At 50.3% G+C, this 114,320-nt stretch carries 114 protein-coding genes, 4 tRNA genes and 1 other RNA gene (1 of these 119 running past the window's edge); 66 read left to right on the top strand and 53 right to left on the bottom strand.

The features are described from left to right. Positions 1-1,137, bottom strand: the 5' portion of a protein-coding gene (locus NZM01_00595) for a caspase family protein (protein MCS6958534.1). 717 nt of this gene lie to the left of the window's left edge; only the first 1,137 of its 1,854 coding nucleotides appear in the window; the start codon lies at positions 1,135-1,137; its stop codon lies off the left edge, out of view. A gap of 85 nt (positions 1,138-1,222) precedes the next feature. Here NZM01_00595 and NZM01_00590 point away from each other — a divergent pair, with 85 nt between their 5' ends. Together NZM01_00590 and NZM01_00585 are read left to right on the top strand one after the other, a co-directional pair. Beyond that, the gene (locus NZM01_00590; protein MCS6958533.1) at positions 1,223-1,459 is read left to right on the top strand and encodes a hypothetical protein; all 237 of its coding nucleotides are present in this window, start codon (positions 1,223-1,225) and stop codon (positions 1,457-1,459) included. Then, a complete protein-coding gene (locus tag NZM01_00585; protein MCS6958532.1) occupies positions 1,456-2,328 on the top strand; it encodes a HEAT repeat domain-containing protein in 873 nt (290 codons plus the stop codon). Before NZM01_00590 ends, NZM01_00585 begins: the two co-directional genes overlap by 4 nt. Here NZM01_00585 and argC read toward each other — a convergent pair whose 3' ends face one another. The 4 genes from argC to fmt form a co-directional block, all read right to left on the bottom strand. Beyond that, a complete protein-coding gene (gene argC / locus NZM01_00580; protein MCS6958531.1) occupies positions 2,329-3,360 on the bottom strand; it encodes an N-acetyl-gamma-glutamyl-phosphate reductase in 1,032 nt (343 codons plus the stop codon). It abuts the gene before it with no gap. A 56-nt stretch (positions 3,361-3,416) separates the two neighbouring features. Then, positions 3,417-4,466 (bottom strand): deoxyhypusine synthase, encoded by a 1,050-nt coding sequence (locus tag NZM01_00575; protein ID MCS6958530.1) that lies wholly within the window; start codon positions 4,464-4,466, stop codon positions 3,417-3,419. A gap of 123 nt (positions 4,467-4,589) precedes the next feature. After that, on the bottom strand, positions 4,590-4,724 hold the full coding sequence (locus tag NZM01_00570; protein MCS6958529.1) for a hypothetical protein: 135 nt from the start codon (positions 4,722-4,724) through the stop codon (positions 4,590-4,592). A 72-nt stretch (positions 4,725-4,796) separates the two neighbouring features. Continuing rightward, positions 4,797-5,726, bottom strand: coding sequence for a methionyl-tRNA formyltransferase (gene fmt, locus NZM01_00565; GenBank protein MCS6958528.1), 930 nt, complete (start codon positions 5,724-5,726; stop codon positions 4,797-4,799). A gap of 62 nt (positions 5,727-5,788) precedes the next feature. On the opposite strand from fmt, the gene purD reads away from it, so the two are divergent. Further along, entirely contained in the window at positions 5,789-7,066 is a 1,278-nt protein-coding gene (purD, locus tag NZM01_00560) for a phosphoribosylamine--glycine ligase (protein ID MCS6958527.1), read from the top strand. Here the strand turns inward: purD and NZM01_00555 are convergent. Beyond that, positions 6,987-7,559 (bottom strand): shikimate kinase, encoded by a 573-nt coding sequence (locus NZM01_00555; GenBank protein ID MCS6958526.1) that lies wholly within the window; start codon positions 7,557-7,559, stop codon positions 6,987-6,989. The two genes, purD and NZM01_00555, sit on opposite strands and share 80 nt — an antisense overlap. 69 nt (positions 7,560-7,628) lie before the next feature. Here NZM01_00555 and clpS point away from each other — a divergent pair, with 69 nt between their 5' ends. Further along, entirely contained in the window at positions 7,629-7,922 is a 294-nt protein-coding gene (gene clpS / locus NZM01_00550) for an ATP-dependent Clp protease adapter ClpS (protein MCS6958525.1), read from the top strand. On the opposite strand, the gene NZM01_00545 is transcribed toward clpS, so the two are convergent. Together NZM01_00545 and NZM01_00540 are read right to left on the bottom strand one after the other, a co-directional pair. After that, positions 7,923-8,144: a Calvin cycle protein CP12 gene (locus NZM01_00545; protein MCS6958524.1), complete on the bottom strand. Its 222-nt coding sequence runs from the start codon at positions 8,142-8,144 to the stop codon at positions 7,923-7,925. It lies immediately after the preceding gene. A 62-nt stretch (positions 8,145-8,206) separates the two neighbouring features. Beyond that, positions 8,207-9,079 carry a 4-hydroxybenzoate solanesyltransferase gene (locus NZM01_00540; protein ID MCS6958523.1) on the bottom strand — a complete coding sequence of 291 codons (873 nt, stop codon included), beginning with the start codon at positions 9,077-9,079 and terminating at the stop codon, positions 8,207-8,209. 106 nt (positions 9,080-9,185) lie between these two features. On the opposite strand from NZM01_00540, the gene NZM01_00535 reads away from it, so the two are divergent. After that, positions 9,186-9,488 carry a DUF5340 domain-containing protein gene (locus tag NZM01_00535; protein MCS6958522.1) on the top strand — a complete coding sequence of 101 codons (303 nt, stop codon included), beginning with the start codon at positions 9,186-9,188 and terminating at the stop codon, positions 9,486-9,488. On the opposite strand, the gene radA is transcribed toward NZM01_00535, so the two are convergent. Then, positions 9,429-10,793 carry a DNA repair protein RadA gene (gene radA, locus NZM01_00530; protein ID MCS6958521.1) on the bottom strand — a complete coding sequence of 455 codons (1,365 nt, stop codon included), beginning with the start codon at positions 10,791-10,793 and terminating at the stop codon, positions 9,429-9,431. The genes NZM01_00535 and radA overlap by 60 nt on opposite strands. 72 nt (positions 10,794-10,865) lie before the next feature. On the opposite strand from radA, the gene NZM01_00525 reads away from it, so the two are divergent. The 7 genes from NZM01_00525 (at position 10,866) to NZM01_00495 (ending at position 19,693) form a co-directional block, all read left to right on the top strand. Further along, complete coding sequence (locus NZM01_00525; GenBank protein ID MCS6958520.1) at positions 10,866-14,546, top strand: ATP-binding protein; 3,681 nt, start codon at positions 10,866-10,868, stop codon at positions 14,544-14,546. Between the two features lie 33 nt (positions 14,547-14,579). Next, positions 14,580-15,290 carry a peptidylprolyl isomerase gene (locus NZM01_00520; protein MCS6958519.1) on the top strand — a complete coding sequence of 237 codons (711 nt, stop codon included), beginning with the start codon at positions 14,580-14,582 and terminating at the stop codon, positions 15,288-15,290. Beyond that, positions 15,290-16,300 (top strand): beta-ketoacyl-ACP reductase, encoded by a 1,011-nt coding sequence (locus tag NZM01_00515; GenBank protein ID MCS6958518.1) that lies wholly within the window; start codon positions 15,290-15,292, stop codon positions 16,298-16,300. Before NZM01_00520 ends, NZM01_00515 begins: the two co-directional genes overlap by 1 nt. A 54-nt stretch (positions 16,301-16,354) precedes the next feature. Then, positions 16,355-16,672, top strand: coding sequence for a DUF1825 family protein (locus tag NZM01_00510; GenBank protein ID MCS6958517.1), 318 nt, complete (start codon positions 16,355-16,357; stop codon positions 16,670-16,672). Beyond that, positions 16,669-16,983, top strand: coding sequence for a DUF3593 domain-containing protein (locus NZM01_00505; protein ID MCS6958516.1), 315 nt, complete (start codon positions 16,669-16,671; stop codon positions 16,981-16,983). Before NZM01_00510 ends, NZM01_00505 begins: the two co-directional genes overlap by 4 nt. Before the next feature lie 339 nt (positions 16,984-17,322). Continuing rightward, positions 17,323-18,636 (top strand): TAXI family TRAP transporter solute-binding subunit, encoded by a 1,314-nt coding sequence (locus NZM01_00500; protein MCS6958515.1) that lies wholly within the window; start codon positions 17,323-17,325, stop codon positions 18,634-18,636. Between the two features lie 40 nt (positions 18,637-18,676). Continuing rightward, positions 18,677-19,693, top strand: coding sequence for a cupin-like domain-containing protein (locus NZM01_00495; protein MCS6958514.1), 1,017 nt, complete (start codon positions 18,677-18,679; stop codon positions 19,691-19,693). Here NZM01_00495 and NZM01_00490 read toward each other — a convergent pair. From NZM01_00490 to NZM01_00470, 5 genes are all read right to left on the bottom strand, one after another. Beyond that, positions 19,690-19,953 carry a hypothetical protein gene (locus tag NZM01_00490; GenBank protein MCS6958513.1) on the bottom strand — a complete coding sequence of 88 codons (264 nt, stop codon included), beginning with the start codon at positions 19,951-19,953 and terminating at the stop codon, positions 19,690-19,692. The genes NZM01_00495 and NZM01_00490 overlap by 4 nt on opposite strands. 2 nt (positions 19,954-19,955) lie before the next feature. Next, entirely contained in the window at positions 19,956-21,080 is a 1,125-nt protein-coding gene (gene thrC, locus NZM01_00485) for a threonine synthase (protein MCS6958512.1), read from the bottom strand. Positions 21,081-21,101: 21 nt separating this feature from the next. Then, an RNA gene (gene ffs / locus NZM01_00480) (signal recognition particle sRNA small type) lies at positions 21,102-21,198 on the bottom strand. Between the two features lie 35 nt (positions 21,199-21,233). After that, complete coding sequence (locus tag NZM01_00475; GenBank protein ID MCS6958511.1) at positions 21,234-21,569, bottom strand: hypothetical protein; 336 nt, start codon at positions 21,567-21,569, stop codon at positions 21,234-21,236. Continuing rightward, on the bottom strand, positions 21,566-21,760 hold the full coding sequence (locus tag NZM01_00470) for a hypothetical protein (GenBank protein ID MCS6958510.1): 195 nt from the start codon (positions 21,758-21,760) through the stop codon (positions 21,566-21,568). Before NZM01_00470 ends, NZM01_00475 begins: the two co-directional genes overlap by 4 nt. Positions 21,761-21,830: 70 nt before the next feature. On the opposite strand from NZM01_00470, the gene NZM01_00465 reads away from it, so the two are divergent. The 3 genes from NZM01_00465 to NZM01_00455 all read left to right on the top strand — a co-directional run bounded on the left by NZM01_00465 (position 21,831) and on the right by NZM01_00455 (position 24,554). Then, the gene (locus NZM01_00465; GenBank protein ID MCS6958509.1) at positions 21,831-22,730 is read left to right on the top strand and encodes a tetratricopeptide repeat protein; all 900 of its coding nucleotides are present in this window, start codon (positions 21,831-21,833) and stop codon (positions 22,728-22,730) included. An 82-nt stretch (positions 22,731-22,812) separates the two neighbouring features. Beyond that, positions 22,813-23,826: a bifunctional ADP-heptose synthase gene (locus tag NZM01_00460; GenBank protein MCS6958508.1), complete on the top strand. Its 1,014-nt coding sequence runs from the start codon at positions 22,813-22,815 to the stop codon at positions 23,824-23,826. 8 nt (positions 23,827-23,834) lie between these two features. Further along, positions 23,835-24,554, top strand: a complete 720-nt coding sequence (locus NZM01_00455) for a rhodanese-related sulfurtransferase (protein ID MCS6958507.1) — start codon at positions 23,835-23,837, stop codon at positions 24,552-24,554. Positions 24,555-24,596: 42 nt separating this feature from the next. On the opposite strand, the gene phoU is transcribed toward NZM01_00455, so the two are convergent. After that, positions 24,597-25,247: a phosphate signaling complex protein PhoU gene (gene phoU / locus NZM01_00450; protein ID MCS6958506.1), complete on the bottom strand. Its 651-nt coding sequence runs from the start codon at positions 25,245-25,247 to the stop codon at positions 24,597-24,599. A 52-nt stretch (positions 25,248-25,299) separates the two neighbouring features. Between phoU and NZM01_00445 the strand changes: the two genes are divergently transcribed. Together NZM01_00445 and NZM01_00440 are read left to right on the top strand one after the other, a co-directional pair. After that, positions 25,300-25,989, top strand: coding sequence for a type 1 glutamine amidotransferase (locus NZM01_00445; GenBank protein ID MCS6958505.1), 690 nt, complete (start codon positions 25,300-25,302; stop codon positions 25,987-25,989). 256 nt (positions 25,990-26,245) lie between these two features. Beyond that, entirely contained in the window at positions 26,246-27,955 is a 1,710-nt protein-coding gene (locus tag NZM01_00440; protein ID MCS6958504.1) for a PDZ domain-containing protein, read from the top strand. Here the strand turns inward: NZM01_00440 and fabG are convergent. Further along, entirely contained in the window at positions 27,924-28,664 is a 741-nt protein-coding gene (gene fabG, locus NZM01_00435; GenBank protein MCS6958503.1) for a 3-oxoacyl-[acyl-carrier-protein] reductase, read from the bottom strand. The two genes, NZM01_00440 and fabG, sit on opposite strands and share 32 nt — an antisense overlap. A gap of 60 nt (positions 28,665-28,724) precedes the next feature. Here fabG and NZM01_00430 point away from each other — a divergent pair. The 3 genes from NZM01_00430 to NZM01_00420 all read left to right on the top strand — a co-directional run bounded on the left by NZM01_00430 (position 28,725) and on the right by NZM01_00420 (position 31,903). Further along, positions 28,725-28,795 (top strand) — tRNA-Gly (locus NZM01_00430). A 20-nt stretch (positions 28,796-28,815) separates the two neighbouring features. Further along, positions 28,816-31,110: a UvrD-helicase domain-containing protein gene (locus NZM01_00425; protein ID MCS6958502.1), complete on the top strand. Its 2,295-nt coding sequence runs from the start codon at positions 28,816-28,818 to the stop codon at positions 31,108-31,110. 142 nt (positions 31,111-31,252) lie between these two features. Next, entirely contained in the window at positions 31,253-31,903 is a 651-nt protein-coding gene (locus NZM01_00420) for a pentapeptide repeat-containing protein (protein MCS6958501.1), read from the top strand. Here NZM01_00420 and NZM01_00415 read toward each other — a convergent pair. Beyond that, a complete protein-coding gene (locus tag NZM01_00415) occupies positions 31,863-33,461 on the bottom strand; it encodes a Ppx/GppA family phosphatase (protein MCS6958500.1) in 1,599 nt (532 codons plus the stop codon). The genes NZM01_00420 and NZM01_00415 overlap by 41 nt on opposite strands. A 113-nt stretch (positions 33,462-33,574) precedes the next feature. On the opposite strand from NZM01_00415, the gene NZM01_00410 reads away from it, so the two are divergent. The 4 genes from NZM01_00410 (at position 33,575) to NZM01_00395 (ending at position 37,794) form a co-directional block, all read left to right on the top strand. Next, entirely contained in the window at positions 33,575-34,222 is a 648-nt protein-coding gene (locus NZM01_00410; protein ID MCS6958499.1) for an LON peptidase substrate-binding domain-containing protein, read from the top strand. A gap of 95 nt (positions 34,223-34,317) precedes the next feature. Beyond that, positions 34,318-35,907: a GTPase HflX gene (hflX, locus tag NZM01_00405; protein ID MCS6958498.1), complete on the top strand. Its 1,590-nt coding sequence runs from the start codon at positions 34,318-34,320 to the stop codon at positions 35,905-35,907. Between the two features lie 71 nt (positions 35,908-35,978). Continuing rightward, positions 35,979-37,673: a TolC family protein gene (locus NZM01_00400; GenBank protein ID MCS6958497.1), complete on the top strand. Its 1,695-nt coding sequence runs from the start codon at positions 35,979-35,981 to the stop codon at positions 37,671-37,673. Between the two features lie 49 nt (positions 37,674-37,722). Beyond that, positions 37,723-37,794 (top strand) — tRNA-Lys (locus tag NZM01_00395). A gap of 673 nt (positions 37,795-38,467) precedes the next feature. Here the strand turns inward: NZM01_00395 and tsaE are convergent. Then, the gene (gene tsaE, locus NZM01_00390; GenBank protein MCS6958496.1) at positions 38,468-38,959 is read right to left on the bottom strand and encodes a tRNA (adenosine(37)-N6)-threonylcarbamoyltransferase complex ATPase subunit type 1 TsaE; all 492 of its coding nucleotides are present in this window, start codon (positions 38,957-38,959) and stop codon (positions 38,468-38,470) included. Here tsaE and bcp point away from each other — a divergent pair. Both bcp and folP read left to right on the top strand, forming a co-directional pair. Next, a complete protein-coding gene (gene bcp / locus NZM01_00385) occupies positions 38,958-39,434 on the top strand; it encodes a thioredoxin-dependent thiol peroxidase (protein MCS6958495.1) in 477 nt (158 codons plus the stop codon). The genes tsaE and bcp overlap by 2 nt on opposite strands. Next, the gene (gene folP, locus NZM01_00380; protein MCS6958494.1) at positions 39,400-40,278 is read left to right on the top strand and encodes a dihydropteroate synthase; all 879 of its coding nucleotides are present in this window, start codon (positions 39,400-39,402) and stop codon (positions 40,276-40,278) included. The genes bcp and folP overlap by 35 nt, the downstream gene beginning before the upstream one ends. Here the strand turns inward: folP and NZM01_00375 are convergent. Continuing rightward, a complete protein-coding gene (locus NZM01_00375) occupies positions 40,232-41,497 on the bottom strand; it encodes a folate/biopterin family MFS transporter (GenBank protein ID MCS6958493.1) in 1,266 nt (421 codons plus the stop codon). The genes folP and NZM01_00375 overlap by 47 nt on opposite strands. 152 nt (positions 41,498-41,649) lie before the next feature. Here NZM01_00375 and NZM01_00370 point away from each other — a divergent pair, with 152 nt between their 5' ends. Both NZM01_00370 and NZM01_00365 read left to right on the top strand, forming a co-directional pair. Further along, complete coding sequence (locus NZM01_00370) at positions 41,650-42,657, top strand: FAD-dependent oxidoreductase (protein MCS6958492.1); 1,008 nt, start codon at positions 41,650-41,652, stop codon at positions 42,655-42,657. A gap of 51 nt (positions 42,658-42,708) precedes the next feature. Then, a complete protein-coding gene (locus NZM01_00365) occupies positions 42,709-45,447 on the top strand; it encodes an insulinase family protein (protein MCS6958491.1) in 2,739 nt (912 codons plus the stop codon). Here NZM01_00365 and NZM01_00360 read toward each other — a convergent pair. From NZM01_00360 to dnaK (NZM01_00335), 6 genes are all read right to left on the bottom strand, one after another. Continuing rightward, positions 45,428-46,357: a branched-chain amino acid transaminase gene (locus tag NZM01_00360; GenBank protein ID MCS6958490.1), complete on the bottom strand. Its 930-nt coding sequence runs from the start codon at positions 46,355-46,357 to the stop codon at positions 45,428-45,430. The genes NZM01_00365 and NZM01_00360 overlap by 20 nt on opposite strands. Positions 46,358-46,411: 54 nt before the next feature. Next, a complete protein-coding gene (locus tag NZM01_00355; protein ID MCS6958489.1) occupies positions 46,412-46,822 on the bottom strand; it encodes a diacylglycerol kinase family protein in 411 nt (136 codons plus the stop codon). After that, the gene (ybeY, locus tag NZM01_00350; protein ID MCS6958488.1) at positions 46,815-47,255 is read right to left on the bottom strand and encodes an rRNA maturation RNase YbeY; all 441 of its coding nucleotides are present in this window, start codon (positions 47,253-47,255) and stop codon (positions 46,815-46,817) included. Before ybeY ends, NZM01_00355 begins: the two co-directional genes overlap by 8 nt. After that, on the bottom strand, positions 47,255-47,395 hold the full coding sequence (locus NZM01_00345) for a DUF3285 domain-containing protein (GenBank protein ID MCS6958487.1): 141 nt from the start codon (positions 47,393-47,395) through the stop codon (positions 47,255-47,257). Before NZM01_00345 ends, ybeY begins: the two co-directional genes overlap by 1 nt. A gap of 9 nt (positions 47,396-47,404) precedes the next feature. Beyond that, a complete protein-coding gene (gene ligA / locus NZM01_00340; protein MCS6958486.1) occupies positions 47,405-49,411 on the bottom strand; it encodes an NAD-dependent DNA ligase LigA in 2,007 nt (668 codons plus the stop codon). A gap of 98 nt (positions 49,412-49,509) precedes the next feature. Further along, complete coding sequence (dnaK, locus tag NZM01_00335) at positions 49,510-51,396, bottom strand: molecular chaperone DnaK (GenBank protein ID MCS6958485.1); 1,887 nt, start codon at positions 51,394-51,396, stop codon at positions 49,510-49,512. Between the two features lie 130 nt (positions 51,397-51,526). On the opposite strand from dnaK (NZM01_00335), the gene NZM01_00330 reads away from it, so the two are divergent. Next, positions 51,527-52,270 carry an ABC transporter ATP-binding protein gene (locus tag NZM01_00330; GenBank protein MCS6958484.1) on the top strand — a complete coding sequence of 248 codons (744 nt, stop codon included), beginning with the start codon at positions 51,527-51,529 and terminating at the stop codon, positions 52,268-52,270. A 92-nt stretch (positions 52,271-52,362) separates the two neighbouring features. Continuing rightward, positions 52,363-53,325 (top strand): CPBP family intramembrane metalloprotease, encoded by a 963-nt coding sequence (locus NZM01_00325; protein ID MCS6958483.1) that lies wholly within the window; start codon positions 52,363-52,365, stop codon positions 53,323-53,325. Between the two features lie 27 nt (positions 53,326-53,352). On the opposite strand, the gene NZM01_00320 is transcribed toward NZM01_00325, so the two are convergent. After that, complete coding sequence (locus NZM01_00320; protein ID MCS6958482.1) at positions 53,353-54,432, bottom strand: peptidoglycan DD-metalloendopeptidase family protein; 1,080 nt, start codon at positions 54,430-54,432, stop codon at positions 53,353-53,355. 38 nt (positions 54,433-54,470) lie between these two features. After that, positions 54,471-54,983, bottom strand: coding sequence for a DUF721 domain-containing protein (locus tag NZM01_00315; GenBank protein MCS6958481.1), 513 nt, complete (start codon positions 54,981-54,983; stop codon positions 54,471-54,473). 80 nt (positions 54,984-55,063) lie between these two features. Between NZM01_00315 and NZM01_00310 the strand changes: the two genes are divergently transcribed. Genes NZM01_00310 through NZM01_00280 form a run of 7 tightly spaced genes read left to right on the top strand, consistent with a single transcriptional unit; the run spans position 55,064 to position 59,690 of the window. Next, positions 55,064-55,912 (top strand): glycosyltransferase, encoded by an 849-nt coding sequence (locus NZM01_00310; GenBank protein MCS6958480.1) that lies wholly within the window; start codon positions 55,064-55,066, stop codon positions 55,910-55,912. After that, positions 55,909-56,931 (top strand): anthranilate phosphoribosyltransferase, encoded by a 1,023-nt coding sequence (trpD, locus tag NZM01_00305; protein MCS6958479.1) that lies wholly within the window; start codon positions 55,909-55,911, stop codon positions 56,929-56,931. Before NZM01_00310 ends, trpD begins: the two co-directional genes overlap by 4 nt. A 59-nt stretch (positions 56,932-56,990) precedes the next feature. Continuing rightward, positions 56,991-57,449, top strand: a complete 459-nt coding sequence (locus NZM01_00300; protein MCS6958478.1) for a DNA starvation/stationary phase protection protein — start codon at positions 56,991-56,993, stop codon at positions 57,447-57,449. After that, on the top strand, positions 57,449-57,745 hold the full coding sequence (locus NZM01_00295; GenBank protein ID MCS6958477.1) for a hypothetical protein: 297 nt from the start codon (positions 57,449-57,451) through the stop codon (positions 57,743-57,745). Before NZM01_00300 ends, NZM01_00295 begins: the two co-directional genes overlap by 1 nt. Next, complete coding sequence (locus NZM01_00290; GenBank protein MCS6958476.1) at positions 57,726-58,025, top strand: YtxH domain-containing protein; 300 nt, start codon at positions 57,726-57,728, stop codon at positions 58,023-58,025. Before NZM01_00295 ends, NZM01_00290 begins: the two co-directional genes overlap by 20 nt. A gap of 3 nt (positions 58,026-58,028) precedes the next feature. Then, positions 58,029-58,658 (top strand): ribonuclease H-like domain-containing protein, encoded by a 630-nt coding sequence (locus NZM01_00285; GenBank protein ID MCS6958475.1) that lies wholly within the window; start codon positions 58,029-58,031, stop codon positions 58,656-58,658. Continuing rightward, positions 58,659-59,690 (top strand): ABC transporter permease, encoded by a 1,032-nt coding sequence (locus NZM01_00280; GenBank protein ID MCS6958474.1) that lies wholly within the window; start codon positions 58,659-58,661, stop codon positions 59,688-59,690. On the opposite strand, the gene NZM01_00275 is transcribed toward NZM01_00280, so the two are convergent. From NZM01_00275 to NZM01_00265, 3 genes are read right to left on the bottom strand one after another with little or no spacing between them, the layout of a single operon-like run. Beyond that, positions 59,687-59,884, bottom strand: a complete 198-nt coding sequence (locus NZM01_00275) for a hypothetical protein (protein ID MCS6958473.1) — start codon at positions 59,882-59,884, stop codon at positions 59,687-59,689. The genes NZM01_00280 and NZM01_00275 overlap by 4 nt on opposite strands. A 52-nt stretch (positions 59,885-59,936) precedes the next feature. Beyond that, on the bottom strand, positions 59,937-61,223 hold the full coding sequence (locus tag NZM01_00270) for a hemolysin family protein (GenBank protein MCS6958472.1): 1,287 nt from the start codon (positions 61,221-61,223) through the stop codon (positions 59,937-59,939). Positions 61,224-61,273: 50 nt separating this feature from the next. Beyond that, on the bottom strand, positions 61,274-61,501 hold the full coding sequence (locus NZM01_00265; protein MCS6958471.1) for a hypothetical protein: 228 nt from the start codon (positions 61,499-61,501) through the stop codon (positions 61,274-61,276). 40 nt (positions 61,502-61,541) lie between these two features. Between NZM01_00265 and NZM01_00260 the strand changes: the two genes are divergently transcribed. Further along, positions 61,542-61,613: transfer RNA gene (locus NZM01_00260), tRNA-Ile, on the top strand. On the opposite strand, the gene NZM01_00255 is transcribed toward NZM01_00260, so the two are convergent. The 4 genes from NZM01_00255 to NZM01_00240 form a co-directional block, all read right to left on the bottom strand. Beyond that, positions 61,573-62,343, bottom strand: coding sequence for a TlyA family RNA methyltransferase (locus tag NZM01_00255; protein ID MCS6958470.1), 771 nt, complete (start codon positions 62,341-62,343; stop codon positions 61,573-61,575). The two genes, NZM01_00260 and NZM01_00255, sit on opposite strands and share 41 nt — an antisense overlap. Further along, positions 62,340-62,621, bottom strand: a complete 282-nt coding sequence (locus NZM01_00250; GenBank protein ID MCS6958469.1) for a DUF2499 domain-containing protein — start codon at positions 62,619-62,621, stop codon at positions 62,340-62,342. Before NZM01_00250 ends, NZM01_00255 begins: the two co-directional genes overlap by 4 nt. 46 nt (positions 62,622-62,667) lie before the next feature. Beyond that, a complete protein-coding gene (locus NZM01_00245) occupies positions 62,668-63,273 on the bottom strand; it encodes a superoxide dismutase (GenBank protein ID MCS6958468.1) in 606 nt (201 codons plus the stop codon). Between the two features lie 83 nt (positions 63,274-63,356). Next, positions 63,357-63,809, bottom strand: a complete 453-nt coding sequence (locus tag NZM01_00240) for a hypothetical protein (GenBank protein MCS6958467.1) — start codon at positions 63,807-63,809, stop codon at positions 63,357-63,359. Between the two features lie 46 nt (positions 63,810-63,855). Between NZM01_00240 and ilvD the strand changes: the two genes are divergently transcribed. Both ilvD and NZM01_00230 read left to right on the top strand, forming a co-directional pair. Continuing rightward, the gene (gene ilvD / locus NZM01_00235) at positions 63,856-65,538 is read left to right on the top strand and encodes a dihydroxy-acid dehydratase (protein MCS6958466.1); all 1,683 of its coding nucleotides are present in this window, start codon (positions 63,856-63,858) and stop codon (positions 65,536-65,538) included. A 70-nt stretch (positions 65,539-65,608) separates the two neighbouring features. Continuing rightward, positions 65,609-66,298 carry a Uma2 family endonuclease gene (locus NZM01_00230; GenBank protein ID MCS6958465.1) on the top strand — a complete coding sequence of 230 codons (690 nt, stop codon included), beginning with the start codon at positions 65,609-65,611 and terminating at the stop codon, positions 66,296-66,298. A gap of 4 nt (positions 66,299-66,302) precedes the next feature. On the opposite strand, the gene NZM01_00225 is transcribed toward NZM01_00230, so the two are convergent. Both NZM01_00225 and NZM01_00220 read right to left on the bottom strand, forming a co-directional pair. Beyond that, positions 66,303-66,374 (bottom strand) — tRNA-Asn (locus NZM01_00225). Positions 66,375-66,423: 49 nt separating this feature from the next. Beyond that, entirely contained in the window at positions 66,424-67,179 is a 756-nt protein-coding gene (locus NZM01_00220; protein MCS6958464.1) for a M15 family metallopeptidase, read from the bottom strand. Positions 67,180-67,308: 129 nt separating this feature from the next. On the opposite strand from NZM01_00220, the gene NZM01_00215 reads away from it, so the two are divergent. After that, on the top strand, positions 67,309-68,481 hold the full coding sequence (locus tag NZM01_00215) for a pyridoxal phosphate-dependent aminotransferase (GenBank protein ID MCS6958463.1): 1,173 nt from the start codon (positions 67,309-67,311) through the stop codon (positions 68,479-68,481). Here NZM01_00215 and NZM01_00210 read toward each other — a convergent pair. Next, complete coding sequence (locus NZM01_00210) at positions 68,461-68,556, bottom strand: hypothetical protein (GenBank protein MCS6958462.1); 96 nt, start codon at positions 68,554-68,556, stop codon at positions 68,461-68,463. The two genes, NZM01_00215 and NZM01_00210, sit on opposite strands and share 21 nt — an antisense overlap. Positions 68,557-68,642: 86 nt before the next feature. On the opposite strand from NZM01_00210, the gene NZM01_00205 reads away from it, so the two are divergent. Together NZM01_00205 and argB are read left to right on the top strand one after the other, a co-directional pair. Continuing rightward, the gene (locus NZM01_00205; GenBank protein ID MCS6958461.1) at positions 68,643-69,476 is read left to right on the top strand and encodes a hypothetical protein; all 834 of its coding nucleotides are present in this window, start codon (positions 68,643-68,645) and stop codon (positions 69,474-69,476) included. Further along, entirely contained in the window at positions 69,473-70,324 is an 852-nt protein-coding gene (gene argB / locus NZM01_00200; GenBank protein ID MCS6958460.1) for an acetylglutamate kinase, read from the top strand. Before NZM01_00205 ends, argB begins: the two co-directional genes overlap by 4 nt. Here argB and NZM01_00195 read toward each other — a convergent pair. Beyond that, positions 70,290-71,030: a 16S rRNA (uracil(1498)-N(3))-methyltransferase gene (locus tag NZM01_00195; GenBank protein ID MCS6958459.1), complete on the bottom strand. Its 741-nt coding sequence runs from the start codon at positions 71,028-71,030 to the stop codon at positions 70,290-70,292. The two genes, argB and NZM01_00195, sit on opposite strands and share 35 nt — an antisense overlap. 46 nt (positions 71,031-71,076) lie before the next feature. On the opposite strand from NZM01_00195, the gene rpmB reads away from it, so the two are divergent. After that, the gene (rpmB, locus tag NZM01_00190) at positions 71,077-71,313 is read left to right on the top strand and encodes a 50S ribosomal protein L28 (protein ID MCS6958458.1); all 237 of its coding nucleotides are present in this window, start codon (positions 71,077-71,079) and stop codon (positions 71,311-71,313) included. After that, the gene (locus NZM01_00185) at positions 71,314-72,171 is read left to right on the top strand and encodes a prephenate/arogenate dehydrogenase (GenBank protein MCS6958457.1); all 858 of its coding nucleotides are present in this window, start codon (positions 71,314-71,316) and stop codon (positions 72,169-72,171) included. Here the strand turns inward: NZM01_00185 and hisS are convergent. From hisS to NZM01_00150, 7 genes are all read right to left on the bottom strand, one after another. Next, positions 72,142-73,386, bottom strand: coding sequence for a histidine--tRNA ligase (gene hisS / locus NZM01_00180; GenBank protein MCS6958456.1), 1,245 nt, complete (start codon positions 73,384-73,386; stop codon positions 72,142-72,144). The genes NZM01_00185 and hisS overlap by 30 nt on opposite strands. Beyond that, on the bottom strand, positions 73,361-73,624 hold the full coding sequence (locus tag NZM01_00175; GenBank protein MCS6958455.1) for a hypothetical protein: 264 nt from the start codon (positions 73,622-73,624) through the stop codon (positions 73,361-73,363). The genes hisS and NZM01_00175 overlap by 26 nt, the downstream gene beginning before the upstream one ends. Then, entirely contained in the window at positions 73,621-73,920 is a 300-nt protein-coding gene (locus NZM01_00170; GenBank protein MCS6958454.1) for a response regulator transcription factor, read from the bottom strand. Before NZM01_00170 ends, NZM01_00175 begins: the two co-directional genes overlap by 4 nt. Positions 73,921-74,004: 84 nt before the next feature. Next, the gene (locus tag NZM01_00165) at positions 74,005-75,249 is read right to left on the bottom strand and encodes a D-alanyl-D-alanine carboxypeptidase (GenBank protein MCS6958453.1); all 1,245 of its coding nucleotides are present in this window, start codon (positions 75,247-75,249) and stop codon (positions 74,005-74,007) included. A gap of 3 nt (positions 75,250-75,252) precedes the next feature. Beyond that, positions 75,253-76,287 carry a 30S ribosomal protein S1 gene (locus NZM01_00160; GenBank protein MCS6958452.1) on the bottom strand — a complete coding sequence of 345 codons (1,035 nt, stop codon included), beginning with the start codon at positions 76,285-76,287 and terminating at the stop codon, positions 75,253-75,255. Between the two features lie 80 nt (positions 76,288-76,367). Further along, a complete protein-coding gene (locus NZM01_00155) occupies positions 76,368-77,684 on the bottom strand; it encodes a class I SAM-dependent methyltransferase (GenBank protein ID MCS6958451.1) in 1,317 nt (438 codons plus the stop codon). Positions 77,685-77,792: 108 nt separating this feature from the next. Beyond that, the gene (locus NZM01_00150; GenBank protein ID MCS6958450.1) at positions 77,793-79,466 is read right to left on the bottom strand and encodes an iron uptake porin; all 1,674 of its coding nucleotides are present in this window, start codon (positions 79,464-79,466) and stop codon (positions 77,793-77,795) included. A gap of 332 nt (positions 79,467-79,798) precedes the next feature. Here NZM01_00150 and NZM01_00145 point away from each other — a divergent pair, with 332 nt between their 5' ends. Genes NZM01_00145 through NZM01_00135 form a run of 3 tightly spaced genes read left to right on the top strand, consistent with a single transcriptional unit; the run spans position 79,799 to position 82,859 of the window. Beyond that, positions 79,799-80,479, top strand: a complete 681-nt coding sequence (locus NZM01_00145) for an NAD(P)H-dependent oxidoreductase (protein MCS6958449.1) — start codon at positions 79,799-79,801, stop codon at positions 80,477-80,479. A gap of 4 nt (positions 80,480-80,483) precedes the next feature. Beyond that, positions 80,484-81,938, top strand: a complete 1,455-nt coding sequence (locus tag NZM01_00140; GenBank protein MCS6958448.1) for an NADH-quinone oxidoreductase subunit M — start codon at positions 80,484-80,486, stop codon at positions 81,936-81,938. 27 nt (positions 81,939-81,965) lie between these two features. Then, on the top strand, positions 81,966-82,859 hold the full coding sequence (locus NZM01_00135; protein MCS6958447.1) for an alpha/beta fold hydrolase: 894 nt from the start codon (positions 81,966-81,968) through the stop codon (positions 82,857-82,859). Here the strand turns inward: NZM01_00135 and NZM01_00130 are convergent. Continuing rightward, the gene (locus NZM01_00130; protein ID MCS6958446.1) at positions 82,836-83,801 is read right to left on the bottom strand and encodes an MBL fold metallo-hydrolase; all 966 of its coding nucleotides are present in this window, start codon (positions 83,799-83,801) and stop codon (positions 82,836-82,838) included. The two genes, NZM01_00135 and NZM01_00130, sit on opposite strands and share 24 nt — an antisense overlap. A gap of 83 nt (positions 83,802-83,884) precedes the next feature. On the opposite strand from NZM01_00130, the gene grpE reads away from it, so the two are divergent. Together grpE and dnaK (NZM01_00120) are read left to right on the top strand one after the other, a co-directional pair. After that, on the top strand, positions 83,885-84,586 hold the full coding sequence (grpE, locus tag NZM01_00125; protein ID MCS6958445.1) for a nucleotide exchange factor GrpE: 702 nt from the start codon (positions 83,885-83,887) through the stop codon (positions 84,584-84,586). Positions 84,587-84,617: 31 nt separating this feature from the next. Then, on the top strand, positions 84,618-86,465 hold the full coding sequence (gene dnaK, locus NZM01_00120) for a molecular chaperone DnaK (protein ID MCS6958444.1): 1,848 nt from the start codon (positions 84,618-84,620) through the stop codon (positions 86,463-86,465). Here dnaK (NZM01_00120) and NZM01_00115 read toward each other — a convergent pair. Then, entirely contained in the window at positions 86,462-87,466 is a 1,005-nt protein-coding gene (locus NZM01_00115) for a DUF4931 domain-containing protein (GenBank protein ID MCS6958443.1), read from the bottom strand. The two genes, dnaK (NZM01_00120) and NZM01_00115, sit on opposite strands and share 4 nt — an antisense overlap. 301 nt (positions 87,467-87,767) lie before the next feature. Between NZM01_00115 and thiO the strand changes: the two genes are divergently transcribed. Continuing rightward, on the top strand, positions 87,768-88,817 hold the full coding sequence (thiO, locus tag NZM01_00110; protein MCS6958442.1) for a glycine oxidase ThiO: 1,050 nt from the start codon (positions 87,768-87,770) through the stop codon (positions 88,815-88,817). Positions 88,818-88,919: 102 nt separating this feature from the next. Continuing rightward, positions 88,920-91,271 (top strand): esterase-like activity of phytase family protein, encoded by a 2,352-nt coding sequence (locus tag NZM01_00105; protein ID MCS6958441.1) that lies wholly within the window; start codon positions 88,920-88,922, stop codon positions 91,269-91,271. 40 nt (positions 91,272-91,311) lie between these two features. On the opposite strand, the gene ntcA is transcribed toward NZM01_00105, so the two are convergent. Further along, a complete protein-coding gene (gene ntcA, locus NZM01_00100) occupies positions 91,312-91,956 on the bottom strand; it encodes a global nitrogen regulator NtcA (protein MCS6958440.1) in 645 nt (214 codons plus the stop codon). Between the two features lie 149 nt (positions 91,957-92,105). Here ntcA and NZM01_00095 point away from each other — a divergent pair, with 149 nt between their 5' ends. Beyond that, entirely contained in the window at positions 92,106-92,648 is a 543-nt protein-coding gene (locus tag NZM01_00095; GenBank protein ID MCS6958439.1) for a DJ-1/PfpI family protein, read from the top strand. Here the strand turns inward: NZM01_00095 and prfC are convergent. Continuing rightward, complete coding sequence (gene prfC / locus NZM01_00090; GenBank protein ID MCS6958438.1) at positions 92,645-94,255, bottom strand: peptide chain release factor 3; 1,611 nt, start codon at positions 94,253-94,255, stop codon at positions 92,645-92,647. The two genes, NZM01_00095 and prfC, sit on opposite strands and share 4 nt — an antisense overlap. A 122-nt stretch (positions 94,256-94,377) precedes the next feature. On the opposite strand from prfC, the gene malQ reads away from it, so the two are divergent. Further along, positions 94,378-95,865 (top strand): 4-alpha-glucanotransferase, encoded by a 1,488-nt coding sequence (malQ, locus tag NZM01_00085; GenBank protein ID MCS6958437.1) that lies wholly within the window; start codon positions 94,378-94,380, stop codon positions 95,863-95,865. Then, positions 95,862-96,545, top strand: a complete 684-nt coding sequence (locus NZM01_00080; GenBank protein ID MCS6958436.1) for a PD-(D/E)XK nuclease family protein — start codon at positions 95,862-95,864, stop codon at positions 96,543-96,545. Before malQ ends, NZM01_00080 begins: the two co-directional genes overlap by 4 nt. Here NZM01_00080 and NZM01_00075 read toward each other — a convergent pair. From NZM01_00075 to pyrF, 3 genes are all read right to left on the bottom strand, one after another. Further along, positions 96,542-97,546 (bottom strand): late competence development ComFB family protein, encoded by a 1,005-nt coding sequence (locus tag NZM01_00075; protein MCS6958435.1) that lies wholly within the window; start codon positions 97,544-97,546, stop codon positions 96,542-96,544. The two genes, NZM01_00080 and NZM01_00075, sit on opposite strands and share 4 nt — an antisense overlap. A gap of 36 nt (positions 97,547-97,582) precedes the next feature. Further along, a complete protein-coding gene (locus NZM01_00070) occupies positions 97,583-100,951 on the bottom strand; it encodes a hypothetical protein (protein ID MCS6958434.1) in 3,369 nt (1,122 codons plus the stop codon). Positions 100,952-101,070: 119 nt separating this feature from the next. Continuing rightward, positions 101,071-101,781, bottom strand: a complete 711-nt coding sequence (gene pyrF, locus NZM01_00065; protein MCS6958433.1) for an orotidine-5'-phosphate decarboxylase — start codon at positions 101,779-101,781, stop codon at positions 101,071-101,073. Between pyrF and rimI the strand changes: the two genes are divergently transcribed. The 3 genes from rimI (at position 101,765) to NZM01_00050 (ending at position 104,626) form a co-directional block, all read left to right on the top strand. Next, positions 101,765-102,340 (top strand): ribosomal protein S18-alanine N-acetyltransferase, encoded by a 576-nt coding sequence (gene rimI, locus NZM01_00060; protein MCS6958432.1) that lies wholly within the window; start codon positions 101,765-101,767, stop codon positions 102,338-102,340. The genes pyrF and rimI overlap by 17 nt on opposite strands. A 355-nt stretch (positions 102,341-102,695) precedes the next feature. Beyond that, positions 102,696-104,072, top strand: coding sequence for a DUF2157 domain-containing protein (locus NZM01_00055; GenBank protein ID MCS6958431.1), 1,377 nt, complete (start codon positions 102,696-102,698; stop codon positions 104,070-104,072). Continuing rightward, positions 104,069-104,626 (top strand): GDYXXLXY domain-containing protein, encoded by a 558-nt coding sequence (locus NZM01_00050; protein MCS6958430.1) that lies wholly within the window; start codon positions 104,069-104,071, stop codon positions 104,624-104,626. The genes NZM01_00055 and NZM01_00050 overlap by 4 nt, the downstream gene beginning before the upstream one ends. Here NZM01_00050 and NZM01_00045 read toward each other — a convergent pair. Continuing rightward, positions 104,623-105,960, bottom strand: a complete 1,338-nt coding sequence (locus tag NZM01_00045; GenBank protein ID MCS6958429.1) for a DUF2252 domain-containing protein — start codon at positions 105,958-105,960, stop codon at positions 104,623-104,625. The genes NZM01_00050 and NZM01_00045 overlap by 4 nt on opposite strands. 32 nt (positions 105,961-105,992) lie before the next feature. Here NZM01_00045 and NZM01_00040 point away from each other — a divergent pair, with 32 nt between their 5' ends. The 8 genes from NZM01_00040 to NZM01_00005 form a co-directional block, all read left to right on the top strand. After that, entirely contained in the window at positions 105,993-106,694 is a 702-nt protein-coding gene (locus NZM01_00040) for an MgtC/SapB family protein (protein ID MCS6958428.1), read from the top strand. Positions 106,695-106,737: 43 nt separating this feature from the next. Then, on the top strand, positions 106,738-107,247 hold the full coding sequence (locus NZM01_00035; protein ID MCS6958427.1) for a hypothetical protein: 510 nt from the start codon (positions 106,738-106,740) through the stop codon (positions 107,245-107,247). Between the two features lies 1 nt (position 107,248). Beyond that, positions 107,249-108,598: an anthranilate synthase component I gene (locus NZM01_00030; GenBank protein MCS6958426.1), complete on the top strand. Its 1,350-nt coding sequence runs from the start codon at positions 107,249-107,251 to the stop codon at positions 108,596-108,598. A 17-nt stretch (positions 108,599-108,615) separates the two neighbouring features. Next, positions 108,616-110,199, top strand: a complete 1,584-nt coding sequence (serA, locus tag NZM01_00025; protein MCS6958425.1) for a phosphoglycerate dehydrogenase — start codon at positions 108,616-108,618, stop codon at positions 110,197-110,199. 61 nt (positions 110,200-110,260) lie between these two features. Continuing rightward, entirely contained in the window at positions 110,261-112,258 is a 1,998-nt protein-coding gene (tkt, locus tag NZM01_00020; GenBank protein MCS6958424.1) for a transketolase, read from the top strand. A gap of 117 nt (positions 112,259-112,375) precedes the next feature. Continuing rightward, positions 112,376-113,005 carry a Uma2 family endonuclease gene (locus tag NZM01_00015; protein MCS6958423.1) on the top strand — a complete coding sequence of 210 codons (630 nt, stop codon included), beginning with the start codon at positions 112,376-112,378 and terminating at the stop codon, positions 113,003-113,005. A gap of 14 nt (positions 113,006-113,019) precedes the next feature. Beyond that, positions 113,020-113,772, top strand: coding sequence for a Uma2 family endonuclease (locus NZM01_00010; GenBank protein ID MCS6958422.1), 753 nt, complete (start codon positions 113,020-113,022; stop codon positions 113,770-113,772). Between the two features lie 14 nt (positions 113,773-113,786). Further along, positions 113,787-114,320: Uma2 family endonuclease (locus NZM01_00005; GenBank protein ID MCS6958421.1), on the top strand; the 534-nt coding region annotated here is incomplete at its 3' end.

Below are 114,320 nucleotides of genomic sequence, written 5' to 3'. Positions count from 1 at the left end.
GATCGTGCGGGGTATAGAAGAAAGGGCACTGGTGGCATCAACGCGTTCAATGCGGGACAGTTCACTGTCCATCGCCACTGCCAAACCAACATTGCGGGGGATATGGCGTACTTCCTCCTGCACCAGCGTCCCCACTGCCAGGGGCGATGCTCCCCTTACCACTTCCACTTTGGCGGTCAGACCGTTGCGGCTCTTAATTTGCAATAACTGGCTAGCTGTCTTCACTAAAGAACCAGGGGCAGAATAGGCTAGGGAACACAGCGGTAGTCCCCCTAACCACATTTCCCCTCCCTTCCCCTCGGCGTTGGTAATCACCCCATCCCCTGGTTCTCCCCCCAGTAACTCTTGCCAGACCAGACCCTTACCTATGGGGTTAGGTATTTCCAGGTGCCACTGCTGTAATGTGTCTGCTACTTGCTCTAAGATGCTGTCAATGCTTTGGGTGGGGAGAGCCTGCCACAGATTTTGCGTGAGCACGTAGGTAAAAACCCCACTACTAAATCCTTCCCAGGTAGCTTCGGCACAGAGTTGGCTGGGGTCGGCGGCTTGTAATAAAACCCCCATTTGCTTTTTTGCCGGTACTTTGGTACGCAATTCCTCTTGGTAACTCAGTTCTCCAGGGCTAAGGCGATCGGGACCAGTCCAGGGTCGACTGCGCAACCGCAAGTTTCCCACAATCGTTGTCCCTGGATAGCGATAACCTGCATCGATGATACACAATAGCCGATCGGTATTAATTGCCTGCAGCCACAGCATCAGGGTGGAATAGGGGATGATCTGTCCATCTGCCGTCCACAGGGCTGGTTCATCGCCAATGAGGGTACCGCAACCACTAAAGCAGATCACTGCTATATCGCCAGGGAGAGTAGATTGCCAGAGGTGTTGACTGATCGTAGCCTCAATGGCGGAGCGAGTAGCCTGACGGTCAGTAAGGCTAAAGATGTCAGTAGGGGAAAAACCGAAGCGATAGCACAGAAGTTGCCGTTGCAGAGCGACATCGGTGACTGCGCCCAGAATACCAAATTGATTTATCCCGATAAGAACTGCTCGCTTGGCGGGAGAAGCAGTGACTGGAGCTTGGCTGAGGAGATAACTAGCGCCCACCCCAATCAGGAACTGCCTGCGGTGGATGGTCATAGTGGTACATCTGGGAATACAAGGCGGGGAATTGCCCCTACTCCTAATGGTATATTGGTTCTAGGACAAACTGGTTACAAAAACGATGTTAGAAGTGCCTGAGATAAACAACTTAGATAATGCTACGGCGGAGGAGCTAGGAGAACTAATCGAAGAGTTAACTGCCTATCGCAATCGCCTAGAGGCTGAAACCCTTGCCGCTGCCCAAAAAGCTAAGGTGAGCAAACAACAGGTCAACGCCCACCTGGAACCTGTGCTGACCAAACTCGATCGGACAATTGCTCAGCTACAAGACCGCTACGGTATTCTAACTGCCCAATGACAGAAGACCTAGCCGAAGTTCACGCCCGCAATGACGCTCTGCTGGCGCGGGTCACTGAGGAAATCACCCTGGACACCTTCGATCGTGGCAACCTGGAGGTACTGCAACAGTTGGTAGCAGGTTTGGGGGATTCCCGGGGAGTAGTGCGGTTAGCCTTTGCCGAGACCCTGGGGCAAATTGGCGAAGTTGCTACACCTTTGTTGGTAGAAGCTCTCCTCCACCACGAGGATGTAGTGCTACGACGGGCAGCGGCAAAAACCCTTACCCTCATTGCTGACCCCAAGGCTGTTCCTGCTCTGCTGCAGGCTTTCCTCCATGACACCGATACGGTAGTACGCGGTTCAGCGGCGGGAGCACTAGCACGCACAGGCGTAGCAGCCGCCCCAGGGTTACTGGAAATTCTTGCCCATCCTGACTATTCCCAGGACATCAAGGGGCACGCCGCTTGGGCATTGGCGTTTATGGGGGCAGAGGCGGCGGACTATCTCTTTCAAGCCCTCCATGCCGATAACCTAGACGTACGTTGTGCCGTGATCGGCGCGATCGCCCAAGTTGCCAAGGAAAACCTTGACCCTCAAGCTTGCCAGGTGTTGCTAGAAGCATTGCGGGACAAAGAGGAACTGATCCGCGTGGAAGCCTGTGCTGCCCTAGGACAATTAAGTTACCCCCCTGCTTTTCCCCATCTCCTCGCAGCTCTCCAGGATGAAGCCCTAGAAGTGCGCAAAACGGCAATCACCTCCCTGGGCAAACTGGGCAATCCCACTGCCATTCCCCATCTGGAACCCTTTCTCCAGGACGAGTTACCCCTGCTGCGTACCCTAGCAAAGTTAGCGATCGAGCAAATCCAGAACTATGAAGCGCTGGAGTAACTAGGGATAAAAAGCGTGTTGGGGCAACCCCAAAGTCTCGGCAAAGCCCAGCATCAAGTTGAAGCACTGCACCCCTTGCCCCGCTTGACCCTTCATCAGGTTGTCAATTGCTGAGAGCACAATCACTCTCCCCGTGCGCTGATCAACCTCCATGCCCAGGAAACACCAGTTAGTTCCCGCTGCCCATTTGGTCTGGGGATAGCCGTTGATCACTCGCACCCAGGGAGCATGGCGGTAAAAGGACTTGTAGATAGTCAGCAGGTCGTCCTTGACCAAACCTGGGTCCCGCAGTTGGGCATACACCGTCGCCAAAATACCCCGTACCATCGGGATCAAATGGGGAGTGAACTGCACCCTAACTGCCTGCCCCGCCACAGCACTGCAAATCTGTTCAATCTCTGGCGTATGGCGATGATTTGTCACCCCGTAGGCTGCCAAGGAACCCTGTGCTTCCGCCAGTAATAGATGGGTTTTTGCCTGCCTACCCGCCCCCGATGTCCCCGATTTCGCGTCGATTATGATCGATGCCAGGTCAATCAACCCTTGACTGAGGAGGGGCAAAAGAGCAAGGAGACTAGCCGTGGGATAGCAGCCAGGACAACCTACTAACCTGGCCTTGGCAATTTCCCCGCGGTAGAGTTCAGGTAGCCCATAGACTGCCTCCTGGGCTAACTCCTGGTCTGACCTTGTCCCCTGATACCACTGGGTATAGATACTGAGGTCACGAAAGCGATAGTCCGCCGACAGGTCTAGCACTTTGCAACCACACTCTAACAACTGGGGGGCTAGCTGACAAGCCAAACCATTGGGCAAAGAGAGAAACACCACATCACACCGATCGGCTATCTGGGGTGCAGGCAAATCTTCGATCGGTAAAGACCAGCCCAGGTGGGGATAGATATCGGCAAAAGACTGCCCCGCACTGGCACTACCCCCTAGGTAGGTAATTTCCACCTCTGGATGCTCCAGGAGCAGGCGCACGAGTTGTACACCCCCATACCCTGAAGCCCCGATAATCCCGACTCTCACCATAAACTAAAGATATTTTGGTTAGCCTACCATTCCCAGGGGAAATAAGGGGTAAAAATTTATGCCGTAGTCAGGTGCAGTGAGGGAATAGAAGAGCGGAAAATTTGCGCCAGACGACGGGCAGGACGATTTACCCAGTTGCGTTTGCCGTAGGCATACCCTACTACCAAAGGCATTGCTAGAGTCGCTTCGGAGAAAACCATTTGCTCCCTCACAATATCCACCTTGCCCCAGGAATGGGCTTCCCGCAGTGTGGAACCTGATAGCCCCCCATCCCGTTCATCCGCCACTGTAATTTGGATAGCGTACTTGTGCATAGCGGTGTCAAAGCCTAGAAGTTCCGCTGCCACCACCGTATCTTGGGCAAAATTCTTGGGCACACCGCCGCCAATCATAAACAGCCCCGTATGGGGAGAAGCCAACTTACACTGGGTCAGCTCGCGGAAATCCCGTACGGAATCGATCGTTAGGTGGGACTCAGGGCTATACCACTGATGATGCACCAGCCCAAACCCAGCGGAGCAATCGCTAAAGGCAGGGACAAAGATGGGCACATCGTGGTGATAGGCAGCCAAAACCACGGATTCACGGTTACGGGCGTGTTGATCGAGGTAAGCACCCATGGCATGGATGAATTCCCGCGACGAGTGGGGACGGGGGGGCAGGGTAGCAGCAATTTCCGCGATCGTCATATCGCAGACCCGCAGTTCATCCTCATCGATATAGGTGTCATAAATACGATCGATATGGAGTTGACGCAACACCTCATCATCGGCGAAAATATCCCCCACATAGTGTTTAGAGCCAAGGGCTTCAAAGAAGTCCTGGTCGACAATGTTTGCCCCCGTGGAGACAATAATGTCCACCATGTTGTGGGTGATCATGTCATACACGACCTTCTTCAACCCTGCGCTAAAAAGCGACCCCGCAAGGCACAAAATGATGGCACAGTCCTGGTCGCGCAGCATCTCGTCGTAGATATGGGCAGCCTTACCGAGATTGCGCGCTTGAAAGGCAGTGCGAGACATGGCTTCCACTAGACCGACAACATCGAACTGTTTGATGTCAATGTGTTGTACGGTCTCCCGCAGCAGATCAGATTTTTGCATGGCAATTCCTCCCTTTTATACAAAAATGAACAAACGGAAATATCCACTCCAGTGGTGTTGAAGTTATTCAGTTGTAAAATTCTGTTGTCTACGATCGGCTCAGGGGACTAAGTAACCCTCCCTTTAACGAACCGATCGGCTCATACTGGGTCCTTCACAGGATTCGTCCCAGGAGAGACCCGGCTTTCTCTTGCGCCGTTCTTCCAGCTTGAGGGAAAGCTGCCAATCGAGGTCAAACAGTAGAAACCTATATTTCAACTTGAGCAACCCTGGCACAAATGACAACTAAAGTATAGCTACTCTTTTTCCCTGTCGTCAATAAAATTTAACCTAGGATAGACCCATGCCAATCCTTCCCTGGAGCGCACCTGCATAAAACTCCCACCCCGTTTGCACCCTTTTCCCTGGGGGTTGCACCTGTTGAATTAAAAGGGGGATTGTCCCAGTCTGGATGACAAAGCCGATGGATTTAACAGTGTCTACGATCGTGCCTGGTGCGCCCTCATAGTGGGCATGGTGCAGGGAAGCTGCCAATATTTTCAATTTTTGCCCACGCCAGTTGGTAAAACAGTCAGGATAAAAGCCGCGAATTTTACCCCACAGTTCTTCCCCTGGTCTATCCCAGTGCAGTTCTAAGTCACTTTTGCTGATGAGGGGCGCGTAGGAGGCAAGGCTATCATCCTGGGGAACGGGGGTAATCTGGTGGAACTGGTCGAGGGTCTGTCCCAGTAACTCTGCCCCCAGGTGGGCTAATTTGTGGGAGAGGGTAGCGTAATTATCCTCTGGCAGTATGGGGATTTCAGCCCTTAAGAGCATAGCCCCTGTGTCAATCCCTGCATCCATCAGCATTGTGGTTACCCCTGTCCTGGTTTCTCCCCGCACTAACGCCCACTGAATGGGAGCTGCCCCCCGATACTTGGGCAACAGGGAGCCATGGACATTGATACAACCCGATCGGGGTATGTCCAGCACTGCCTGGGGCAGAATCTGACCATAGGCAACCACAACAAAGAAGTCTGGTTCCAGTTGGTTTAGGGTTGCCCATAGCTCCCGATCGTGACGCAATTTCTGGGGTTGCCACACCGGCAATCCATAGCGCCGAGCCACCTCCTTCACGGGAGAGGGACTAACCTCATTGCCCCGCCCCCGCCGCGTATCAGGTTGTGTAACCACTCCCACCACCTCATAGTTTGCCCGATCGATTAAGTATTGCAGCGAAGGTACGGCAAAATCGGGCGTACCGAAAAAGACAAGACGCATAGTTCCTTGTATTGCCATAATTTATCACGATATAATGAGCCGCAACGGTCTGAGGAGTTGGCTTGAAAATTCTGGTCGTTGGCAATGGCGGCAGGGAGCATGCGTTAGCCTGGAAATTTCTCCGTTCCGAGCGGGTCAAGCAGGTAATATGTATTCCTGGCAACGGGGGGACAGCTACGCTGGAAGGATGCATCAATGTTCCCCTGCTGCTGGATGATTTCGCCGGTATGCGCCGTCTGGCTGAGGTACAGGGGGTGGCTCTAACAGTAGTGGGACCAGAAGTACCCCTAGCGCAGGGAATTGTTGACTACTTTCAGGAAGCAAATCTACCGATTTTTGGACCGAGTCGCCTGGCTGCTCAAATTGAAGCTAGTAAATCCTGGGCAAAGGACTTAATGCAAGCAGCTAATGTACCCACTGCCCCCTACCAAGTCTGCTCCGATCGGGAAACTGCTCTAGCTTATCTACGGGAATGCTCCTTTCCCACGGTGATCAAGGCGGATGGGTTAGCAGCGGGCAAAGGGGTAACGATCGTGCGGGACATAGATAGCGGCATAGCTGCAATTCAGCGCCTATTTGAGCAACGCCCCCAGGAACCAGTGGTAATCGAGGAATTCCTTGCTGGAGAAGAGGTTTCAGTGATTGGGGTAACAGATGGAGAGGTAATACGCCCCCTGGTGGCAGCCCAAGACCACAAGCGTCTAGGGGAAGGAGACAGCGGACCAAACACAGGGGGAATGGGAGCTTACGCGCCTGCGCCGGTTCTGACTGCCCCTCTACTAGAACGGGTGCAGAAGACAATCCTAGCCCCAACTCTAAGCCAACTGCGCGCTAGGGGAATTACCTATAGGGGTTTTTTGTATGCTGGTTTGATGATTACTCCTGGAGGCGACCCTTACGTGATCGAGTTCAACTGCCGTTTGGGCGACCCGGAAGCCCAGGTAATTCTACCTTTATTGGAAACACCCTTGGAATCTCTCCTACTAGCCTGCCAGGAAGGACGGTTAGGACAATTTCCGCCCCTGCAATGGCAAGCGGGTTACTGCGCCACAGTAGTTTTAGCTAGTGAAGGTTATCCCGACAATCCCATCACCGATCGTTTGATTACAGGGTTAGAGAATGTCCCGGGGGATGTTTGGGTATTTCACGCGGGCACAAAGCGCAAGGATGGTCAGTTCTACACCAGCGGGGGCAGGGTGTTAAATGTCACAGCGGTAGGGGAGGATTTGCCAGCAGCCTTAACTAAAGTCTACCGAGGGATCAGTGGCATCCATTTTGACGGGATGTATTATCGCCGCGATATTGGTTGGCGGGCGTTATCCGATCGATCACAGCCCTAATTACTGCCTGGGCAACGGTTTTAGGGTCACCTGTGGCGGTGACATGGACATCAGCTTGGGCGTAGCGGTGGCGGCGTTGCTGCCAAATAGTTTGCAAAGTAGCCTGGGGGTCAGGGGTGTGCAGCAGTGGTCGGGGGACAGCAGAATGGGACAGACGTTGCCAGAGTTCTTCTACAGGGACATCCAGCCAAACCACCACACCGTGATGCAGATAAGACCAGTTGCGATCGGACATAACTATGCCTCCCCCCGTTGCCACCACTAGGCGGGAATGGGCACACACTTCCTGTAGGACTTGACTCTCCAATTCGCGGAAATAGGCTTCGCCCTGGGATTGAAAAATAGCAGAAATACTCTTCTGAGCATAGGCTTCAATCAAACTGTCTGTATCGACAAAGCGGTAGCGGAGTTGTGGCGCTAACAGTTTCCCCACCGTGGACTTCCCTGACCCCATCATCCCCACTAAAAACAGATTGACCCCCCGCAGTAGCACCTCTCCCCCCTGCAAAAATTAAACTAATATAAAATTGTAGACAGTCAACCGAACCAAGGGAGGTAAAAGATGCCTACAGAAACGATCGAGCGAGTACAGCCAGCCCCCCGCACAACTTCTAAGCATTACCCCCACTACAAGGTAATTGTTCTCAATGATGACTTTAATACCTTTGAGCACGTCGCTAAAACCCTAATGAAATACATCCCTGGTATGACAGAGAGCCGTGCTTGGGAACTAACTAATCAAGTACATTACGAAGGCTTAGCCGTCGTGTGGGTGGGACCCCAGGAGCAAGCCGAGTTATATCACGCCCAATTAAAGCGGGCAGATTTGACTATGGCACCCCTGGAGCCAGCTTAACTACTCCTCATAAACACGGCATTCTACGGCATCGGGATTTTCATCGCAGTACCGTTCTAAGGAAGTCTTTCCCGGTTGCTCCCGTTGGTGGGCAGCTTCTGCCTGTACTTCCTCAAGGGCATCATAGGCAGCAGCACACTCCTTAGAACCAATCCCACTGGTCTCGCATACTTTGCGGGCGTTCTCTAGTTCTTCCTGTATCCTGTCGTGAATATCGCTCATAACCTTCCTGAACTCACCCCCGCCATCATAGCAAAAATTGCTCTAGGTATAGTTACGGTTATCTAGGTAAGGGTAGCTAGAACCATCCCCCCAAGTACAACAAAGCCAATACTTACATTTTGATTAAATAGTGCAGGGTAGAGAGAAGGCTCGCTCTCCCGCCTGAGTCGCCACCAGTGAGTGAGCCAGCCAATCGTTGCCAGTCCCACGCCGTAGAAGTAGGGAGCCGACAGGTGCATATTCACGCCCAAGGCAGCCAGGCACACAGCAGTGACTAGGTAGAACCCACCCACTGCCTCAGGGGTGTGCTCCCCAAAAAACAAAGCACTGGAATTGATGCCCAAGCGGCGGTCGTCTTCCCGATCGCTGAGAGCATAGACTGTATCAAATCCCATTGTCCAAGCTAGGGTTGCTGCCCACAGTAACCAACAATTGCCATCCAAACCCCCAGTGACAGCTGTCCAGGGGATCAACACAGCAAAGCCCCAAGCCAGGGATAGAACCAACTGGGGCACAGCAAAGAAGCGCTTGCACAGAGGATAGATCACAATCACAGGTACAGCCAACAGACACAGGGCAAAACTAAGGGGCTGGAGATAGGTTGCTAACACCAAGGCACAAACAGCCGCTACCGCCAGCACCACCAGCCCGACAGTAATAGAGAGAGATTTGCTAGCTAGGGGCCGATTTTTTGTGCGTTCTACCTCCCGATCGATGTCACGGTCCCATAGGTCATTAATCACACAGCCCATAGCACTAGTGGCTAAGCTCCCCGCCACAATCACCACAGTCAAATCTAAGGGGGGCAGAATTTGCTGTTGGTAACAGGCTACAACTAGAGACCACAGAGCAGGAAGCATGAGGATCAATCTACCAGCAGGCTTGTGCCAGCGCAAAAGATAAATAATTCGTAAGCTCAGAGGCAAAGTTGTCATAAAGTTTGCGATAAAAATCAAAATTTCGCCTTATCATTAATATAATTCTGCTCTACTATTTAGACTAACTAGGGACTAAAAAATCGGTTAGTTTGTAGTTACATCCATGGAAAAACCAGCTGTCAGAACCGCTATACCTTTACCATCCCCCATTCACTATGAACTACTACTGCAACTGCTAGAAAGAAAGACTCTCTCTGCTCTTCCCTCCAAAGATATAGCCGCACGGGAACAGATCCAAAACATTATCATCATGTTGCGCAAAGCTCTTTCCTTGCAGAAGCAATTTGAGGCGAACTGTGCCCAGGAGAGAATCCCCACTACCCACCGCTGGTCTTTGAACGAATGTTCAACTAGTTGGCATCGCCAAGATCGCCTCCTTCACACTGGCGACTGGTACAATCTTTAGACCGTAATCCAGTCCCAGGTTAGTTTTAGGGATGACTGCCCGCTGAAACCCTAATTTAGCAGCCTCCCGCAGACGAGCCTCTAACTGGGAGACAGCCCGAATTTGTCCCCCTAACCCCACTTCGCCAATAAATACAGTGGCAGGGTCAACAATGCGGTCTTTGAAACTGGCAGCAACAGCAATGGCTACCCCCAAGTCGACAGCGGGTTCACTGACAGACAAACCTCCGGCCGAGGCAACGTAGGCATCTAACTTAGAGAGGGGAATACCCAGGCGCTTTTCTAAAACTGCCAAAATCTGTAGAAAGCGATTAGTTTCAATGCCCGTGGCAGTACGGCGGGGAGAAGCATAGCTAGTGGGACTAACCAATGCCTGCAGCTCTACTACCAGGGGGCGGCTACCTTCGCAGGACACGATCGTGGCTGTCCCAGGAGCAGGCTGTTCTCGGTTACCCAAAAACAAAGCTGAGGGATTACTCACCTCTGCCAGACCCTGGTCAAGCATCTCCAAAATGCCCACTTCTTGGGTAGCACCAAACCGATTTTTCACCGCTCGCAGTAACCGATAGCTAGCAAACCTATCCCCTTCAAAATAAAGCACTGTATCCACTAAATGTTCTAATACCTTGGGACCTGCCAATGTACCCTCCTTAGTAACGTGACCAACTATGAGCAAAGTGCTATTTTCTTTCTTAGCAAAGCGCATCAGGACTGCCGTACATTCCCGCACTTGGGCAACAGAGCCAGGAGCAGAACTAAGGGAACTGAGGTAGAGAGATTGAATGCTATCAATAATGACAATACCAGGGCGTAAAGTCTGTAATTCCCGCAGAATCACATCTAAATCAATTTCGGGCAAAAGATACAGCTGTGTCGTTTCCTCTTCGTTGATACCAAGGCGCTGCGCCCGCATTTTGACCTGTTGTACTGATTCTTCAGCACAGACATAGAGGACAGTTTGTGCCCGTGCTAATTTAGCCGCAACTGCCAATAAAAGCGTACTTTTGCCAATCCCAGGCTCACCCCCAATTAAAACCAAGGAACCAGGCACTAAACCACCGCCTAAAACCCGATCGAGTTCCCCGTACCCAGAAGTCAATCTCTGGTGGGCAGAGTGATTAATTTCAGCCAGAGACAGAGCTGTTTGGGGGTAGATTGTTTCCCCGGGCAAGTCCAATCTGGTTTTGGCAGTCAACTTTACTTCTTGTAGAGAATTCCAAGCACCGCAATCAGGACAGCGACCAAACATCTGGAGAAATTCGCCGCCGCATTCATTACAGACGTAACGATATTTTACCTTAGCCAAATCTTAACTTTTCTGCCCTTGATTTCAATTGTACCAATCTAACATACTATAAAAAAGCGCTCCAATAGACTGATGGCATCGAGAAAGGGTTATCCGTTGCGGGCAGTACTAGCTTTAGCCTTTTTTGCCCAAACAATTTTAATTAGTGGTTTAGTGGCAGCAGGGAGCTGGTGGCGGGAACGACAATCTCTAGTGCGAGTATCCCAGAAACTGAGACAAGATGCCACAAAATCTGTAGAGGCCTTTCTGGAGAAATACTTAGCCGCACCCTATTTAGTCAACAACATCAACGTCAAGGCGTGGGAATTGGGGATTATAGATTTTCAACCGGAAAAGTTTGAGCAGGTTAGTCGTTTTTTTTGGGAACAAATGCAAATTTACGATGTAGGATTTATTAATTTTGGTTCCCAGAATGACCTCAGATATATCGGCGTAGAAAGACAGGATGATGACAAATTCCTGGTATGGGAAGTTTCACGCAAAAAGTACGGCAATATTGACAACTATATTTATAGTTTAGATAACCAAGGGAATCGCACAGACCTAAAAATTACCAAAGCAGACCCCAATCTGACTCTAGAGAAAGAAGCTTGGTACAAGGATGCCGTCAAAGCTGGTAAGCCTTTGTGGACTTCTATTTACAGTTGGATAGATAGTGAAGTAATTTCGATTTCTGCGAGTCATCCGCTGTACAACCGCAAAGGTGAGTTAGTAGGGGTATTTGGCACTGATTTAACCCTCACCCAAATCGGTAAATCTCTGCAAAAAGCACGCCCCACAGCCAATACAGAAATAATTTTGCTAGAACGGGATGGGATGCTAGTAGGTTCATCGCAGCTAACACCAGTTAGTGTTACGGAAAAGAGAATTACTCGTCGCCTCAAGATTACTGATAGCCCCGATAAATTTACTAGAGCCTTGGGTGAGTATTTGTTTAGTTTGTACCAAGATTTATCCCAAATAACCGAGCGGTCTGATTTGCGGTTTAGGGTGGATAAATATGCCTATGATCTGCAGATCACTAGATATATTGACAAGCATTATCCTGGCTTGGAGTGGTTCATTTTGGTTGTTACGCCAGAGGCAGATGTTATGTCCCTGGTACGGCAAAATAGTCAAGACAACTTGATGTGGCTATGGGTTGCTACTGGTGGTACTCTTATCCTAGCTTTGTTTACCTCCGAACTATTTACTAAGCCAATTAAGGAGTTAAATGAGGCAGTACAAGTCTTAGCGCGGGGAAACATTAAGGAGAAATTAAACATTAAGGGTATTGCTGAATTTGAACAACTGTCCCAATCTTTTAACACTATGGCAGATGACTTAACCAATTTAATTCGGGAATTGGAGGCGGCGAAGCGAAACCTAGACCTCAAAGTACAGGAGCGCACTAGGGAACTCAAACGATCGGAGGAGAAATTTGCCGCTGCCTTTACTGCTAGTCCCAATCCAATCATTATTGTCAAACTACCTGAGACAACTTTTGCTGAGGTAAATGAGGCATTTTGTAATTTGACTGGTTACCGCCCTGAGGAGGTCATTAATCGTAAGATAGCAAGAATGAAAATTTTTACGGCGGATACTTTTCGTGGTATTTCCCAGGAATTAATAGAACAGGGGCGGGTACGAAACTTTGAGTTTGACTATTGGAATCGCCAGGGGGAAAAAAGAACAGCTGTAGTAGCAATTGAAATGACGGATTTTGGCAGTGATGTTTATTTAATTGCTATTGTCAATGACATTACGGAACAAAAGCGCTTTCAGCTGGAACAGGAACGATCGCGGGCAGCTTTGGAACAGCGGGATGCCATACTGTATCGTCAGAATTACTATCTCAAAAGTCTCAATCGTGACCCCCGTACCATGAATGGAGATTTGCCCACTGCCTTTGAGATTTTTACTGAAACCTTAGCCATGGCATTGGGTGTCGATCGGGCAGCTATTTGGTTACTAGATGAAACAGGCGAGCAGTTAGTTTGCCGTGATTTATACTCCCAGCAGGCGGAGGATTGTCCCCATACCCAGGGTAAGACTATAGCGCTCAGAGATATACAAAACTACTGGGAGCAAATTGACCGCGATGGCGTAGTCATGGCAGAGGATATTTACTGGCGAGCGGAATTTATGGAAGTAATTGGCACTCCCCTCAAAGATGAGGCTGTAATTGCCAGTTTTGATACCAAAATTCGCATGGATGGCAGAACGATCGGGGTATTGACGGTGGAAAATTTACGCCAGCACATCTGGCTGCAGGAGGAACAGAGTTTTATCCGATCGGTGTCTGACCTGATTACCCTATCTATTCAAGCCGCGGAGAGAATTAAGACAGCAGAAGAGTTAGCAAAAGCCAAAGAAAGTGCCGATCGGGCTAATCGGGCTAAGAGTGAATTTTTAGCGAATATGAGTCATGAACTAAGAACTCCCCTCAATGGTATTCTCGGTTATGCCCAGATTCTACAGCGCTATGAACTGCCTGAAAATGTTAAGAAGGGAATTCAAACTATCTACAATTCTGGGAATCACTTGCTGACACTAATTAACGACATTCTTGATCTCTCCAAGATTGAAGCACGCAAGATGGAACTGCACCCCCATCCTGTCCACCTCCCTTCATTTTTGAAAGGAGTAATTGAAATAGCCTCTGTGCGGGCAGAGCAGAAGGGCATTGCTTTTATTCATTCCTTTAGCCCCGAATTGCCTGAGGGTATTGTTGTTGATGAAAAACGGCTGCGCCAAGTGTTGTTGAATCTGTTGGGCAATGCTATCAAGTTTACTGATGAGGGTTGTGTCACTTTTGTCGTGGAGTGTAGTAGTTCTCAGGGGCAGGAGACAAATTTAACTTTTACGGTTAGCGATACAGGTATAGGCATGACGCCCGAACAGATGAGTCAATTATTCCAAGCCTTTCAACAGGTGGGTGACAGCAATCGCAAGGCGGAGGGAACGGGTTTGGGTCTGTCAATCTCCCAACGTTTGGTGCAGATGATGGGGGGAGAAATTAAGGTAGAAAGCGTCTATGGTGTGGGCAGTAAGTTTTGGTTTACCATCACCTTGCCTGTTGCTAAGGATGTAGTGCCCCAACAAACAGAGATACATCAGTCTATTGTTGGTTACAAGGGTAAAAGGAGAAAGATTTTGATTGTAGACGATCGGGAGGATAACCGCGAAGTGGTGGCGGGCATGCTGTTGCCTTTGGGCTTTAATTTAATAATGGCTAGCGATGGCGTAGAGGGCATCCAAGTGGCAGAAAAGGAGAGACCTGATTTGATTATTACTGACCTGGTCATGCCTAACATGGATGGGTTTGAAATGGTCAGGCGGCTGCGGCAAAATCCCCTGCTCCAGGATACAAAAATCATTGCTTCTTCTGCTAGTGTGTTTCGCTCAGACCAAGATAAATGTATGCAAATTGGCTGTAATGGTTTTGTAGCTAAACCTGTACAGGCCGATGATTTGTTCAGCAAGGTGCAACAAGTATTACAGTTAGAATGGATTGAGGGTCAATCCGCAGAGTCTGGGGTAGCTAAAACTGAAACAAACGGTAAGTCTGTGGTTTTCCCCAGAGTAGAGATAGTCAATGAACTGAAGGAATTAACCCGCAAGGGGGCGTTCAAAAAAGTAGTCAAACGGGTTAAGCAGTTGGCAGAGGAAGACAGCTGTTACAGTGAATTTGTGCGGCAAGTCCAAGCGTTGGCAGAGTCTTTCCAGGAACAAAATTTACTGAGCTTTTTAGAAAATCCCCCGATCCCTTAAAATAGGGATGCTCATGGCGGGAAAAAAAACACTATGTTCCTTTGGTTAGCCAGATGTTTGTTGGTGGTCTGTTTACTGTTGACGGCGGCTTGTACGATCGTTGATAACTCAGATGCCAAGAATGTCCCACCAGGGGGGCAGGAGCAACCTATGAGTAGTAGCACTATTAGTGAGGCAAAGAAATTGAATCTACCCCAACTACAAGGTAAGGCTACAGTGGAAATGAAATTGCCCTATGGTACTGTGGTCATGGAAATTGATGGCAATAATGCGCCCATTACGGCAGGTAACTTTGTTGACCTAGTCAATAAGGGTTTCTACAATGGCTTGACTTTCCATCGCGTAGTGAAAGACCCCAGCCCCTTTGTTGCCCAGGGTGGTGACCCCCAGGGTACGGGTACAGGTAGCTACGTTGATCCCAAGACGGGGCGAGTTCGTTACATTCCTTTAGAAATTTGGGCGGAGGGCGATAGGGAACCGACCTATAGCCGTGTCTTGCAGCCAGGGGTCAAACCCAAACTCAAACATTCCAGGGGAGCGGTGGCGATGGCACGTACCCCTACTCCCGATTCCGCTTCCTCCCAGTTTTATATTGCTCTGGCAGACATCAACTTCCTCGACGGGCAGTACGCTGTGTTTGGCTATGTCAAATCGGGCATGGAGTATGTAGATCAAATTAAAGTGGGGGACAAAATCGAGTCTGCCAGAGTGACCCAGGGGATAGAAAACCTTAAGCTGCCCTAATGGCATGGGTAAAGGGTTTTGCCTGTATTACTGCGCTAGGGGACACTCGCACTACCTGGTCGCGGCTCTTGGGAGGAGAATCAGCTATCCGATCGGGGCAGGGTAAAGTGGCAGGTTACCCCAGTTTAGAGGCGCTGCTTTTGGGGGCAGTAGCCCAAGCAGTCCAGGGGATAGACTTGCCGCCAGATTGTGGGGTGGTAGTGGGGTCTAGTCGTCACTATCAAGAGGCATTAGAAGCAGGTAGGTGGGTATTACCAGCCCATCTATCCCAGGTAACAGCCCAATATTTGGGAGTGGGGGGAGCCACGATCGGTCTTGCCTGTGCCTGTGCGACGGGGAATTGGGCAATAGTTAGGGGGTTGGAGCTATTGGAGTCCTGCAGTACGGTGGTAGTCGCCTGTGCCGATCGCTGTCTTACTCCTTTAAGTCTGGGGGGCTTGCGGCAGATGGGAGTGTTAGCGGATCAGTGCCATCCCTTTAGCAAAGAACGTAGGGGTATGGTGTTGGCGGAGGGAGCAGCAGCTTTGGTAGTAGCAGAGGCAGGCAGCGGCATAGAAATACTGGGGTGGGGTTGTACCAATGATGCCTATCATGTCAGTAGTCCTGACCCCACAGGGGAGGCAGTGGAGAAAGCAATTGAGCAAGCCCTAGGAAGAAGTGGTATTACGGCTAAAGATGTGGATGTGATTTCCCCCCACGCCACAGGGACAATTTACAACGATCGTTGGGAAGCCAAGGTTTTGACCCGTTTGTTTCCCCATAGACCCTGGATTTGTCCCAGCAAAGGGGCGATCGGGCATGCTTTAGGGGCATCCGCCTTGATTGAAGCAGTGCTATGTGTGTTGATGTTACGGGAACAAAAAGTCTTTCCTGCAGTCGGGTTATTGACCCCAGAGTATGACCTCAACTTGCCAACCCAAGCCCAACCTATCAGCGCCACCATCGCCCTCAATCTCAGTTTTGGTTTTGGCGGACAGAACACAGCAATTGTCTTTCGGAAATCCGAATAACAGCAAATGGAGTAGCTTGAGTAGGATAAGATTACTAGCGTTGAGGCAAAAAGTATGACCTTCTTTGAGTCGGAAGTTGTCCAGGATGAGGCTCGCCGCCTTTGGCAAGATTATGAGGCTCTGATGACTTTGGGGTCAAACTACGGCAAATTCGATCGGGAAGGGAAAAAAATCTACATCGAAAAGATGGAAGAGATGACCGATCGGTTTCGCATCTTCCTCAAGCGGTTTGAACTATCTGATGATTTCATGGCCAAGATGGCACTCAAACAACTAGAGGTGTATCTTTCTCGCTTTGGAGTCACCACGCAACAGATGTTCGACCAGATGACCAAAGCCCTAGAAAAAATGAAAGAAGAAATCGACAAATGAAGGAGCTATTGTTTAGTGCCTCACTTTTTCCCTACTTAGTTTTTCTGTGGTTCATCACCCGATCGGGGGCATTACCCAAGTTAGCTCTGGCGGGTTTTTACGGCACTCTTCTGTTTGTGGCCATTAGTATTCCTGCTGCTATTTATGCCCAGAGCCATTACCACACTAATTTGGCAAATGTAGATTGGTTACATGGGGGGGCAGAGTTTTTTCTCTCCTGTAGTAACATCATTTTAGTTTTAGGGCTAGACAAGATAAATAAGTCGGGCAAGCTAGATAGTGCTGAGGCAAGCAAAACTACTTCCAACTAGGGGATAGATGGCTTTGCTCCAGGCACGGAGGTTGTAGTCCTGGGGGGATTCTGGACAAATTTAGGACTAATTCCTATTAGGTACCGATACAAGTTAGAGGGTTTAGTTTTTCGTCACTCATATTGTCATAAGGAGATAAGTCACTAAAGATAAACCAATAAAACTCCAGAGTAACTAGTACTAATAGGTGGGTAACAGTGCTCTTGTTTTTTTTTATTTTGCTATACTAATTCGACTCCTGACACTCCTGAAGAGTCCGTAGCTAGAATTCTCCACGACAAAAGTAGTACAATCACCTTAGCAGCTTAGCTGCTTTTTATTATCCAGGGGGAGCCGCGGATGGACAAGCGTTACTTTGTTGCCCTTGTTGCTGGTTGCCTAACAATAGCAGGGGGAATCGGGGTGAAGATTGCTTACGATCGGTTTAAGACTGTGGAGTTAGTGATTGCCACAGGTAGTCCTCAGGGAGAGTATTACGCGATGGGAAAAGCTTTGGCTACTGTCATTCCCCGTTACGCCACCCGTATCAGAGTCAAAGTCCTGGAAACTAAAGGAGCGACAGAAAACATATCCCTGGTGAATGAGGGGAAAGCAGACCTAGCCTTCGTGCAAAACGACACAGATACTAAACCCAACATCCGCTCGATCGCCTCTATGTATGTAGAGACTTTCCATCTTGTGGTACGCCCTGGGGTCAAGATTGGGGAATTTAGCGACATTCGTGGCAAACGAATAGTTACTCCCCCCGTAGGTAGTGGTGCATACAACGGCTTTCTTGAGCTTTTGCGCCACTATGATATTGATTTGAAGGAAATCAAGGCACTGCATCTGCCGGGCAAAGAGGCTAACCAAGCCTTTATCCAGGGGAAAGTCGATGCCCTGTTTCGGGTGGTTGGCTCCGGCAATTTGGATATGCGCAGTCTGCTCAAACAAAGTCGTGGACAGTTAGTCCCCATTGACCAAGCCTCTGCTATTCAGATTTTTTACCCCGAAACTGAACCTGCTGTAATTCCCAAGGGTACCTATAGTGCTGCTCCTCCTACACCCCCTAATGACTTGGCTACTGTGGGGGTGCGCTCCCTCTTAATCACCAATCGCTATGTGGATGAAGATTTAATCAAAGAGATTACCCGTATTCTATTTGAATATCGCAATGACCTTGTGACTCTTAACCCTCGCGCCGCTGCGATCGACTATCCTGGCACTGGTCAAGCTTTGGGTATCCCCCTCCACCCTGGAGCGCAATCCTACTACAACCGCAATAAACCTTCTTTCCTGCAGGAAAATGCCGAACCGATCGCCCTGCTGATCACCCTGGCAACAATCATGTTTTCCTTCTTCGCCCAAATTCGTGCCCAAATCGCCGAAAAACAAAAAAATCGTGCTGACCTGTACAACCTAGAGCTAGTCCAAATCACAGAAGAACTCGATCGGGCTGAAACCCTGGATGAACTGGAGAAAGGACGGCAACGCTTGCTGAGCATCTTTCGGGCAGTGATTGAAGACCTGGACAAAGACCGCCTGTCACCGGAATCCTATCATTTGTTTGTCTTTCCCTGGGAAGTAGCTATCAACACTCTGCGCCACCGTGAAGCGCTTCTCATTCGCCGCACTACCCCCCCTTCTGGCTTTGGTCAGCTACAACAGAAATAGTTTGTGCTACCATCGAGTCTAATCAATATGCTAATCACCTATGGCTGATGGCTCTGTCTCTACTTCCCGCACTTTGTCTCCCCAGTGGCAAGCCTGGATTGGACAGAGTCTCTTACTAGGCAACGCCCCTGAGCAGATTGTTGAGTTTTTAGTACGAAGGGGTCTGGACCGCCCTGCTGCTCAAGAGGAAGTCGCTAACGCTGCCAATAGCCCCTATACCCAAGCCGCTGTTAGTTTTGTCAAATCCCTGCGCAAGTTGGAGTCCCACATGGCTATTGCGGCTGAGCTAAACAAACTGTCAGTCAGGTCAAGGCGCATCGATCGGGTAGAGACCATTACCCCTGGCGATTTTCTAGAGCAATATTACGCTACTAATACTCCTTTAATCATGACGGGCATGATGCAGAACTGGTCAGCCCTACAGAAGTGGACACCTATGTATTTTGCCGAAAAATTTGGTCATGTGACAGTGTCGGTGCAGACAAATCGATCGACGAATCCCTTCTACGAAATAGAAATGGAAAAACACCGCACAGAAATGCCCCTGCGCCACTACATTGACATGATATTGACGGCGGGAAAAACCAACGACTTTTACATGACTGCTAACAACGGCAATCTCGATCGTGCGGAGTTTGATCCTCTATTTGAGGACATGGAATTATTTCCGGGCATATGTCGCGCGGAACGACCCCAGAACACTATCTTTCTCTGGATTGGGCCCAGGGGCACTATCACTCCCCTGCACCACGACCCCTGTAATTTGCTGATGGCACAGGTGTACGGACGTAAGAAATGGTACATGATTTCACCTTTCTATACTCCTAAACTGTACAACTACCGCGGTGTCTATAGTGCTGTTGATTTGACTAATCCTGATTACAACACCTTTCCCCTCTTCCGCGATGTCCAGATTATTGAAGAGATTCTCTATCCAGGAGAAGTGATCTTTGTCCCCGTAGGTTGGTGGCATTTTGTAGAAGCCCTTGATGTATCCATTTCCGTCTCCATGACCCACTTTGTCTTCCCTAATGCCTATAACTGGCAGTACCCTTAAAGACTTTGCCCCCGATCGGTCTTGAAAAACAACCTGTAGAGAAACGAAACTAACAGGACAAAAATACCTAGAGTCACTATTCCCACCAGGAGATTGACAACAAATTGCACAATCGCAAACAGAACCACGCCCACTACCACAACTGCCGCAATTTTTTGCCAGCCCTTCAGCCGTTTGATAGCTGTTACTAGGGGCAGTTTACTGGTCTGTACTTCAGCCTGCTGTTCCAGTTGTTTGAACTTTTGCTCGAGGTTATCCATATTCAGAATCCCATCACTTGTGCAATTGCTTCTAGTTTAGGGGTAATTCCCCGATGCAGTTGACTGATGGCACTGTCAATAGCTGTGTCAGGGTCCTTGAGACCGTTCCCCGTCAGTACACAGACAACCTTAGCCCCCACTGGGACCTGGTCTGCCACTTTCAATAAACCCGCCACACTAGCAGCACTAGCTGGCTCACAGAATACTCCCTCCCCCGCTAGTAATTGATATGCCTGCAGAATTTCCCCATCCGTAACACTGTGGAATGCTCCCCCGCTGGCTGATTTTACTTCCATTGCCTTCTGCCAATTAGCAGGGTTGCCAATCCGAATAGCCGTCGCGATCGTTTCGGGATACTCTACCACTCTACCTGTGACGAGGGGAGCTGCTCCCGCCGCCTGAAAACCCATCATTTTGGGCAACTTGCTACACTTCCCTTCTCCGTAATACTCAGAAAACCCCATCCAGTAGGCAGTGATATTGCCCGCATTCCCCACGGGAATACATAACCAGTCCGGTGCATCCCCCAGCGCCTCAACTACTTCAAAGGCTGCCGTTTTTTGCCCCTGTAATCGGTAAGGATTGACAGAATTAACCAGGGTAACGGGGTAGTGCTCTGCCATTTGCCTGACCAGATTGAGCGCCTCGTCAAAGTTGCCCCTAATTGCCAAAACCTCTGCCCCGTAGATCAACGCCTGCCCTAGCTTGCCCACCGCTACCTTGCCATCGGGAATCAAGACAAAAGCTCTCATGCCCCCCCTCCTGGCATAAGCTGCCGCCGCGGCTGACGTATTCCCCGTGCTAGCACAGATGACTGCCTCTGCCCCCGCTTCCTTGGCTTTGGATATAGCCACCGTCATCCCCCGGTCCTTGAAGCTCCCCGTCGGATTCAAACCGTCATATTTCACGAAGACCTGCACCTGCCGCCCCACACGATCGCTCAATCTGGGCATAGGAATTAAAGGCGTGTTACCCTCGTAGAGGGTGACGATGGGAGTACGCTCTGATACAGGCAGGTACCTATGGTAGCGACAGATCAAACCACACCACTGATGCTGCAGACAACAATCATTCGCTTCACACAAGCCGCCAGAGACGATCGGGACTGACTGGACAGAGGGGGTCATAGGTTAGCACTTTACTTAGGTATTGACCCGGAAACTACGCCTGTCCCAAGCATCCCTTAGTGCTGCTGCCTTCCGACCCTGACACGGTTCGGGCGTTGAAACCGCATAGCTCCGAGCCTGCTCCAGCATAACACAAAAATCCAGACAATTGGCTTATGCACCCTTGTTTTCCTTGAGGCGAGCCAGTTCTGCCTGCAGTTCTTTCACTCTGTCCTTCAGTTTCTGAATTTCCTCATCTTCCGAGGGAGCATCCAAAATTTCAATGGGGCGGGGTGCCTGGGGTTTGTTGTCAGGCTTTTGCTTAGCCTGGTCCATGACTTCATCAACAAAACGACGGGCTTCTTCCGTTGTCATTTCCCCGCGCTTGACTAGTTCATCGGCAAGTTTGCTAGCCTGTTGCCGTAGTTGCTCAAAAGTATCACTGGTCTTTTCTCCCACCAAGGAGAGCAAACCAACTCCCAAATAGAAGGCTTTTTGCAGGATGTTCATGGTTTTAATTCTGGTAAGGCGCAATCAGGAAAAGTCCGATTGAATTCTTGAATTAAGTCATCCATCTCCGCCAGAGCCTGTGTCACATCAATTTGCAGGTCACCCAGGTTGCTTTGTTGGGAGAGTTGGACGAGGGCTTGGCGCTTTAACACGATCGCTCTCACTTGGGCTTTGATATGTTCTGGGGTCATAGGCGGGTTGTGTCAACACCTATAAGTAATGATAAACTAGGATAAGCAATTTGCACTGACATCTTTAGCTATGAATTTTCCGCGGTCTGTGTTTCTGGCAGGGTGGTTGACTCTGGGGTGGAGTTTGGGGGTGAGAGCACAGGCAGTTTTAGCCCCAGCAGGTAAGTTAAATTTTAATAATTTGGAACAACAAGCCCTGGCACTATCGCGGGATGCCTCCCAGCTGTTGCGCTTTGGTCAAACGGATTTGGCTTTGCCAAGGGCACGCTTGGCAGTACAGTTAGCTCCTAAATCATTCCAGACGCATGCTGTTTTGGGCAGTGTTTATCTCAGACAGGAGGAATACGGCAAAGCGATTAATCACCTGCAAATTGCCCACAGCTTCAACAAAACTAATCCTAATATCCTGTTTAGCTTGGGGTCTGCCTACTTGCGGGATGGGAATCATAATAAAGCGATCGAGGTCTTAAATCAGGGCTTAGCTCTACCTACCCAGGAATTTCCCATCAATGCCCGTTTCGACCTGGGGAATGCCTATTTTTTAGCCAAGCGTTATGAAGAAGCCATTGCTGAATACCAAAAAGTTTTGGGCAAGGAAAAGAACTTCTGGGCAGCTACCAACAACATTGGCTTAGTGGAATATGAGCGGGATAATGTGGATGCGGCGATTAACTATTGGCAGGAAGCCATCAAACAAGCCCTTGCTAGTGAGGATACTGCGGCTGAACCCCGCCTAGCTTTGGGAGTTGCCTTCTACATTCGGGGGGAGGAAGCCAAAGGTTTGAAATTGGGAGAAGAAGCTCTGCGGGAAGACCCCCGCTATGGGCAGTTAGAATTTTTGAAAGAAAATTTGTGGGGGGATAAATTACTCAATCATGCCCGCCGCGTGTTGGCTAACCCCCGTTTGCAGGAACTAATTAGAACTAGCAATGTTTCTACCAAACCCCGCCGCCGTCCGTCTACCAACTAAGGAATATTAAAAGAAATATAAAATTGGTCAGGTTGCCTTCCCCCAGGTGTATGCTTTGTGCTTGTGCGTACAACCATTGTTGATGTCCATAACTACTTTTCTGCCCCGTCTGCAACAGTTGAAAGACAAACTTTTATCGCACCTGTATCAGTTTCAGGGCCAGAGGGTAATGGTCGTGGGGGATTTGACCTTGGATGAGTTTATGACGGGGTCAGTGGAGAGGGTATCGCGGGAAGCGCCAGTGTTAATCTTGCGCCATGAACATACACGCCAAGTGCCAGGGGGAGGAGCAAACGCTGTCTACAATCTAGCGAAACTGGGGGGGCAGGTTTTAGCCGTGGGCATTGTGGGAGATGATGAACAGGGAAGAGTTTTACGCCGCCTCCTCACCGATGCAGGCATAGATACCAGTGGCGTGATTGTTGACCCCGATCGTCCTACGGTCACTAAAACCCGCATTTCTGGACATAGCCGCCAGTCTGTCACCCAACAGATTGTCAGGGTTGATCGCAAATCAGATGTAAGACCTAAACCTGAAATAGAAGCAAAATTAGCAGATGTGATTCTTGCCCATCTGGCTGATGTTAGAGCAGTAGTTTGTTCTGACTACAACGAGGGGGTGTTTATGCCCCAGGTAATTAGTGCGGCTTTACAGCATTCCCTTACTGTGGTAGATGCCCAGCAGGGCTTGCCCCGTTATCAGGGAGCCACAATCTTTACCCCCAATATTCCCGAAGCGGAGAGAGCTGTGGGTTATGCGGTGACGGACAATCTGCGCCAGGTAGCTGATGACCTTCTGCAACTGACACAGGCGAAAAAGATTTTGCTCACCAGGGGGGAGGAGGGGATGAGTCTATTTGACCGTGAAAGTGAGTGCCATATTCCCGCCTTCAATCGCACGGAGGTGTTTGATGTCACAGGGGCAGGGGATACAGTAGTAGCGGCTTTGACACTGACTTTGGCAGCGGGGGGGGACTTTTTGGAGGGGGCAATTTTAGGGAATTTGGCGGCTAGTATTGTAGTGCGACAATTTGGTACTTCCACGACTAACATAACTGAAATGGAACAGGCTTTGCTGAAGTTGTTGGAGGAATAGAAAAAGAGATGACAAAACCGATCGTTGTTTCTACTTTCTATCACTTTGCTCCTTTTTCTGACTATCAAGAATGGCAACCAAAACTCAAAGAACTCTGCGATGCCTGGCAACTGCGGGGTACAATTTTACTGGCAGCAGAAGGAATAAATGCCACCATAGCAGGGAGTCGCGAAGGCATAGACAGAGTAGTTAATTTTATCAAGAGTGATGACAGATTCAAAACGATGGAGACGAAAGAAGGGAAAACAGACATCATTCCCTTTGGCAGGATGAAGGTCAGACTGAAAAAGGAAATTATCAAACTAGGAATTCCCAGTCTTGATCCTCTAGCCCAGGGAGGTGAATATGTGGATGCCCAGGCGTGGAATGATTTAATCTCTGACCCTGAAGTTGTGTTAATCGATACTCGCAATGAATATGAGGTGGAGATGGGGACATTCAAGGGGGCGATCGATCCCCATTTGGATAGTTTTGGCGAGTTTCCCCAGTATGTAGAAACCCATCTCAAGCCCAATCCCCCTAAAAAAGTGGCTATGTTTTGTACTGGTGGCATTCGCTGTGAGAAAGCTAGTGCCTACCTCAAACAACAGGGTTTTTCAGAGGTCTATCAACTCAAGGGTGGTATTTTGAAATATCTGGAAGTAGTTCCCCCCCAAAAGAGTTTATGGCGCGGCAAATGTTTTGTCTTTGATGAACGCGTGGCTGTCGATCACAGTGATTTTCAATAGGTCTGTGCTTTTAGCATCTAACTGCCCGATCGTTGTAGCTGTTCATCCCCTTACGCCTGTGACAATGTAAGCTACCCGTTGCCCAATATTTGTGGCATGGTCTGCCATCCTCTCCAAGTGATGAATTACCAATACCAGCAACAACAAGGTTTCTCTCTTTTCCCTCTCCTCTGCCACTAGGAGTTGAAATAATTGGTCAAAGTCATCGTCTACGGCATCATCGCGCGTTTTGACTTGCTCTGCCTGTTCCCGGTCCAAATTTGCTAGTGCCCATAAGCTCATTGCCAACATCGATCGAGACCGCTGGCACATCAACCCAATTTTGGTCATGAACGGGGGCATATGGTAGGGCATCAACTTGATGGCAATCTCCCCCAAATTTTTGGCATAGTCGCCAATCCGTTCCAAATCCCGCACCAGATGCATGATAGCTGCCAATAGCCGTAAATTGCTGGCATTGCTCCCCCCGAGAGCAATCAAATGGAGGCATTCCTGCTCAATGGCACGATAATAACGATCGATTTGCTTATCCTGTTGGGGTATCTGTTCGGCAGCGGCAAGATTGCGTTCAAATAAAGCTGCCTGCGCTAACCAAAAAGAATTTTCCACCAAGGCTCCCATGCGCAGCACATCTTCCTGCACTAGACGGACGCGGCGTTCGTAATCCTGTTTTCTAGTAGTAAAATCCAACATAGTGATTGGGGGGAGCTATACTCTACTCTAACTAAATCGGCAGCAATTCACCATGCGCATCCACTACCTGCAACACGTGCCCTTTGAAGGTTTAGGCAGCATAGAAACCTGGGCAACCGATCGGGGCTATACTCTGTGTGTCACTAGGCTCTACCAAGATGATCCCCTGCCAAACCCTGCAGCCTTTGATTGGTTGATCGTCCTTGGTGGTCCCATGAACATCTATGAAGAAGACCGCTATCCCTGGTTGAGGCGAGAAAAGGAGTTTATAGGAAAAGCGATCGGGGCAGACAAGGTAGTGATTGGTATTTGTTTGGGGGCACAATTGCTGGCGGATGTGCTGGGGGGCAGGGTGGAAAAGAACAGGGAGAAAGAGATTGGTTGGTTTCCCGTTCAGCTGACAGCAACAGCGAGGACGTTTCCCCCCTTTGCCAATTTACCCCAGGAATTTATGGCTTTCCACTGGCACGGCGATACGTTTACCATTCCCCCCAATTGTACCCTTCTCGCTTCTAGCGCAGGTTGCCTCCATCAGGCTTTCAGTTACGGCAACAAGGTACTGGGCTTGCAATTCCACCTCGAATCTACCCCGAACAGTGTCCAGGCTCTGGTCAATAACTGCAGCGATGAACTAGTCCCAGGTAAGTACATCCAATCCCCCCCTGAGATGATGGGGCATACCGATCGCTTTAGGGCAATCAACCGGATTATGGCGCAAATCCTCTCCCAGCTTGCCTCCTAGAGAGGGGAAAAAATTTTTCGCCAGGCACTATTCAAAAATGAAAACCTATGCTAATCTCTCAGCGTGACAAAGAAAAAAACCCTCACCCGGGAGTGTATGTGAGGAGAGGGTAAAGTGGTTTAGACTAACTTTTATCTTAGCGTAGAAGTTGGCTAATTTTTCATGTCTACCCAAAATTTTTTGGGTGCGGGAGTCTCGGAGCGGCAAAAGTGCCCAAAGGTGGTAAATTGATCTCCTGTCCCCTGCAGGAGTGTCTATGAAGTTTAGTTACACCCTTAGCGTTGTCCCAGAAGAGCGCCTGCTGGCGGTGGAGATCAGAGTGGAGAACTGGGGGCAAGGGGAACTACCCCTTAAGATGCCCGTGTGGACTCCTGGTTCCTATTTGGTGCGGGAGTATAGCCGTTTGGTGCAGGGGTTTCGGGTCATGGATGGGGATGGTCGTACCCTCCCCTGGCAGAAGGTGAGCAAAAATGAGTGGCGGGTTCAAACAGCACAGGTATCCCTGGTGATTGTTAACTATCTAGTCTTTGCCCATGACCTTTCGGTGCGCACTAACCATGTGGATTTGACCCACGCCTATTGTAATGGGGCAGCCACATTTATGTATATCCCTGGCTATGAACACCACAGCACAGAATTACAGGTCATCTTGCCCCGATCGGATTGGCGGGTTGCTACTGCTCTGCGCCCGGTGGGGGAGAATGTCTATGCTGTACCTAACTACCATACCCTGGTGGATGCGCCGATCGAGATGGGTCGCCATGCCCGCGCGGATTTTCTAGCTGTAGATAAACCCCACCACTGGGTGGTTTGGGGCGAAGGCAAGTACGACCTAGGGCAGATGGTTACGGATACCACCAAAATTGTTGCCACTACTTGTCAGTTGTGGGGAGAAGTGCCCTACGAGGATTACTGGTTTTTGCTGCACCTCTCCACTACGGGGAATGGCGGGTTGGAGCATAAAAATTGCTGTTCCCTCAATTACAATCCCCTCAATCTCAAGGGGGAAGGCTACTTTAAGTTCATGAATCTAGTTGCCCATGAGTATTTCCACGCTTGGAATGTTACTCGCTTGCGCCCCAGGGAATTTCTTACCCTCGATTATGACCGCGAAAACTACACCACCCTCCTGTGGTTTGCTGAAGGGGTAACTAGTTATTATGATCAGCTGATTCCCTTGCGAGCGGGGATTTACGACCGGCAGTATTTTTACAAAGCGATCGGTGACAGTATTACTCGTTACCAACATACGCCGGGACGCTGGGAGCAGACACTAGCAGATGCCAGTTTTGATACTTGGATCAAGCTCTATCGCCCGGATGCCAATAGCCAAAATGTTCAGGTCTCCTACTACCTCAAAGGGGAGTTGGTAGCGATGTTATTAGATTTGCAGCTGCGAGGTTACTACGGGCGGAGTTTGGATGAGGTTTTGCGCCTTGCCTGGGTAGAGTACAAGTCCCGCGGCTATACAGAGGCGGACATTTTTTATATTGTGGAGCGGCTAGCGGATGAAAATTTGGTGCAGTGGCTGCGTTTAGCTATCCATAGTTTCATGGACTTGGATTTCAACTATTGTTTTGCTCCCTTTGGTTTGGAAGTTGTACCGGTTCCCTCCTCCTTACCCCACCTGGGCCTGACAGTTAAAGACACCAACGGTAGACCGATCGTGCAGTACGTAGAAGCAAAAAGTCCCGCCCAGCGGGCAGGTATCAACCCAGGAGATGAACTGGTAGCGATCGATGGTTTTCGGGTGACAGACTTGACCGATCGGTTACGGCAGTATAGTGCGGGGGACACCATCATGGTCACCGTTTTCCAGCGGGACTATTTGCAGAATTATTTTGTCAAGTTGGAAACTGCCCCTCCTGAAAGATATAACTTGGTGCCTGTGACCAATCCCACGCCTGAGCAAGTGCAAAAGTTGGAAGAGTGGCTCAAGCCATTACCATCCCTCCATCAATGTTGAAGACCTGACCGGTGATGTAGTTGCCAGCTGTAGAAAGGGCAAGGAAGCGCACCAAATCGGCGACTTCTTCTACTGTACCGAAACGACCCAGGGGAATTTGCTGCAGTACTTGCTTAACGATGTCTTCGCCAAGGACTGCTGTCATATCTGTAGTGATGAACCCAGGGGCAATAGCGTTGACTGTAATACCACGACTGGCTAACTCCCTGGCAACTGAGCGCGTAAAACCAATTACACCTGCTTTGGCGGCACTGTAGTTAGCTTGACCTGCATTCCCCATCACGCCGGCAATAGAAGCAATGTTGATAATCCGCCCCGCCTTTTGCTTGAGCATGATTTTGCTTACGGCGCTGGTACAGAGAAATACCCCCGTCAAATTCAGGTTGATTACTTCTTGCCAGTCTTCTAATTTCATGCGCAGCAGGAGACGATCGCGGGTAATCCCAGCATTGTTCACCAAAATATCAATCCTGCCCCACTGGTCTAGCACTGCTTTTACCATCCCCTCCACCTGATCTGGCTGGGACACGTCAGCTTGCACGGCTAGGGCTGCTCCCCCTGCGCTAACAATCTTGCTGACTAATTCCTCTGCTAACTGACTAGAACTGGCGTAATTGATGGCTACACTCACTCCCTCCTGGGCAAGAGTCAGACAAATTGCCCTGCCGATACCCCGACTGCCACCCGTTACCAACGCTACTTTGGTCATCTGTACTTTTCCTAACACTTTACGGAAGTTATTATTATCTGATATGATCACCTCCTGCGCGCGGGTGTAGTTTAATGGTAAAACCACAGTCTTCCAAACTGTAGTCACGGGTTCGATTCCCGTCACCCGCTTTGACCATCTGGTAGTTCCTATGCAGCTTTCTTTCCTCCAACACCTTAACCCCTCCCAACGACGGGCTGTTTTACACCGAGATGGAGCATTACTAGTCGTAGCCGGAGCAGGGTCAGGGAAAACCCGCACTCTCACCTGTCGCCTTGCCCACCTGCTGTTGGCAGAAGCTGTTGACCCTGAAGAAATACTGGCTGTTACTTTTACTAATAAAGCCGCTAAGGAGATGAAAACGCGGTTGGAAAATCTCCTCCTGGAAACACAACTAAAACCTGGTATAAAGCCAGAGGAGCTTAGTCCCCAAGAGCAAACCCAAACCCGCTCGATCGTTTACAAAAAATACACTAAACATCTGTGGATTGGCACATTTCACAGTTTGTGTGCGCGGATGTTGCGGTTTGACATTGAGAAGTACCAGACAGGGGATGGTAGGAGGTGGTCACGCAATTTTGTCATTTACGATGAAAGTGATGTGCAGGCGCTCATCAAAGAGATTGTCACTAAAGACCTCAATTTAGATGAAAAAAAGTTTGACCCCCGATCGATTCGCTATGCCATCAGTGGGGCAAAAAACCGTGGTTGGACTCCCCAGAACTATCGGCAGCAGGAAAAGGGTTATCGGGTGGAAACTATCTATCAAGTCTATCGCCTCTACCAAGACCGCCTGCTACAGAATAATGCCCTGGATTTTGATGATTTAATCTTTGTCCCTGTACAACTGTTCCGCCAACAGGAAAAGGTCTTGCAGTACTGGCACAACCGCTTCCGCCACATCTTGGTTGACGAATATCAAGACACCAATCGCACCCAGTATGAATTGCTGCGCCTGTTAGTTACTAACAACCAGGGTACAGTAGTCGATTGGACAAACCGATCGGTGTTTGCGGTGGGGGATGCAGACCAGAGCATTTATTCCTTTCGTTTAGCTGATTTTACCATTCTGTTAGAATTTCAAGACACCTTTGGCGATGGATTGCCTGATGACCAAACTCAAACGATGATCAAATTGGAAGAGAATTACCGATCGGTGGCTAATATTCTCCAGGCGGCTAATGCTCTGATTAAAAACAACACCCAAAGAATAGATAAAGTGCTGCGACCGACTAGAAGAGAAGGGGATGTCATCCGTTACTACAATGCCTTTGATGAAGTGGAAGAAGCGAGATACGTTGTCGATCGGATCAAAGAACATATCCGCGGGGGAGGCAAAGCGGGAGATTGTGCTATTCTCTACCGCACCAACGCTCAGTCCCGTGTGTTTGAAGAAGTCCTAGTCCGTCAAAACATTAACTACCGTGTGGTAGGGGGCATGCGTTTCTACGACCGCAAAGAAATCAAGGACATCCTGGCTTACCTGCGTGTAATTGTCAATCCCCAGGACAATGTGAGTTTACTGCGCATCATCAACGTTCCCAAACGGGGTATTGGCAAAGAAACTGTCAATAAACTAATGGACAAAGCTCTGGAATTAGAATTATCTCTGTTTGAATTTCTCCAACAGGAGGAGGCAGTCAAACTAATTGCCAGTAGAGCCTTCCGATCGATTCAAGCCTTTGTGCAACAGATTTGCCGCTGGCAAGACAAACAGACAACCACAAAAGCCAGGGATTTGATTCGGGAAGTAATTATTGAATCAGGCTATCAAAATGAACTGCAACAGGAGGGGACAGAAGAAGCTATCGATCGGTTGAACAACCTGCAGGAGCTGGTTAATGCTGCTGGGCAATACGCAGACGAAAACGAAGATGATTCCCTAACAGGCTTTCTAGCCAGTGCCAGTCTAAGTTCCGCAGAAGAAAGTAGTGGAGAAGCCGAGACTAAAGTGAATCTAATGACCTTACATGGGTCTAAGGGATTGGAATTTCCCGTAGTATTCTTGGTGGGGTTAGAACAGGGCTTATTCCCCAGCTACAGAGCCTTAGACAATCCCGCTGACCTAGAAGAAGAAAGACGACTCATGTATGTGGGTATCACACGTGCCCAGGAAAAGCTCTATCTTACCTCCGCCCAGGAAAGAAGGTTGTATGGCAACTCCCAATATGCCGAGATTTCCCAATTTCTTGCCGAACTGCCAGTTGAACTAATCCTAGAAGAAGGCAAACCTCAGCGCCAATCATCTAAAGTTATTCCCCTCCGCCCTCAAGCCAAAGTCATCCCCGCGGAATGGCAAATTGGCGATCGGGTCAAGCATCCAACTATGGGAATAGGAGTAGTGGAAAAGATCATCGGCTCTGGTAAAACTTTCTCTCTGGTGGTCAAATTCCCCCCCAATACCAAACAAATTCTCCTTCCTAACTCAGTGCAAAAATTGAGCTAAAACTCACGACAAACTGTAACTGCTGATACTGATCCCCATGGAGTAACAAAATTGTTATTAAAAACTGAAGTATAACTAGCATATTTAATTCACATTTAATTACAAATACCCTGGCAGAGACCGATCGGGTTATGATGGCGCTATGGTTAACATCCAGTATTGCTATCAGGTGTTGGAAGTATTTCCTGGGGCTTCTTGGGAAGAAATTAACCAGGCTTATAGGGATTTGTTGTTTATTTGGCATCCCGATCGCATCCCTAGGGATAATCAGCGGTTACAACAGAAAGCAGAGGCGAAGCTGAAAGAAATCAATAAAGCGAGGGAGATTCTCCGTTCTTATACTTACCAACACAGTGATAACAGAAACGGGCAAGAGCAGAGAAATACCGATCAGCAGGCCAGACAGCGGAGAGAAACAAAAAGAAACAGTGGTGATTACAGTGGTAGGGATTTACAAGGGTTAGACTTACGGGAGCGGGACTTTTCAGGGCGCAATTTCAGCTATGCCAACCTAAGTTATGCAGATTTGAGTGATGCCTTCCTGCACAAGACCAACTTCCACCGTGCCAATCTCCAGGGAGCAAAACTCTTTCGTTCCAATCTCTTGCAAGCCGATTTTAGTTATGCCAACCTACGGGAGACCAACTTAATTGGTGCTGACCTCAGTGGGGCAAACCTAGTCTATGCTGATCTAAGGGGAGCGCGGATCGGCTACGGTAATAAAATTATGGTGAAGTTGACAGGGGCAAATCTCAAGGGTGCACAGCTGCCTCCTCCGTTACTGCGCAGTTGAGGTCAACAGACACTGCCAAAGTCAGACGGTAATATTGCTCGAACAACTCTTTTTTGTACTGTAAGCTCCATAACTCCAGAGTGCAGGGGTCTTCGGGGTGACGGGGGAAAATTTTTAAGTGACAAGTGGAACCATCGATGGTTATTTTTACGTCCTCAATAGCACCAATCTGCCGCCGATCGAGGGCAACGGCTAAGCGTAACAGAGGGCAAATTTGATTGACAAATAATTGTTGGCGGGGGGTGAGGTGTTGGAAATTTTCATGTTTACGCTTCGGTTCACTTTTACGGTGATAACGGGCAAGATTGGCAATTACCTCTAGTTCCGACTCTGTATAGCCCAGTAACTCTCCGTGGCGGATGAGATAGTAGGAGTGTTTGTGATGTTCCGCGTGGCTGACAAAATGACCACAGTTGTGCAAGATTGCCGCTGCCCACAGGAGTTGTCTTTCTTCTGTGCCCCAACGATGTAAAGTTCCTTTCGTTTGGTCAAACAAACTGAGAGCTAGTTTAGCTACATGTTTGCCGTAGGGCAAATTGACTTGGTACTTATGGGCAAGCTTGAGGACACTCCTTTCCCGTACGGAACTTTGATAGCGCCAGCGGTCTTCAATTAAACCATTGCGGATCATCCAATCGACAATCAAGCCTTCCCGCAAAGCTGCCTGACAGTAGGTAATCTGGGGTAGTTCTAATTCCTGCATCACTTGCCACAGAATCGTCGCTCCGGCTAGGACAATCTCTGCTCGCTTTTGTCCCACCAACAACACCCGCTCTGCCAGATTCGCTCGTTTCAGCAACTGCACCATGGCTGAGACTGCTTCCACAGACACAGTGTACCCCTGCAGGGGACTGGGAATTGTACCCGTAGTTTCCTGAGCGAACAAACTCAATACTGCCTCGATCGTGCCGGAACAGCCCACCAGTCTGGGCTTAGCATCCTTGAGCAAGGTTTGTAGTTCCTCGATCGGTCGCTCAATTACACCTTGGATGTAGCTGCGCAGTTGCTCAAACTCATAGTTAGAGATAGGGTCAGAGTGGACAAACATCTCTGTCAGGCGGACCGCGCCCACCTTGCTACTGCTGAGGTATTGGGGAGCATGCCCATCCCCTAAAATTAGTTCTGTAGAACCGCCACCGATGTCGATGATCAGATGGGGTTGATGGTTGAGTTCCATCGCCGAGAGGACACCGAGATAAATTAAACGTGCCTCCTCTTGTCCAGAGATGAGATCGACAGGAATACCAGTTTGGTGCAAGATACGGTCAATGAACTCCTGCCCGTTGGGGGCTTCCCTGACGGCACTGGTAGCAGCTGCTACAATATCTGTTACACCCAGCGTATGGCAAATCTGGCGAAAACGTCCCAGGGTCACCAAAGCCCTGTCCATAGCTTGGGCATTGAGTTCCCCCCGCTCTCCTTTTCCTTTCCCTAACCTGACGGTCTCCTTTTCCGTGGAGATGATGGTAAAAGTGGGCAGTTGCTCGTTAATCTGAGCGATGACCATGTGGATTGAGTTGGTGCCTACATCGATAGCGGCTAAAATGCGTTCTCCCATTTCTTTGTTTTCACGGATACAGTCAGACTACCATTTTTTGGGTAGCTCTATCTAAATTGGGAGACTGATTTTACCGATCGGTGCTAACCTGGTAATAGAGACTGCTAATTGCCATGACAGTATCTTCCCTCTCAGTACGCGAACTACCTCTCTTTCCCCTCCCGGAAGTGGTGCTCTTCCCAGGGCAAGCCCTCCCTTTACACATTTTTGAGTACCGCTACCGCATGATGATCAATACAGTGATGGAAACGGACCGTAGCTTTGGCGTGCTGATGTGGGATAGTCAAGGGGGTAAGTGCGCGATGGTGGGTTGTTGTGCCCAGATTGTGCAGTACCACAAACTGCCCGACGATCGGTGGAAGATTATGACCATTGGGCAACAGCGCTTCCGTGTCCTCAAATTTACGAGGGAAAAGCCTTACCGGGTGGGGCTAGTGGAGTGGATTGATGACCACACCTGCGAAGATACTGACCTTCTCTATAACTTGGCGGAGGAATTGCGCCAAGTGTTGATGGATGTAGTGCGCCTTTCCCAAAAGTTGACGGAACAGGAAATTGAATTGCCGCAAATTCCCCGTAGCCCCTTGGAGTTATCGTACTGGATTGCCAGTTATTTCTACGGTGCCAGTGAAGAGCAACAGGCCTTGCTGGAAACCCAAGACACGATCGCTCGTCTGAGACGGGAGGTGGATATTCTTTCTTCTACGCGGTCCCAGCTAGCTGCCCGCACTGTTCTCAAGGAAACACTCAAAGATATTTAGGGAGGTAAGAGGGCACTATCAACACCATCTTTGGTCAAACCCAAGGACTAAAACCCAGTCAACTCAAGCAACTGCAACGGCTCTATCGCCAACGGTTGCCCCAGGATGTTCTGACTACCCCTGAATTTGCCCAGCGTCTTGCCCTCATTAGTCAGGAGGTGGGGGCTAGTGTCTCTGCTTACATCAATCGCCGCGGTCAGGTGGTACGGGTAGGGGTAGGTACGCCTGCGCAAACAAGGATTCCCCCCCAAGAATTACCTCGCTACGGGGAAACTCGCCTCAGTGGTATCCGCTGTATTACAACTGACTTGCTGGGTGCACCGATCGGGACGGCTGACCTAACTGCTATGGTGATGCAGCGTTTGGATGCTCTGGTCTCCTGTCAAGTGCGATCGGAGGGAAGGGTAGGCAAAGTCTACGTCGCCCATCTATTGCCCCAAGTTAGTGAGAAACCCTGGTATGTCTTCCCTGCCCAAAGTTTGGATGTAGTGGCTAAGCAGGATTTTCTGGGTCTGGTCAGTGGTTTGGAAGAAGAATTTCAGCGGGAGTTTAGGGCCCAGGCGGTAGACCTAGATACCGATCGGGTGATTATTGTGGGGGTACAAACGGCAAAGCAGTCGGATATGTTGTTTCAAGCAACGCTAGAGGAGTTGGCACAACTGGTAATCAGTGCAGGGGGACAGGTACTGCAGACATTCTGGCAACGGCGGGAACAGCCCCATCCCCAGACCATAGTGGGGGAGGGCAAAATCAAGGAGATTGCTTTAGCTTGCCAAACCTTGGGGGCTAACTTGCTGGTCTTCGATCGGGAGTTGTCCCCTGCGCAAATCCGCAACTTAGAAAGTATGACGGGGATAAGAGTCAGCGATCGCACAGAAGTCATCCTCGACATCTTTGCCCAAAGAGCACGATCAGCGGCGGGGAAGTTGCAGGTGGAATTAGCCCAGTTAGCCTATCGGTTGCCACGATTAACAGGACGGGGGGAAGCCCTCTCCCGCCTAGGGGGTGGTATTGGGACAAGAGGACCAGGGGAGACTAAACTGGAAACCGATCGGCGTGTCATTCAAAAGCGCATCACCTTTTTGCAACAACAGGTCAGTCAACTGCGTACCCAAAGGGCACGGATGCGGCAACATCGCCTAGAACAAGCTATACCTACCATAGCGATCGTGGGTTATACCAATGCCGGCAAGTCCACTCTCTTAAACGCCCTCACTAAAGCAGATGTCTACAGTGCTGACCAACTGTTTGCCACCCTTGACCCCACTACCCGCAAATTATTCCTACCCAATGGCACAACTGTCCTCCTCACCGATACAGTTGGATTCATCCATGAGTTGCCCCCTTCCCTACAAAACGCCTTCCGCGCCACCCTAGAAGAAGTGACTACTGCCCATGCCCTCCTCCATGTGGTAGATAGTTCCCATCCCCACTGGCAAACCCAAATCAAGGCTGTGGAAAAAATCCTGGCGCAAACCTTGGCAGACTGTGATAACCCCCTGCCCACACTTTTGGTGTTTAACAAAATCGATCGTACCTCCGATCTGACAGTGCAGCGTGCTCTCTATCCCCAGGCTGTGTTTGTGTCTGCCACCGATCGGCAAGGCTTAGATGACCTCCTGCAAAGCTTGGTCTTGCTCAGTGAACAGATGGGGAGGGATTTGCCCCTTTCCGCATCAATTTGAGGACAATACCCACTAAACTATAAGGCGTTGCAGACCGACCTTTGTCTGTCTATTGCTGAGGAGTGGAGGGAATGCGCCAACTTACCTGTGGTTTAGCCTTGTTGATGTTGGGGGTAACGAAGGGGGTTTTTGCCCAGACTACCACTCCTAGCCCCGTGCTGCGGGAATTGCTTAGCCAAGAAACTTTATTACCTGCTCCTCCTGTTCTCCCCACCAGCGCCACCGAACCAATTGCTATTAGTATTCAACAACCACCAAGCCCGAGGGTTGATCCTTCTACCCCTACAGTCCTACTGCGGGAATGGATTAGCCAAGATGCCCTTACTCCTGCTCCCCTCTCCCTCACAGTGGCGACAGAACCGATCGCTTTGCCTACTATAGAGGTTGTCCGCCCTACCCCAGAGCTTCCCCCCGTGACCGCTGCTGCTCCTGCCACTCCCTCGCCTAGTCCCACCCCTAAGCCCAAAGTCCTCCCCCCTCCGGACGTGCGCCTAGAAGTCAAACCCACCCTGGTTGTACCAACCAATCCCGAGCAAATCACGATCGAGCGCACCCAACCTATCACCCTTGCGGAAGCCCTGGAACTGGTGGAAATCAACAGTCGTGAACTGAAGGAAGCCAAGTTGCAACTGGAGCGCTCCCGCGCCGTCTTGTTGGAAGCCAAAGCTGTCCTCAACCCTACAGTGGGGGCACAACTGGAATATACGTTTCAGGATTCTCCTATTGCCCGCTCCTTGTCTTCCCCCACTCCCTACTCCCAACCGTTCAACGGTAATGTAGGCATCAACTACAACATCTTTACTAGTGGCAGAGTGGAAGCCGACATCCGGGCGGCAGAAAATACTGTCCGCCTCAGAGAAGCAGAAGTAAGTAGAGTTCGGCAAAATGTCCGTCTCAGTGTGATTAGCGCCTACTACCGTTTACAAAATGCCGATGAACAAGTGCGCATTCGTAAAAAGTCCGTAGAAAACAATCTGCGCAGTTTGCAGGATACCCAGGCCCTAGAGCGCGCTGGTGTGGGGACTAAATTTGATGTCCTGCAAGCAGAAGTGCAACTGGCAGAAGCACAACAAGCCCTACAACAAGCCCTTGGGGAACAGTATAACAGCCGTCGCAATCTTGCCCGCCTACTGGAATTTCCCCCCACTGTGGACTTGAGTGCTGCCGACCCGATCGTGCAAGTCAAGGACTGGGAACTAAACCTGGAAGACACCATTATTACAGCTCTGCGCAATCGCATCGAATTAGACAGTACCCGCCTGCAGAAACTGATTGCTGAAGAACGGGCTCGATCGGTGCAAGCCCAGTTAGGACCGCAGATTAGTGTATTTGCCAACTACGGTTTTGCCGACAACTTCAGTCAGCCAGGGGGGATAGGACTTGGTTACAGTTTGGGAGCGCGCTTAAATTTAAGTTTATTTGATGGGGGAGTAGCCCAAGCCAGATTGAACCAAACTCAAGCCGATCAAGCCCTTGCCGACAACCTCTTTCAACAACAGATCAACCAAATTCGCTTTGAAGTGGAACAAGCCTTCAGCAACCTGCAGTCCAACCGACAACAAATTGCTACGGCAGAAAAAGCTGTCCAAAGTGCTGCAGAAGCGCTGCGTTTGGCTCGTTTACGCCTCAGTGCTGGCGTAGGAACACAGCTAGAAGTCATCCGCACGGAAGAAGACCTCGTGCGCGCCGAAGTTAACAAGTTGCGAGCTATCATCAACTTCAACCAAGCGATCGCTGACCTGCAGCGGGCAATTAATGGTCTTTGATTTGTTTGCAAACATTTGTTAATTCTGTGTTATGATCAGTGAGCGTTGCGGGTCGTTAGCTCAGCGGTAGAGCACTCGGCTTTTAACCGATTGGCCCTGGGTTCGATCCCCAGACGACCCATGATTTTTGCCTAGGGTAGACCCCAGAGTGAGGGGAGAGTTTTGCTCACTCACTGATATAGATAGATGGGAAAAACCAATGGGAGTCAAGGTAGGGTGGCTTAGCTAACTAATTTACTTCTTGTAGTTCTGACACATTTCCTTCCCTTCTGACTGGAACTAGTTGTACAAGGGGTGAAAGTTAACAGAGCTACTTTTTTAACTAACCCGTTAAAAACCAAATATTGACTAAAAGGACTGGCTATCCTAAAACCAGAGAAAAGCTGAGAGAAGAGGCGGCAGCAGTGTTAAACCACAGGAAGGAAGAACTGACCCTGGAAATCCTGCAATGACGATACTAAGCCCGATCGGTTAACCACGCTTTCTGGGAATTTGCTAAACATTTGATTGTAGAGTGAGACTAGTAGCAAAAATGATAGCTTAGCTTCTTTGGGTTACAGGTCAGGTTCGGTGAAGAATTCTGTCAAATCTAATGAGAAACCAGGTAAGACATCTTCACCTTCCAAGCAGTCTCCGACTCGCTCTAGTTGGTCTGGCTGGGGCTGATGATAGACTAAAACATATTGTTCTTCAGGATGAAGTAGCCAAACGAGGCGGCAGCCATTAGCGAAATACTCTCTGATGCATGTAATTCTGCTACTATATTACCCGGGGAGAGAATTTCCACCACTAAGTCAGGGGTGTAAACTTTGCCAAAAGTGGGCTAAGAGGGAGATAGCCTGTTCCCCTTGGGCAGACCAAGTCAGTAATCGGGTATCCTCTGTTTCGGTGGGACTAAATGCGATCGCAATGAATTGGGGGGGTAGGTGGGGGAGTTTTTCGCTCCACTCGATCGCCACTACGCCGGCGGGAAATTCTGAGCTGTCCTGCCAGTACAACTCTAAATGGAGTTCGGGAATGGCAATTGGTTCCAGGCGATAAAGGTCGATGTGGTAAAGGGGAAATTTGCCACTGTAATACTCATCAATTAAGGTGAAGGTGGGGCTAGTAATTTGCTCTTTTATGCCTAAACTCCTCCCCAAGGCCTGGACAAAGGTAGTCTTCCCTGCCCCCAAATTGCCCTGGAGTAAAAACACGATCGGGGGCACTATGGAGTCCACCAATGCCGCTGTTAGGCGTGGCAGTTCTGCTAAACTAACAACACAGCGATATTCACACCCCAGCATGAAACTACAAGTAGGAGACCCTGCCCCCGATTTTAGCCTGCCCGACGGGGAGGGAAATATTGTCAGCCTAGCAGATTTGCGGGGCAAGCGAGTAGTGCTCTATTTCTATCCCAAGGATGATACCCCTGGCTGCACCAAGGAAGCCTGTGGCTTTCGTGACATCTATGGCGAACTAGAGGCAAGGGGTGTAGTAGTGCTAGGGATCAGTGGTGATGATGGCAAATCCCATCAAAAATTTAGCAGCAAATACCAACTCCCCTTCCCCCTGCTCAGCGATACTGACTACCGTGTTGCCACTGCCTACGACAGCTATGGTCTCAAAAAAATGATGGGTAGGGAGTTCATGGGTATCATGCGCCATACCTTCATCATTGACCCCGCAGGCAAAATTAGCCACATTTTCACCACGGTCAAGCCCGAAACCCACGCCCAGGAAGTCCTTGCTGCCCTCGACAGCTCAGGAGATGGAAATTAGGGGACGGCAGTTCCACTGGGGCGAACGGACATACATCATGGGGGTACTCAACGTTACCCCGGATAGTTTCAGTGATGGGGGTAAGTATCACCAACTGGAGCAAGCCCTCGATCGGGTCAAACAGATGCTACCCTACATCGACATTTTAGACATTGGGGGGGAGTCTACCAGACCGGGGGCCTCGCCTGTCCCTGCCAATGAGGAACTGCGACGGGTGCTGCCTGTCATTGAAGCGGTGCGTTCTTACTACCCCAATTTAGCTATCTCCCTCGATACCATGAAAGCCAAGGTGGCTTTAGCGGGAATCAAAGCAGGGGTGGACATAATCAACGATGTCACGAGTGGGCGCTACGATGAAGAAATGTTACCCATGGTGGGCAAACTGGGAGTTCCTATCGTCCTAATGCATATGCAGGGCATGCCCCAAACTATGCAAGATGCTCCCCAGTACAAGGATGTGGTGACTGAGATTGTGGATTTTCTCCTCCACCGCAGTAAGGAAGCCCAGAAATACGGGATTCACCAAATAATCGTCGATCCTGGAATTGGCTTTGGCAAAACCCTAGAACATAACCTCACCATTCTCCGCCACCTCCATCTCTTCCGTGAACTAGGCTATCCCCTCCTCCTCGGTGTCTCCCGCAAGAGTTTCATCGGTAAGTTGACAGGACAGACTGAGCCCCAAGACCGCCTCCTGGGTACAGCCGCTGCCTGCACGATCGGGATTGCGCAAGGAGCAGACATTCTCCGCGTCCACGACCCCCAACCCATCAAAGAAGTATGCCTCGTAGCGGATGCTATTTATCGGGCAACCAACGCAAAAAGGGCAAGGGGAGCAGGCTAGAGAGATTAGTAATTAGCAGCAATAGCCACAAATTGTGGAAATCGGACTCAGTCACCCCCAGTAAATGGGTCAGAAGAGCGCCCAACTGTTGGGAACACAAGCCTGCCAAATTTAATACCGACATCAGCAGGGCAAATAATGTCGCTTCCACCCCCGCTGGACACAGCCGCGCCGCTAATACCAGGGTGGGCATAAAGGCAATCCGCCCCGCGATCGTTAAGATCAAACTGTCCCCCAGACTAAACCAACGGTCATCAATGCCAACAGCTCTGTTCCAGTGATTCACCAAAATTAGACTTGTCAAACCCAGGAGTGTGGAAATCACCGTTGTCCAGCCGAAGATGGGACGCATGGGCACCTGACGCAAAAACCGGTGGAAGAGCCACACGCCAAACAGCCCCGCCACATTGGTTACTAGGCGCACCGTTCCCAGAAATTGGGGATTGAAATGTAGTTCATTGGTGGTGAAAAAGAAGAACGCGGTATCCGCAGAAGGGGTTGCCTGCCAGAGAAACAAAAACAAAGCGGGCAAGAGAATTTGGGGATTTGTCACCGCCTGCTTGAGGGCCTGCAGTTGGGGGAAAAATTGTCCCTTAACCCCTGTCTCCACCCGATCGTCGTGGATTGCCAAACTCGCTACTCCCCAAATTAAAGGCAGAATTGCCGTCAGACCAAATACTACCCTTGTCCCAAAATGTTCCAGGAGATAGCCACTCAGAAATGCTGCCACCACACCCCCCGCTGACAGCGTCCCCCAGCTAAAGGACTGCAGAGAACCCGCATCCCCCCAACTTTCCAACCGCGCCCGCTCCACCACTAGGGCATCCACGAGGGCATCGTTGAAGGAAATCGCCAGGGAAGCTATACCGATGAACAGAACCGCCAACTGGGCACTGTTAACGATCGTTGCCATTCCCAACCAGGCTAATGTCCCCAGCAAACTGAAAAACAAAAGATAGGGACGGCGGCGATACCCCCCCACAGGAAAACTATCGGAAATGAAACCATAGAAGGGCTTAATCGTCCACGGTAACATCACCAAACCCACCAGGGAAGCAGTTTCCGCAGGGGTCAGCCCCAACTCATCCTTGAAAAAGAAACTGACTGCTAACTGTGCCAGCCCCAATGCCCCCTCAATAAAATAAATCAAGCCAATCGCCACAATCTCCCGATCGAGGCGGGGTTTAGTCTCAGACCTCCAGGGTTGCAGTAGGAACATAGGGAGTATTAAAAAACCTTTACAATATTAAATCACAATCCCCAAAGCCCTAGGTAACTGTACCTAGTGAGCAGGATGCCATCACCATCCCTTTCAATATTTTGCTAAAGTAACAGAGCAGGCATACTCCTAGGGGTAGAAATCCCTCTCCGATGAAAGAAGTAGTTATAGTTGGTGCTGGTATGGCGGGCTTAGCCTGTGGTGTACGCCTGAGGCAGGCAGGTATTAGTGCCACTATCCTGGAGAAATCAGCGGGAGTAGGAGGCAGAGTTGCTACCCGGCGTGCCCAGGGTACCTGGCTAGACCATGGACTGCCCTGCGTTACTAGGGGCACTGACCCCCGTTACAATGCCTGGGTGGAATCCCTCATCAGTCGCGGTATCCTCCAACGCTGGACAGACAGGCGGTTTCTTTTATCCGTCCACGGCTTAGCTAACCAACAGGAAGATAGTCCCTTTTTTGCTTCGCCCCAGGGGATCACTGCCATTGCCAAAGACCTTGCCCAAGACCAGAAAATTCACCTCAATACCAAAGTCAAGGAAATCAAGGTAAATAACGATCGGTGGCAGTTGTTCACAGATAAAGGGGAATTCTGGGCAGATGTGTTAGTGATGACCCCCCCTGCTCCCCAAAGCCATGACCTATTAGCCTATGCTCTGTCTTTCCATCCTGAGGTGTTAAGTTCCCTGGCAACTGCGGTCTACCAGAGCACTATAACTCTCCTCTGCGGCTATCACAGTCAGCGGCTGCTTCCTTCGGATTGGGAAATTTTGGAATGCCGTGATCACCAGGTAATTCAGTACCTCTACTACAACAGCACCAAACAAGCCACACCTCCCTATCCCTCGCTAGTTATCCACAGTACTCCGGATTTTGCCCTTGCCCACCAAGGTGCTGCTGACCTGGGGAAAGTAGGAGAATTGATGCTAGAGGAACTAGGACATTTGTTGACATCCCAAATGGCTAAACCCGATTGGTGGCAGGTACATCGCTGGCGTTATAGTCGCGTTAAACAAGCTTTGGAGGTACCGAGCCTGGCTTCCTATCGCCCTCTCCCTCTATTTCTGGCAGGGGATTGGTTGGCAGGACAGGGGATAGAAAGTGCTTTTCTCTCTGGTATCCATGCCGCAGAAGAGATTATCAGTGCCCGCATACTTTAGACGGCGTTTTTATGGTTGCGTATAATAGGCTAGGCAATACTGGCAAGGACGATGATTAGGTGGGCTGCGGGCGTGTTGGTGCTTACCCTTGCGGTGGTTGGCTTACATTATTTACCAGGAATTTCTATGATGCATTGGCGAGCAGAAGCCTCCCAGACGCAAACTGCGGATGTGCTAACAGATGTGCGCAAAGCTGTGTTGGCTAATGGATTGACCGTTTTACTTAAGCCTGTCCATAGTGCGCCTGTGGTGACAGTACAGGTGTGGTACCCCGTCGGTTCTCGCAATGAGCGTCCTGGTATCACGGGCATTTCCCATCAGTTGGAGCATTTGTTGTTCAAGGGCACCCGCAGTCGTCCCATTCAGTTTGGCAGATTGTTTAATGCTTTGGGCAGTGATTCCAATGCTTTTACTAGTTACGATGTGACGGCTTACTACGGTGTGGTGGGCAAAGACAAACTAGAGGCGCTGTTGGAGCTAGAAGCCGATCGGATGGTCAACGCTTTGGTTAATGAAGAGGCGTTGCAAAGTGAACGGACGGTGGTGTTATCAGAACTGGATGGGAATAACAATAATCCTGGTACGCGGTTGTATCGCCGTGTGATGGCAGCAGCCTATCCGAACTCTCCCTATGGCTGGATGGTGATTGGCAATCGGGAGGATGTCGAGCGCTTCACAGTGGCAGATTTGCAGCAGCACTACCGCACTTTTTATCGCCCCGATCGGGCTACCCTGGTCGTGGTTGGGGATGTGGATGTTGAACAAACCCTCACGCGAATCAAGGACATTTTTGGGCAGATTAAGTTGCCGCCAGCCCCTGAACCCCCAGAATATCGTGGTAATCAGGCAGTGGGTTATCCCCAGGAACCGATCGTTGTGCGCGAACCGGGCAGCAATCCCTTTTTGCAGATGGTGTTTCCTAATCTGCCGACTTTGACTGACCCTGACACAGCAGCGATCGATGTTTTAGATACGGTATTGACGGGGGGTAGGTCTTCCCGCCTCTATCAGGCTTTGGTACAAACTGGCATCGCCAGCAATGTCAGTGGCAATGCTTCTACTATGAAGACGACGGGTTGGTATTTTTTTAGTGCTACTCCCGCGCCGGGCAAAAGTTTAGATGAGGTGCGTCAGGGCATTCTAACTGAGGTTAAACGGGTACAGGAGGGGGGGATTACTCTAGAAGAACTCAACGATGCCAAGAGTCAAATACGGGCAAACTATATTCTCAGCAACCGGAACATTCGGGGGCAGGGCTTTCAATTGGGTTACAACCAAGCGGTGGCGGGGGACTATCGCTTTAGTGAAAAATATCTCCAGCTGCTCGCCCAGGTGACGGTCAAGGATGTACAACGGGTAGCACAAAGGTATTTCCAAAAACCGATCGTGGGCTACTTTGAACCGACAGTGGTCACAGCGGGAGGAGGGGGTGGTGCACCCTCTATACAGCACAGTGGCTATGCTCCTTCTACCCCTGTTGACCCCAAAGAAGTGAGGAGGTATTTGCCTGCCGGTGCTTTCCAACGCAGTCCTGTCACTGACCCTCGCTTGCCAGAGAAGTTCATCCTGGACAATGGCTTGACGTTTTTGTTGTTGACCGACCGCAGTTCTCCTAGTGTCACGATCGCGGGCAATATTCGGGCGGGCACAGGGCTAGACCCAGAGGAGAAGGCGGGGTTGGCCAGTTTAGTGGCACAAAATCTCCGCAATGGGACTAGGACAGCGGATGCTCTCACTCTGGCAAGGGAACTGGAGCGGCGGGGGGCAAGTTTGAGTTTCAGTGCAGCGCGGGAAGGGGTCAGTATTAGTGGTGTGGCTCTACGGGAAGATGCCCCTGTGTTACTCAAGCAATTGGCAGAGGTGTTGCAAAAAGCTACTTTCCCTGAGCGGGAGTTAGAACTGAGCCGTCAACGCAATCTAGTCAATCTCAAAGCGGAACTGGATAGTCCTAGCAGCTTGGCGCGGCGTACATTTCAGCAGTTGCTTTATCCCCCTGGGCATCCTTTTCATCCCATGCGCACAGCAGAAACTCTGGCAGCGATTACCCGATCGGATGTCCTCAACTTTTATCAACAATACTATCGCCCTGAACGGACAACGATTGTAATGGTGGGGGACTTTGACCTAGAAGCAACCAAGCGCCAGTTGCAAATGCTCTTTCGAGAGTGGGAACGGGGTCAAGCAGCAGACAAGACTGAATTGCCAGCAGTACCCTATCCCCAGCAGTTGACCTACAAAACTATACCGTTAGCGGGCAAGACCCAGGCAGTGACTATACTAGGGCATCCTGGGATTCGGCGCACTGACCCCCGTTATCACCCAGCTTTGTTGTTGAACCAGGTTCTAGGAGGTGACACTCTCTCCAGTCGCTTGGGGACAGAAATCCGCGATCGGCAGGGGTTGACCTACGGTATCTATAGTCAGTTCCAGGCGGGACAAAAGGGGGGGACATTCATCGTGCAAATGCAGACCAATCCCCAGGATGTGGAACGGGCGATCGGCAGTACTTTAACTCTGCTGCGGCAGGTGCAGCGGGAAGGGATTACAGCTAGTGAACTAGAGGCAGCCAAAAATACCCTGATCAACAACTTCCCCGTCGATCTGGCAGACCCCAGTGGTTTAGCCCAGGTCATTCTCACTGACGAAATCTATGGACTGCCCAGGGGGGATTTTTATCAGTTTCCCCAGCGCTTGCAAAACATCTCCCTAGCCCAAGTTAATGAAGTAGCCCGCACATTGCTGCAACCCGATCAGTTGTTGATTGTCACTGTTACACCACCTTCACCCTAGTCACCCACTGTTCGTACTGGGGTAGGAGTCCGTGCACTGTTTTGCTGTACAGGTCTTGAATCTGTTTGGTGATTTCCCCCACTGTACCGCTCCCCACTGGGCGATGGTCGAATTTGGTAATAGGAGCAACTTCCGTAGCAGTACCAACAAAAAAGGCTTCGTCAGCAATATAGAGTTCCGTGCGATCGATGGGGCGGCAGAGGGTGATAATACCCAATTCCCGCTCGGCGAGTTCGATGACACTGTGGCGGGTGATTCCTTCCAGGATATTGTCGGAGACAGGGCTAGTGATCAGCTGACCGTTGCGTACTAAAAACAAGTTCATGGCACTCCCTTCCGCCACATGACCTTCCTGGGTCAGCACCACTACGTCGTCAAACCCGCAGAGAGCACCATCAGTCTTGGCTAGAGCTGTGTTGACATAGGCACCGTTCACTTTGGCGCGGGCAGGAATAGAGTTGTCATCTATGCGTCGCCAGGGAGAAACACCCACGTGAATGCCCTTTTGCGTATCCAGATAGCCCGCCATCGGCACCGTAAACAGACAGAAGTCATCTTTCGTCTCAGGTACCTTGAGAATGGGGCCAATGCGCAGGTCAGCCTTGTACACGATCGGGCGGATATAGGTATCTTGGCGGCATTGATTTTTCTGCACTAGTTGCAGAGTGATGTCCACCATAGCATCAAGGGAGAGGGTCAACTCCAGGTGTAGGATCTGACTACTGTGGCACAGCCGGCGATAGTGGTCGAACAGCCGAAAAATTGCCATCTCTTGCGTTTCGGGCAACCAATAGGCTTTAATCCCCTCGAACACCGCTGTACCGTAGAGAAAGGCATGGGTACGGATATTGATATTGGCATTTTCCAGGGGCACAAACTCCCCCCGCAGGTAGGCATACTGTTGGGACATAGAATTACCAGCTCTAGGTAGCTACCTATGATACCAGTTAGGTTTCCTGGGGGGTCAAGGCGTAAAGCCCAGGTGTGCCGCCAAGGCGGGCAGAAATAGAACCACAGCTACAATTACGGAACCAACAGCCGCTACCAACACAGCGCCCGCACTACAGTCTTTGGCAGTTTTGGCGAGGGGATGGAAAGTTTTGCCAATCGTCAAGTCCACTACTGCTTCAATTGCTGTATTGAGGAGTTCGAGGGCAAGGACCGCCACGATCGTCAGGCAAACGCACAAAAACTTCAGGGCTGACAGATGGAGATAGAGGGAAAGGCAGAGAGCAACAATGGCGATAGCGGTTTGGATGCGGAAGTTGCGCTGGGTACGGAAAGTGTAACAGATACCCGCCCAAGCAAACCGAAAACTCGCCCAGACATTCTCCGCCACCGTGAGGGAAGGGGGACGCTCTAAAGGTTTATCCATACAGCGCTATAGCTTGCATGAGGGTTTCCTGTTGTGCCCACATCTTTTCTAGGCTCTCTTCGTCAGGGTGGTCCCAGCCCAGTAGATGCAAAAAGCCATGACTTGCTAACCAAACGATTTCCCAGAGTAAAGAGCGGTTTTGAGCTTGCCGTTGGGCTGTGGGGACAGAGATGACAATATCACCAAGGTAACGGGGTTCCACGACTACAGGCAATGGCTCTACTGGGAAGGATAATACATCAGTGGGGCAGTCTTGACCACGGTATTGCCGATTCAGTGCTTGTATTTCCCCGTCATCGGTGAGACGAATGGTTAGCTCCCAATCCCGATCGTTGATGCCCATCACTTCCCCCCACCGCTCTAACCAAATCTGCCATCTCTCTTCTGGTATAGGCTCAGGAAGAGGCACTAGGGTTTCCACATACACAGTCATCAGTGGAATAAAATCGCCAAGCCTAAGAGTACTGTTACTACGCCGATCGTGGTGAGGAAGAAATGTTTAAGGGAGGTGCCACTTTTGGCAACCATGTTGCGCATGGCTAATTTGAGAAAGCTATCCGATGGGGTTGACATAGATGGAATCTACACATTACGCAACAATTCTAGCAATTGGTCGGGGTTGAGGAGAGGAATGCCCAATTTTTGGGCTTTTTCCAACTTAGAGCCAGGATTTTCCCCCACTACGACATAGCTGGTGTTTTTACTAACACTGTCGGTGACTTTTCCCCCTAGGCTCTCGATTTTGGCTTTGGCTTCTGCTCGGCTCAGCTGGGGTAATGTACCTGTAATGACAAAGGTTTTACCTGCTAGGGATTGTTGCTCCAACCTTTCCCCAGGAACACTGCCTAAGTTAAACCCCATCCCCTGCAGTTCAGCCATCAGCGCCCGATTGTGGGGGTCTTGCCACCACTCCACCACTGCCTGGGCAATTTCTGTACCGATACCATGTAATTGGGTCAGCTCTTCTACCCTAGCTTGGGCAAGACGATCGGCAGTAAAATGCTGGGCGATTAACTGGGCTGTCACACTGCCCACATGACGAATTCCTAAACCGTAGAGGACTTTGCCCCAGGGCTGTCGTTTCGATTTTTCCAGGGCAGCCAGAATCTTACTGGCAGACTTTTCCCCCAGACGATCGAGTTTGACTAGTTCCGCCAAGGAGAGACGGTAGAGATCGGCAACCGATCGGACAAGGTTTTTTCCCACCAGTTGGGCAATTAATTTTTCGCCAATACCAGGAATATCAAGGGCATCGCGGCTGACCCAATGTGCGATGGCGCCCCTAATCACCGCTGGACACTGGGGGTTAGGACAACGGGTGATGGCTTCCGTGGAGGATTTTTCCAGTTCCGTGGCGCATTCAGGACAGCGATGGGGAAAAACAAATTTTTGTGCCCCTGGCGGGCGGAGTTCCCTAATTACCTGCACCACCTCAGGGATAATTTCCCCCGCTTTGCGGACAATGACAGTATCGCCCACATGCAAGTCCAATTCCTCTAAGCGCTCCCGATTGTGCAGACTAGCCCTCGTCACGGTTGTACCTGCCAACTGCACGGGTTGTAATTCGGCAACAGGGGTCGCAGCTCCTGTCCTGCCGATTTGAATGGTGATAGCATTGACAATGGTGGGTACCTCCTGGGCGGGGTATTTCCAGGCGATTGCCCAGCGGGGAAATTTTTGTGTATACCCTAACTCCTGCTGCACTGCCAAGTCTTGGATTTTTACTACTACTCCATCCGTTTGAAAGGGCAGGTCATGGCGCTGGGTGCTAAACCGATCGTAATATGCTCTCACTGCCTCTAGGCTGGGGCATATCTCCCGATAGGGAATCACCTTAAAACCCTGGCTGTGGAGGTATTCTAGGACTTCTGCTTGGGTTTTAATGGTATCAGGGTAACCGAAGGCTTGATAGGCAAAAAAATCTAGGCGACGTTGGGCAACAATTTTGGCATCCAGTTGGCGCAGAGTCCCGGCGGTAGCATTGCGGGGGTTGGCAAATAGTGGTTCCCCTGCCTGTTGCCGTTCTGTGTTGAGACGGTGGAAGTTCTCTAGAGATAAAAACGCCTCGCCTCGTACTTCCAAAACCGAGGGGGCAGTTCCCAACAGACGGAGGGGAATCGATCGGATTGTTTTCACGTTGGGCGTGATGTCTTCCCCTACCATCCCATCGCCTCTGGTTGCCCCTCTCACCAGTACACCGTTTTCATAGGTCAGAGCCAGAGCTGCCCCATCAATCTTCAATTCACAGATGTAGGTCAATTCCGCCTGGGTCAGCCTGCGGCACCGTTCTTGCCATGCCACCATCTCTTCCCAGGTAAAGGCATTGTCTAAACTGTAGAGGGGTAGGCGATGACGAACAGAGACAAATTTCGGTCGGTTAGCTCCCGAGCCGTCGGTAGCCGGATGTTCTCCTACCCTCTGGGTGGGGCTGTCGGGGGTGATCAGTTCTGGATATTCTGCTTCTAACTCTACTAGTTCCCGATACAAACGATCGTAAACCTCATCGGACATGATGGGACGATCGAGGACATAGTAGGCATAGCTAGCTTGATTGAGGAGCCGCCGCAGTTCCTCCAGGCGCTGGGACATCAGCCAATTCCCTAGGTAGTGCGTTAATTATACCCAGGGAAAAGTAAAAACTCCCCCATCCGACTCGATAGAGGAGTACACAACTTTACAGGAGTAAACTATTTGGACTCAGTGAAATCAGCGTCGATCACATCCCCGTCACTGCTGGAGCTGCTGCTAGAGCTAGACCCCGACACATCGGCACTGGATTGCTGGTACATCTTGGCACTGAGTTCGTACACTTCCTTCTTCAGGGTTTCGCTAAGAGACTTGATCCGATCGTGTTCGTCCTTGCTCATAGCTTCCCGCAGGTCTTTGACAAGGGCTTCAATGCGACTTTTATCGGCGCTGTCGATCTTATCGGCGAAGTCTTTAAGCTGTTTTTCCGCTTGATAGCAGAGGGAATCAGCTTGGTTCTTGGTTTCGATCTGCTCCCGCTTGCGCCGATCGGCTTCAGCATTGCGTTCTGCCTCTTGTACCATTCTTTCCACCTCCGCTTTGTCCAGGGTAGAAGCACCTGTGATGGTAATCGACTGTTGTTTCCCTGTCCCCTTGTCCTTTGCTGTTACCGAGAGAATACCGTTAGCATCAATGTCAAAGGTCACCTCAATTTGGGGCACACCGCGGGGGGCAGGGGGAATTCCATCTAAGCGGAAGGTACCAAGGCTCTTGTTGTCTGCTGCCATCTCCCGCTCCCCTTGCAGGACATGGATTTCCACATTAGTTTGACCGTCCACTGCCGTAGAGAACACCTCCGACTTCTTGGTGGGGATAGTGGTGTTGCGGGGAATGATCTTGGTCATCACCCCACCGAGGGTTTCTACACCCAGGGATAGAGGTGTTACGTCCAACAGGAGGATGTCCTTTACTTCCCCTGCTAGTACACCTGCCTGGATAGCCGCCCCCACTGCCACCACTTCGTCGGGGTTAACAGTTTGGTTAGGCTCTTTGCCCAGCATCCGCCGTACTAGCTCTTGAATAGCAGGAATTCGCGTCGAACCACCTACCAATACCACTTCGCTGATCTTGGACTTGTCTAACTTGGCATCCCTGAGGGCTTGCTCTACAGGACCACGACAACGATCGATTAAATCTGAGCACAATTCTTCAAACTTAGCACGGGTCAGGACTTCATCTAGGTGCTTAGGTCCGTTGGCATCAGCAGTAATAAAGGGCAAGTTGATTTCCGTCTGGGTGACACTGGAGAGTTCAATTTTGGCTTTTTCCGCTGCCTCAGTCAGGCGTTGCAGGGCTTGTTTGTCCTTGCGCAGGTCAATACCTTCTTTAGCCAGGAAGTTGTTAGCCAGCCAGTCCACAATCTTTTTGTCAAAGTCATCGCCCCCTAGGTGGGTGTCCCCGCTAGTAGCCAACACCTCAAACACCCCATCCCCCACTTCCAGGATGGACACGTCAAACGTACCGCCACCGAGGTCAAACACCAGGATTGTTTCATTTTTGCGGCTGTCTAACCCATAGGCGAGGGCAGCAGCAGTCGGTTCATTGATAATCCGCAGCACCTCTATTCCGGCAATTTTGCCTGCGTCCTTGGTAGCTTGCCTTTGGGAGTCGTTGAAATAGGCAGGTACTGTAATGACCGCTTGGGTGACCTTTTCCCCTAAATACTTACTGGCATCATCGACTAGCTTACGCAAAACTTGAGCGGAAATCTCTTCGGGAGCAAACTGCTTATTGACAGCGGGGGCTTCTAGGCGCACACTATCTCCCACCCTGACCACCTTGTAGGGTACCTGCTTAGCCTCATTGGTGACCTCATCATACCTTCTACCAATAAAGCGCTTCACGGAGTAAAAAGTATTGTCAGGGTTAATCACTGCTTGGCGCTTAGCGATCTGCCCCACCAACCGATCGCCAGTTTTAGTATAGGCAACCACAGAAGGAGTAGTTCGGAAGCCCTCTGCATTAGCAATTACGGTGGGCTTTCCCCCTTCCATGACCGCGACTACTGAGTTGGTTGTCCCTAGATCGATTCCTACTACTTTTGCCATAAGGCTTCCTACTCCAATATTATTAGATAACTAATCCCATGTCACCAGGGTAGCCAGTTTTGCCCCCAAGACACAGCCTGCAAAGCCGCCCTTGCAGGTAGTATTTACCGAACCCTAGACTAGGTCACGGATGGATTTATTGGTGCTGGACAAGGTGAGCCGTCGGTTTGGGGGGCTAATTGCTCTCCAGGATGTCTCCTTTGTCGTGGCGGCGGGGGAAATTTTTGGTCTCATTGGCCCCAATGGGGCGGGCAAAACTACCCTCTTCAATATCATTACGGGGGTTATAGAACCAAGCAGTGGTCGTTTGTTTTTGCGCGGGGAAGACATCACTACCGATCGTTCCTATCACCTCGCCCAGAAGGGTATGGCGCGTACATTTCAGAATATCCGTCTATTTCGCGAGTTGTCAGTGTTGGAGAATGTGATGATTGGTCATCACCTGCGACGGGACTTGACCAGTAGGCAGGTACGGGAATCCAGTCTGGAATTGTTGGCGTTGATGGGCTTAGGCGATCGTTATCATTTGGCGGCCAGGAGCTTGTCCTATGGTGAGCAAAGGAGATTAGAAATAGCCAGAGCTTTGGCTGTACAGCCCCAGTTGTTGTTGTTGGACGAACCGGCAGCAGGTATGAATCCCAAGGAAAAGCTGGAGCTGAGTAATTTGATCCAGGATTTACGCCAGCGTTTTAATTTGACTATTTTGTTGATTGAACACCATGTCCCTTTGGTAATGTCCGTCTGCGATCGGATTGGGGTGTTGAATTTTGGGGAATTAATTGCTCTAGGCACCCCCGCAGAAATCAAAGAAAACCCCCAAGTAATCAGTGCCTATCTGGGTACCGAGGCAGGCATATCTTACTTCTCAGACTAGGGTGAGTCTATAATTAGGCATACCTTATTCTCAGACTGGGGTGAGAGCCGTGGCTAGAACACTATCTACCTTTCTAGCAATTACGATTGTTATTGAGATTATACTTCGACAACTCTTCAGCCCATCGCGGCAGCCTCTGTACTTGTCAGTCCAGACAGACAGATGGTATTCCGTCTTATTTTTTACTTGCCCTCAGTGTCGCTTTGGGAGCATTGATTACTACTCTTTACTTTTATGGCAAAGTAGGTGTGCTGAAACTTCTGGGCAGACTAAAGCTATTTATCCCTAGGCTAGAGGTTTCTTGTTTGGTATTATCCCCATTGCTTCTAATCCCCCTTCTAGCAGTTATTTGGTGGGCAGTAAGAAAGGAACAAATTCAGTTAGTATTTCCTCTCCTCGACTCCGGCAGCACCCCTTTTGTGCCAGACAGCAAACTCTCGCCTGATACTCTGTGGAGTTCCCCTATTACAGGTCATGTGTGGCGTACACCGATCGATTTAATCACTGGTTTGTTGATACTAGTTCTAGCAACTGCATTAGAAGAATTAGCTTGGCGGGGCTTTGTCCTACCTCACTTGCAGGCTAATCACAATGCCTTTAATTCAACTGTCATTTTAGTTTTAATGCGGACAGTAACCCATGTAGCATTTTTCCCTGTGGGATTGTTTATTTCTGTAAAAATTTTCCTTGACCTAATGATCGCAGGAATCATTCTGACTTCCATCTACAACTCCAGTCGCGGTTATCTCCTACCAACAGTTGCTTTTCACTTTTTCATCAATCTCTATACAGGATGCGGACTTAGTTTAACAGAGATAACCCCCTCTGTCTTGAGTCGGGAATTCCTAATAGTTTTGAGCAATCCTCCTTTCCTCCTGCTCTATCTGTTCCTAGAATCTGAGGGACCAGGATCGATTTTTGCCTTCCTATACAGTATATGGCTAATAATTACAGCAATTATTGTTTCTAAACTCTATGGTCTGAGGAATTTGAGTCAGTGGGAGCCAGTAGGTAACTACTTCTTGCAGTCAGGGACTGATAATCCTGAGTGCTAGTTGAAACCTAAAAGAACAGGAGATAACTTAGAGGTAAGGAGCCGGATCGATCGGTTCACCCTGCACTCTCAGTTCAAAATGCAGATGGGGCCCAGTGGAAAAGCCCGTCGATCCCACTTCGCCGATTACCTGTCCTCGCTCTACTGTCTCCCCTGGTTGCACGTAAACTGACTGCAAGTGGGCATAGAGGGTAGCAATGCCGTTGCTGTGGTCAATCACGATCGTGTTGCCGTAGCCGCCGTACCAATCTGCCCAAATCACTGTGCCTGTCTGGGCGGCATAGATGGGAGTACCATAGTCTGCGCCAAAATCAATGCCAGTGTGGAATTTTTCATAGCCGAGGATAGGATGCGTGCGCCAACCATAGGGACTAGTAACTGCGCCATAGGTGGGATAAGCGAGGTAGCCGTTGCCAGGGGGCAGGGTATAACCATCCCCACTGCGGTCACGAATCCATCCCGCTAACCGACGGGAATCTTCTAGGAGTCTCTCTTCTGCTCTTTCTAGGGCGGCTCTGTCTTTCTGCAACCGATCGATGATCTGTTTTTGGGTCTCCGCTTCGGCAGTGTAGAGCTGTTTTTGATAGTTGAGTTGTTGTTGTACTAAGAGGGCTTCATTTTCTAAAGATTTTACTTTATCCCATTCCGCCAAGACTTGATCCGCACTTGTCTTTAGTTGGGCTAACAAGTCTTTGTCTTTTTTGTGCAGATACAGGAGTTGATGACGACGATCGAGCAGTTCAGTCAAGCTGTCACTACCTAAAAGAGCCAGCCACCAAGTAGCAGGGGGTTGTCGTTGCAGAAACCGCAGGCGGGCGATCGTCCTCGCCTTTGTCCTCTGAAATACCGCTTTGAGATTTTGATAGCGTTCTGTGACTACTCCTAGTTCCCTGCGAATCTGCTCCAGGCGCTGTTCATTTTCTTCTAGGTAGGTCTCCGTTTTGTTGATATTAGCTTGCAACTCCTCTAGGCGTTTTTGGGCAGGGGCAGTTAAGCGATCGATGCGGTCTTGCCGCTGTTGAATCTGTTGTTTCTGGTATTCCAAAAACCTTTGGTATTGGTCTAGGTCACTGATTGCTCTCACCGAGCCTGTGCAACAGAAAAACATTAGCCCCAAACTGAGTATCAGCCTCAACCAATAGGCTCTCATGACCGGTCGGTGAAAAAGTAACGCACTACACAGTGCTGACACATCCGCCACCGCTCTAGCTCAAAGCGGGAGGCAGGGGCACCACAGTGGGGACAGGGGCAGAGTTGTTTCCTTACCTGGGCAAGAGCACGACAGCGATCGACTGCCTCTTGGGGTGTGGTCGGCATCTTCCTTGCTGCGGCAGGCGGTACTGGCTGGGGATTGCTGTTGACTGGTTCCCAACGGGCAGTAGAAAAATGAATATCCACGATCGTGTCCTCTGCCAAGAGTTGGTTCAGTTTCTGCAAAATCGATCGGCGTTGCCAAGCGAGAGTTTGCGCCCAAACGGGACTGGAGACAGCCACTTGTAAAATCCGTCGATGGAGACCCGTAGGACGGGTATGGGGAGCAACCAATTCCCCCACGGCTTCCTGCCAGTGCCGAAAAATCTTACGCCATAGCCTTTCCTGCGCCCACTTCTCCTGGGATTGCATCCGATTAAGAACACTATCAAGGGAAACAAAAGCCATATACACTGAAGTTCGACAAGCTCATTTAAGCGGCAAGCCCACATGATTCTGTAACACAATTTGCAATCCCAGACAAGCCTATGGATGTCAGCATTATTATCCCTACCCTCAACGGCGGTGCCCTGCTGCGACGTACTCTGGCAGCCATCTATCGCCAACAAACTAACAAACAATTTGAGGTGATGATCATCGACTCTGGCTCTCGTCCCGACACGATGGCAATTTTCCAGGAATTTCCTGTCCGCCTGCACCAAATCCCCAAACATACCTTTAATCACGGTGCGACCCGCGACCTCGGTGCCACTATGACCACAGGCGAATTCCTCATCTTCATCAATCAGGATGCCGAACCTGGCAATGACCACTGGTTAGAAGGTATGATAGCTCCCTTTGCTGACCCCCAGGTGCTAGCTGTCCAAGGCGGCATTCGGGAACGGGATGATATGGAGCGCTTTTTCTGGGATTCCTGCGGCGAGCGCTTTTACTTTACTTCCGAATCGAAAAATTGGATCAAACGCTACCACAATATGGGCTTCTCTACCGTCAACTGCGCCATCAGACGATCGGTGTGGGAAAAGTACCCCTTTGGACAGATCGACATTTCCGAGGATAAGGCTTTCCAACGGCGCATCCACCACAAAGGGCACGAAATTGTCTACAGCGAAGCCTTTGTCTACCACACCCACAACTACAACTTCAGGCAAATCTGGCGTAGATGTCAGGATGAGGGTTACGGCTGGCGTTTGGTGGGGGAAAACTATACCCTAGGGCAGGCAATCCGCGATACTTTCATCCTCAAAAACTACAAAATTCTCTGGCAAGGCATCCGCACGGGTAAGGTCAAACAATTTTCGGAAATTATCTATCCCTTTATGCGCCCCACTTGGGTTTATATTGGCAATCACTTCAATCGGGGTTTGGTGAAATGAACTGGACAGATTTGCTTAAACAACTACTCGATCGGCAATCTCTTACACCTGAGCAGGCACGATCGCTGATGACTGGTTGGCTCGAGGGGGCAATCCTACCCGAAGTATCGGGGGCAATCCTGGTGGCACTGCAGCTGAAGGGAGTCACGGGGGCAGAATTGGCAGCAATGGCAGCAGTACTCAGGGAAATGGCAACCCCTGTGCCTAAGCTCAATCAGGAAATCCTCCTAGATACCTGTGGTACGGGGGGGGACGGCAAACATACCTTTAATATCTCTACAGCTGTAGCGTTTGTGGTGGCGGCAGCAGGTATCCCCGTAGCAAAACATGGCAATCGATCGGTCTCTAGTCGATCGGGGTCGGCTGATGTCCTGGAAGCCCTGGGTATTAACTTGAATGCTCCTCTTACCCAAATGCAAGCCGCCTTGGCAGCGGTGGGGGTGACCTTCCTGTTTGCTCCCCACTGGCATCCCGCTATGAAAGCTGTGGCACCCTTGCGCAAAAATCTGGGCATCCGTACGGTGTTCAATCTTTTGGGACCCCTGGTCAATCCCTACCGACCTACCGCCCAAGTCCTGGGGGTTTATGCCCCCTACCTCCTGCAACCTATGGCGGAAGCCCTCCATCTGCTGGGACTGCCCCAGGCTTATGTCCTCCACAGCCGCGAAGGTTTAGATGAAGTTGGTCTAGGCGACATCACTGACCTCGTCTATCTCCACCAGGGACAGATAACTCCTCAAGAACTAGACCCCCGCACTGTAGACATTCCCCCTACCCCCCTCACTGCACTCCTGGGCGGCGATGTGGCAGCTAATGCTGTCATTCTTAGCCAAGTCCTGCAAGGTAAAGGAACAGATGCCCAAACCCAATGCGTTGCCCTCAATAGCGCCCTCGCTCTCACCCTGGCGGGTCAATACCCCACCTGGCAAACCGCCTATCCCCACGCCCTCAACCTCATCCGATCGGGTGCCCCCTGGGATAAACTCATGCAACTCCGACAATTCCTCGCCCAACCTTAAATTTATTGCAAATCAGAATTATTCTGAAGTATAATCAAGTTAGAGTTGAGGTAATTTCTATGGATGCAGTTGTTAAGGGGTTGAATCGTCAGCAGGCGAATGCTTTGGTGATGTATCTCAACTACAAGAAGTATCACTGGCTGAGCTATGGTCCTTTATTTCGCGACCTGCACCTTTTGTTTGAGGAGCACGGCAGTCAGGTGTTGGAGACGATCGATGAGTTAGCAGAACGCAGTTTAGTGCTGGGGGGGGCACCTGTAGCTGACCCGGATCAATATCTCAAAATTGCTACTGTTCAGCCTTCGGTGGGAAGTCTGACGCTGAAGGGGATGGTAGAGGAAGCGATTGCCAATCACGATCGGGTTATCGACGAACTGCACCAAGACGCAGATACTGCCAGCCAAGCCAACGACATTGGTACAGCTGATCTATTTACCCGCATTGTGCAAGTACATCAGAAACAGCGGTGGTTTTTGCGAGAGATACTACGGCGGGGAGATGGTTTAGTAACCAACTAGTGATTATCACAGTCCTCCTCCTCAATCTTGCCCTTAGCGGCGTATTGGTATGGTTGACCTGGCACTGCTGGCGTTGGTATCGGGGGACAAAGCGGGCTACCCGCGCCCTCGATCGTTGGCACCAATATCTGGCTGTACGCTTTCCCCTATTTACCCTCAAGCAACACCGCAATCGCCTCTATCTTCTGCAGTGGCAGCAAACCTACCGGCGGGCACAACTGTTTTATCAATGGGGCACTTTCCTACTATCATGGAAAAAACGATGGCAGAAAACCCATGACAAACGGCATCGGTAAGTTTTTAGGGGGGGTAGTAGTCGGCACAGCAATCGGTGTGGTCACAGGTATTTTAATTGCACCCCGATCGGGTAAAGACACGCGGAACTTGCTCAAAAAATCGGCTAGGCAAATTCCTCTGTTAGCGGAGAAAGCTTGGGAAGAGACCCTAGAGAGATTGCAGGAAGCTATCATTGCGGGACGGGAAGCCAGTCAAAGACTCCATGAAGTCAAAGACAATATATCCACCGTCGAAACCAGTGCCCGCTCGGAAGGACAAAGACGTTCTTTATTTGAGTAGCCCATGACGACAGACATCAACATCTTTCACAACGACTTACCAGCAGAGGTGCTCCAGACCTATCTGCAAAGTCCCCTACTGGCGGTAGATACGGAGACTATGGGGTTAATTCCCAGGCGCGATCGATTGTGTCTGGTGCAGATGGGCGATGTCGCAGGGCGAATTAGCCTAGTGAAACTCGATCGGGGGGTGAAATCTGCCCCCAACTTACAGCAACTCATGGAAGCAGAGAATGTCCTAAAAATATTTCACTATGCCCGCTTTGACATCGGTGCCCTCAAGTATCATCTAGGGATTCAGACCCGTCCTTTTTTTTGTACCAAGATTGCTAGTAAGTTAGCCCGCACTTATTCCCCCAAACATGGCTTAAAAGAACTGGTGCGGGAGTTGGAGAAAGTAGAGCTGGATAAGACAGAGCAGAGTTCCGATTGGGGGAATGCCTATTACTTGTCAGAGGAACAGATTGCCTATGCCGCTAACGATGTGCGTTATTTAATTAGTATTTATCACAAACTGGTAGAAATGTTAAAACGGGAAGAGCGCTATGAATATGCTCTAGCTTGTTGTCAGTTTCTCCCCACTCTGGTCGATCTCGACCTACTTGGTTATGAAGACATCTTCTCCCATCAGTAGATGTACATCAACTGGGAACGTTGGCGGTCTTTAATTCGCTATTGTTTGCTCCGTTTAGCCCTTGCCCCCTTGCTGGTCTTGGTGGTAGCCACGATCGTTTTTGCCCTGATGCGTTTAGCCCCTGGTGACCCCATTGATGCTATTGTTGGTACCCGTGCGCCTCTGGTGGTGAAGGCAAATTTACGCCAACAAACGGGCTTGGATGGTTCCCTGGTGCAGCAATATTTCCGTTACCTGGGGGGGCTGTTACGTTTTGATTTGGGCAAATCCCTGTCCACTAGGGGAGAACCTGTCAGTAAAATTATCCAAGACTTTTTTCCCGCCACCGCAGAATTAGCGATTTACAGTACGGTCATTGCTTTAGTAATTGGTATTAGCTTGGGCATTCTGACAGCGACAAAACCGCGTTGGGAGTTGCCAGGTAAATTATTTAGCATTGTCACGTATGCCTTGCCTTTGTTTTGGCTGGGTATGGTTTTGCAATTACTTTTCTCTGTGCAACTGGGCTGGTTTCCCCTGGGCGGGAGAATACCAACGACAATCCAAATTGGTAAAACAATCACGGGTCTTTACACGATCGATAGTCTTTTACAGGGCAATCTTAGTCTCTTTTTGGTTAGTTTGCATCATCTAGTCCTACCATCTTTCGCCCTGGGGTTAGTTTTGAGTGGTATTTTTGAGCGGATCATGCGGGTCAATCTGCAAGAGGCACTACAGAGTGATCACGTGGAAGCTGCCAGGGCTAGGGGTATTTCTGAAAGGCGCATCCTCTGGAGTCATGGCATTCGCAATGCTCTTATTCCTGTAGTGACAGTCTTTGGTCTGACCTTTGCTGCTTTGCTGGGGGGAGCTGTGATGACGGAAGTAACCTTCTCCTGGCCTGGTCTTGCCCATCGCCTTTACAGTGCTATCCTGGGCAGGGACTACCCCGTAGTGCAGGGATTGGTGGTTTTCTTCGCTATTATTGCTACCCTATTCAGTATTTTAGTTGACATCCTCAACGCGCTTATTGACCCCCGCATTCGCTATTAGCGCTCTTCTTTGAAAAAAATCACCCAACCAAGGTAGATAATGCCAACCACGATCGCCAGTAAGGTTAACCCCGGCACCAGTTGGAACCGTAACCAAAATAACAATCGTTGCAGTCTGCCCAAGAACCAGAGGGCAATGACAATCACACCAACGATCGTGGCAATACCCCAAAACAACTGTAGTCCTTTGTTCATACTCTACGACCTGCAGCCTGGGGAATATTGTACAAGCAGATTGTAGTATTGCCTAAGGTGGGGGCTGCTCTAGGGAACAGATGCGCACACGATCGATTCTGGGTCCATCGGTCGAGGCAACCGTGATTTCCAAGTTATCAAACACAAACTGTTCCCCAGGGCTGGGAATTTTCTGCAGGTGAAACATGACAAATCCCCCCAAAGTTTGGTAGTCCTCGTGGAGGGGCAAATTCAACCCTAGAGACTCATTTACTTCTTCCACACTGACTTGGGCTTGGACTAAAAAGGTACGTTCATCTAAAACCGTAATTTCTGGGACAGACTGGTTGGGGGGGTCATTTTCGTCCCCCAGAATCTCCCTAATAATGTCAGTCATGGTCAGCAAGCCCGCTGTCCCCCCGTACTCATCCACCACCATGACCATCTGCTGATTCGCTCGCTGCATTTGGGGCAATAGTTCTGCCAGGTAAATATCCTCAGACACAAAGCGTACAGGGCGGATGTAGGGAGTGATGGGTTGGTCAAGGTTGTAGTCTTGGCTGGGCAACTTGGCGCTGATTTCCTTGAGGTCAACAATACCACGGATGTCATCTAGGGATTCCCCCGCTATGGGATAGCGGCGATGGTGTGTCCGAGCAACCGCACTAAAAAGGTCACGCAAGGTGGCTGTCACTTCTAGGTAATCAATACTAGTACGGGGACGCATCACTTCCCCAGCAGTAATGTCGCTAAACTCAAACACGTTTTTTAGGAGTTGCCGTTCCTCTGTTTCCAAACCGCTGGATTCCGTAGAGGTGGTAATTATTCTCTGTAACTCTTCGGCACTAACAGCGCTGTACCAGGACTTAGGGCTATATTCCACTCCCAATAATCGCAATAGTAACCGAGTAGATTGACTTAAGAGCCAGAGCAAGGGACTCATCAGTTCCATGACAATTTCACTGGGGCGGGCTAATACCAATGCCAACTTCTCTGTATGGGCAAGGGCGATTGATTTGGGCAGCAATTCCCCTAGGACTATCTGTAAATAAACTATCAAACTCAAACTGAGAGCAGGAGCTAAAAATATTGCCCACTCTTTGTCCCCTAGCCAACCCAAAACTTGTTGGGTTACGTTGTCTTGCCCTACCCAGCCTAAAGTCACACTCGCTAAAGTAATACCAATTTGGGTTGCCGACAGAAACCGATCGATCTGTCTTTGCAGTCTCTGAACAACTAGGGCAGAACTTGATCCCTCATCGACTAGCTGATGCACACGGGAACGGCGGAGGGAAACAACTGCAAATTCCGCAATAACAAACAGAGCATTTATTAACAGAAGCGGGATAAGGAAAGTCAAGCAGCGTTGATGTCACCCTTAAGCGCCAAAGTAACAAAATTCTACCACACTCATCCAAAGGTCACTTGGGGGGGAGTGCTATTAACTTTGCGGGGTTTATTGTGATGATTGGGACGGAGGACACGCCGATCGGAGGGGTTAGGGTTGACCTGCTTAATCGCCTGTCTGCCTAAGATAAAACCTATGAGAGCAGAGCTGAACCCCACAATCAGCATGAGGAGCAAGAGAATAGTATAAAAATCGCCAGTCAGTTTTTTTTTAGAACGGGACTTGGGCATATATTTCAGTTACACTTTGATTAGCATATAATGAAAACGCCCAGGGTTGGCTGACAGGTAAAGCAAACGACTCATAATCGTTGACATGTGGGTTCGATTCCCACACCCTGGATAAGCCAGAGCCAGTATTCCTGGTTGCCCTTTTTGCCCGTGATGGGGGCGGGGAGTATGCCCTGTGGTTGCCAGCCGTAAGTCATTGCTGCCTGTGATACTTGCTCTACCGCCGCTAGCTGGAGTGATTGCTCCCGTACTATTCCCTGCTTACCCACCTTGTCCCTACCCACCTCAAACTGAGGCTTCACTAACAAGAGCATCTCCCTGGGGGGTTGGAGTAATTGCCAGAGGGCAGCGAGGACTTTAGTGAGGGAAATAAAGGACAAATCCACCACTGCTAGGTCGGGAATGGGGTCGCCAGGATTGTACAGTTCCTCAGGCGTGAGGTAGCGGAGATTAGTCCGTTCCCGCAACACTAGTCGGGGATCATTGCGTAAAGACCAAGCCACCTGCCCATAGCCCACATCAATGCCGTATACCCGTGTTGCTCCCCGCTCCAGCAAGTACCCCGTAAACCCCCCCGTAGAAATGCCGCCGTCCAGACAGACTCGATCGGTTACCCTGACGCCAAACGTCTTTATTGCTCCTGCTAACTTTTCTCCCCCCCGTGAGACGTACTCGTACTGCTCCTTCAGGCGAATCGATGCATCTACAGTAATTTCTGTCCCTGGCTTGTCAATTACCACCTCATCAATTAGCACCCACCCTGCCCTAATTACCCGCTGGGCTTGTTCGCGGGAGGCAGCTAAACCCCTCTTCACCAGTAGTACATCCAGCCTTTCCTTCACCCTTGCCCACGATCGGTGTAGATACGGTAAGCCGCGACTGCCAAGATACAGTTACCCACCAAGGTCAAACTTGCCTGTAAAGTTACCAGCCATTCCATACTGGGGTCATTGTCAAATAGATGCCAGATACAAGCACACAACGCACCAAACAAAGCAGGAATCATGCCCCCTGCCAGGGGACGTAACCGATCGGACTGCCAGAGGATGGCGATCGCTACCATCCACTCTATAACACTGGAAATGTGAATCACCCAGGTGGGCAAAGAGAGCGCATGCATACAGCTAAACCGCTACCCCTCTCCCAGCTAGGAGAGAGGCAAAAAATTAGGCAGTAGCTTTGGCAAGATTTTCCGCCACAAAATCCCAGTTGATTAGGTGATCGAGGAAAGTCTGGGCATAGTCAGGACGGCGATTTTGGTAATCCAGGTAGTAGGCGTGTTCCCACACATCCATTGTCAGGAGGGGGATTTGATTTTGGTGGAGGGGGTTTTCGGCATTGAGGGTCTTGGTGACCTTGAGCTTACCATCTTCCAATACCAGCCATGCCCAACCACTGCCAAATTGACCGACACCAGCAGCTTTGAACTGCTCCTTAAATGCCTCGAAACTGCCGAAGTCAGCTGTGATTTTATCTGCCAGAGCACCCGTAGGCTGCCCGCCGCCATTGGGTTTCATACAGTACCAGTAGAAGGTGTGATTCCACACTTGGGCGGCATTGTTGAAGATGGCAACTTTACTGGCATCCCCTGCCGTAGCTTTGATAATTTCTTCTAGGGACTTATCTTCTAAGTCAGTGCCCTTGATCAAATTGTTCAAATTGTTGACATAGCCCTGGTGGTGCTTGCCATGATGGAAGCTGAGGGTGTTAGCGGAAATGTGGGGTTCGAGGGCGTTTTGTTCGTAGGGCAACTTGGGAAGTTCAAAAGCCATTACTTTTCCTCTCAATAATCAGGCATGAGACGTAATTGATGATCCCACGAACTGTACTCTTCCGCAATCTCTCCTGGGACATGTCACTTGTCAACGGGGATCGCGCGATAGCCCCATATCCCGCGGCAGTAATTATTCAGTTCCTGGGTAGTACTATTGATGTTAGCGGTGAGAGTCTGCAAGTCAGGTAGATGGCGGTCAATGACGTAGGGGTCACCCACTAGTTGTCCCTCCCTAATGTTTCTAAAGACTCCTGCCACTGCTTGCAAGTCTGTGACCAATCTGGTCTGAATTCTTTGCAAGGTTTCGTCTGCCAAATTAAGGGCACTGATGTCCGTTGCTAGTTTGGTACTAAGTTCCTGGGCAATAGTAGCGTGGTTGATTTTGGGTGTTTTTTGACTGTGCCAGCTGGTGTAAAGCTTACTAAATACTCGGCATTCTACACCCCGCCTTGGATTTTGGGCAGCACTACTAGGAAAAGGCAAAATCACAAGCAAGGCTAAGAGTAAAAGCAGGGTAGGATAAAGAGTCTTCATATAGTTCCCTTGTCGTTACAATAAATCTATCGCTGTGAGAGGTACTATGGCTGAGCTACGGAGTCGTGTTGTCACCCAGGGCATCCACCGTTCCCCTAATCGCGCCATGATGCGGGCAGTGGGGTTCAAGGACGAAGACTTCACCAAACCGATCGTGGGAGTTGCCAACGCCTACAGCAATATTACCCCCTGCAACATGGGAATTAACGAACTGGCACTGACAGCTATGGCGGAACTGCGCAGCAGTGGTGCTATGCCCCAGATGTTCGGCACGATCACCATCAGTGATGGTATCTCCATGGGTACGGAGGGGATGAAATACTCCCTAGTCTCCCGCGATGTGATTGCGGACTCGATCGAGACGGTATGTAATGGCCAATCCCTGGATGGACTGTTAGCGATCGGGGGTTGTGACAAGAATATGCCAGGGGCGATGATTGCCATGGTGCGCATGAATATCCCTGCGATCTTTGTCTACGGGGGCACGATCAAGCCTGGGAACCTCAACGGCAAGGATTTAACGATCGTCAGTGCCTTTGAAGCCGTGGGGCAGTACAGTGCAGGCAAGATTACCGAGGAAGAATTACTGGCAATTGAGCGCAAAGCTTGTCCTGGGGCTGGTTCCTGCGGGGGGATGTATACAGCCAACACCATGTCTTCCCTGTTTGAGGCTATGGGGATGAGTTTACCCCGTTCCTCAACCATGGCAGCGGAAGATGCCGAAAAAAGAATTAGCACAGGGGAGTCAGCCCGCGTACTGGTGCAAGCGATCGAGAAACAAATCCTGCCCCGGGATATTGTCACCCGTAAAGCCCTGGAAAATGCCATTGCTGTTTTGATGGCGGTGGGGGGATCGACCAATGCTGTATTGCACCTGTTAGCCATTGCCCACGCGGCGGAAGTGCCTCTAACGATCGATGACTTTGAAACTATCCGCGCCAAGGTGCCTGTTCTCTGCGATTTGAAACCCTCAGGGCGCTATGTGACTACAGACTTCCATCGGGTAGGGGGTGTACCCCAGGTGATGAAAATGCTTTTGTCCCAGGGCTTAATTCACGGCGATGCCCTGACAATTACGGGAAAAACGATCGAGGAAACTCTCGCTGACATTCCCGTTGACCCCGACCCCAACCAGGATATTATTCGTCCTTTTCATTACCCCCTTTACAACTCTGGGCACATCACTATCCTTAAGGGCAATTTAGCGGAAGAGGGAGCAGTAGCTAAAATCAGTGGTGTCAAGAATCCTGTAATTACTGGTCCAGCGCGGGTATTTGACTCAGAGGAGTCCTGTTTAGCAGCGATCTTGGCAGGGCAGATCAAACCCGGTGATGTAATCGTCATTCGCTATGAAGGTCCCAAGGGCGGTCCAGGGATGCGGGAAATGCTCTCTCCCACCAGTGCGCTGATTGGTGCTGGTTTGGGTGACTCCGTGGGCTTGATTACTGATGGCAGGTTCTCTGGTGGCACTTACGGCATGGTAGTTGGTCATGTTGCTCCAGAAGCCTATGTAGGTGGCACGATTGCTTTAGTAGAAGAAGGAGATTCCATCACGATCGATGCCCATCGTCGCCTGTTACAACTCAATGTCAGTGCTGAAGTCCTCGCCCAACGCCGTCAGAACTGGAAACAGCCCCCCCCCCGCTATAGGAGAGGTGTCCTAGCTAAATATGCCAAACAGGTCTCTAGTAGTAGTTTGGGAGCGGTAACCGATCGGTTTGACGAATAGTGGGTGTTAGGGCAGTAGAGCGCCTGGGAAAACTCTATCTATCATAGATACAAAGCCCCCGGTTGCCACAATGCTGATAGAAAGACTGCCCTCCAGTGCGGAACTGCCCTGCTCCGACGATACCCCCGTGGATAATGAAGACCAGAACCTTATCCCCAACATCCTCCTGTTCAGCCTCCTGCAGTACTGGCACGATCGGGAAGACTGGTTTTTTGCCGTTGACATGGGCATATATCATCCCAGCCAACCCCGCACGCCAATTGTTCCCGATGCCTTTCTCTGCGTAGGAGTACCACGCCGCAGGGGAGGTAAATCCCGTTTGAGTTACGTGCTGTGGGAAGAAGACAACATAGTGCCCGTGCTGGTGATAGAGATGGTATCCCAGACACCAGGGGGAGAATACAGCCGCAAGATGCAGGTATACCAGAGTATGGGAGTGTTGTACTACGCGATATACAATCCGGAGTACTGGCAGCGGGACAGGCGGGAGCCGTTTATGGTGTACAAGCTAGTTGGTGGGGAGTATGAGGTGCAGGGGGGTGAGCCGGTGTGGATGGCAGAGGTAGGCTTGGGGATAGGCAGGTGTTGGGTGGGGGCGAGGGAGCAGTTGAGCTGGTTTGATGGGGCGGGAAACCGCATTTTGAGTTTGGAGGAGTTGTTGGCCAAGGAACGGCAGGAGAAAGAAGCAGAGCGCAAAGCAAAAGAGAAGCTAGCCCAATATCTCCGCTCCCTTGGCATTGACCCTGACCAGCTTATGTAGAAAACTCCCCGGGCAGGATTCGAACCTGCGACCAATCGGTTAACAGCCGACCGCTCTACCGCTGAGCTACCGAGGATTGACAACAGAACTCAATTATACTTGAATCCCCACGACATGCAAGGGGTTTACCTACGATTCCGTACTTTGTAAAAAGTTTTGAGGCTATCTGTATCACCGACAAAGCGCCAGTGCCAAGGTTCATACATCACTCCCTGGGGATTGTTGGGGGGGAAGGATAACTCAAAACCATAGCGAGCAGCGTTGTGGCGGAGCCATTGGTAAGCCTCAGTTTGGGCAAAGGTTTCTGCCAAATCAGTGCTGGGGTTGTCACCATCCCCGATGTCAATCGCGTAACCAGTGTGATGTTCACTGTAACCAGGGGGAGCACTGACTTTCGCCCGTTCGGCGGGAATTTGATTGCGTTCTTGTCCAATACCAAAGAATAAATGTTCCTGCTCCTCCTTCGATCGGTAACCGGACAGAGGAACGAGGTTGATACCTACAGCCTTGGCATCCCTTTGCATGCGCATAAAATTCTGGGCAGCAGCTCGGCGTAGCTTTAATTCATAGCCATCGGCAGCTATGGCGATCGTGACCAAGTCGCTGGCGGGGGCTTCATCATAGGCATAGTGCCCGAACAAGGTATCTGGCGCAGGTAGGGGAGCAGGCACGGGCTTAATCTGGGTCGGTTGGGACTTTGGAGTGCGACTGGGAGCAGAGGCAGTCGCCAGGAACAGGGGGAGAGAGAGGGTAAACCCCCCCAAGGCATACATCCAGCGGGGCAGATTGCTCACGTTTTGCAGGAGGGATACCCACTTCTTTTTGGCTACCTTGAGATGTCGTGCCAGCGGTTGCCGCGGTGCAGAAATTCCCTTGCTCATAGTCCTCCCCACAAAAACTTGCGCTAAATATAACCAGCTCTTAACCGAATGGCAAGGGGGGGCGGTATGGCAAATAACAATTGACAAAGAAGATTTTGCTACAATTTTGCCCTAGCTTTAACTAACACTATGGAATTTGCCCACCGTCTCGACCAAATTACTCCCTCCCTCACCTTATCTATTGCGCAACAGGCTGGCGAGCTCCGTCGGCAGGGAGTTAGGGTATGGGACTTGAGTGCAGGGGAACCAGATTTCGATACGCCCCCTCCCATCAAAGAAGCGGCTATCCAAGCACTGCAGGCGGGCAAGACTAAATACGGTCCTGTGGCAGGCATACCAGAGCTAAGGCAGGCAATTACCGATCGCCTACGTCAAGACTATAACCTGCAATATAGCCCTGAGCAAGTAATTGTCACCAATGGCGGGAAGCAAGCCCTCTACAACTTAATGATGTGTTTGCTCAATCCAGGAGAAGAAGTAATCATTCCCAGTCCCTATTGGGTGAGCTATCCGGAAATGGTGCGGTTGGCGGAGGCAAAACCTGTATTTTTACCTACGACCTGGGAACGGGACTATAAAATTACACCTGCTCAATTGGCAGAAGCTATCACTCCTCGCACTAAGTTGTTTGTCTTCAACTCCCCCGCTAATCCGACAGGGAGTGTCTATAGTCCTGAGGAAGTAGCAGCTCTGGCTGAAGTCCTAGAAGCCCATCCCCATGTATGGGTGGTGGCAGATGAAATTTACAGTCAAATTGTCTATCCCCCAGCTGTCCACCGCAGTATTGCTCACTATTTACCCGATCGGACGATGCTGGTGAGTGGGTTTGCTAAAGCCTATGCCATGACGGGGTGGCGAGTGGGATACCTGGTAGGCAATCGGGAAATCATCAAAGCAACAGCTATGCTGCAGGGGCACAGTACCTCGAATGTCTGTACCTTTGCCCAGTATGGTGCCCTCTATGCTGTGACGGGAGACCAAGGGTGTGTAGCACAAATGCGTCAATCCTATGCCGAGCGTCGCCACCTTGCCTATAAATTGCTGTCAGAAATGGAGGGCTTGCGCTGCCCCTTGCCCCAGGGAGCATTTTACCTGTTTCCTGACATCACCCAGACAGGCTTGGGGTCTCTGGAATTTTGTGAGCGCTTGTTGCGGGAAAAGCAGGTGGCATTAGTGCCGGGTATTGCCTTTGGCGCGGATCAGTGTGTCCGCCTTTCCTATGCTACAGACCCCACCACGATCGCGGAGGGGTGTCAGCGGGTACAGGAATTTGTGTCTAGTTTACTCGCCCTGCAGGCGTAGCAAGAGATAACCCAAACCTACACCCACCATAACTAGCACTACAGACAACACAGCGGCATTGGCAAATTCACCCATAAATTTTTCCTCTCCCTAAGCGTACGCCCCATTCTATCAAAAGAAAGATTAAATATATGCTCCCCTATCAAGTTACTATAAAGAACATGAATCGCTGGTTAGCTACAGCTTTATTTCTATCCCTATCCCCCTCGGTATGGGGGGCAGAGCTACTACCGCAAGTAAGAGCCACCATCCTTGCCATTGAGCAAAGCGCTAATGAGCGCAACCTGGATCGTCTTTTGAGTTATATTGCACCTGAGTTCCAGACCAGTGATGGTATGAACGCCGAGCAATTGCGGGCACATCTGCAAACCCTATGGGGTCGCTATGGACAGATGCAGTACCGCACCACGGTTGAAGGCTGGGAGGAACGGGAGGGGAATTATCTCATCAAAACGACAACGACAATTAGGGGGTGGCAGCCGCGAGACAGGGATGACTTTACCCTAGAGGCAAAAATTAGCTCCGAGCAGACCTATCGCTGGCAAAACAACCGCTGGCAGATGGTAAGACAAAATATCTTGGCAGAACGGAGTGTACTGAAAGCGGGGGATGACCCGCCCGCGGTGGAACTACGCTTGCCCACAGAAATTGGCGTAGGACGTAACTACACCGTTGATGCTATTGTCACCCGCCCCCTGGGCAACAGCTTTGTCCTAGGAGCTATTCTGGAGGAACCTGTCAACAGCGGCAACTACCTGAAGGAACGATCGGTAGATTTAGCGCCTCTACGGGCAGGGGGGATATTCAAAATTGGCAGTGCTCCCTTCCAGGAGGGACAGCGATGGATTTCGGCGGTTTTGGTACAGGAGGGGGGGATTACGATCGTCACCCAACGCCTCAAGGTGAGTAGAAACTTCACGGGCAACCAGTATACCCCTCTACCGGATTTACCAACTAACCGCCGCTTACAACCCAAAGAACCAAGGAATCTATGATTACAGACATCGATCGGGTTAAAGTACTAAGTGAGGCCCTGCCCTACATCCAACAATTTGCTGGGCGGGTGATGGTAATCAAATACGGTGGGGCAGCCATGAAAGACCCCAGCCTGTCTCAGACGGTTATGCGGGATATTGTTTTATTAGCCTCGATGGGCGTACGACCGGTGGTGGTACATGGGGGCGGTCCGGAGATCAACGTGTGGTTAGAGAAACTGGGAATTGAGCCGCAGTTCCTCAACGGTTTGCGGGTAACGGATGCCGCCACGATGGAAGTAGTAGAAATGGTCTTGGTAGGCAGGGTCAACAAAAAAATTGTGGAGCTAATTAACCTAGAAGGTGGCTCTGCCGTGGGTTTATGTGGCAAGGATGGCAATATTATCAAGGCACGCTCCCAGGGACGGGAGGAAATTGGCTTTGTGGGAGAAGTCAGTGCCATCAACACCCACCTCCTAGAAGCCTTGATTAAGGGGGGACATATCCCAGTAATTTCCAGCGTGGCATCGGATGAGACGGGGCAAGCCTACAATATCAATGCAGACACCGTGGCAGGGGAAATTGCTGCAGCCCTGGGGGCAGAAAAACTGTTACTCTTGACTGACATTTCCGGCATTTTACGGGATTACCGTGACCCCTCTACCCTAATTCGCAGTTTGACCATAGGGGAAGCGCGGGAATTAATTCAGCAGGGTATAGTCAGTGGGGGGATGATTCCTAAGGTGCAGTGTTGTGTACGTTCCCTAGCCCAGGGAGTACGAGCTGCCCACATCCTAGACGGTCGGGTACCTCATTCCATCTTGTTGGAAGTGTTCACGGACAGTGGGATTGGTACGATGATTTACTGAATATAAAGGCGCTCACAACAGCAGCGGCAACTACGGGAGCAGTAACGGCACTTAACACTGCTGCCCCTAGGGACATGGGTTGCCAACCCCAGTCCTGTGCCCTCTTAACTTCTGCTTCTGTCCAACCGCCCTCCGGTCCAGTCAGTAAAACTATGTCCCCTACCTCTGGTAAGTCAGCTAGAAGACTCGCCAGGGGGGGAGCGGCAGTAGTGACACCGATAAATTTATGGGGCAAGTTGTGGGCAAGGAAACTATCCAGTGCCACAGGTGCGTGGACTAGGGGAACAAAGCTACGGCAGGCGAGTTCAGCTGCTTCCTGGGCAATTTTTTGCCACCTCTCCCGCTTGTGGTCACTGGGGTGCAGGAGAGTCCGCTGGGAGATAAGGGGGGTAATACTAACTACTCCCACTTCTGTGGTTTGTTTGATGATGGTTTCCATACCTGTGCCCTTAGGCATAGCCACGCCCAGGTGAATTTGTCGCAGTAGTTCCCTAGTATTTTCTAGCCGAGCCAGGAGAATGCCCCTGTTGCCCTGCAATTGTGCTCTCCATCTGTCCCCCTTACCATTCATCACTACAAATTCTGCCCCTGTTCCCAACCGCAACACCCGCTGCAGATAGTGCAACCGATCGGCAGGCAGGACAAAACTATCTCCCACTTGTCCAGGGGGGAGGGAAACTGTTATACGGGGCAATTGACTGTCCATAGAAACAATTGTTAAAATGAGGAGCTTATTTTAATAAGATTTAGCTATGGCGAGACGTTGTCAACTGACGGGGAAGAAGGCAAACAATGCTATCAGTATCTCTTTTTCCCACAAGTGCCACAAGCGACTGCAACAGGTCAACCTCCAGCCCAAAAAGGTTTGGTGGGCGGAAGGGAAACGCTATGTCACTCTGCGCCTGTCCACCAAGGCTATCAAAACTCTCTCCAAAAAGGGTCTATCTACCTTTGCCCGTGAAGCTGGTATCGACCTCAGTAAGTTTTAAGTGCACATTGGCATTGTCGGGCTAGGTCTCATCGGTGGCTCCCTAGGTCTGGACTTGCGCTGCCTGGGCTATCGGGTCTGGGGTATGAGTCGACGGGAGAGTACCTGTCAACAAGCATTGGCGCGGGGTGCTATCGATACCTACTATCACCTGGGGTCTCCCCTCCCCGCCGATACGGACATACTAGTTCTCTGTACTCCCCTCGATCGTATTATCCCGACCCTGGTGGAGTTAGTGCCCTACCTGCCGGCAGACACGATCGTTACAGACGTGGGTTCCGTCAAAGCTCCTATAGTCAAGGCAGCAATGTCCCTATGGTCAGGGTTTGTGGGCAGTCACCCCATGGCAGGTAACAATAACACGGGCATTGGCGCAGCCCAAGGGGGGTTGTTTCGCGGTCGTCCCTGTGCGGTGATAGCTGAGGCGGGCAATGAGTTAGGGGAGTTAGTCGCTGACCTATGGCGCAGGGTAGGGATGACTATTTATTTTTGTGGCGAGGAGGAACACGATCGGGCAGTTGCCTGGATTAGCCATTTGCCAGTGATGGTAAGTGCCGCTTTGAACCTAGCTTGCGATCGGGAAGCCAACTGGGCAGTAAAAGTTTTAGGGGAAAAACTAGCTAGCTCTGGTTTTGCTGACACTAGTAGGGTAGGTGGTGGCAATCCTGAATTGGGACGGCTGATGGCACAGCTGAACCGCGAAGCACTCCTCCTTGCCCTCGATCACTACCAAGCCAGTTTACAGTCAATTAGGCAAGCAATTGAGACTAATGCCTGGGCAGAACTAGATAGCCTCCTTAGCCATGCCCAAGTCTGCCGCCAACGGTATCTACCCCCTAGTCAAACAACTGTTCAATAGGGCTTCAATTGTCATCGCTTCCTGTCTGCCGTCTTGCAACCACTTCACCTGCAGGGTCTGATTCTCCGCCTCACTGTCACCGAGAATAATAGCCGCCTTGGCGCCACTCTGGTCTGCCCGTTTCAGTTGTTTATCGAATTTTGCCCCCGTCAAATCCAGCTCCACCCGTACTGCCGCCTGACATAACTTCTGCCACACTACCAAGGCGTAGGCTTCAGCCTTTTCCCCCCGCGAAACAATGTAAAAATCTGGGGCAGGGGGGGTAAGGGTCTGACGACTTTCTAGGAGTAAAATCAAGCGCTCCAAGCCCATTGCCCAGCCAACCGCAGGAGTCTCTGGTCCCCCCAACTCGCCTACCAACCGATCGTAACGCCCGCCGCCACAGACAGCAGACTGGGCACCCAAGTCTTGGGATTGAATCTCAAAGGCTGTATGGGTATAGTAGTCCAAACCACGCACCAGCCGCGGATCAAGGGTATATTCCACCCCCAGTTCTGTTAGCAGAAACTGTACCCGCTCAAATCGCCGCCGCGACTCTCCCTGCAGATAATCTAGGATACTGGGCGCAGACTGACAGATAGCTTGGGTTTTAGGGTCTTTGCTGTCCAAGATGCGTAGCGGATTACGATCAAGACGCTGTTGGGAATCCGCATCGAGGTCGGCGCGGTAGGGGTTGAAGTAATCCACCAGAGCCTGGCGGTATAGGGCGCGATCGGTGCTATCGCCGACGGAATTGAGGGAAACTACCAGTTCCTTTAGCCCCAGAGTTTGCAGAATTGTGTAAGCCAGGGCAATCACCTCCGCATCGGCGCGGGGATCACTACTGCCCAATAGCTCTACCCCCAGCTGGTGAAATTGCCTCTGTCTGCCTTTCTGGGGGCGTTCATAGCGAAACATTGGTCCCATATACCACAGACGCTGTACTCCCCCATGGAGTTTATTTTGGATATAGGCACGTACAACCCCCGCTGTCCCCTCCGGTCGTAAGGTTACCGATTCCTCTCCCTTGGTGAGGAAGGTGTACATTTCCTTGTTGACAATATCTGTGGTTTCCCCAATGCCCCGCGCAAATAACTCGGTGACCTCCAGAATGGGAGTACGAATTTCTACATAGCTCCGTCGTTGTAATATCTCCCTTGCCACCTGCTCTAGGTGTTGCCAGTAGTAAATCTCGGCACCGTAAATGTCTTTAGTGCCCCGCAGGGTCTGGATCATAAGTACAGCGAAAATTACCGTAATGGTGGAGAATTTTTTGCAATAATGCCTCCTGCAGGGGCGGCAGGACAGGCAGCACGATATTGATTCCTCCTACCTGACTAGCATTGTAGTCAAACCGATCGGTGCGTGGCGCTAACAACTCCACCTGCACCCCCTCAATTTGGCTGAGGTGAGCGGCTAACTCGCGGTACATGGTCAAGGGTAGGGGTGGGTCATAAATCACTTGCCAGTTCATGTTCCCGGTTTAGATTCATTCCCCACCTGACTAGAGGGCTTGGGCAGGGGACAGCAGTTGAAGCCATCAATACAGATTTTGCCCCACTGCATTGCCCAACGGACCAAAGCGACGCGATTGTGGGTGCGGGTTTTGTCCAAGATATTGCTGATGTGATTATCTACAGTGCGTTTACTAATCGCCAGTTGCGCCGCTATCTGTTCATTACTCAAGCCGGACGCTACCAGCTCAATCACTTGGATTTCCCGATCGGAGAGGGCAGGGGTACGGAAGTCAGAGTTATCAAGGGTCTGCATGGCGAGGTAGGTATATCTCTGGACTCCTCTATAGTATCAACTCCGGGGATCAATTGGGACGGGGAATTTTAGAACGGGGATCGCTCATGGTGCCATGATTTCATCACGATCGAACTCTAGGGCTGCCAGCCTAGGTTGCCATAGAGGAAATTCACCCCACTGCTGGTACAAACTTCCCAGCACTGCCTCCTGGGCACGGTGAAAGATGGCAATATCCCCCTCCCCCCGATTAATGAGAGCAAACCACACCGTTCCCTGTTTCTTTGTCTGGATGATCCCTGCTAAGCTACTGACATCACTGAGTGTTCCTGTTTTTAGGACAGCACTGGCGTTGAACCTACGGTCTTGAATAGTGCCACAGCGACAATTCCCCATGGGAAAGAGGTCAGCTAAACTGAGACCTTGGCTCCTGGCTTGTTGCTGAGTTGCTAACAAAAGGGCTACTACTCCCCTAGGGGAAATCTGATTTGCCTGTCCCAACCCCGACCCATTCACTAGCCTGATCTCTAGCCGCGAAAGCCCTGTTGCTGCTACCAGTTTATCCGTCACCTTTTGTGCTCCCCCCAGATTTGCCATGAGCACATCCGCAATAACATTATTGCTATAAATATTCATCTGCTTGAGAATGTACCACAGGGGCAACGATCGGTGTTTGAGCAATACCCTACCCCTAGCCTGGGGCAACAGCCTGACTCCACCCTTGATAGTAATCTGAGGACGGGGTGTACCCGCTGGGAGAGTTTGGTACTGGGTGAGCACTTCTCCCTGCCACTGACTGCTATCGATTGCCTGACGGAATAACTGCGCTGACTCTAAGCGATCGGTGGTGAAATTCATATAAAAACCAGGGGTCACCACTAAATCCCCTGTCACCTGCCTGATACCCAGAGTTTGTAGTTTATTGCCAATTCTAATCCCATCCTCCCACACAAACAGAGGGTCACCGCCCCCCACAATAATCAAATTCCCCTGTAGCGTATCCCCCACTAACTGACCATCGGTAGCAATTTGGGTAATAAACTGGGACTGACTGTGCCAGGTGCTCAGTACCGCCAAGGTAGTAGCAATTTTTGTCAGAGAAGCCACTGGTAAAGGTTTGTCTCCTTGGTGACTAGCAAGTAGCTCTCCCTCCTGGCTCTGAATCCACACCCCTTGCCCCGATCGGGGATAGCCATACCTCTCTAACGTAGCCAGATGCTGCTCCACCGCTCGCCCTGCCACAGAATCAGACACTCCCTGAGCCAACACAGGGGACATAGTTTGTAGCAGAACCACAGGTAAACGATCGGGGAATCTATACCACAGCCATAGTGCCAGTAGACCCCACATCCCCTAGCCCACTGTCATGGTTTCCGTCTGCTCCTCTTCTACCGCACTGGGAATGTCCTCTTCATTAATTTCATTAATAGGCGGTTCTGGTTCTGCCATAGCTGGTGGTACCTCCACCCCTGCCGCTGCTAAACGCAGCTGTTCTCTATATTTCGCTGCCATTTCTTCCGCCTTAGCATAAACCAGCTTGGGATCACGCACCATATCCCCTGGCTCTGCCTCTAGTTGCTTCGTAGAGAGAGAAATTCTACCCCGCTCTGAATCCAGGTCAATGATCATCACCTTGACCTCATCGTTGACATTGAATACATTGTGGGGCGTCTCGATGTGTTCGTGGGAAATTTCTGAAATATGCAACAGCCCACTGACCCCACCAATATCGATAAAGGCGCCGTAGGGCTTGATTCCCCGCACTACCCCCTCTACCACTTCGCCGATTTCCAATTTGTTCATCTTTCGCTCTACTAGAGCGCGGCGGTGGCTCAAGACCAGACGGTTTCTTTCCTCATCTACCTCTAAAAACTTAAGGGGCAACTCCTCCCCCACTAACTCTTCCTTTGGCTTGCGCGTACTGATGTGGGAGCCAGGGATAAAACCCCGCAATCCTTCAATCCGCACTAACGCTCCCCCTCGGTTAGTAGAAAATATCAAAGAGCGAACGGTGGCATCCTCCTTCTGTAGCTGTCGCACCCGCTCCCACGCCCGCATGTACTCAATCCGCCGAATTGACAGCGTCAGTTGCCCTTCCTCATTTTCATCTGCCAGAATAAAAAATTCCCTTGTGTCGTTGTTCTTGAGCACTTCCTCCGGACTGTCCACCCGATTGATGGACATCTCCTGCAGAGGGATGAAGGCAGCCGTCTTCGCTCCAATGTCAATCAGCGCCCCCCTCGGTTCAATACTAAAAACAGTCCCCGCCACAATATCCCCTGGGCTAAAACGGTAGTCATAGCGATCGAGGAGAGCGGCAAAGTCTTCGTGGGTGAACCCCACATCGGGGTGTTTAGCTGTTTTTTTCTTGTTCCGAGTAGTTGGCATAGTATAGTGTTCTCAGGCTCCGTTCAGAAATATATGGGCACAGGAACATTATACTAACACAGACAGGAGGAGTTGGCAAACTAAGTTACCAGGATTAACGATCGGTCTTCTAGCATAACCAGAATTTGGAGCAGACTTGTGGCAGTTTGTTGGGGGGTGCGGGGTTGCAGAGTCAGGGGATCGAGGGGGCGTAGTTTTGACCACATTGCCACTAACTCCGGAAAAGGCAGGGGTTTCTCCCACAAGTGATACAACAATATACAGGGATCGACATGCATGCTAATCAATTCTGGGCTAGTGGCAGAGAAGTATTTATTGAGGGGTAGGGGAGTGGACTTGACAATTGCTTCTTGGAGTGCTTCTCGCAAATTAATCTGGGGGGAAAACCGTAGGTCTTGGATCACAGGATTAACCTGTACTGTTTTGGTCTCCCATTCCTCCAGGGACAGCAGGGAAGGGTAGAAATAAGTAGTCGGGGTATCTTTGTGACTACACCAGAAATCGAACAGGCGATTAGCAGGATGAATCAACTCAAACAGGTGCAACATTTGCGGCTCTGTTGCTGACTCCAGGAGGAGAGAAAATTCTTCTGGTAATTGCTTATAGTCGTCAAACAGTTGAAATAAGTTCCAGAATTGCCAATTTGTAGTACTGATAAACTCCAAATCAGCCTGCTCCAGGAGAGCAAAAGTTTCTGGCACTGTAAAGGCCTTATCCCCTTGCAAAATTAGATTCGCAGTTATGTACTCATCAGATTTATCACTAGCCTCCCAAGAAGACCGTAGGGCAGTATTGGGTTTCAAACACTCGATAAAGCTCCTCGTCAATTCAATACTGGTTTTCAAGGAACAATCATCCATTACCCCGAGGAATTTGAATAGCTCCTGTATGCGCAGATACTCCCATCTTTGATACCGATTGTGTACGTTGGTACGAATGATGCCCTCGGGCTTAAGTACCGCTTTCATCGCTTTTAGTCCTGCTAGGGGGTCAGGTAGGAGGTACAGGGTCTCATGGCAGTTAATATAGTCAAAACTTTCTCCCAGTTGTGCCAAATCCTCCGCTGACATAACTATAAACTTGTGCTCTTTATAGCCATGATGCGCAAAGCGTGCCTGGGCTACTTCCACTGATTTAGGGGATAGGTCAACCCCCGTTAGGCTGATCCCAGGATTTGCCTCCACAAGCCGAAGAGCAACATAACCAGAGCCGCAGCCCACATCCAGGACTTTCATGCCCTCTGTACTAACTAGTTTTTGATACTTGCGATAAAAAGGTGTGATCAAAGACCAGCGATACAAGTCATTTAAGTCATTACAACCTTTTTTGTCCAAGGGCACATCAGGGTAGGGACCTTCGTCAAAATGCCTCTTGACTTGCTCTATAACGTCGCTCATAAAATTTGGTCGCTACATGTGCTTTATTTTGCCCTAAAACCCAGTACAACTGATCAAAAAAAATGGGGAGCATTGTTGCCCCCCATCCATACATTACTAATCACCGCCTTAGAAAGTAAAGGTCGTGCGCAGAGACCCGATCGTTATCGTGCTGTTCTCGCTGTTGTTGTTGGGGTTGAAGATAAACTGCAAGTCGGGAGTAATCGTGATATTGTCAGACACAGGAATGCGGTAGAAGACTTCCAAATTGGTCTGAGTAGTGTTACCGACTTTACTCTCAATAAAGGGTTGACCTACAGCAATCCCCAGCAGATCGTTGCGACGGAACAACTCTGGAAAAGCAAAGCCTGCCATCCAGGTTTGCGGAGAGATGCTATTGCCCGTTGCATCTTTGTTGACAAAGTTGGACAGGAATTGGCTAGCAGCAATCTGTTGGGCACGGGTATCGATCGTGCCGAAGCCATAGCGCCCGAAAATGGCTACTTTCTTGGAGAAAGCGTATTCAAAGTTGACTACTCCTGTGTTGATCGTGGCATTGCTGACAGAAGCATTGTTGTATAGTAGGCGGAGCGCAAAATTTTTAATATTGCCGTCCTTGTCCCTGGGTGCAAACTCCAGTTCAAACGTGCCCTGGTAGGGATCGCCCGTGAGACCCCGATTGGTACGGATGTCAGCAGCATTGAGACCCGCAGTGGGGGCACTGGCATTGGCCGCTACATAGAGAGCCTTAATTGTAATATCGCCGCCACCGGGATTCCAACGTAACACTGCCCCAGAACCACTACCCACCAAAATGGCAAAGGGGCTGTTGACAAAGAAGGTACTGGAGAAATCACTGGAATTAAGGTTGGCAAAACTGTTCAAGTCGATATAGTCAAAGGGAGCCATGGCTGCTCCCAGAGTCACGTTGAAGTCCCGCCCTAGGGGGAAATCATAGGTCAGTTTGCCAAGAGCGAAGGTGTTCTTTAACCCAGCAAAGTCCTGCCCAAAGGTAGCAAATCCCAGAAAGCCCAAGTTACCAGCAGGGTTGACTGCCAAACCAGACTGTACTGCATCACCACCGATCCCGCTCTCTAGCCTTGTTACTAGCAAGTCGTTCCCTGTAAAAGAAGTATTGAAGTTGAGAACTGCCTTGGCACTAGCAATCACATTAGTGGATGTATCAGTAAAGGGAGTGCCCGTCTTGCCGTTCTTAGCCACCAAGCTCGGTCCGAAACCGCTGCTCGTACCACCTCCTGCAATAGCGAAAATCACTTCCCCCGACAGCTTAGTCGTCGTGGAAAATTGCTGCCCTTCCAGTCGTCTCACCTTACCTTCCAGGGTGTCCAAACGTCCCTTGACAGCTGCCAGCTCTGCGGCAAATTCTTCCTGCAGGCGTTGTAAATTTGCTAAGTCGTCTTTGCTAACTTTATCAGCTAAACCAGCAGCAATCAGTTCATTGACTTTGTCTAAACAGGCATTCAAACCCGCGGCAAACTCAAAGCGACTCAATGCCCGCTGTCCTCTATAGGTACGATCGGGATAGCCCTCGATACAGCCATAGCGCTCTACCAGAGATTGAAGAGCAGAAAATGCCCAATCCGTTGGCTTTACGTCAGACAGTTCCGAAACCGAGGTGACCTGTGCCACTTCCTCTGCCTTGGGTGTACCACCCTGCAATTCACTAATGCGTTCTAAAATCTTACTTGCCGGTGTGCCCACCATTTGGGCTTGTGCTCCCATCGACAATAGAACTGCCGTGCCAGCCAAACCACCTACCAATGTCCAGTTTTTTGCCATCATTCACTCCTCAAGAGTAACTCACCTTGTTATTCTACCCGCTGGTATAGCAGATAGATAGACGTGCCTAGAGGAAAATTTATCCCCCATGCCTTTGGGTCTAGGCTGTCTATAACCATACCAAACTTATCCTCTTCACGAAAGTCCCTGCTGATATTTTCTCTGCCTCAACTCTCTGCTGATTTGAACCGCCTCTGATGCAATTATTGCATTAGGTATGGGAAATTGTGGGAAGCAACTGCCTAGGCACAGTTAATCTTGTGTTTCCCTCTGCCGACTAATTCTCCTGGATTACCTAACTGGGGAGTGACAGGGGGTAAGCTTTTGTTCCTATAATGCAGGGAGAAAAACGATCGGTCTACAGCATGGACACCTTTATCTCTCCGCAACAATTAGTCAGTAACCTCAAGTGGCGTTATGCTACGAAAAAGTTTGACCCTACCCGTAAAATCCCCCTGGCAATTTGGGAAGCTTTAGAAGATAGTTTGGTTTTAGCCCCTTCCTCCTTCGGGCTGCAGCCCTGGCAGTTTTTTGTCATTCAGGACCCTGACCTCCGTCAGCAACTCCTCCCCCATTCCTTCAACCAAACTCAGGTGGTGGATGCTTCCCATTTGGTGGTGTTTGCCATCAAGATCAATTTGGATACGGAATATGCCGATCGGTATTTGCGGCGGATGGCAGAGGTGCAGGGCGTTCCCCTGGAAAAGTTAGAGAGCTTTGGCAGTATGTTAAAAGGCTTTATCGAAAAACCCCCCGTCAATTTACAGGAGTGGGCGACGAAACAGGTTTACATTGCTTTGGGACAATTTATGACGGCAGCGGCAATGCTAGGAGTGGATACCTGTCCCATGGAGGGGTTTATACCTGCGAAGTACGATGAGATTTTGAGCTTGCCGCAGCGGGGTTACCGATCGGTGGTGTTGTGCCCGGCGGGCTACAGGGCGGCTGATGATAAAAACGCTATGCGTCCCAAGGTGCGCTTTGCCAAATCTGAGATAGTGACTTACCTACCCTAAAACTATGTTGAGTTTAGTTCTATGGTTCCCTGTAGTGTGGGCAGTGTTACTAGCCTCTTTGCCCAGGGAGAAAAATGGTGTTGTGCGCAATCTTGCCCTGGGGGGAGCAACAGGTTTGCTGGGTCTCACGGGGTTTCTCTTGACTCAATTTGACCCCAGTCAAGCTAATCTGCAGCTGGAGGAAAATCTAACCTGGATTAGTGTTTTGGGTATTTCCTACCGCCTGGGGATCGATGGTATTTCCCTACCCCTAGTTATTCTCAACAGTCTTTTGATTTGGATAGCTGTTTACAGTACTCCTAAAGGGATCAGTCGCCCCCAACTCTATTATGCCCTTTTATTCTTGTTGGCGGGGGGTGTAGCAGGAGTATTTCTAGCCCAGAATGCTCTCCTGTTCTTTCTTTTCTACGAAGTGGAACTTATCCCCCTCTATTTACTGATAGCCATCTGGGGGGGCGGGCGGCGGGGCTATGCTGCTACTAAGTTCTTAATTTTCACAGCTTTATCCGGAATTCTCCTGCTGGGTGGGTGCTACGGGATCGTGGGTTTGAGTGAAAACAATTTGCCCCTCAGCTTTGACTTTGCCGATTTGCAGGCGCGTCAGTTTGCTCCCTCCCTGGAGGCTCTGCTCCTAATTATCTTTCTACTTGCTTTCGGCATTAAAATTCCCCTTGTACCCTTCCATACCTGGTTGCCCGATGCCCATGTGGAAGCTTCTACGCCCATATCGGTGTTGTTGGCGGGGGTACTGCTGAAGTTGGGTACCTACGGGCTGCTGCGGTTTGGCGTGGGGCTGTTTCCCCAGGCGTGGCATCGCTTTGCTCCTTTGCTAGCAATCTGGGCAGTAGTGTCTGTCCTCTACGGCTGTTTGGTGGCAATCACCCAAAAGGATATGAAGAAGATGGTAGCATTTAGCTCCATCGGTCATATGGGCTACATCCTGCTGGGGTTAGCCGCGGGTACACCCCTAGCAATTGCGGGAGTGACAATGCAAATGGTCAGTCATGGTCTGATCTCCGCGCTGCTGTTCCTGTTGGTGGGGGTGATTTATCACAAGTTGGGGACGCGTGACCTCGATCGTTTAAGTGGTCTCTTCAATCCCGAACGGGGGTTGCCCCTGATTGGCAGTTTGAGTGTCCTAGGGGCAATGGCAAGTGCGGGTATTCCTGGCATGATGGGTTTCGTGGCAGAGTTTTTAATTTTTCGGGGTAGTTTTCCTGTTTTCCCTGGGCAGACGGTCTTATGTATGGTGGGGAGTGGTTTAACAGCGGTTTACTTCCTGATCCTTTTGGACAAGGCCTTCTTCGGTCGTCTGTGCCAAGATAACATTCCCGCTGTCACCTGGTCAGACCGCTTGCCTAGCATTGTAATCAGCACGATCGTGGTGTTTTTGGGCATGCAACCGCAAGCCCTGTTGCGCTGGATTACCGCCACTACGCAGTCCTGGAGCATCAATTAGAATAGTAACAAAAAATTAAGTTTTGTTATGGGAACCCTACAGACAACCTGGGAGTGGCGAGGGCACAAGATTAGCTACAGAGCAGCGGGAGAGCTGGGGGACAGGGAGCGACCAGCCCTAGTGCTAATCCATGGTTTTGGCGCTTCCAGTGGGCATTGGCGGAAAAATATACCCGCCCTGGCAACAGAGGGACGAGTCTATGCCCTGGATTTACTGGGATTTGGCGCTTCCGCTAAACCTGCGCCTAGTCCGACTGTGAATTACACCTTTGCTACCTGGGGAAAGTTGGTCGTGGATTTTTGCCAGGAAATTGTGGGCACACCAGTAACCTTAGCGGGGAATTCCATCGGGGCGATCGTGGCAATGCAGGCAGCCCACTATGCTCCCTCCTTAGTGCTCAAGACCATCCTCCTCAACTGTTCTCTGCGCCAACTACACGAGAAAAAAAGAGTCCATCTGCCTTGGTACCAGTCCCTAGGTGCGCAGGTGATGCAAAATTTACTTGCTTTTCGTCCCTTTGCCCAGCTATTTTTTGCCCAGGTGCGGCAGCCCCAGGCGATTCGCCAAATTCTCCAGCAAGCCTATGCCCAAAAGAGCGCAATTACACCGGAACTGGTAGAGATGCTGCAGCAACCTGCCTATGACCCCGGTGCTTTGGATGTATTTGTGGCATTCGTGCGCTACTCCGGCGGACCGACCCCAGAAGAGCTACTAGAGACCTTACCCTGTCCCGCTGTTTTACTCTGGGGTACGGAAGACCCCTGGGAACCGATCGGTATTGCCCAAACCTGGCAAAGGTATCCCGCTGTGCAGGCGTTTATTCCCATTGTGGGTGCTGGTCACTGTCCCCAGGACGAACTGCCGCAGGTAGTCAATCCCCTGCTTCTGCAATATTGGCTAGGGCAAGAGGGGAATACCTAGACTGCGGGCGAACTGGTCATAGGCAGAGTCCAGATTATTCTGTAGCCCTGTATTGGGGTTACCAGCATAGAGACCCTGAAATTTGTAGTCTTTGTAGGCAGGGGGAATCTCCTGAGACTGAGCGATCGCCTGCTCTTTGCTTAAACCCTGCGCCTTCCAGGACAAAGCTAACTGTTCCAGGAAATTAAAGTAGGCAAACTGGGCCCGCAAAATAGACACATCCCCTACCTCCCCATGACCGGGCACCACTTTGGCATCGGGGTAGGTAGTAATTAAGCGGTACAAACTGCCCTGCCACTCTTTAATATTGCCGTCCCCTGTAAAGGGGAATCTCTGGTTAAACACCATATCCCCGGCAAACAACACCTTGGCATCGGGGACATAGACCACCAAATCCGTTCCCTTGGCATGTCCCTCTACCCGCTCGACCCGGACGCGGCGATCGCCCAACCAAAATTCTGTTTCGCTATTGATAATTACGTTGGGGGGTACCAGTTGGGGATTAGTCCTAGCCATCAGTTCTCGAATGCGCCCGCGCCCCACGATCGGAATATTCTGCTGGGCAGGCACCGCGTTGCCCCCCGTGTGGTCAGGATGGAAGTGAGTATTGATGACATAGCGAATTGGCTTATCCGTCAAGGACTTAATCGTGGCAAACAGCAGCTCCGCCAACCGGGGAGTGGGAAGAGTATCAATAACCAACACCCCTTCACTGCCAATCACAAATCCCCCATTGACAAAACAGCGATCGGGACTAGCGGGGGGAATGTCCTCTTGCCCCACCAGAGCATAAACCCCTGACCCAACCTGCTGCAATTGCAGACCTGCTTTAGCCAAATCTAACCCAGATTGTGGCTGCGACAGCACAGTCGCCCAAGTCAGCACAAAGGCTAGCATACTCAGCAGTAACGCCCCCACTCCCCTGTACCACATCCTTGCCATAGCAAATTCCCGTCAGCGATTGCCTCAAATAGTGTAGTCTATAGAGATATAATTTTTAACAGCCTATCTGTGTGAGTGACGCAATGACAGAAGAAATATTGCCAGACAACGAAAACAACGAAGAGCTGCCAGACCTCGCAGAGGAAGAAGAAATTAACATTGGTGAACTAATAGAAGTAGTAGAGGCAGCAGAGGCAGCACCAGCAGTCGTTAGCACAGAGGAACCCCAGGGGGCAGGGGAAGACTTAGAGACTCTCAAACAGAAGCACGAACAAAAGGTAGCCAATCTAACCAATCAGATTATGGAACTGACCAAGCAACTGGAGGAGAAAGACAACCAGTACAAACGCCTCTACGCTGACTTTGACAACTACCGTAAACGGACATTGCGCGAAAAGGAGGAGCAAGAAGAGCGGATTACCATCAAACTGTTGCGTAAAATTCTACCCATTGTGGACGACTTCGAGCGAGCACAACTGCAGATCAAGCCTAACAATGAGGGAGAAGCCAAAATTCACAACAGTTATCAGTCTGTCTATCGCAACTTTACGAAAAGCCTGAAAGACCTAGGGGTAGCGCGGATGCAAGTAGTAGGGCAGCCCTTTGACCCCAACTTACAGGAGGCAATTGCCCAGGAAGAGACTACGGAATACGCAGAAGGTACAGTGGTAGTAGAAGTACAACCGGGCTACATGCTAGGGGAGAAAGTGCTGCGCCATGCCCTAGTTAAAGTTGCCATCCCGCCAGCGGAAAAAGTTGTAGCCAACGAGGTGACAAATGGGTAAACTGAAAGGTATGTAAAGGCGAAACCGTAGTATGGGCAAGATCATCGGCATTGACCTCGGTACCACTAATAGTTGTGTAGCAGTGTTAGAAGGTGGGAAACCTGTGGTTATCACTAGTGCCGAGGGGGGGCGTACTACCCCCAGCATTGTGGGTTTCCTGAAGGATGGCAAAGAGCGGGTGGTAGGTCAAGTAGCTAAACGCCAGATGATTACCAATGCCGCCAACACAGTTTACAGTATCAAGCGATTCATTGGTAGGCGGTGGGATGAAACAGAAGACGAGCGCTCCCGCGTGCCCTACACTCTAACCATGGGCAAGGATGGTACGGTGGATGTAATGATTGGGGAAAAAACCTATACTCCCCAACAAATTTCTGCCATGATTTTGAGTAAGCTCAAGGAGGACGCGGAGAACTATCTAGGGGAACGGGTAACGGAAGCAGTGATTACCGTGCCTGCTTATTTTACTGATGCCCAACGGCAAGCGACCAAAGATGCGGGACAAATTGCGGGTTTGGATGTCAAGCGCATTGTCAACGAGCCGACAGCAGCTGCTCTTGCCTACGGGATGGACAAGCAGGACAAAGGGCAAAAAATACTGGTGTTTGACCTAGGGGGTGGTACTTTTGATGTCTCCATCCTGCAATTGGGAGACGGGGTATTTGAGGTAATCTCTACCTCTGGTAACAACCACTTGGGGGGAGATGACTTTGATGCCTGCATTGTCAAGTGGCTAGTAGAGAACTTCAAGGAGGAGCATGGGATTGACCTGAGGGAAGATAAAGCGGCAATGCAACGCCTACGGGAAGCAGCGGAGAACGCCAAGATAGAACTATCCCGTGCCCCTATCTCCCTCATTAATCTCCCCTTTATTGCTGTGGATGCCAGTGGACCAAAGAATTTGGAGGTGGAACTGACGCGGGCAAAATTTGATGAACTGACTGCCCATTTGGTCAAAATGACCCTAGAGCCAACTGCCCAAGCCCTCAAGGATGCAGGGTTGACGACAAAGGAAATCGATCGGATTATCCTGGTGGGTGGCTCTACGCGGATTCCTGCTGTACAGGAGGCAATTACCAAATTCTTTGATGGCAAGAAGCCGGAGCAATCTGTCAATCCCGATGAAGCGGTAGCGATCGGAGCAGCGGTGCAGGCGGGGATATTGGGGGGAGAAGTAAAAGACCTACTTCTGTTGGATGTGATTCCCCTGTCGATCGGGTTAGAGACCATGGGGGGTGTATTCACGAAGATATTGGAGCGCAACTCCACGATTCCCACCAGCAAAACCCAGATATTCTCGACGGCGGCGGACAACCAATCCACGGTGGAGATTCACATCCTCCAGGGGGAGCGGGCAATGGCAAAGGACAACAAAACTCTGGGACGCTTTGAACTAACAGGAATTAGACCAGCACCCCGCGGCGTACCCCAGATTGAGGTATCTTTTGATATAGATGCAAATGGGATTTTGAAAGTCTCTGCCCGCGATATAGACACAGGCGTGGAGCAGAGTATTAGTATTACCAATACAGGTGGGTTAAGCCCGACGGAGATTCAGAGGGCAATTATGGAAGAGGAGGTCTATCGCGAGGAAGACATGATGCGTAAAGAGATTGCCAATATGCGCAATATCTCCACTAGTTTGATTCGCAGTGTGGAGCAAATGTTGGCAGACCATGGACCTGTAGTGATTACAGAAAGTTTGCGCAAACCTGCCCAGCAAAACCTTGCCGCCTTGAAGGAACTCCTGGAGCAGGATGAAATCCAACTAGAGGAGATCAAGGAGAAACATAAGGCTCTGCAGCAAACTCTGTTTGACCTCACTCAAGCAGTGGAGCGTTACTCTCAGGTACAGCGGGTAGAAAATCCTACCAGCTAGGGGAAGTCAGGAACAACCACATTCCGTAAAAACTGGGCGCTGTCCTCTGGTAAAGATGTGTTGATGTACATACCTGTACCCAACTCAAAGCCAGCAGTGGGGCTGACTCTAGGCACGATCGAAATATACCAATGATAATATTCGGTGTCTCTTTCTCCTGTGGGACTGGAACGAATGATGAAATTGTAGTCCGGATTGCCTAAACCCCAGTAGAGGCGGGCGAGGACTTCCTTTAATACAGCGGCTAAGTCTCGCAGTTCAGAGGGCTGGGTGTTGCTAAAACAACTGAAATGGCGACGGGGGAAAATCCAAATGTGAAAAGGGGACAGAGCAGCATAGGGAATAAAGGCGACAAAATGTTCGGATAAGGTGATAATTCGTTTCTCTTTGGCAATCTCGTCAGCAATAGTATCACAAAACAAACACTGGCCATTGTCATCAAAATAGCGAATGGCAACATCAATCCGCATCCGAAAATGAAAGGGCACGATCGGTAACCCTGCTAATTGGGAATGGGGGTGCTCCAAAGATGTACCTGCCTTAATGCCGTGATTTTTGAAGATAACGATCGTTTCAATGCGCTGGTCTGCCAATATTTGGCGGTAGCGAAGTAGATAAGCGGTCAAAATTGTTTCAATCTCACTGACGGAGAAGAGAGCAAAATGACGGTTATGTTCAGGGTGCTCAATGATCACCTCATGGTAGCCAAAGCCCGTTACACTGTGATAGATACCTGTACCCGATCGGACTCTTTCTCCTACTGGTCGCAGGGCGGGGAACTTGTTGTGTACGATCCTTACCTGCCAATTTTCTCCCCCCAGCCGCAGAGTTTCGGGCGTGTTGTCTAGGTACTCATTGCCGCGGCAAAAAGGACAGTTAGCACGATAGATAGGAGGCAGCGGTGCCGGTTGGCAGTCAACAAACTCATGGGGGCGCTTTGCTCGTTCGGGGGCGAAAATCACCCAATCTTTGGTAATAATATTTTGCCGAATTTCAGACATAATCCTAATTGCCGCAGCCTACCCCCCGTAAAGTCGGTCAACTAAAGTTTAACAGGACAGTAGCAATCCTTGGCAGTTGTATAGGTCTAGCAATTTCGGCGGCGGTATAGCTCAGGGAGAGGTAGAGGACTCCCTAGGCACAAATCCACTGCTGGTTATGACTGTATCAAAGAAAACTTATTTGCTGTTAGGAGCCTGGGGAGGGATTGCTCTAAGCAGGGAATCTCATTCCTAGGAATGGTCTGGGGAGCAAGAATTAGGGGTAACTTATAACTATGCTGTAATTGCTTATGGGTTGTTCATGGTGTCAGACGTACTGGTAATTGGGGGTGGCATTATCGGCATTGCCACAGCCTGGGAACTAGCAAAGGCAGGTGTAAAGGTGTGTGTGGTAGAGCGGGGTACCTGTGGACAGGGAGCTTCCTGGGCAGCGGCGGGTATGCTGGCACCGCAAGCGGAACAACTAACAGGGGATCTACTGGCTCTAGGTATTAAAAGTCGTTCCCTCTATCCCCAATGGATCAAAGAAATCCAAGGCGTGACAGGACAATCCTGTGGTTACTGGTGCTGTGGTATCATTGCCCCTCTCTTTAATGGGGAAGCGCCCCCCTCGGAATACTATCGCGACCGATCGGCACTCCTGCAACGCCAGCCAGAATTAGGGGAGAAAGTAACAGGGGGCATGTGGTATGTCGAGGATGGACAAGTAGACAATCGTCTGTTGATGCAAAACTTGCTCCTAGCTGCCCGTCTCCAGGGAGTGGAAATTAGGGAGGGGGTCAATGTTGTTGGCTTTAACACCAATAATGGGCAGATTACCAGTGTGCAAACTCCCCAAGGGGAATTAGTGGCAGGGCATTATTTGCTCGCCAGTGGAGCCTGGTCGCGGGAATTATTGCCAGTGCCAGTGCAACCCCGTAAAGGGCAGATGCTCTCCTTCTTCGACCCCCAACGGCGACTGCAACAGGTAATCTACGCTCCTGGGGCTTATATCGTCCCCCGCCAGGATGGCACGATCGTGCTGGGGGCTACGGTGGAGGATGTGGGCTTCCTACCAGGAATTACTGCCGGTGGCATCAATAGTTTACTCAGCAACGCGATCGCAGTTCTACCATTTCTGGCTGATTTGCCGATTACAGAAACCTGGTGGGGCTTCCGTCCCTATGCCCCCAAGGAAATTCCCTTGCTGGGTGCAACTAAGTACGAAAACTTGACGATCGGGACAGGTCACTACCGCAACGGCATTCTATGGGCACCGATTACCGCCCATTTGCTTAGCCGCTGGATTCTGGGGCAAACTGCTGACCCCCTGGTACAGGAATTTCTCCCCTTCCTGCAGTCCTCAACTTAAACAATTGTTTAACTTTCCTTAATCTGTTCTTAATTGAATTGGTGATGCAACCTTAACCTGCGGGGGGTATGTTAGGGGGGTTGGCATTTATGCAGTGTAATTATGACTACCAGAACAGTAAGGTTTGCCCAATTCAATATATACACCAGCGAATTGCACAGAAGAGAGGGACAGTTTGCGGAGGTGTTATCCAACCCTGACAGCCAACAACTACGGAATGTTGCTGAGACTATTCAACGGATTAATCCTGATGTCATTTTGCTCAACGAGTTTGACTACCTAGCCAGTGACCCCCTGCGTCCTGTGCGTCTCTTCCAACAAAATTATCTCTCCCGCTCGCAAAATGGTGCTCCTCCCATTGAATTCCCCTTTGTCTATGTTGCTCCTTCCAACACTGGTATTCCCTCTGGCTTTGACTTGAATAACGATGGCAGGGTGGTCACTACCCCAGGGACAGTGGAGTACGGGAATGATGCCTTTGGCTTTGGCTTTTTCCCTGGGCAGTACGGCATGGTGGTTTTGTCCAAGTTCCCCATCGATGTCGCCAATGTGCGTACCTTCCAAAACTTCCTGTGGAAGGATATGCCCAACAACTTGCTCACCAATGACCCCACTGTGGATGACCCTGCTACTCCTGTGAATGAAAATCTCAGGGGGTTCTACAGTCAGGAAGAGATTAATGTCCTGCGTTTATCTTCCAAGAGCCACTGGGATGTACCCATTAACATCAACGGCACGATCGTTCATTTTCTGGTTTGTCACCCCACGCCTCCTGTGTTTGATGGACCGGAAGACCGTAACGGTAAGCGGAACTTTGACGAAATTCGTTTTTGGGCGGACTATATCAACCCGGCAGCTAGTAGCTACATTTACGATGATAATGGCAGGCGCGGGGGACTACCGGCAGGGCGGAGTTTTGTGATTGCCGGTGACCTCAATGCTGACCCCTTCGATGGTGATAGCTACAATAACGCTGCCCGCCAATTGACAGAAAATCCCCGCATCAACAATCGTGTCATTCCCTCTAGCTTGGGGGGGCTGGAAAACGGGGAAGATGGCGGTGTCAATGACCTGCATCGGGGTGACCCCAGATTTGATACTACAGACTTTAACGATCGTCCTGGCGGTCCTGGCAATTTGCGCATTGACTATGTGTTGCCCTCTGCGGATTTGAGTATTCGGCGGGCGGAGGTGTTCTGGCCCCCCAGCAATGACCCCCTCTTCCGTTTGGTGGGTTCCCGCGGTGATGCGTTTAGCCCCTTTAGCATTGATCTGCAACCTACGTCTGACCACAGTGCTGTGTTTGTCGATATTGATGTGCCCATAGGTCCTGGGGGAGCGCGGAATACAGTCACAAATTTACGGTTTATTGGGCAGGCGACTTTCTTTGGGCGCAGTCTCGATGTAGCAAACACTGAATTTGCAGGGATTTCGGGTATTGCCTATGATGACCTGACCAAAACTTTCTATGCTCTCTCCGATGCCCGCACAGAAGATGAAGGACCTACTCCCCGCTTTTATACCCTCAAACTAGACCTCAACCCCACTAGCTTTGGCAATGCCAACGTTAAGTTTGGTAGTGTTACTATTCTCACTGACCCCCAAGGCAGAAATTTCGCTCCCCTCTCCCTTGACCCCGAAGGTATTGCTCTGAGTGGACGGGGTACGGTCTATATCAGTTCCGAGGGGGAAGCCAGTGCTGCTAGAGTAACAGCGCCCTTCATCAAAGAATTTGATCTCTACACGGGCAGGGAACTGCGCTCTTTACCCATCCCAGACAAGTATATCCCCAATGGCTTTGGTGCCAATCAAACCCGGGGCGTGCGCAATAACCTCGCCTTCGAAAGCCTTGCCCTTACTCCCAACGGTCGCCAACTCTATACTGCTACAGAAGGTGCCCTAGTACAGGACGGACCAGAAGCGACTGCTACTAACTCCACCCGCGCCCGCATTCTCCGCTATGACCTCCTCACGGGCAGACCCGATGGGGAATTCCTCTACGTGGCAGACCCGATTGTTTTGGCACCGACGGGAACTAATTTTGCTGTTAGCGGTTTGGTTGATCTTTTGCCGATCGATGACCGCGGCACCTTGCTGGCTTTGGAGCGCTCTTTCACAGCGGGGACACCAGGCACAGGCAATTCTATCAAGCTCTATGAAATTACCCTGGACAATGCTACTGACATCAGCCGCATTGATTCCCTCAATGCCCTCACCCCCCAACAGCTACGGGACATCAGACCTGTGGAGAAACGGTTGTTGTTAAACTTCGATAGCTTGCGCCTCCCCACCGGCTTGGATAACATTGAGGGGATGGTGTTCGGACCATTGTTGCCCAATGGTCAGCAGTCGTTGATCATTGTCAGTGACAACAACTTCAACAAGTTTAATCCCAATCCTACTCCCACCTTTACCCAAATCATGGCATTTGCCATCGATATAGGTGCGCGCTAGGAGTACCGATACCCCGCCCCAGGGCGGGGGCATTTTTTGACTAGGCAAACTGTTGTCCCAGGCTGATGGGGTCATGGACGGTAATATGTTTTTGGGAGATGGAAATCAGTTTTTTATCCCGTAGTTCGCCCAGGAGACGGGTGACTGTAACACGGGTGGAACCGATCGCTTCGGCAATGGCTTGATGGGAGAGTTTGAGGTCAATTTTGACACCCCCCTGGGGAGTCGGCTCGCCAAAGTCACGGCAGAGAATCAGTAGGAAACTGACTAAACGCGATCCCATGTCGCGGTGGGCTAGGGTCTCAATCATCATCTCTGTTTGCAGGATGCGGGAAGAGAGTCCCCGCAGTAACATCATGGGTAAATCAGGGTTTTCCTTGAGGGCAACTTCTACCTGCTCGATCGGTACAGAGATCAGCTGCACTGGCGTAAAGGCAACGGCATGGTAAAAACGATCGGAGCGATTGCCCGTAATCAGGGATAGCACGCCAAAAATGCTGTTTTCCCGCAGCAGAGCGACAGTAATTTCCTCCCCTGACTCATAGACCCGCGAGAGTTTTACTGCTCCCGATACCAGAAAATAAAACCGCTCCGCCGGATCACCGGGGAAAAAAATCGTCTTGCCCCGTTCATATTTTTCAATGGGGGTTTGACTGCCGCCAATCTCCCGAAATACATCAATCATGGGACGCTCATCACCAAACACGCCAGACCTCCAACCAGTGCAAAGAATTAAATTATGTCATGATCAATTGTGGCTAGAGTGCTAGTCTGCTAGATTTAGCGTAGCATTTTGTATTAGTCATTACCAAACACAAAGGGGAGGTAAAAGTTATGCCTGCTGTGCTAGTGCCCTTGATTGATGGGTTTGAAGAAATGGAAGCAATTACTATTATCGATGTACTGCGACGGGGTGAAATTACGGTGATTACCGCAGGGGTAAACGGCAAGGAGGTGACCGGTTCCCATCAAATTACAGTTATTGCTGATACTCTTTTGTCCGAGGTCAAGCCAGAGGAAATCAACGCTATTGTCCTACCCGGCGGTCCAGGTGTCAAAGAGCTGAAAGAAAATCAACTCCTGCGCCAGATGTTGCAGCATAATTACCGATCGGGGCAACTGACAGCGGCTATCTGTGCGGCTCCCCTGGTGCTGTCGGAGGCGGGCATTTTAGAGGGCAAGCAGGTGACTGCCTATCCCTCGGTGCAAGACCAACTACAATGCGGTAGCTATGTCACTGAAGCAGTTGTCCAGGATGGGCATCTCCTTACCAGTCGGGGACCCGGTACTGCTACCAGCTTTGCCCTGGCTCTCGTGAAATATCTGGCGGGGGAAGAAAAAGCCCGATCGGTTGCCGCAGCTATGCTGGTCACCTAGGCAGACACCTGAGCGAAACCAAGGACAGGCGCAATCGCACTTAACTTTAGTTTGGGGTGGTCATGCATCACCTGTTCTAGGTTCCATTGGTTTTTGAACAGTAAAACAGGTCGTTCCCAGCGGTCTTTCACAACCATTGTGTTGAACAATCTACCAGCAGCTTCCAGAGCAGACCAACCCTCCACTACCCAACGGGCTACACTGTAGGGCAGAGGTTGCAGCTTAGTTTCTACCCCATACTCTGACTGCAGGCGATATTGCACTACTTCAAACTGCAACTGACCGACTGCTGCTAGGATTGGTTCTCTCTTACTGTCATCGACGGAATACATAATTTGAATCGCTCCCTCCTCCTCCAACTCGGATACACCCTTGCGGAATTGCTTGAACTTGGAGGGTTCGGGGGATTGTAAATAAGCAAACAATTCCGGGGAGAAACTGGGAATGCCGGCAAAAAAGCGCTTTTTCCCCACACAAATCGTGTCCCCAATAGCAAAAGTACCAGGGTTATTCAATCCAATCACATCCCCTGCATAGGCAGTCTCGATCGCTTCCCTATCCTGTCCGAACAATTTTTGGGCGTGGGCAAGGCGGATGGTTTTGCCAGTGCGCATGTGGGTTACCGTCATATCCTTTTCAAACTTGCCGGAACAGATGCGAATAAAGGCAATGCGGTCACGGTGTTTGGGGTCCATGTTTGCCTGCAACTTAAAGACAAAGGCGGAAAATTCCTCCTCTGTCGGTTTGACCTTACCCAAATTGCTGTCATGTTCCCCTGGGGGCAGTGCCTGCGCCAAAAAGGACTTCAAAAATAATTCCACCCCAAAATTGGTCATAGCTGAGCCAAAATAAACAGGAGTCATCTTGCCCTGTCTGAGGGCTTCCCCATCCCACTGTGCTCCCAATTCTGTCACCATCTCCCATTCCTCCTGGAACTGCTGCCACCGATCGGGATGGATGATCTCCTGCAGGCGCGGATCGAGAATTGACAACACCTGCACACCTGCTTCCTTGCTGCCGTGGGCTGTCCGTTCAAATAAGTGTACTGTCTGGCTCTGGCGGTCATACACTCCCTGAAATTGATCCCCTGTGCCAATGGGATAGTTCATCACATAGGGAATGATGCCCAATTCCCGCTCAATCTCGTCTAACAGGGCAAGGGGTTCTTTGGTCGGTCTGTCCATTTTGTTGATGAAGGTGAAGATGGGTAATGACCGCAGACGACATACCTCAAACAATTTCAAAGTCTGGCTTTCCAGTCCTTTCGCGCCATCTAGCAACATTACTGCATTGTCTACGGCTGCCAATGTGCGGTAGGTGTCTTCACTGAAATCTTTGTGCCCAGGCGTATCTAGGAGATTGACACAGTAGTTATCGTAATTAAACTGCAAAACCGTTGAAGTGATAGAAATTCCCCTTTGTTTTTCCAACTCCATCCAGTCTGAGGTGACATGACGCTGGGCCGCCTTGGCTTTGACCGCCCCCGCCAGATGAATTGCGCCCCCATAGAGCAACAACTTTTCCGTGAGGGTTGTTTTCCCCGCGTCGGGGTGAGAAATAATAGCAAAAGTACGGCGGCGGTTGACTTCCCGTTCTAACTCCGTCATATCCCTGTGTAAACACTAATTATGAGTATATTCTCTCTACCGAGATTCTAAAAATATGTGGAGATTTTGCCCCTGGGGTAGGAGATCGGGTTACCTTAGCAGCAAATTTCCTCTAGGTGCATATGCAACTTCCCCGTGCTAGTGGTATCTTGCTTCACCCTACCTCCCTACCCAGCCCTTACGGTATTGGTGATTTAGGTAGCAATGCTTACCATTTTGTCGATTTTTTGCAACAGAGTGGGCAGAAGTTCTGGCAGGTGCTACCCTTAACTCCCACAGGCTACGGTAATTCCCCCTACATGAGTTTCAGCGCTATTGCGGGGAACCCTCTTCTGATTAGTCCTGAGCTGCTGATCCAGGATGGTTTACTCGAAGCCAATCGGTATCAACGTCCCTTCCCCGCTGATGTGGTGGATTTTGACCAGGTGATTCCCTACAAACAGCAGATTCTCCAGGATGCCTATACCCATTTCCTCACGCAAGAGCACCTCCAGGAGGCATTTACGGAGTTTTGCGAGGTGCAACGGGATTGGTTAGAAGACTACGCTCTGTTCATGGCGTTGACAGAAGTTTATCCCAATCAGTCCTGGTGCCAATGGCAAAGGGAACTAGCTCGCCGTGACCCCCAAGCTCTTGCCGCTGCCAGGGAAAAGCTAGAAGACACGATCGGTTTTCACAAATTCCAGCAGTATTGTTTCTACAAGCAGTGGCAGAATTTGCGGCAATATGCCAATGAGCGGCAGATACAGATTATTGGGGACATTCCCATTTACGTGGCTCACCACAGTGCTGATGTCTGGGCGCATCCACAAAACTTTGCCCTTGACCCCGAAACCCTAGAGGTAGCGTTTATGGCGGGTGTCCCCCCCGATTACTTTAGCCCGACGGGGCAATTGTGGGGCAATCCCATCTACAACTGGGACTACATGGAGCAGGACGGCTTCCGCTGGTGGATCAATCGCTTTGAGCATTTGACCAAGTTGGTGGACTGGATACGCATCGACCATTTTCGCGGCTTTGATACCTATTGGCAGGTGCCAGCAGGGGAAACGACGGCTATCAAAGGAGAATGGCAGGAAGCACCAGGAGAAAAGTTCTTTACCATCCTGCTAGACAAGTTGGGGAGTTTGCCCATCCTGGCGGAAGACCTAGGGGGTGACCTGCGCCCAGAAGTAGCAATGCTTAGGGAAAAGTTTGGCTTCCCCACGATGAAGGTGTTGGTGTTTGCCTTTGGCGGTGATAGCAGTAATGCCCACTTGCCCCACCATTTCCAGGAAAATACTGTAGTCTACACAGGTACCCACGATAACGATACTGTGTTGGGATGGTGGTTGAAAATCTCTAGCCAGGAACGATCCCGCCTAGTTGATTACTGGGGCTTACCGGCGATGCCTAGGGCAGAAGATGTACCTTGGCTGTTGATACGGATAGGCTTGGCTTCAGTGGCCCGTTTGTGTATCATTCCCATGCAGGATGTGTTAGGTTTGGACAACGGTGCCCGTATGAATCGACCTGGCTTGGCAGCTGGTAACTGGGCCTGGCGTTATACCTACATTCCGGACGGCACCGCCGATAAATTGCGCCATCTCACTCACCTCTACAGTCGATGATAGACCCCCGATCGCTATGCCTGAGTGCCTCTAGCTTGGATATTTACACTCTGTGCCCCCGCAAATTTTTCTATATCTATCTTGCGCCCGATAAGCTGCGCATTTCCCTGGAGGACCACGGCAGACGGGGTACCCAATTCCATCGTCTAGTGGCAATTTTGACCCACCTCACTCCCGCTGAACGACAGCCTTGGCTCGATCGGGTCGATCCCAAAGTCCGCTCCTGGTGGGAAAATTTCCGCCGCGCGGGCTTAGACCAAGCAAAGGGCAAGGTTTACAGTGAATTCCCTGTCCACTGGCAATATCGGGGTTGGAAGTTGCAGGCAAAATACGATCGGTTGGTCATCACCGCCACTGGTTATGAAATTTGGGACTGGAAGACAGGGAAAGAGACAATTTCTTGGCAACACAGTCTGTATCCCCTGTTGTGGCATTGGTACAAAGACGTTGCCCCTGAGTCAATCTCTCTCCATTTTTGGTATGCCCAAGATGGCAAGACAATTTCTTTTCCCTATAACCAGCAAAGGAAGGAAGCAGACCAAGGGAAACTCGATCGGGTTTTAGACCAACTAGAAGACCAGCAATTTCCCCCTACGACCGACAGTAAAAATTGTCTGGATTGTTTTTTCCGTTATCACTGCTGGGGCAAAGCCGATATTCGTAATCCTGCAAGCTACTAGAAATTTTGGTTACGCAGAGCTTCCCGCCTTGTTTCAATTTCCTGCTTCAAAATATCTAAAATGTTGCGCCAGGTAACGTCCGATCGGTTAAGCATGCGATTGATTTCCTGGATTGCTTTTTCCATATCTCGGTTGAAGCGCAGGAACTGGGGTTTCACCTTGACAGGCTTAGGGGATTGCAGCACCAACTGAATCCCTTGGCGAACGTTATTGGCAATTTGTTGGGAGAGTTCGTTTTTCGCTTTGAGGCGCATTTCTTTGAGGGTTTCTGCATCAGTGGCATACATGGGGGGCAGGCGGTTAAGGGTGTAGGCAGTTACTTCATCCAAATTGACTTTATCAGCTTGTTCGGGGGCAAGATGGGAAATCTGCAAGCGGGCGACAGAAGTAACAATGCTTTCCAGAATATTGCGGTATTCCATTTTCCCAACTTGGAGATAGAGGGCAAAGTCATTGGCATCTACTGTACCTTTGATCCGAGCCTCTTCCGTATCATGTTCTTCTTTTACTTCAGGTTGAGGTTGGGCTTTTTTCTTCCCTAGATAGGTTTGCAGATCAAGGGTACGCCGATTAGGGGTACTAGAACGGGCATTGCCGCCTACAGTCACATTATTGAGGGCGCGTTCCACTGCTTGGGGCAATTGATCCCAGCGTAGATTGGGATTCCCCAAAAACTCCTGCAATAAAACTAGAGTGCGGGGTTCACTGGCTAGTTCCGATTCAGGTAGGGGTTCTCTTTTTTTCAGGGGGTCAGGACGGCAGGAGTGAAGAGCTTTTTTGACAACATCGACAACTTGATGATTAATTTCCTTGAGGGCACGGGAGCGAGATTGTACCCATCCCTTCTGAGTCGTAACGTACATGGGAGGCAACCGATTGAGAGCATAGGCAACTAAATCTGCGACATTGTATTTCTTCTGCAGGTCAGGACTCAGTTTTTTTAGCTGAGCTTGGACTTCCTGCAAAACTATGCTTTCTAAAACGTTGCGGCAGTTACCCATACCGACCAGAGCACTTACCGCAATTATAGCCCCCCCTTAAGTAAAGCGAAAGTCATTGGCAGCAAAGCCCAGGTAGTTGTTAATTCTGCCTGGGAAAGAGGCAACATCATTGGTACTGGTAAATCGCCCATCCGCTGTGAGACTAGCAGTAGCAATAGTTGTAAAGAAGTCCCCACTAAAGTTTCTTTCAAAAACTACCAACACCCGATCGCCTACATTTCCCCCAGTGACTGTGTTGGGGGCAACACCAGCTAGAGGAGCATTAGCTACTAACGTCAAATTGCTAAACACCAAGACGTTATTACTACCAATGTTGGTGCCACTAGCGCTGATCAATGCTACGGCAGGCTGACCAGTACCGCGGAAGGGGCGCAGTGCGTTTTCCAAGGAGAAGTTGAGAATGTCACCATTGCCGGGCACAAAGTCTGTCAGTAAATCAGTGCCATTGTCCCCCGCAGTTTCAAAGAAGAAGACATCAATACCACCGCCTCCGATCAGGGTGTCATTGCCCGACCCACCCCGCAAGGTATCGTTGCCATCACCGCCCTCTACCCGATCGTTGCCAGAGCTGCCCTCGAGGAGGTCATTGCCATCTTCGCCAGTCACTACATCGTTACCGCCTCCCCCTTGCACAGTGTCATTGCCAGAATCTCCTTCTAGGGTATCGTTGTTATCCCCCCCAATCAGCAGGTCATCCCCATTTTCGCCAAAGATAGAGTCTTCCCCTGAACCACCATCGATCGTGTCGTTGCCATCCCCACCTAGGATGGTATCGTTACCAGACTCACCCAGGATGCTGTCATTGCCCCCTAAACCAGAGATTTGGTCGTTGCCTGCCCCGCCGGCGATTGTGTCGGCAAAGTTGGTGGCAGTGTTGGCAGGATTACCTGTTACACCTGCGCTGCTGGTTACCCCGATCGTGTCGTTGTTGACTGTACCTTGAATGGAATTCCCTCCTGTAACTACTCCCCCTGGGGCTGCTGTTTTGCTGGTGAGTTCAGTGGTGAAGTTAGCCAGAGGAATGGGTGATAGGATTACTCCCTGCAAAGTAGCGATCGTTCTGCCAGCGGTACGGATGATGGTGTTGAGACCCTCAACGGTGAAACTGAGGGCTTCAAAGGTGAGACCGCCTCCCAAGCCCAAGTAGTCTTGATTGACATTGAAGTCTGTAACGGTGATGCTCTGGTTGACCACACTGTCAAGGACAAACACATCAAAACCAGCACCACCAGTCAAAGTGCTGTTGCCCAGACCACCAAACAAAACATCGTTGCCCTCGCCGCTGTTGAGGGAGTCATTACCTGCACCGCCCAGGAGAGTGTCATTGCCGTTGCCCCCTAGAATGGTATCTTCCCCGGCACCGCCCTCTAGGATGTCATTGCCGTCACCGCCATCAATACTGTCATTGCCGCCGAGACCACTGAGGGTGTCATTGCCCGCTAAACCCAGAATGGTGTCATTGTTGTCCGTGGCTGTGCCCCCTGTTACTCCAGGGGTAGCGATTGTACTGATGAGGTCATTGCCTGCTGTACCAGTAATCGTGTTCCCTGGTACTCCCTGGTCAGGTGGTAGGACAATCCCGCTGGTGAAGTTGCTGTTTAAGAGATTGACAACGGGGAAGTTGAACAGACGAGCGATCGTGATGTTGTTGAAGGTGATAACTGTATCACTACCTACCTGGGAACGCTGAATGTTAGCCAGAGATAGACCGTTGGTCAGGGCAATAAAGTCATCCGCAGGGGTAAAGTCTGTAATCAATACTGGCTCTGTGCGGGGGAAGAGCACAAACACATCCCGATCGATTCCCCCTGTCACTGTGTCGTTGCCCTCCCCTGGGTCAATCACATCATTGCCGGGTCCGCCAATAACACTGTCGTTGCCAGCTCCCCCCTGAAATGTGTCGTTGCCAAAACCGCCGATGAGGGTATCGTTGCCTTCCGCTCCCAAAAGCAGGTCGTTACCATCCCCACCTTCGACAAAATCGTTACCCCCCAAAGCGTTGACCGTGTCGTTGCCTTGAATAGCGTTGATCGTGTCATTGCCGTTGGTAGCTACATTCCCCGGCAGTCCTGTTACCCCCGCGGAAGAAGTGGTGCCAATCAGGTCATTCCCGATCGTGCCGCTGATTTGGTTGCCAGGAATGAGAATAGGAGGATTGGTGGGAGAAGTGAGGTCAGTGGTGAAATTGCGATCGGTCAAGGTGGAGGAATCTACGTTGTTTAAAGTAGCTAGCACCTGGCGGGAGGGTAATAAGCGAATGATTGTGTTTGCTCCCGTTTGTTCCACCGAGAGACTAGCCCTGGTCAGTCCCGAAAGCCCAATATAGTCTTCACTGCTGTTAAAGTCAGTGACTAGGACAGTGGTCGTGGAGTCTAAAACTACTACATCCAAACCAGCCCCACCACTCACGGTGTCATTGCCTGCCCCTGGGTTAAGAACATCATTACCCAGTCCCCCTGCCAGACTATCGTTGCCGTTGAGACCCTGCAGTGTGTCATTCCCTGCTTCGCCAATGAGGGTGTCGTTGCCTTCCCCACCGATGATTACGTCATTGCCTTCGCCGCCGTTAATTAGGTCATTCCCTCCTAAACCGCTAATTAGGTCATTCCCCCCTAAACCGTTAATAGTGTCATTTTGAGCGGTAGCGGTGTTGCCCGGTGTGCCTGTCACTCCTGGGCTGCTGCTAACCCCGATCGAGTCATCATTGGCTGTGCCTGTAATGTTATTACCGCGGACAATTTGGGGCGAACTGGTCTTGGCAGTCAAATCGGTAGTGAATATTTCCTCTGTCAAGTCGCTCACCTGGGCATTTTTCACAATGGCAATTACTTGCCCAAGAAGTGATATTCTCACGTCGTTCCCCACCTGGCTAAAGGTGAAGTTGGCTAAGCTGGGGTTGCCTCCCCCTTCCAAGGTGTCTAAACCTAACCAGTCCTCCCCGAAAGTGAAGTCCACGATCGTGTCTGCGCCCTTACCTGCCTGCAGCACAAACACATCAATACCAGAACCACCAATCAGTTCATCTGTTCCTATATCCCCGTAGAGGACATCATTCCCATCACCGCCTAAAACCGTGTCGTTATCTTGACCACCCCGCACCGTGTCATTGCCAACACCGCCAAATACAATGTCATCCCCCTTGTTACCGTTGACATTGTCGCTCCCTTCACCGCCCACAACGACATCCTCTCCCTGACCGCCGTAGACGAAATCATTGCCACGCCCCCCCTGGACAAAATCGTTGCCTTCATTGCCGTTGACGGTGTCATCCCCTTCACCGCCGTCGACCATGTCACTGCCGCCTAAACCGCGAATGAAGTCATTACCTGCTAGTCCCAGAATTTCATCTCCCAGGGGAGTTCCGTCTAATACATCATTGCCTGCACTGCCTTGAATAAAAGCCATCGCCTCACTCCTTTACTACGCCATCCGACAATATCACCCAAAAATCTGGTAATTTCCAGGCAAGTTTCCGCACTCTATCTCCCCCCTCTGGCACAACTGCTCGCCAGTTAAGGAGAGCTTTACAGTGAGATACTGGCACATAGACTTGCCCAAGCTAACTCAGGATGGTCTGCCCCCAGCACCGATCGTCCCACCACAATGTAATCAGCTCCCTGACTAAACGCCTGGGAGGGTGTGCCGTAACGGTGTTGATCGCCAGCTGCATCCCCCTCTAGTCTAATGCCAGGGGTTACCAATAAGAAGGGAGAAGGAAACATCGATCGTAAAACCGCTAATTCCTGGGGAGAACAGACGACACCCGCTAAGCCAAGTTCCTGGGCTATTTGTGCTAAATGTTGTACATATTCTGGCGTTGTCATTGACACTTTTAGGCAAGCTAGATCAACATCGGTCAAACTGGTAAGGACGGTTATTCCTAGTAGTTTAGTAGCGCTATTTTGTACTACTGCTTGGGCTTGTTGCAACATGGTTTTGCCGCCGCTGATGTGCACCGTGAGAAAGTCTACTTGATAAATTAAGGCACTAGCACAGGCACGGGCTACAGTATTAGGTATATCGTGGAGTTTCAAATCGAGGAAAATGCGTTTTTCTTGCTCTCGCAAATAGTTTAATACCCTCTGTCCATCGGCTACAAATAGCTGTAACCCCACCTTCCAAAATTTAACCTCAGGTAACCGATCGATCCAGGCTTGTGCTTCGCTAAAATTAGGAACGTCCAATGCCAAGATAATACGTTCTTGAGGGTCGGTAACAGTGCGGGAATTTGTCATTACTCGTGCCACGGAATCAGACATCAAAGAAATGGTGTTAATCGATCGGGTTTGTTTAGGCGGTTTTTGGTCTGAGACATCATATCTTAGGGAGTTAGAAAATGACAACAGTGAGTTGTTGGTTATTCATGGTGGGGGAGAAGTTTTGGGATTTGCCTGTGCCTGGTTTTACTGCGAGGAGGGGCATATTATCGTCTTTGCGGTCAAGCCAGAGTGGCAGAACCAAGGGTTGGGCAGTGCCCTGCTGTGGCAATTATTGCACAGAGCACATCACTACGGGGCAGAGTGGGTAGTTTTAGAAGTGAGAGTCAGCAACACCAGAGCAATTAAACTATATGAGAAATTTGGCTTTGCTGTCGTGGGCACTAGGAAAGAATACTATGAAAATGACGGCGAAGATGCCCTGGTTTTGTGGTGTAAGGGAGTACACAAGCCCGAATTCAAGGATAAATTAGCTCTCCAGAAAGGAGCAATCAAAGACAAACTGCAAGAAAAGGGTTGGGTCTGGTTAGAGAGCCTGAAAAAAATGCAGCACAGCCAATGTTACCCAAATGGCTAGCAGAAACACAGTGAAACTACAGACCAATACAGATAAACGGGAGGAAATTTCCATTACTTCCACGGCAATCGCACTAGGGGATTTAGAACGGGGGGACCAGAGCAAATAACTAACTATAAAAGATAAGGAAAGAATCACAACTAAAACCCACAGAAATAACGCAAATGCCATAGTTTTTTGCCTCACTGCCCTAGGTATTATCTCCTAAATTTATCTTAACGTCAACTGATAGTAGAACTAGGGGAAGTTTGTAACTTTTTTTACACTTGGCAGGGACAGCTAGAAAAGTGGCACAATGCTTGGTGAGGTAGACTTGGGAGGGGGTTACCCTTGGCTTAGAGTTTAGGCAGTGGTCATGGCAGGGGAAAGGTTTAGGCGAGAACTGAAGCAAGAGTCAGAGCAATGGCGACAGGAGGGGCTAATTTCCCAGGAGGTGTGGCAAAGGTTAGCCGATCGGTATCAATTCGATCAACTTAGTGCTAGTGGTCAGGCGTTTAGCACAATTTTATATGCGGTGGGGGGCATTTTAATTGGTCTAGCAGTAATTACTTCAGTAGCTGCCAATTGGCAGAACTTAGACAGAATATCGAAGTTCATCTTGTTACTAACATGGCTGATCGTCAGTAACAGTTTGGGCTTTTATCTCTGGCAATATACCCAATCACTGCAACGCTTGGGTCAGGGCATATTATTAGCAGCTGGCTTAAGTTTGGGGGGAGTGATTGCCTTAGTTGCCCAAATATTTCATCTCAGTGGCCCGCTCTATGGCTTGTTTTTCATCTGGAGTATTGGCGTATTGGTAATGGGAGGTAGTTTGCGATTTCAGACCCTGACAATGATGGGGCTAATTATCCTGGCAATTGGGTATGGTAGTTACTTTTTTAATTTTGACCGAGAATTACACCCGATCGGGGAGTTGATGCCTATTATTTCTCTACTACTGCTGCCCCTTGCCTATTGGTTAGAATCACGAGCAGTATTTGTACTAATTATTCTCCTATGGTTATTTAGCCAAGGTCAAACTGTCTGGTATGGCAGCAAACCGCTAATTTTTATCTTACCTGCAGTTATACTATGGGGTTACGATGATAGTTTGAAACTCGATCGGTTAGGGTCTTATCTATCTCACAAACCCATGCAGCCTGTGGCGAGGGTCTTCAGTGTTTTACTCCTAGGAATTTGCTTATACTTCTACTCATTCAAGTTTGTTTGGCATGCCAGTTCATTTGGTTTATTTGTAGATATTGACCCATCTAATTCATGGGTAAAACTTAATTCCCTGGAGCAGTTATACTTTGGTTTGTTATGTGGAGTAGCTCTTTATGTAGTTGTCAGACAACTGCTCGTCAGAAATGAGATTATGACGAAGGTTATGTTCGGTGCCTTAGTTGGTTTCACTACACTAAGTTTCATCAGACCTACTACTATTTCCTACTATGATTACTATGCTAACTATAGTGATTATTTCATAATCCATACATTTATTACTAATTGCTTCCTAGCAGCACTCAGTCTTACTTTAATTCGTCTGGGTACAGAAAAACTACAGCGAGCTAAATTTTGGTTCGGGATGATTCTCCTCTGCCTACAAATTATTAGCCGCTTCTTTGAATATGACACAGGACTAAGTCTCAAAGCATTTGTGTTAGGTTTGTGTGGTGTGGCAATCTTAGGTTGGGGCATCTGGTTTGAACGGTATCTACAACAACGATCGATGGAGGCAAATTCATGAAACTACCTTACTGGCGCTTGGTATTACCTCTAATGTTGCAGATTGCTATTCCTCTGAGCATGGCAACAGAACCTTTTACAGTTGTTCTCACAGGTACGACAGTTTATCTGCAGACAGTGCCCGTTGACCCCTATGACATTTTGCGGGGTTACTCCCAAATAGTGAACTATGAGTTCAGTTCCCTCTCCTATCTACAATCCCTACCTGGAGGCAAAAATATAGACTATAATTCTGGGACTGTTTACGTTGTGTTTGTTGCTCCTAAGAATAGTAATTCTACTGCTCCTGCGCCTTGGCAACCTGTGAGAGTTAGCACCTCTTTTCCCGGTGATTTATCCCCTCAAGAAATTGCTGTCAAGGGTACTGTTAGATACGAACAGGTAATTTATGGCATTGAAGAACTCTATTTTCCCGAAGCACAACGGGAACAAATTAATACAGAAGCAGCAGAGGCAACGCACCAGAGACAAGCTATAGCAGAAGTAAAAGTGGGACGATCGGGTAAAGCGGTTCTTCGTGCTCTCTGGCTAGGGAACAAAGCCTATAGGTTCTAGCTCACTGTCAACTGTCCTGCTTGTACGGCTGCAACTAGCACCTGGTAGTCTTGTTCCACCTGGTGAGCATAGGTAAGGGCAAAATCTAGGACGGCACGATCGAAGGTATCTTCTTCCCCTAGATAGCCACTGATGACAGCGGGGTCACCTGTACGGGCGTGGGCTTTGGCAAGGGCTGCTCCACAAATTTCCGCGTAGTCTGTTAAGCTGGCGGCGGACATGCCCTTGAGTTTAATGGCTGTCTTCATGTCACGGAATTGGCGGAAATAGAAGTCTCTGCCTTCATTGTTGGTCGTCCAGCCTAGAAAAATATCACTAGCTGCCTGCATCAGTCTCTGACCACTGACAATTCGTTGCCCCTGGTGGGGATAGGGACTCTTGCCCAGGTAAGGTTCTAATACAGAGGGACGGGCTTCTTTATACTGCAATAGCAGGGGGTCGTCGTTTTGATCTAATAACAGGGCTACGCCGCAATGGGTACCAACACTGCCCACTCCCACTACTCGCATTGCTACATCAACTAAACGATAACGATCGAGTAAAAATTGCCGATCGACCTGCAACGTGTCACGGTACTCTTCAAACAGATTGCTAATTTGGGCAAAATACTCTGCTTGGTTGGGTACATGGTAGAGGATAGGGGGATTGTCTATAAAACGCCACTTGCCATCTACCACTGTAGTGATTTGGGATACAGTCTGTCTCAGGGTGCGTTTGAAAGCTCTGGCAGTCATCTTTTCCCAGTGCAGGCGGGTTTCACTATCGGGAGCGTGTTCAATCAACAATTTGGCATCGAGGCGGGCATACCATACTTCTAACGTGCTCATCTGGCTGTATTGCGCCATAGCTAATCGGTAAGCCTGGGCAGCAGCAAGGGCAGCATTGCTACTCTCTGCATCTGATAGTTGTAAGTCCCTACCAGCAAGAACAACACTAGTAACCAGACGTTTGACATCCCACTCCCAAGGAGCAACCAGAGTTTCATCAAAATCATTCACATCAAAGATAAGGTTCCGTTCTGGTGTAGCAAACCCACCAAAGTTAAGCAAATGACAGTCCCCGCAGGCTTGTACCATGATGCCCGTGGTGGGAGTGGTGGCTAAATCTGCTGCCATGATGATGGCGCTGCCCCGTAGAAAGGTAAAAGGAGATTGCAGCATCCGTCCATAGCGCAGGGGAATTAGTTCTGGCAGACGTTGTTGATTAGACTGATGCAAGAGAGTAAGGGGGTGGGCACGATCGCTATGGGCAGACCATTCTCTATGGGCAGAGCGAGGCACAATCTGGCGCAGAGACTTACCGTAGGCAATGCGATCGGCAATCAATTTATTCATGGTATTGTGAAGGTAGCAAGGGCAGGTGCAGCGTGACTGGCAGAGAGTTTATCATCCGTCTAGCGGTGGCTTTCCTTTTGGGAGCGATTTTAGGTTTAGAGCGGCAGTGGCGGCAACGCCTGGCAGGGCTACGTACAAACACTTTGGTGGCAACGGGAGCAGCTTTGTTTGTCATGCTCTCTGTCCTTACCCCTGGTGATTCTAGCCCCACACGAGTCGCAGCCCAAGTGGTTTCTGGTATTGGCTTTTTAGCAGGGGGTGTGATTTTACGGGAAGGACTAACCGTAAGGGGACTCAACACCGCAGCCACTTTGTGGTGCGCAGCCGCGATCGGTAGTTTAGCAGGCTCAGGCATGTTTCTTGAGGCAACAGCAGGTACGTTAGCAGTTTTGCTAGCAAATTTAGTTTTGCGTCCCTTAGGCTATCGCATCAACCAGCAACCCCTCAAAGGCACGGAATTAGAACTCTGCTATCGCTGTGAAGTGGTCTGCCGTAGTCAGGATGAAGCCCATGTGAGGGCATTATTACTGCAATCTTTGGGTAGTAGCAAACTGAGACTGCGTGCTCTTGCTAGTGAAGATTTGGAAGACAAAACCGATCGGGTCAAGGTAGAAGCACAGATTGTGACGCAGGAACAGAGCGATGCCCTTTTAGAACAAGTTGTCAGTCGTCTGAGTTTGGAACCGGGGGTAGTAGCTGTGCGCTGGCGGATTATCGAACAGGAATTTGGCTAATCAGATTATAATAAACTGGGAATGAGGCGCAGGGAAGTCCAGGGTGAACTATCTGATTGCTGTTTGCACCGATCGGATTCAAGCGGAAAATATCTATTCCCAACTAGAAAATCAGGGAATTCCCCAGGGACAGTTGGCGATCTTGGGACGGGGCTACAAAACGGCGGAGGAGTTCGGCTTGATTGACCCTCTGGAGAAGGGAAGAAGACAGGCGCTGTTGATGGCTACTTGGTTGCTGCCTTTTGGCTTTGCGGCGGGGGTGGCTTTTAGTTTGATTACCAAGCTCGATACTTTTGCTTGGGCGGGGCAGTGGGGTAGTTTAGTTATCTCAGGTGGCTTGGGAGCGATCGGGGGGGCATTAGGTAGTGTGTTTGTGGGTGGGGGTGTAGGGGTGGCGTCTGGTAGTGGCGAGTCTCTACCCCTGCGTAATCGCTTAGCAGAAGGGAAATATTTGGTAGCGGTAAAAGGCCCCGAGGAATTGTTACGCCGATCGCGGCGGATTATGGAGCCCCTCAAGCCTGAGAAAATCCAATCTTTGCGTTTAGATAACTAGGGTGACGGACTGGTATTGGGAATGTATTAAGGGTCATTTCTCTGCTCAAACTGTCTGGGAAAGGCTATTTGCCACTGCTCCTATTTCCACTGTTTTGGAAGATTGTTCTAATTTCTCGATCGTGGCGGGCAATCCTCTGCAAACCTGGCAACCCAGTTTGGGTAGTGTATTGGATTGTTTGGGTCAGGTGCTGGTTGGACAAGCTCTGGTTCAACAAGCTCTGGTTCGACAAGCTCACCAGACAGGAGTGGTGCCTAATTATTTGCCCTTTACTGGGGGTTATTTGGGTTGGTTTGGTTATGACTTGGCTTGGGAGATTGAAAATTTGCCTTACCTAAAACAAGATGACCTCCCTTTCCCCGTGGCTTTCTGGTATGAACCCCAAGAATTCATTGTCATCGATCACCAACGCCGGGAACTATGGCTAGCTACTACTAATCCCCAAGCACTGCCAGAGCTGGTAACTAAAATTCAACAACCGTTGAACTTAGAATTTCCTCCTGCTGAATGTGGTGAAATTACATTTATCCCCGATCGGTCTGCTTTCTGCCGTATGGTGGAAATAGCTAAACAACATATTGCTAAGGGGGATATTTTTCAAGCTAACTTGTCAGTGCGATTTACAACTACCTATGGGGGTTCCGGTTGGCAAATCTATCGCCGGTTACATCAAATCAACCCCTCTCCCTTTGCCTGCTATTGGCGGACTCCCTGGGGGGAAATCATTAGTTGCTCTCCTGAACGATTGCTACGAATTCGGGACAATATTGCCGAAACCCGACCGATCGCTGGTACTGTCCCCAAAACCGCTGACCCCCAATTTGATGCCCAAGCTCTCCTCAATTCCTGCAAAGATGTAGCGGAACACATTATGCTAGTGGACTTGGAAAGAAATGACCTGGGCAAGGTATGTCGCTGGGGTACGGTAGAGGTAAATGAACTGTTGGTGCAGGAATACTACAGTCATGTGGTGCATTTAGTTAGCAATGTGCGGGGGGAAATCAGACCAGAATGCTCTTGGGTGGATGTGGTAAAAGCTGTTTTCCCCGGTGGCACGATCACTGGCTGCCCCAAAGTGAGGGCGATGGAAATTATTGAAACCCTAGAACCCCAGCGGCGCAGCCTGTTTTATGGCTCCTGTGGTTACCTCGATCGCCGTGGCTACCTCGACCTCAATATCCTCATTCGTACTATGCTCAAACACAACGATCGGGTGTGGGGACAGGTGGGAGCAGGTATCGTTGCCGACAGTGACCCGCCAAAAGAATGGCTGGAATCCCTCCAGAAAGCTAAAGCCCAGATTAGCGCCCTCCATTGCTCCCTTTTACCCCATCATGGTATAAGCAGATAGAAGTAAACGCGACAACCATGCCTAAAGTCCTTGTCTCTGACCCCATCGACCAAGCAGGAATCAAAATTTTGTCCCAGGTGGCAACCGTAGATGTGAAAACGGGTCTTTCCCCCGCAGAGCTGCAATCCATCATTGGTGATTACGATGCCATCATGATCCGATCGGGCACCCGTCTTACCAGGGAAGTAATTGAAGCAGGCAAAAATCTCAAAATCATCGGTCGGGCGGGGGTCGGGGTGGATAACGTGGATGTACCCACAGCTACCCGCATGGGGATTGTAGTCGTCAATTCGCCGGAAGGAAACACGATCGCGGCGGCAGAACATACCTTAGCTCTTATGCTCTCCCTATCCCGTTACATTCCTGATGCTAACTTCTCCATCAAAAGCGGTGAGTGGGATAGAAAAAGTTTCACAGGTGTAGAACTCTACAAAAAAACCCTAGGCATCATTGGCTTGGGCAAAATCGGTTCCCATGTGGCAACGGTAGCTCGCTCCCTGGGCATGAAACTCCTTGCCTATGACCCCTACATCACTACGGACAGGGCAGAACAGTTGGGGGTAACCCTCGTGGAACTGGAGATTCTCATCCGCGAATCTGATTTTATTACCCTCCACATCCCCAAGACCAAGGAAACCCAACACCTAATTAACCGCGATCGGCTGGCTCTCATGAAGCCCACTGCCCGCATTATCAACTGTGCTAGGGGGGGCATTATCGATGAAGTGGCACTGGCGGAAGCTTTGCAGGAAGGACGGATTGCGGGGGCAGCCCTTGATGTCTACGAAAATGAACCTCTAGCACCAGATTCCCCTCTCCTCAAAATTGGCAAAAACCTTGTACTCACTCCCCACCTGGGGGCATCCACGGAAGAGGCACAGACTAATGTGGCGATCGATGTGGCAGAGCAAATCCGCGATGTCCTTTTAGGGCTGCCTGCCCGTACTGCCGTTAATATCCCTGGGCTGCGCCCTGAAGTGTGGCAAAAACTCAAGCCCTATCTCCAACTAGCGGAAATGCTGGGTAACCTGGTCTCCCAACTGGCAGGGGGTAGGGTGGAATCCCTCGATGTAAAACTGCAAGGGGAACTCGCCCACGGCGAAACCCAACCGATCGTGGTTGCTGCCCTCAAGGGTCTCCTCTCCCCTGCGCTGCGGGAAAGGGTGAACTTTGTCAATGCCTCCATCGAAGCTAAGGAGCGGGGAATCAGGGTGACAGAAACCAGGGATGCCACCGTGGAAGACTACAGCGGGTCAATCCATCTGACAGCCCAAGGCTCCCAGGGGCAGCAATCCGTGGCAGGGGCGATTTTGAGCCGATCAGAACTGCGCATTACCAACATCAACGGCTTTCCCATCAACGTCGCTCCTAGTCAGTACATGTTGCTGACCCTCCACCGCGATATGCCAGGTATCATTGGCGCGATCGGGTCGCTGCTGGGCAACTTCAACGTCAACATTGCTAGTATGCAGGTGGGTAGACGCATGGTGCGGGGGGATGCCGTGATGGTGCTCAACATCGATGACCCCCTACCCGAAGGACTGCGGGAGGAAATCCTGAAGGTGCAAGGAGTACGGGATGCCTATGTTGTCAATTTGTAGTTTCTATGATCCTGACCACCTTGGCATGAGAATATAGCTAGAACGTTCCCAGAAAAATCCTATGGCAGTGGCAACTCAATCTATCGAACAACTTTGTATCAACACTATCCGCTTCCTCGCCATTGATGCGGTAGAAAAAGCTAAGTCCGGGCACCCTGGTCTGCCCATGGGAGCAGCACCGATGGCTTTTGTCCTGTGGGATCAATTCCTCAAGTTCAATCCCAAAAACCCCAAGTGGGTCGATCGGGATCGGTTTGTCCTCTCGGCGGGGCACGGCTGTATGTTGCAGTACGCCCTCCTACATTTGACGGGGTACGACAGCGTTACTCTGGATGAAATTAAAAACTTTCGGCAGTGGGGCAGTAAAACCCCCGGTCACCCCGAAAACTTTGAAACGGAGGGGGTAGAGGTCACCACCGGTCCTTTGGGACAGGGAGTAGGTAACGCCGTAGGTCTAGCCATTGCGGAAGCCCATCTTGCCGCCCGCTTCAACAAACCAGGGCACACGATCGTTGACCATTACACCTATGTCATTTTGGGGGACGGCTGCAACATGGAAGGAGTCGCTTCTGAGGCAGCTTCCTTAGCGGGTCACTTAAAGTTGGGCAAGCTGATCATGCTCTATGACAGCAATCACATCTCCATCGACGGCAGCACTGACCTAGCATTTACTGAAGATGTGGGCAAGCGCTACGAAGCCTATGGTTGGCACGTCCAAAAAGTAGCTGACGGTAACCATGACCTGGAAGCTATTGCTACAGCCATCGCCAATGCTAAAGCTGTCACCGACAAGCCCAGTCTGATTATTGTGGAGACCACGATCGGTTATGGTTCCCCCAAGAAGGCAGGGAGCGAAAAAGTGCATGGTGCGCCCCTCGGTGGTGATGAAGTGATAGCCACTAGACAAAATTTGGGCTGGGAGTATGAACCCTTTGTCATTCCTGAAGATGCTCTCAAACGGTTTAGACAAGCGATCGATAAGGGAGCAAAAGCGGAAGCAGAGTGGAATGCCCGTTTTGCCGAGTATGAAAAAGCCTATCCCGCTGAAGCTGCCGAATTTAAGCGCATCATGGCAGGGGAATTACCTGTAGGGTGGGAAAAAGCCCTAGAACCCGTCACCCAGATGGAAAAATCCACCCGCTTACTCTCAGAAGCTTGCTTGAATGCTTTAGCAGGCGTTATTCCGGAACTGTTAGGAGGGTCAGCCGACCTAGCCCACTCCAACATGACCTACCTCAAGGGTATGCCTGACTTCCAGGCTGGTTCCTACGAAGGGCGCAACTTTCGCTTTGGTGTACGGGAACATGGCATGGGAGCAATCCTCAACGGCATGACACTCCATGGTGGCTTAATTCCCTACGGCGCTACCTTCCTGGTCTTTGCGGATTACATGAAAGCCGCCATTCGCCTATCTGCCCTGTCCAAAGTAGGCGTTATCTATGTGATGACCCATGACTCCATTATGCTGGGAGAAGACGGACCTACTCACCAACCGATCGAGACCCTGGCTTCTCTCCGTGCCACTCCCAACTTGTTAGTTTACCGTCCTGCCGATGCCAATGAAACGGTGGCTTCCTACATAGTGGCCATCAGAGAGCGCAAACGGCCTACCATCCTGGCATTCACGCGCCAAAACGTGAAAAACATCCCTGGTACTTCGGTAGAAGGAGCGCAAAAGGGCGGCTACATCGTAGAAGACGCAGTTAATCCCGACCTAATTTTGATTGCTACCGGCTCAGAACTGGCTCTCGCTGTCCAAGCAGCTGCCAAGTTGCGAGAAGAAGGCAAGGCTGTGCGGGTAGTCTCTCTGCCCTGTTGGGAAATCTTTGAAGAACAATCCCAGGAATACAAAGAAAGCGTCTTACCTTCCAGTTGTCGCAAACGGGTTGCCATTGAAGCAGGCGCTACCTTTGGCTGGCACAAGTATACTGGTTTTGATGGCGCGATCGTGGGCATCGACACCTTTGGTGCCTCCGCTCCTGGTGCTGTTTGTTATGAAAAATTCGGCTTCACGGTCGATAACGTATTAGCAGCTTGCCACCGCGTTTTGGGAGCATAGTTACGATCGGGTAAGCAACGGGGGTTAATCCTAGGGGGTTAGCCCTCTTTTACACAGCCCCAGATCAACCAGCGTAGAATATTGGTGAACAGAGGAGCTGATCATTGGGAAGAGAAAATGGTCACAGTGAGAAAAGGCGGTGAGCAAATAGTTTACCCCGACAGCGATGGTCAGCCCATGGCAGACAACACCAAACAATTCCGCTGGATTGTCACCATCAAAGAAAACCTGGAATACTTGTTCCGCCAGGATGCGAATGTGTTTGTGGCAGGAGATTTACTCTGGTATCCCGTAGAAAGTCGTCCCGACATCCGCACCACTCCTGATGTCATGGTTGTGTTCGGTAGACCCAAGGGCGATAGAGGTTCCTACAAACAGTGGGAAGAAGACTACATTCCCCCCCAGGTGGTGTTTGAAATCCTCTCCCCAGGCAATACCCTCAAAGAAATGACTCACAAGTTACTGTTTTACAATCGCCACGGTGTAGAAGAGTACTATATCTATGACCCTGATAAGAACGAACTGACGGGGCTGCAAAGACAAGAGGGCGAGTTAAGCACGATCGATAACATCAATGAGTGGATAAGTCCAAGACTTGGTATTCGCTTCCGTCTGACTCCTGAGACTCTTAATATCTACGATTCCCAAGGCAATCCCTTCCTAATACCAGTACAGATGAGAGAAAGAGCCGATCGGTTGGCTGCCAAACTGCGAGAATTGGGACTAGACCCCGACAGGATTGTTTGACAGGAGGACAAACCATGACCATAACACCACAAACCAAACCGATCGTTTACCCCGACAGCGACGGACAACCCATGGCAGACAACACCAAACAATTCCGCTGGATTGTCACCATCAAAGAAAACCTGGAATACTTGTTCCGCCAGGATGAGAGAGTATTTGTGGCGGGGGATTTGCTTTGGTATCCCGTAGAAGGTCGTCCCGACATCCGCACCGCTCCCGATGTGATGGTAGTTTTTGGCAGACCGAAAGGGGACAGAGGTTCCTACAAACAGTGGCAAGAAGACAACATTGCTCCTCAGGTAGTGTTTGAAGTTTTGTCGGCAGGCAACACTATCAGAGAGATGAACCGCAAATTATTCTTCTACAACCACTACGGTGTGGAAGAGTACTACATCTATGACCCCGACAGCAATCAGTTGGAAGGTTTGCAGAGGCAGGGTGAGGGCTTGAGGCAAGTGGAGGAAATTAATGGGTGGGTCAGTCCCAGGTTGGGTATCAGGTTTGAGTTGACGGCAGAGACGCTGAATTTGTATGACCCGCAGGGGGAGGTATTTTTGACCCCTGTGCAGATACGGGAGCGAGCTGAACAGGAAAGGCACAGAGCAGAGCAAGAGAGGCTGAGAGCGGAACAAGAGGCGCAACGGGCGGAGCAGGAAAGACTCAGAGCAGAACAGGAAGCCCAACGGGCAGGGCAGGAAAAACTCAGAGCCGATCGCTTCGCTGCCAAACTGCGGGAGTTGGGACTAGACCCCGACACAATCGTTTGACAGGAGGACAAACCATGACCATAACACCACAAACCAAACCGATCGTTTACCCCGACAGCGACGGACAGCCCATGGCAGACAACACCAAACAATTCCGCTGGATTGTCACCATCAAAGAAAACCTGGAATACTTGTTCCGCCAGGATGAGAGAGTATTTGTGGCGGGGGATTTACTTTGGTATCCCGTGGAAGGTCGTCCTGATATTCGTATTGCTCCTGATGTCATGGTGGTCTTTGGCAGACCGAAAGGGGACAGAGGTTCCTACAAACAGTGGGAAGAAGACAACATTGCTCCTCAGGTCGTGTTTGAAGTTTTGTCGCCAGGCAACACCATCAGAGAGATGAACCGCAAATTATTCTTCTACAACCACTATGGTGTGGAGGAGTACTACATCTATGACCCTGATGGGAATGACCTGGCTGGACTGCAGCGGCAGGGGGGTGAGTTGAGGGACATTGAAGAGATGAACGGGTGGGTGAGTCCGCGATTGGGGATAAGGTTTGAGTTGACGGCAGAGACACTGAATTTGTACGACCCGCAGGGGGAG

This window comes from Pseudanabaenaceae cyanobacterium SKYG29, from assembly GCA_025055675.1.
Taxonomy (GTDB): Bacteria; Cyanobacteriota; Cyanobacteriia; order Pseudanabaenales; family Pseudanabaenaceae; genus M5B4.
Note: the sequence above shows the minus strand (reverse complement) of the source record. Positions and strands in the feature narration are given on the sequence as shown.

Coding starts and splice junctions, on each gene's coding strand:
- NZM01_00590 (MCS6958533.1), top strand. CDS start 1,223: ATGTTAGAAGTGCCTGAGATAAACAACTTAGATAATGCTACGGCGGAG.
- NZM01_00585 (MCS6958532.1), top strand. CDS start 1,456: ATGACAGAAGACCTAGCCGAAGTTCACGCCCGCAATGACGCTCTGCTG.
- argC (MCS6958531.1), bottom strand. CDS start 3,360: ATGGTGAGAGTCGGGATTATCGGGGCTTCAGGGTATGGGGGTGTACAA.
- NZM01_00575 (MCS6958530.1), bottom strand. CDS start 4,466: ATGCAAAAATCTGATCTGCTGCGGGAGACCGTACAACACATTGACATC.
- fmt (MCS6958528.1), bottom strand. CDS start 5,726: ATGCGTCTTGTCTTTTTCGGTACGCCCGATTTTGCCGTACCTTCGCTG.
- clpS (MCS6958525.1), top strand. CDS start 7,629: ATGCCTACAGAAACGATCGAGCGAGTACAGCCAGCCCCCCGCACAACT.
- NZM01_00545 (MCS6958524.1), bottom strand. CDS start 8,144: ATGAGCGATATTCACGACAGGATACAGGAAGAACTAGAGAACGCCCGC.
- NZM01_00540 (MCS6958523.1), bottom strand. CDS start 9,079: ATGACAACTTTGCCTCTGAGCTTACGAATTATTTATCTTTTGCGCTGG.
- NZM01_00535 (MCS6958522.1), top strand. CDS start 9,186: ATGGAAAAACCAGCTGTCAGAACCGCTATACCTTTACCATCCCCCATT.
- NZM01_00525 (MCS6958520.1), top strand. CDS start 10,866: ATGGCATCGAGAAAGGGTTATCCGTTGCGGGCAGTACTAGCTTTAGCC.
- NZM01_00520 (MCS6958519.1), top strand. CDS start 14,580: ATGTTCCTTTGGTTAGCCAGATGTTTGTTGGTGGTCTGTTTACTGTTG.
- NZM01_00515 (MCS6958518.1), top strand. CDS start 15,290: ATGGCATGGGTAAAGGGTTTTGCCTGTATTACTGCGCTAGGGGACACT.
- NZM01_00510 (MCS6958517.1), top strand. CDS start 16,355: ATGACCTTCTTTGAGTCGGAAGTTGTCCAGGATGAGGCTCGCCGCCTT.
- NZM01_00505 (MCS6958516.1), top strand. CDS start 16,669: ATGAAGGAGCTATTGTTTAGTGCCTCACTTTTTCCCTACTTAGTTTTT.
- NZM01_00500 (MCS6958515.1), top strand. CDS start 17,323: ATGGACAAGCGTTACTTTGTTGCCCTTGTTGCTGGTTGCCTAACAATA.
- NZM01_00495 (MCS6958514.1), top strand. CDS start 18,677: ATGGCTGATGGCTCTGTCTCTACTTCCCGCACTTTGTCTCCCCAGTGG.
- NZM01_00490 (MCS6958513.1), bottom strand. CDS start 19,953: ATGGATAACCTCGAGCAAAAGTTCAAACAACTGGAACAGCAGGCTGAA.
- thrC (MCS6958512.1), bottom strand. CDS start 21,080: ATGACCCCCTCTGTCCAGTCAGTCCCGATCGTCTCTGGCGGCTTGTGT.
- NZM01_00475 (MCS6958511.1), bottom strand. CDS start 21,569: ATGAACATCCTGCAAAAAGCCTTCTATTTGGGAGTTGGTTTGCTCTCC.
- NZM01_00470 (MCS6958510.1), bottom strand. CDS start 21,760: ATGACCCCAGAACATATCAAAGCCCAAGTGAGAGCGATCGTGTTAAAG.
- NZM01_00465 (MCS6958509.1), top strand. CDS start 21,831: ATGAATTTTCCGCGGTCTGTGTTTCTGGCAGGGTGGTTGACTCTGGGG.
- NZM01_00460 (MCS6958508.1), top strand. CDS start 22,813: ATGTCCATAACTACTTTTCTGCCCCGTCTGCAACAGTTGAAAGACAAA.
- NZM01_00455 (MCS6958507.1), top strand. CDS start 23,835: ATGACAAAACCGATCGTTGTTTCTACTTTCTATCACTTTGCTCCTTTT.
- phoU (MCS6958506.1), bottom strand. CDS start 25,247: ATGTTGGATTTTACTACTAGAAAACAGGATTACGAACGCCGCGTCCGT.
- NZM01_00445 (MCS6958505.1), top strand. CDS start 25,300: ATGCGCATCCACTACCTGCAACACGTGCCCTTTGAAGGTTTAGGCAGC.
- NZM01_00440 (MCS6958504.1), top strand. CDS start 26,246: ATGAAGTTTAGTTACACCCTTAGCGTTGTCCCAGAAGAGCGCCTGCTG.
- fabG (MCS6958503.1), bottom strand. CDS start 28,664: ATGACCAAAGTAGCGTTGGTAACGGGTGGCAGTCGGGGTATCGGCAGG.
- NZM01_00425 (MCS6958502.1), top strand. CDS start 28,816: ATGCAGCTTTCTTTCCTCCAACACCTTAACCCCTCCCAACGACGGGCT.
- NZM01_00420 (MCS6958501.1), top strand. CDS start 31,253: ATGGTTAACATCCAGTATTGCTATCAGGTGTTGGAAGTATTTCCTGGG.
- NZM01_00415 (MCS6958500.1), bottom strand. CDS start 33,461: ATGGGAGAACGCATTTTAGCCGCTATCGATGTAGGCACCAACTCAATC.
- NZM01_00410 (MCS6958499.1), top strand. CDS start 33,575: ATGACAGTATCTTCCCTCTCAGTACGCGAACTACCTCTCTTTCCCCTC.
- NZM01_00400 (MCS6958497.1), top strand. CDS start 35,979: ATGCGCCAACTTACCTGTGGTTTAGCCTTGTTGATGTTGGGGGTAACG.
- bcp (MCS6958495.1), top strand. CDS start 38,958: ATGAAACTACAAGTAGGAGACCCTGCCCCCGATTTTAGCCTGCCCGAC.
- tsaE (MCS6958496.1), bottom strand. CDS start 38,959: ATGCTGGGGTGTGAATATCGCTGTGTTGTTAGTTTAGCAGAACTGCCA.
- NZM01_00375 (MCS6958493.1), bottom strand. CDS start 41,497: ATGTTCCTACTGCAACCCTGGAGGTCTGAGACTAAACCCCGCCTCGAT.
- NZM01_00370 (MCS6958492.1), top strand. CDS start 41,650: ATGAAAGAAGTAGTTATAGTTGGTGCTGGTATGGCGGGCTTAGCCTGT.
- NZM01_00365 (MCS6958491.1), top strand. CDS start 42,709: ATGATTAGGTGGGCTGCGGGCGTGTTGGTGCTTACCCTTGCGGTGGTT.
- NZM01_00360 (MCS6958490.1), bottom strand. CDS start 46,357: ATGTCCCAACAGTATGCCTACCTGCGGGGGGAGTTTGTGCCCCTGGAA.
- NZM01_00355 (MCS6958489.1), bottom strand. CDS start 46,822: ATGGATAAACCTTTAGAGCGTCCCCCTTCCCTCACGGTGGCGGAGAAT.
- ybeY (MCS6958488.1), bottom strand. CDS start 47,255: ATGACTGTGTATGTGGAAACCCTAGTGCCTCTTCCTGAGCCTATACCA.
- NZM01_00345 (MCS6958487.1), bottom strand. CDS start 47,395: ATGTCAACCCCATCGGATAGCTTTCTCAAATTAGCCATGCGCAACATG.
- ligA (MCS6958486.1), bottom strand. CDS start 49,411: ATGTCCCAGCGCCTGGAGGAACTGCGGCGGCTCCTCAATCAAGCTAGC.
- dnaK (MCS6958485.1), bottom strand. CDS start 51,396: ATGGCAAAAGTAGTAGGAATCGATCTAGGGACAACCAACTCAGTAGTC.
- NZM01_00330 (MCS6958484.1), top strand. CDS start 51,527: ATGGATTTATTGGTGCTGGACAAGGTGAGCCGTCGGTTTGGGGGGCTA.
- NZM01_00320 (MCS6958482.1), bottom strand. CDS start 54,432: ATGTTTTTCTGTTGCACAGGCTCGGTGAGAGCAATCAGTGACCTAGAC.
- NZM01_00315 (MCS6958481.1), bottom strand. CDS start 54,983: ATGGCTTTTGTTTCCCTTGATAGTGTTCTTAATCGGATGCAATCCCAG.
- NZM01_00310 (MCS6958480.1), top strand. CDS start 55,064: ATGGATGTCAGCATTATTATCCCTACCCTCAACGGCGGTGCCCTGCTG.
- trpD (MCS6958479.1), top strand. CDS start 55,909: ATGAACTGGACAGATTTGCTTAAACAACTACTCGATCGGCAATCTCTT.
- NZM01_00300 (MCS6958478.1), top strand. CDS start 56,991: ATGGATGCAGTTGTTAAGGGGTTGAATCGTCAGCAGGCGAATGCTTTG.
- NZM01_00290 (MCS6958476.1), top strand. CDS start 57,726: ATGACAAACGGCATCGGTAAGTTTTTAGGGGGGGTAGTAGTCGGCACA.
- NZM01_00285 (MCS6958475.1), top strand. CDS start 58,029: ATGACGACAGACATCAACATCTTTCACAACGACTTACCAGCAGAGGTG.
- NZM01_00280 (MCS6958474.1), top strand. CDS start 58,659: ATGTACATCAACTGGGAACGTTGGCGGTCTTTAATTCGCTATTGTTTG.
- NZM01_00275 (MCS6958473.1), bottom strand. CDS start 59,884: ATGAACAAAGGACTACAGTTGTTTTGGGGTATTGCCACGATCGTTGGT.
- NZM01_00265 (MCS6958471.1), bottom strand. CDS start 61,501: ATGCCCAAGTCCCGTTCTAAAAAAAAACTGACTGGCGATTTTTATACT.
- NZM01_00250 (MCS6958469.1), bottom strand. CDS start 62,621: ATGCATGCGCTCTCTTTGCCCACCTGGGTGATTCACATTTCCAGTGTT.
- NZM01_00245 (MCS6958468.1), bottom strand. CDS start 63,273: ATGGCTTTTGAACTTCCCAAGTTGCCCTACGAACAAAACGCCCTCGAA.
- NZM01_00240 (MCS6958467.1), bottom strand. CDS start 63,809: ATGAAGACTCTTTATCCTACCCTGCTTTTACTCTTAGCCTTGCTTGTG.
- ilvD (MCS6958466.1), top strand. CDS start 63,856: ATGGCTGAGCTACGGAGTCGTGTTGTCACCCAGGGCATCCACCGTTCC.
- NZM01_00230 (MCS6958465.1), top strand. CDS start 65,609: ATGCTGATAGAAAGACTGCCCTCCAGTGCGGAACTGCCCTGCTCCGAC.
- NZM01_00220 (MCS6958464.1), bottom strand. CDS start 67,179: ATGAGCAAGGGAATTTCTGCACCGCGGCAACCGCTGGCACGACATCTC.
- NZM01_00215 (MCS6958463.1), top strand. CDS start 67,309: ATGGAATTTGCCCACCGTCTCGACCAAATTACTCCCTCCCTCACCTTA.
- NZM01_00210 (MCS6958462.1), bottom strand. CDS start 68,556: ATGGGTGAATTTGCCAATGCCGCTGTGTTGTCTGTAGTGCTAGTTATG.
- NZM01_00205 (MCS6958461.1), top strand. CDS start 68,643: ATGAATCGCTGGTTAGCTACAGCTTTATTTCTATCCCTATCCCCCTCG.
- argB (MCS6958460.1), top strand. CDS start 69,473: ATGATTACAGACATCGATCGGGTTAAAGTACTAAGTGAGGCCCTGCCC.
- NZM01_00195 (MCS6958459.1), bottom strand. CDS start 71,030: ATGGACAGTCAATTGCCCCGTATAACAGTTTCCCTCCCCCCTGGACAA.
- rpmB (MCS6958458.1), top strand. CDS start 71,077: ATGGCGAGACGTTGTCAACTGACGGGGAAGAAGGCAAACAATGCTATC.
- hisS (MCS6958456.1), bottom strand. CDS start 73,386: ATGATCCAGACCCTGCGGGGCACTAAAGACATTTACGGTGCCGAGATT.
- NZM01_00175 (MCS6958455.1), bottom strand. CDS start 73,624: ATGAACTGGCAAGTGATTTATGACCCACCCCTACCCTTGACCATGTAC.
- NZM01_00170 (MCS6958454.1), bottom strand. CDS start 73,920: ATGCAGACCCTTGATAACTCTGACTTCCGTACCCCTGCCCTCTCCGAT.
- NZM01_00165 (MCS6958453.1), bottom strand. CDS start 75,249: ATGTGGGGTCTACTGGCACTATGGCTGTGGTATAGATTCCCCGATCGT.
- NZM01_00160 (MCS6958452.1), bottom strand. CDS start 76,287: ATGCCAACTACTCGGAACAAGAAAAAAACAGCTAAACACCCCGATGTG.
- NZM01_00155 (MCS6958451.1), bottom strand. CDS start 77,684: ATGAGCGACGTTATAGAGCAAGTCAAGAGGCATTTTGACGAAGGTCCC.
- NZM01_00150 (MCS6958450.1), bottom strand. CDS start 79,466: ATGATGGCAAAAAACTGGACATTGGTAGGTGGTTTGGCTGGCACGGCA.
- NZM01_00145 (MCS6958449.1), top strand. CDS start 79,799: ATGCAGGGAGAAAAACGATCGGTCTACAGCATGGACACCTTTATCTCT.
- NZM01_00140 (MCS6958448.1), top strand. CDS start 80,484: ATGTTGAGTTTAGTTCTATGGTTCCCTGTAGTGTGGGCAGTGTTACTA.
- NZM01_00135 (MCS6958447.1), top strand. CDS start 81,966: ATGGGAACCCTACAGACAACCTGGGAGTGGCGAGGGCACAAGATTAGC.
- NZM01_00130 (MCS6958446.1), bottom strand. CDS start 83,801: ATGGCAAGGATGTGGTACAGGGGAGTGGGGGCGTTACTGCTGAGTATG.
- grpE (MCS6958445.1), top strand. CDS start 83,885: ATGACAGAAGAAATATTGCCAGACAACGAAAACAACGAAGAGCTGCCA.
- dnaK (MCS6958444.1), top strand. CDS start 84,618: ATGGGCAAGATCATCGGCATTGACCTCGGTACCACTAATAGTTGTGTA.
- NZM01_00115 (MCS6958443.1), bottom strand. CDS start 87,466: ATGTCTGAAATTCGGCAAAATATTATTACCAAAGATTGGGTGATTTTC.
- thiO (MCS6958442.1), top strand. CDS start 87,768: ATGGTGTCAGACGTACTGGTAATTGGGGGTGGCATTATCGGCATTGCC.
- NZM01_00105 (MCS6958441.1), top strand. CDS start 88,920: ATGACTACCAGAACAGTAAGGTTTGCCCAATTCAATATATACACCAGC.
- ntcA (MCS6958440.1), bottom strand. CDS start 91,956: ATGATTGATGTATTTCGGGAGATTGGCGGCAGTCAAACCCCCATTGAA.
- NZM01_00095 (MCS6958439.1), top strand. CDS start 92,106: ATGCCTGCTGTGCTAGTGCCCTTGATTGATGGGTTTGAAGAAATGGAA.
- prfC (MCS6958438.1), bottom strand. CDS start 94,255: ATGACGGAGTTAGAACGGGAAGTCAACCGCCGCCGTACTTTTGCTATT.
- malQ (MCS6958437.1), top strand. CDS start 94,378: ATGCAACTTCCCCGTGCTAGTGGTATCTTGCTTCACCCTACCTCCCTA.
- NZM01_00080 (MCS6958436.1), top strand. CDS start 95,862: ATGATAGACCCCCGATCGCTATGCCTGAGTGCCTCTAGCTTGGATATT.
- NZM01_00075 (MCS6958435.1), bottom strand. CDS start 97,546: ATGGGTAACTGCCGCAACGTTTTAGAAAGCATAGTTTTGCAGGAAGTC.
- NZM01_00070 (MCS6958434.1), bottom strand. CDS start 100,951: ATGGCTTTTATTCAAGGCAGTGCAGGCAATGATGTATTAGACGGAACT.
- pyrF (MCS6958433.1), bottom strand. CDS start 101,781: ATGACAAATTCCCGCACTGTTACCGACCCTCAAGAACGTATTATCTTG.
- NZM01_00055 (MCS6958431.1), top strand. CDS start 102,696: ATGGCAGGGGAAAGGTTTAGGCGAGAACTGAAGCAAGAGTCAGAGCAA.
- NZM01_00050 (MCS6958430.1), top strand. CDS start 104,069: ATGAAACTACCTTACTGGCGCTTGGTATTACCTCTAATGTTGCAGATT.
- NZM01_00045 (MCS6958429.1), bottom strand. CDS start 105,960: ATGAATAAATTGATTGCCGATCGCATTGCCTACGGTAAGTCTCTGCGC.
- serA (MCS6958425.1), top strand. CDS start 108,616: ATGCCTAAAGTCCTTGTCTCTGACCCCATCGACCAAGCAGGAATCAAA.
- tkt (MCS6958424.1), top strand. CDS start 110,261: ATGGCAGTGGCAACTCAATCTATCGAACAACTTTGTATCAACACTATC.
- NZM01_00015 (MCS6958423.1), top strand. CDS start 112,376: ATGGTCACAGTGAGAAAAGGCGGTGAGCAAATAGTTTACCCCGACAGC.
- NZM01_00010 (MCS6958422.1), top strand. CDS start 113,020: ATGACCATAACACCACAAACCAAACCGATCGTTTACCCCGACAGCGAC.